General features: G+C 56.4%; 110 protein-coding genes and 1 other RNA gene (2 of these 111 cut by a window edge). 65 read left to right on the top strand and 46 right to left on the bottom strand.

Annotated elements, in window-relative coordinates; translation table 11 throughout:
- Together gatA and gatC are read right to left on the bottom strand one after the other, a co-directional pair.
- Positions 1 to 762, bottom strand: the 5' portion of a protein-coding gene (gatA, locus tag FHR99_RS06870) for an Asp-tRNA(Asn)/Glu-tRNA(Gln) amidotransferase subunit GatA (protein WP_183409769.1). It extends 693 nt beyond the left edge of the window; only the first 762 of its 1455 coding nucleotides appear in the window; its start codon is at positions 760 to 762; its stop codon lies off the left edge, out of view.
- Positions 763 to 801: 39 nt separating this feature from the next.
- Positions 802 to 1089: an Asp-tRNA(Asn)/Glu-tRNA(Gln) amidotransferase subunit GatC gene (gatC, locus tag FHR99_RS06865; protein WP_183409768.1), complete on the bottom strand. Its 288-nt coding sequence runs from the start codon at positions 1087 to 1089 to the stop codon at positions 802 to 804.
- 307 nt (positions 1090 to 1396) lie between these two features.
- Here gatC and FHR99_RS06860 point away from each other — a divergent pair, with 307 nt between their 5' ends.
- Genes FHR99_RS06860 through FHR99_RS06830 form a run of 7 tightly spaced genes read left to right on the top strand, consistent with a single transcriptional unit; the run spans position 1397 to position 10589 of the window.
- Positions 1397 to 2434, top strand: coding sequence for a rod shape-determining protein (locus FHR99_RS06860; RefSeq protein WP_183409767.1), 1038 nt, complete (start codon positions 1397 to 1399; stop codon positions 2432 to 2434).
- A 51-nt stretch (positions 2435 to 2485) separates the two neighbouring features.
- Positions 2486 to 3316 (top strand): rod shape-determining protein MreC, encoded by an 831-nt coding sequence (mreC, locus tag FHR99_RS06855; RefSeq protein ID WP_343067478.1) that lies wholly within the window; start codon positions 2486 to 2488, stop codon positions 3314 to 3316.
- Positions 3309 to 3794: a rod shape-determining protein MreD gene (mreD, locus tag FHR99_RS06850; protein ID WP_183409765.1), complete on the top strand. Its 486-nt coding sequence runs from the start codon at positions 3309 to 3311 to the stop codon at positions 3792 to 3794. Before mreC ends, mreD begins: the two co-directional genes overlap by 8 nt.
- Complete coding sequence (locus tag FHR99_RS06845) at positions 3794 to 4387, top strand: Maf family protein (RefSeq protein ID WP_183409764.1); 594 nt, start codon at positions 3794 to 3796, stop codon at positions 4385 to 4387. The genes mreD and FHR99_RS06845 overlap by 1 nt, the downstream gene beginning before the upstream one ends.
- Positions 4384 to 5850 carry a ribonuclease G gene (gene rng / locus FHR99_RS06840; protein ID WP_183409763.1) on the top strand — a complete coding sequence of 489 codons (1467 nt, stop codon included), beginning with the start codon at positions 4384 to 4386 and terminating at the stop codon, positions 5848 to 5850. Before FHR99_RS06845 ends, rng begins: the two co-directional genes overlap by 4 nt.
- Positions 5851 to 5874: 24 nt before the next feature.
- Positions 5875 to 9729 (top strand): YhdP family protein, encoded by a 3855-nt coding sequence (locus tag FHR99_RS06835; RefSeq protein ID WP_183409762.1) that lies wholly within the window; start codon positions 5875 to 5877, stop codon positions 9727 to 9729.
- Positions 9726 to 10589 (top strand): carbon-nitrogen hydrolase family protein, encoded by an 864-nt coding sequence (locus FHR99_RS06830; protein ID WP_183409761.1) that lies wholly within the window; start codon positions 9726 to 9728, stop codon positions 10587 to 10589. The genes FHR99_RS06835 and FHR99_RS06830 overlap by 4 nt, the downstream gene beginning before the upstream one ends.
- Here FHR99_RS06830 and yjgA read toward each other — a convergent pair.
- The 12 genes from yjgA to FHR99_RS06770 form a co-directional block, all read right to left on the bottom strand.
- On the bottom strand, positions 10577 to 11107 hold the full coding sequence (gene yjgA, locus FHR99_RS06825) for a ribosome biogenesis factor YjgA (RefSeq protein ID WP_183409760.1): 531 nt from the start codon (positions 11105 to 11107) through the stop codon (positions 10577 to 10579). The two genes, FHR99_RS06830 and yjgA, sit on opposite strands and share 13 nt — an antisense overlap.
- An 8-nt stretch (positions 11108 to 11115) precedes the next feature.
- A complete protein-coding gene (mgtE, locus tag FHR99_RS06820; RefSeq protein ID WP_183409759.1) occupies positions 11116 to 12474 on the bottom strand; it encodes a magnesium transporter in 1359 nt (452 codons plus the stop codon).
- Between the two features lie 136 nt (positions 12475 to 12610).
- Positions 12611 to 12880, bottom strand: coding sequence for an HPr family phosphocarrier protein (locus tag FHR99_RS06815; protein WP_183409758.1), 270 nt, complete (start codon positions 12878 to 12880; stop codon positions 12611 to 12613).
- Between the two features lie 23 nt (positions 12881 to 12903).
- Positions 12904 to 13773, bottom strand: a complete 870-nt coding sequence (rapZ, locus tag FHR99_RS06810; protein WP_183409757.1) for an RNase adapter RapZ — start codon at positions 13771 to 13773, stop codon at positions 12904 to 12906.
- Positions 13770 to 14225, bottom strand: a complete 456-nt coding sequence (locus FHR99_RS06805) for a PTS sugar transporter subunit IIA (RefSeq protein WP_183409756.1) — start codon at positions 14223 to 14225, stop codon at positions 13770 to 13772. The genes rapZ and FHR99_RS06805 overlap by 4 nt, the downstream gene beginning before the upstream one ends.
- 65 nt (positions 14226 to 14290) lie before the next feature.
- On the bottom strand, positions 14291 to 14578 hold the full coding sequence (gene hpf, locus FHR99_RS06800; protein ID WP_183409755.1) for a ribosome hibernation-promoting factor, HPF/YfiA family: 288 nt from the start codon (positions 14576 to 14578) through the stop codon (positions 14291 to 14293).
- An 81-nt stretch (positions 14579 to 14659) separates the two neighbouring features.
- The gene (locus FHR99_RS06795) at positions 14660 to 16141 is read right to left on the bottom strand and encodes an RNA polymerase factor sigma-54 (RefSeq protein ID WP_183409754.1); all 1482 of its coding nucleotides are present in this window, start codon (positions 16139 to 16141) and stop codon (positions 14660 to 14662) included.
- A 154-nt stretch (positions 16142 to 16295) separates the two neighbouring features.
- The gene (gene lptB, locus FHR99_RS06790) at positions 16296 to 17021 is read right to left on the bottom strand and encodes an LPS export ABC transporter ATP-binding protein (RefSeq protein WP_183409753.1); all 726 of its coding nucleotides are present in this window, start codon (positions 17019 to 17021) and stop codon (positions 16296 to 16298) included.
- A gap of 2 nt (positions 17022 to 17023) precedes the next feature.
- Complete coding sequence (gene lptA / locus FHR99_RS06785; RefSeq protein WP_183409752.1) at positions 17024 to 17584, bottom strand: lipopolysaccharide transport periplasmic protein LptA; 561 nt, start codon at positions 17582 to 17584, stop codon at positions 17024 to 17026.
- Positions 17571 to 18152, bottom strand: a complete 582-nt coding sequence (gene lptC / locus FHR99_RS06780) for an LPS export ABC transporter periplasmic protein LptC (protein ID WP_183409751.1) — start codon at positions 18150 to 18152, stop codon at positions 17571 to 17573. Before lptC ends, lptA begins: the two co-directional genes overlap by 14 nt.
- Before the next feature lie 2 nt (positions 18153 to 18154).
- The gene (gene kdsC / locus FHR99_RS06775) at positions 18155 to 18676 is read right to left on the bottom strand and encodes a 3-deoxy-manno-octulosonate-8-phosphatase KdsC (protein ID WP_183409750.1); all 522 of its coding nucleotides are present in this window, start codon (positions 18674 to 18676) and stop codon (positions 18155 to 18157) included.
- 9 nt (positions 18677 to 18685) lie between these two features.
- The gene (locus FHR99_RS06770; RefSeq protein WP_183409749.1) at positions 18686 to 19654 is read right to left on the bottom strand and encodes a KpsF/GutQ family sugar-phosphate isomerase; all 969 of its coding nucleotides are present in this window, start codon (positions 19652 to 19654) and stop codon (positions 18686 to 18688) included.
- Between the two features lie 184 nt (positions 19655 to 19838).
- Here FHR99_RS06770 and FHR99_RS06765 point away from each other — a divergent pair, with 184 nt between their 5' ends.
- The 6 genes from FHR99_RS06765 (at position 19839) to hisC (ending at position 25232) form a co-directional block, all read left to right on the top strand.
- Positions 19839 to 20531: an MlaC/ttg2D family ABC transporter substrate-binding protein gene (locus FHR99_RS06765; protein ID WP_246386469.1), complete on the top strand. Its 693-nt coding sequence runs from the start codon at positions 19839 to 19841 to the stop codon at positions 20529 to 20531.
- 113 nt (positions 20532 to 20644) lie between these two features.
- The gene (locus FHR99_RS06760) at positions 20645 to 20878 is read left to right on the top strand and encodes a BolA family protein (RefSeq protein ID WP_183409748.1); all 234 of its coding nucleotides are present in this window, start codon (positions 20645 to 20647) and stop codon (positions 20876 to 20878) included.
- 29 nt (positions 20879 to 20907) lie between these two features.
- Positions 20908 to 22170: a UDP-N-acetylglucosamine 1-carboxyvinyltransferase gene (gene murA, locus FHR99_RS06755; RefSeq protein WP_183409747.1), complete on the top strand. Its 1263-nt coding sequence runs from the start codon at positions 20908 to 20910 to the stop codon at positions 22168 to 22170.
- 24 nt (positions 22171 to 22194) lie between these two features.
- Complete coding sequence (gene hisG / locus FHR99_RS06750) at positions 22195 to 22839, top strand: ATP phosphoribosyltransferase (protein ID WP_183409746.1); 645 nt, start codon at positions 22195 to 22197, stop codon at positions 22837 to 22839.
- The gene (hisD, locus tag FHR99_RS06745; protein WP_183409745.1) at positions 22832 to 24139 is read left to right on the top strand and encodes a histidinol dehydrogenase; all 1308 of its coding nucleotides are present in this window, start codon (positions 22832 to 22834) and stop codon (positions 24137 to 24139) included. Before hisG ends, hisD begins: the two co-directional genes overlap by 8 nt.
- A 13-nt stretch (positions 24140 to 24152) precedes the next feature.
- Positions 24153 to 25232 carry a histidinol-phosphate transaminase gene (hisC, locus tag FHR99_RS06740; RefSeq protein WP_183409744.1) on the top strand — a complete coding sequence of 360 codons (1080 nt, stop codon included), beginning with the start codon at positions 24153 to 24155 and terminating at the stop codon, positions 25230 to 25232.
- 2 nt (positions 25233 to 25234) lie between these two features.
- Here hisC and FHR99_RS06735 read toward each other — a convergent pair whose 3' ends face one another.
- The gene (locus FHR99_RS06735; RefSeq protein ID WP_183409743.1) at positions 25235 to 26326 is read right to left on the bottom strand and encodes a S1C family serine protease; all 1092 of its coding nucleotides are present in this window, start codon (positions 26324 to 26326) and stop codon (positions 25235 to 25237) included.
- Positions 26327 to 26414: 88 nt separating this feature from the next.
- On the opposite strand from FHR99_RS06735, the gene FHR99_RS06730 reads away from it, so the two are divergent.
- Complete coding sequence (locus tag FHR99_RS06730; RefSeq protein WP_183409742.1) at positions 26415 to 27176, top strand: Nif3-like dinuclear metal center hexameric protein; 762 nt, start codon at positions 26415 to 26417, stop codon at positions 27174 to 27176.
- 1 nt (position 27177) lies between these two features.
- Here the strand turns inward: FHR99_RS06730 and FHR99_RS06725 are convergent, their stop codons facing one another.
- Positions 27178 to 27654: a ZapG family protein gene (locus FHR99_RS06725; RefSeq protein ID WP_183409741.1), complete on the bottom strand. Its 477-nt coding sequence runs from the start codon at positions 27652 to 27654 to the stop codon at positions 27178 to 27180.
- 150 nt (positions 27655 to 27804) lie between these two features.
- Here FHR99_RS06725 and zapE point away from each other — a divergent pair, with 150 nt between their 5' ends.
- The 7 genes from zapE (at position 27805) to FHR99_RS06690 (ending at position 33869) form a co-directional block, all read left to right on the top strand.
- Complete coding sequence (zapE, locus tag FHR99_RS06720; protein ID WP_183409740.1) at positions 27805 to 28911, top strand: cell division protein ZapE; 1107 nt, start codon at positions 27805 to 27807, stop codon at positions 28909 to 28911.
- Positions 28912 to 29008: 97 nt separating this feature from the next.
- Positions 29009 to 29437 (top strand): 50S ribosomal protein L13, encoded by a 429-nt coding sequence (gene rplM, locus FHR99_RS06715; protein ID WP_183409739.1) that lies wholly within the window; start codon positions 29009 to 29011, stop codon positions 29435 to 29437.
- A 15-nt stretch (positions 29438 to 29452) separates the two neighbouring features.
- Complete coding sequence (gene rpsI, locus FHR99_RS06710) at positions 29453 to 29845, top strand: 30S ribosomal protein S9 (RefSeq protein ID WP_183409738.1); 393 nt, start codon at positions 29453 to 29455, stop codon at positions 29843 to 29845.
- Positions 29846 to 30085: 240 nt separating this feature from the next.
- A complete protein-coding gene (petA, locus tag FHR99_RS06705; protein WP_183409737.1) occupies positions 30086 to 30685 on the top strand; it encodes a ubiquinol-cytochrome c reductase iron-sulfur subunit in 600 nt (199 codons plus the stop codon).
- Positions 30686 to 32746 carry a ubiquinol-cytochrome c reductase gene (locus FHR99_RS06700; RefSeq protein ID WP_183409736.1) on the top strand — a complete coding sequence of 687 codons (2061 nt, stop codon included), beginning with the start codon at positions 30686 to 30688 and terminating at the stop codon, positions 32744 to 32746.
- Positions 32747 to 32803: 57 nt separating this feature from the next.
- Positions 32804 to 33451 (top strand): stringent starvation protein SspA, encoded by a 648-nt coding sequence (gene sspA, locus FHR99_RS06695; RefSeq protein ID WP_183409735.1) that lies wholly within the window; start codon positions 32804 to 32806, stop codon positions 33449 to 33451.
- A 22-nt stretch (positions 33452 to 33473) separates the two neighbouring features.
- Positions 33474 to 33869, top strand: a complete 396-nt coding sequence (locus FHR99_RS06690) for a ClpXP protease specificity-enhancing factor (RefSeq protein ID WP_183409734.1) — start codon at positions 33474 to 33476, stop codon at positions 33867 to 33869.
- A 3-nt stretch (positions 33870 to 33872) separates the two neighbouring features.
- Here the strand turns inward: FHR99_RS06690 and FHR99_RS06685 are convergent, their stop codons facing one another.
- Genes FHR99_RS06685 through FHR99_RS06670 form a run of 4 tightly spaced genes read right to left on the bottom strand, consistent with a single transcriptional unit; the run spans position 33873 to position 37346 of the window.
- Positions 33873 to 34448, bottom strand: a complete 576-nt coding sequence (locus FHR99_RS06685; protein WP_183409733.1) for a BON domain-containing protein — start codon at positions 34446 to 34448, stop codon at positions 33873 to 33875.
- Entirely contained in the window at positions 34441 to 35031 is a 591-nt protein-coding gene (locus tag FHR99_RS06680) for a D-sedoheptulose-7-phosphate isomerase (RefSeq protein WP_183409732.1), read from the bottom strand. Before FHR99_RS06680 ends, FHR99_RS06685 begins: the two co-directional genes overlap by 8 nt.
- A complete protein-coding gene (locus FHR99_RS06675; protein WP_183409731.1) occupies positions 35021 to 35437 on the bottom strand; it encodes a YraN family protein in 417 nt (138 codons plus the stop codon). The genes FHR99_RS06680 and FHR99_RS06675 overlap by 11 nt, the downstream gene beginning before the upstream one ends.
- On the bottom strand, positions 35385 to 37346 hold the full coding sequence (locus tag FHR99_RS06670) for a penicillin-binding protein activator (protein ID WP_183409730.1): 1962 nt from the start codon (positions 37344 to 37346) through the stop codon (positions 35385 to 35387). The genes FHR99_RS06675 and FHR99_RS06670 overlap by 53 nt, the downstream gene beginning before the upstream one ends.
- A gap of 50 nt (positions 37347 to 37396) precedes the next feature.
- Here FHR99_RS06670 and rsmI point away from each other — a divergent pair, with 50 nt between their 5' ends.
- The 21 genes from rsmI to mutT all read left to right on the top strand — a co-directional run bounded on the left by rsmI (position 37397) and on the right by mutT (position 61080).
- Entirely contained in the window at positions 37397 to 38239 is an 843-nt protein-coding gene (gene rsmI / locus FHR99_RS06665; RefSeq protein WP_183409729.1) for a 16S rRNA (cytidine(1402)-2'-O)-methyltransferase, read from the top strand.
- A 40-nt stretch (positions 38240 to 38279) separates the two neighbouring features.
- An RNA gene (gene rnpB, locus FHR99_RS06660) (RNase P RNA component class A) lies at positions 38280 to 38634 on the top strand.
- Between the two features lie 320 nt (positions 38635 to 38954).
- Positions 38955 to 39398, top strand: coding sequence for a division/cell wall cluster transcriptional repressor MraZ (gene mraZ / locus FHR99_RS06655; RefSeq protein WP_183409728.1), 444 nt, complete (start codon positions 38955 to 38957; stop codon positions 39396 to 39398).
- A 9-nt stretch (positions 39399 to 39407) separates the two neighbouring features.
- The gene (gene rsmH / locus FHR99_RS06650) at positions 39408 to 40331 is read left to right on the top strand and encodes a 16S rRNA (cytosine(1402)-N(4))-methyltransferase RsmH (RefSeq protein WP_183409727.1); all 924 of its coding nucleotides are present in this window, start codon (positions 39408 to 39410) and stop codon (positions 40329 to 40331) included.
- Positions 40332 to 40352: 21 nt separating this feature from the next.
- Positions 40353 to 40640, top strand: a complete 288-nt coding sequence (gene ftsL / locus FHR99_RS06645; RefSeq protein WP_183409726.1) for a cell division protein FtsL — start codon at positions 40353 to 40355, stop codon at positions 40638 to 40640.
- Positions 40621 to 42351, top strand: a complete 1731-nt coding sequence (locus tag FHR99_RS06640; protein ID WP_183409725.1) for a peptidoglycan D,D-transpeptidase FtsI family protein — start codon at positions 40621 to 40623, stop codon at positions 42349 to 42351. The genes ftsL and FHR99_RS06640 overlap by 20 nt, the downstream gene beginning before the upstream one ends.
- A 14-nt stretch (positions 42352 to 42365) precedes the next feature.
- The gene (locus tag FHR99_RS06635; protein ID WP_183409724.1) at positions 42366 to 43832 is read left to right on the top strand and encodes a UDP-N-acetylmuramoyl-L-alanyl-D-glutamate--2,6-diaminopimelate ligase; all 1467 of its coding nucleotides are present in this window, start codon (positions 42366 to 42368) and stop codon (positions 43830 to 43832) included.
- Positions 43793 to 45211, top strand: coding sequence for a UDP-N-acetylmuramoyl-tripeptide--D-alanyl-D-alanine ligase (locus tag FHR99_RS06630; RefSeq protein WP_183409723.1), 1419 nt, complete (start codon positions 43793 to 43795; stop codon positions 45209 to 45211). Before FHR99_RS06635 ends, FHR99_RS06630 begins: the two co-directional genes overlap by 40 nt.
- Positions 45205 to 46287 (top strand): phospho-N-acetylmuramoyl-pentapeptide-transferase, encoded by a 1083-nt coding sequence (gene mraY / locus FHR99_RS06625; RefSeq protein ID WP_183409722.1) that lies wholly within the window; start codon positions 45205 to 45207, stop codon positions 46285 to 46287. The genes FHR99_RS06630 and mraY overlap by 7 nt, the downstream gene beginning before the upstream one ends.
- Positions 46288 to 46308: 21 nt before the next feature.
- Complete coding sequence (gene murD / locus FHR99_RS06620; RefSeq protein ID WP_183409721.1) at positions 46309 to 47664, top strand: UDP-N-acetylmuramoyl-L-alanine--D-glutamate ligase; 1356 nt, start codon at positions 46309 to 46311, stop codon at positions 47662 to 47664.
- Positions 47661 to 48806, top strand: coding sequence for a putative lipid II flippase FtsW (ftsW, locus tag FHR99_RS06615; protein WP_183409720.1), 1146 nt, complete (start codon positions 47661 to 47663; stop codon positions 48804 to 48806). The genes murD and ftsW overlap by 4 nt, the downstream gene beginning before the upstream one ends.
- Entirely contained in the window at positions 48793 to 49899 is a 1107-nt protein-coding gene (murG, locus tag FHR99_RS06610; RefSeq protein ID WP_183409719.1) for an undecaprenyldiphospho-muramoylpentapeptide beta-N-acetylglucosaminyltransferase, read from the top strand. Before ftsW ends, murG begins: the two co-directional genes overlap by 14 nt.
- Positions 49892 to 51316, top strand: a complete 1425-nt coding sequence (gene murC, locus FHR99_RS06605) for a UDP-N-acetylmuramate--L-alanine ligase (protein ID WP_183409718.1) — start codon at positions 49892 to 49894, stop codon at positions 51314 to 51316. The genes murG and murC overlap by 8 nt, the downstream gene beginning before the upstream one ends.
- Positions 51313 to 52242: a D-alanine--D-alanine ligase gene (locus FHR99_RS06600; RefSeq protein WP_183409717.1), complete on the top strand. Its 930-nt coding sequence runs from the start codon at positions 51313 to 51315 to the stop codon at positions 52240 to 52242. Before murC ends, FHR99_RS06600 begins: the two co-directional genes overlap by 4 nt.
- On the top strand, positions 52242 to 53015 hold the full coding sequence (locus FHR99_RS06595) for a cell division protein FtsQ/DivIB (RefSeq protein ID WP_183409716.1): 774 nt from the start codon (positions 52242 to 52244) through the stop codon (positions 53013 to 53015). The genes FHR99_RS06600 and FHR99_RS06595 overlap by 1 nt, the downstream gene beginning before the upstream one ends.
- A 52-nt stretch (positions 53016 to 53067) precedes the next feature.
- Positions 53068 to 54300 carry a cell division protein FtsA gene (gene ftsA, locus FHR99_RS06590; protein WP_183409715.1) on the top strand — a complete coding sequence of 411 codons (1233 nt, stop codon included), beginning with the start codon at positions 53068 to 53070 and terminating at the stop codon, positions 54298 to 54300.
- A 55-nt stretch (positions 54301 to 54355) separates the two neighbouring features.
- Positions 54356 to 55510 carry a cell division protein FtsZ gene (gene ftsZ / locus FHR99_RS06585; protein WP_183409714.1) on the top strand — a complete coding sequence of 385 codons (1155 nt, stop codon included), beginning with the start codon at positions 54356 to 54358 and terminating at the stop codon, positions 55508 to 55510.
- Positions 55511 to 55615: 105 nt separating this feature from the next.
- Entirely contained in the window at positions 55616 to 56530 is a 915-nt protein-coding gene (gene lpxC / locus FHR99_RS06580; RefSeq protein ID WP_183409713.1) for a UDP-3-O-acyl-N-acetylglucosamine deacetylase, read from the top strand.
- Positions 56531 to 56732: 202 nt separating this feature from the next.
- Positions 56733 to 59462, top strand: coding sequence for a preprotein translocase subunit SecA (gene secA, locus FHR99_RS06575; protein WP_221200391.1), 2730 nt, complete (start codon positions 56733 to 56735; stop codon positions 59460 to 59462).
- A gap of 3 nt (positions 59463 to 59465) precedes the next feature.
- Positions 59466 to 60680, top strand: coding sequence for a bifunctional glutamate N-acetyltransferase/amino-acid acetyltransferase ArgJ (gene argJ / locus FHR99_RS06570; protein WP_183409712.1), 1215 nt, complete (start codon positions 59466 to 59468; stop codon positions 60678 to 60680).
- Entirely contained in the window at positions 60649 to 61080 is a 432-nt protein-coding gene (gene mutT, locus FHR99_RS06565) for an 8-oxo-dGTP diphosphatase MutT (RefSeq protein ID WP_183409711.1), read from the top strand. Before argJ ends, mutT begins: the two co-directional genes overlap by 32 nt.
- Here the strand turns inward: mutT and FHR99_RS06560 are convergent.
- The 5 genes from FHR99_RS06560 to pilB are packed head-to-tail and all read right to left on the bottom strand — an operon-like array spanning position 61054 to position 65666.
- Positions 61054 to 61242, bottom strand: coding sequence for a DNA gyrase inhibitor YacG (locus tag FHR99_RS06560; protein WP_183409710.1), 189 nt, complete (start codon positions 61240 to 61242; stop codon positions 61054 to 61056). The two genes, mutT and FHR99_RS06560, sit on opposite strands and share 27 nt — an antisense overlap.
- Positions 61235 to 61837, bottom strand: coding sequence for a dephospho-CoA kinase (coaE, locus tag FHR99_RS06555; RefSeq protein ID WP_183409709.1), 603 nt, complete (start codon positions 61835 to 61837; stop codon positions 61235 to 61237). The genes FHR99_RS06560 and coaE overlap by 8 nt, the downstream gene beginning before the upstream one ends.
- Before the next feature lie 8 nt (positions 61838 to 61845).
- Positions 61846 to 62709: a prepilin peptidase gene (locus FHR99_RS06550; RefSeq protein WP_183409708.1), complete on the bottom strand. Its 864-nt coding sequence runs from the start codon at positions 62707 to 62709 to the stop codon at positions 61846 to 61848.
- Between the two features lie 2 nt (positions 62710 to 62711).
- Entirely contained in the window at positions 62712 to 63935 is a 1224-nt protein-coding gene (locus tag FHR99_RS06545; RefSeq protein ID WP_183409707.1) for a type II secretion system F family protein, read from the bottom strand.
- A gap of 3 nt (positions 63936 to 63938) precedes the next feature.
- A complete protein-coding gene (pilB, locus tag FHR99_RS06540; RefSeq protein WP_246386468.1) occupies positions 63939 to 65666 on the bottom strand; it encodes a type IV-A pilus assembly ATPase PilB in 1728 nt (575 codons plus the stop codon).
- A 391-nt stretch (positions 65667 to 66057) separates the two neighbouring features.
- Here pilB and FHR99_RS16575 point away from each other — a divergent pair, with 391 nt between their 5' ends.
- The 3 genes from FHR99_RS16575 to FHR99_RS06525 all read left to right on the top strand — a co-directional run bounded on the left by FHR99_RS16575 (position 66058) and on the right by FHR99_RS06525 (position 68633).
- The gene (locus tag FHR99_RS16575; protein WP_183409706.1) at positions 66058 to 66915 is read left to right on the top strand and encodes a DUF3014 domain-containing protein; all 858 of its coding nucleotides are present in this window, start codon (positions 66058 to 66060) and stop codon (positions 66913 to 66915) included.
- A gap of 71 nt (positions 66916 to 66986) precedes the next feature.
- Positions 66987 to 67628: a carbonate dehydratase gene (gene can, locus FHR99_RS06530; protein WP_183409705.1), complete on the top strand. Its 642-nt coding sequence runs from the start codon at positions 66987 to 66989 to the stop codon at positions 67626 to 67628.
- A gap of 78 nt (positions 67629 to 67706) precedes the next feature.
- Positions 67707 to 68633: an NAD-dependent epimerase/dehydratase family protein gene (locus FHR99_RS06525; RefSeq protein WP_183409704.1), complete on the top strand. Its 927-nt coding sequence runs from the start codon at positions 67707 to 67709 to the stop codon at positions 68631 to 68633.
- Positions 68634 to 68675: 42 nt separating this feature from the next.
- Here the strand turns inward: FHR99_RS06525 and FHR99_RS06520 are convergent, their stop codons facing one another.
- The 4 genes from FHR99_RS06520 to FHR99_RS06505 form a co-directional block, all read right to left on the bottom strand.
- Positions 68676 to 69254, bottom strand: a complete 579-nt coding sequence (locus FHR99_RS06520) for a hypothetical protein (protein ID WP_183409703.1) — start codon at positions 69252 to 69254, stop codon at positions 68676 to 68678.
- A 188-nt stretch (positions 69255 to 69442) separates the two neighbouring features.
- Positions 69443 to 70846, bottom strand: a complete 1404-nt coding sequence (locus tag FHR99_RS06515; protein ID WP_183409702.1) for an NAD(P)(+) transhydrogenase (Re/Si-specific) subunit beta — start codon at positions 70844 to 70846, stop codon at positions 69443 to 69445.
- Positions 70847 to 70849: 3 nt separating this feature from the next.
- Positions 70850 to 71134 carry an NAD(P) transhydrogenase subunit alpha part 2 gene (locus FHR99_RS06510; protein WP_183409701.1) on the bottom strand — a complete coding sequence of 95 codons (285 nt, stop codon included), beginning with the start codon at positions 71132 to 71134 and terminating at the stop codon, positions 70850 to 70852.
- Positions 71135 to 71136: 2 nt separating this feature from the next.
- Positions 71137 to 72357, bottom strand: coding sequence for a Rossmann-fold NAD(P)-binding domain-containing protein (locus FHR99_RS06505; protein WP_183409700.1), 1221 nt, complete (start codon positions 72355 to 72357; stop codon positions 71137 to 71139).
- A gap of 307 nt (positions 72358 to 72664) precedes the next feature.
- Between FHR99_RS06505 and FHR99_RS06500 the strand changes: the two genes are divergently transcribed.
- Together FHR99_RS06500 and FHR99_RS06495 are read left to right on the top strand one after the other, a co-directional pair.
- The gene (locus FHR99_RS06500) at positions 72665 to 72949 is read left to right on the top strand and encodes a DUF1244 domain-containing protein (RefSeq protein WP_183409699.1); all 285 of its coding nucleotides are present in this window, start codon (positions 72665 to 72667) and stop codon (positions 72947 to 72949) included.
- A 137-nt stretch (positions 72950 to 73086) separates the two neighbouring features.
- The gene (locus tag FHR99_RS06495; RefSeq protein ID WP_183409698.1) at positions 73087 to 74073 is read left to right on the top strand and encodes a DUF4382 domain-containing protein; all 987 of its coding nucleotides are present in this window, start codon (positions 73087 to 73089) and stop codon (positions 74071 to 74073) included.
- 9 nt (positions 74074 to 74082) lie between these two features.
- On the opposite strand, the gene FHR99_RS06490 is transcribed toward FHR99_RS06495, so the two are convergent.
- Positions 74083 to 74478 (bottom strand): hypothetical protein, encoded by a 396-nt coding sequence (locus FHR99_RS06490; protein ID WP_183409697.1) that lies wholly within the window; start codon positions 74476 to 74478, stop codon positions 74083 to 74085.
- A gap of 149 nt (positions 74479 to 74627) precedes the next feature.
- Here FHR99_RS06490 and FHR99_RS06485 point away from each other — a divergent pair, with 149 nt between their 5' ends.
- Together FHR99_RS06485 and FHR99_RS06480 are read left to right on the top strand one after the other, a co-directional pair.
- A complete protein-coding gene (locus FHR99_RS06485) occupies positions 74628 to 75191 on the top strand; it encodes a heme-binding beta-barrel domain-containing protein (protein WP_246386467.1) in 564 nt (187 codons plus the stop codon).
- A 51-nt stretch (positions 75192 to 75242) separates the two neighbouring features.
- Positions 75243 to 75710: a YaiI/YqxD family protein gene (locus tag FHR99_RS06480; protein ID WP_183409696.1), complete on the top strand. Its 468-nt coding sequence runs from the start codon at positions 75243 to 75245 to the stop codon at positions 75708 to 75710.
- A gap of 60 nt (positions 75711 to 75770) precedes the next feature.
- Here FHR99_RS06480 and FHR99_RS06475 read toward each other — a convergent pair whose 3' ends face one another.
- Positions 75771 to 76091 (bottom strand): hypothetical protein, encoded by a 321-nt coding sequence (locus FHR99_RS06475; RefSeq protein WP_183409695.1) that lies wholly within the window; start codon positions 76089 to 76091, stop codon positions 75771 to 75773.
- Between the two features lie 347 nt (positions 76092 to 76438).
- On the opposite strand from FHR99_RS06475, the gene FHR99_RS06470 reads away from it, so the two are divergent.
- Entirely contained in the window at positions 76439 to 77473 is a 1035-nt protein-coding gene (locus FHR99_RS06470) for a 2-dehydropantoate 2-reductase (protein WP_183409694.1), read from the top strand.
- Here FHR99_RS06470 and FHR99_RS06465 read toward each other — a convergent pair.
- On the bottom strand, positions 77448 to 78692 hold the full coding sequence (locus tag FHR99_RS06465) for a sulfotransferase family protein (RefSeq protein WP_183409693.1): 1245 nt from the start codon (positions 78690 to 78692) through the stop codon (positions 77448 to 77450). The two genes, FHR99_RS06470 and FHR99_RS06465, sit on opposite strands and share 26 nt — an antisense overlap.
- 159 nt (positions 78693 to 78851) lie before the next feature.
- Here FHR99_RS06465 and FHR99_RS06460 point away from each other — a divergent pair, with 159 nt between their 5' ends.
- The 3 genes from FHR99_RS06460 (at position 78852) to FHR99_RS06450 (ending at position 81003) form a co-directional block, all read left to right on the top strand.
- A complete protein-coding gene (locus FHR99_RS06460; RefSeq protein ID WP_183409692.1) occupies positions 78852 to 79328 on the top strand; it encodes a nuclear transport factor 2 family protein in 477 nt (158 codons plus the stop codon).
- A 13-nt stretch (positions 79329 to 79341) separates the two neighbouring features.
- Positions 79342 to 79788: a MaoC/PaaZ C-terminal domain-containing protein gene (locus tag FHR99_RS06455; protein ID WP_183409691.1), complete on the top strand. Its 447-nt coding sequence runs from the start codon at positions 79342 to 79344 to the stop codon at positions 79786 to 79788.
- Between the two features lie 93 nt (positions 79789 to 79881).
- On the top strand, positions 79882 to 81003 hold the full coding sequence (locus FHR99_RS06450; RefSeq protein ID WP_183409690.1) for an Rv3169 family protein: 1122 nt from the start codon (positions 79882 to 79884) through the stop codon (positions 81001 to 81003).
- Between the two features lie 73 nt (positions 81004 to 81076).
- Here the strand turns inward: FHR99_RS06450 and leuD are convergent, their stop codons facing one another.
- Complete coding sequence (gene leuD, locus FHR99_RS06445) at positions 81077 to 81703, bottom strand: 3-isopropylmalate dehydratase small subunit (protein WP_183409689.1); 627 nt, start codon at positions 81701 to 81703, stop codon at positions 81077 to 81079.
- Positions 81700 to 83127, bottom strand: a complete 1428-nt coding sequence (locus FHR99_RS06440; protein ID WP_183410194.1) for a 3-isopropylmalate dehydratase large subunit — start codon at positions 83125 to 83127, stop codon at positions 81700 to 81702. The genes leuD and FHR99_RS06440 overlap by 4 nt, the downstream gene beginning before the upstream one ends.
- 138 nt (positions 83128 to 83265) lie before the next feature.
- Here FHR99_RS06440 and FHR99_RS06435 point away from each other — a divergent pair, with 138 nt between their 5' ends.
- The 5 genes from FHR99_RS06435 to hrpB all read left to right on the top strand — a co-directional run bounded on the left by FHR99_RS06435 (position 83266) and on the right by hrpB (position 89702).
- Positions 83266 to 84465: a CaiB/BaiF CoA transferase family protein gene (locus FHR99_RS06435; RefSeq protein WP_183409688.1), complete on the top strand. Its 1200-nt coding sequence runs from the start codon at positions 83266 to 83268 to the stop codon at positions 84463 to 84465.
- Positions 84466 to 84468: 3 nt separating this feature from the next.
- Positions 84469 to 85389 carry a hydroxymethylglutaryl-CoA lyase gene (locus FHR99_RS06430; protein ID WP_183409687.1) on the top strand — a complete coding sequence of 307 codons (921 nt, stop codon included), beginning with the start codon at positions 84469 to 84471 and terminating at the stop codon, positions 85387 to 85389.
- Positions 85390 to 85474: 85 nt separating this feature from the next.
- Positions 85475 to 86920 carry a flavin-containing monooxygenase gene (locus FHR99_RS06425; protein WP_183409686.1) on the top strand — a complete coding sequence of 482 codons (1446 nt, stop codon included), beginning with the start codon at positions 85475 to 85477 and terminating at the stop codon, positions 86918 to 86920.
- Positions 86920 to 87159, top strand: coding sequence for a DUF3820 family protein (locus tag FHR99_RS06420; RefSeq protein ID WP_343067424.1), 240 nt, complete (start codon positions 86920 to 86922; stop codon positions 87157 to 87159). The genes FHR99_RS06425 and FHR99_RS06420 overlap by 1 nt, the downstream gene beginning before the upstream one ends.
- 65 nt (positions 87160 to 87224) lie before the next feature.
- On the top strand, positions 87225 to 89702 hold the full coding sequence (gene hrpB / locus FHR99_RS06415; protein ID WP_183409685.1) for an ATP-dependent helicase HrpB: 2478 nt from the start codon (positions 87225 to 87227) through the stop codon (positions 89700 to 89702).
- On the opposite strand, the gene FHR99_RS06410 is transcribed toward hrpB, so the two are convergent.
- The 5 genes from FHR99_RS06410 to FHR99_RS06390 all read right to left on the bottom strand — a co-directional run bounded on the left by FHR99_RS06410 (position 89699) and on the right by FHR99_RS06390 (position 97197).
- A complete protein-coding gene (locus tag FHR99_RS06410; RefSeq protein WP_183409684.1) occupies positions 89699 to 90883 on the bottom strand; it encodes a phytanoyl-CoA dioxygenase family protein in 1185 nt (394 codons plus the stop codon). The genes hrpB and FHR99_RS06410 overlap by 4 nt on opposite strands.
- 23 nt (positions 90884 to 90906) lie before the next feature.
- A complete protein-coding gene (locus tag FHR99_RS06405) occupies positions 90907 to 92394 on the bottom strand; it encodes an FAD-dependent oxidoreductase (RefSeq protein WP_183409683.1) in 1488 nt (495 codons plus the stop codon).
- A 212-nt stretch (positions 92395 to 92606) separates the two neighbouring features.
- A complete protein-coding gene (locus tag FHR99_RS06400; protein ID WP_183409682.1) occupies positions 92607 to 95123 on the bottom strand; it encodes a TonB-dependent receptor in 2517 nt (838 codons plus the stop codon).
- A gap of 203 nt (positions 95124 to 95326) precedes the next feature.
- The gene (locus FHR99_RS06395; protein ID WP_183409681.1) at positions 95327 to 96685 is read right to left on the bottom strand and encodes a glycosyltransferase family protein; all 1359 of its coding nucleotides are present in this window, start codon (positions 96683 to 96685) and stop codon (positions 95327 to 95329) included.
- Entirely contained in the window at positions 96625 to 97197 is a 573-nt protein-coding gene (locus FHR99_RS06390; RefSeq protein ID WP_183410192.1) for a tRNA isopentenyl-2-thiomethyl-A-37 hydroxylase MiaE, read from the bottom strand. Before FHR99_RS06390 ends, FHR99_RS06395 begins: the two co-directional genes overlap by 61 nt.
- A 150-nt stretch (positions 97198 to 97347) precedes the next feature.
- On the opposite strand from FHR99_RS06390, the gene fabV reads away from it, so the two are divergent.
- Complete coding sequence (fabV, locus tag FHR99_RS06385) at positions 97348 to 98541, top strand: enoyl-ACP reductase FabV (RefSeq protein WP_183409680.1); 1194 nt, start codon at positions 97348 to 97350, stop codon at positions 98539 to 98541.
- Positions 98538 to 99377, top strand: coding sequence for an MBL fold metallo-hydrolase (locus FHR99_RS06380; protein WP_183409679.1), 840 nt, complete (start codon positions 98538 to 98540; stop codon positions 99375 to 99377). Before fabV ends, FHR99_RS06380 begins: the two co-directional genes overlap by 4 nt.
- Before the next feature lie 105 nt (positions 99378 to 99482).
- On the opposite strand, the gene speE is transcribed toward FHR99_RS06380, so the two are convergent.
- Complete coding sequence (gene speE / locus FHR99_RS06375) at positions 99483 to 100343, bottom strand: polyamine aminopropyltransferase (protein ID WP_183409678.1); 861 nt, start codon at positions 100341 to 100343, stop codon at positions 99483 to 99485.
- A complete protein-coding gene (speD, locus tag FHR99_RS06370; protein ID WP_246386589.1) occupies positions 100336 to 100773 on the bottom strand; it encodes an adenosylmethionine decarboxylase in 438 nt (145 codons plus the stop codon). Before speD ends, speE begins: the two co-directional genes overlap by 8 nt.
- A gap of 196 nt (positions 100774 to 100969) precedes the next feature.
- On the opposite strand from speD, the gene FHR99_RS06365 reads away from it, so the two are divergent.
- The 3 genes from FHR99_RS06365 to FHR99_RS06355 all read left to right on the top strand — a co-directional run bounded on the left by FHR99_RS06365 (position 100970) and on the right by FHR99_RS06355 (position 104184).
- On the top strand, positions 100970 to 101629 hold the full coding sequence (locus tag FHR99_RS06365; RefSeq protein WP_183409676.1) for a class I SAM-dependent methyltransferase: 660 nt from the start codon (positions 100970 to 100972) through the stop codon (positions 101627 to 101629).
- A gap of 28 nt (positions 101630 to 101657) precedes the next feature.
- A complete protein-coding gene (gene msrA, locus FHR99_RS06360; RefSeq protein ID WP_183409675.1) occupies positions 101658 to 102293 on the top strand; it encodes a peptide-methionine (S)-S-oxide reductase MsrA in 636 nt (211 codons plus the stop codon).
- 115 nt (positions 102294 to 102408) lie between these two features.
- Positions 102409 to 104184 (top strand): choice-of-anchor I family protein, encoded by a 1776-nt coding sequence (locus FHR99_RS06355; RefSeq protein WP_183409674.1) that lies wholly within the window; start codon positions 102409 to 102411, stop codon positions 104182 to 104184.
- Positions 104185 to 104284: 100 nt separating this feature from the next.
- Here the strand turns inward: FHR99_RS06355 and FHR99_RS06350 are convergent, their stop codons facing one another.
- Entirely contained in the window at positions 104285 to 104893 is a 609-nt protein-coding gene (locus FHR99_RS06350; RefSeq protein WP_183409673.1) for a DTW domain-containing protein, read from the bottom strand.
- A 46-nt stretch (positions 104894 to 104939) separates the two neighbouring features.
- Positions 104940 to 105803: an LLM class F420-dependent oxidoreductase gene (locus FHR99_RS06345; protein WP_183409672.1), complete on the bottom strand. Its 864-nt coding sequence runs from the start codon at positions 105801 to 105803 to the stop codon at positions 104940 to 104942.
- A gap of 199 nt (positions 105804 to 106002) precedes the next feature.
- Here FHR99_RS06345 and FHR99_RS06340 point away from each other — a divergent pair, with 199 nt between their 5' ends.
- Positions 106003 to 107019 (top strand): tetratricopeptide repeat protein, encoded by a 1017-nt coding sequence (locus FHR99_RS06340; RefSeq protein ID WP_183409671.1) that lies wholly within the window; start codon positions 106003 to 106005, stop codon positions 107017 to 107019.
- Positions 107020 to 107087: 68 nt separating this feature from the next.
- Entirely contained in the window at positions 107088 to 107621 is a 534-nt protein-coding gene (locus tag FHR99_RS06335; protein ID WP_183409670.1) for a DUF2058 domain-containing protein, read from the top strand.
- A gap of 100 nt (positions 107622 to 107721) precedes the next feature.
- Here the strand turns inward: FHR99_RS06335 and FHR99_RS06330 are convergent, their stop codons facing one another.
- The 3 genes from FHR99_RS06330 to secD form a co-directional block, all read right to left on the bottom strand.
- Positions 107722 to 108438, bottom strand: a complete 717-nt coding sequence (locus FHR99_RS06330; protein ID WP_183409669.1) for a response regulator — start codon at positions 108436 to 108438, stop codon at positions 107722 to 107724.
- Positions 108439 to 108696: 258 nt separating this feature from the next.
- Positions 108697 to 110436, bottom strand: a complete 1740-nt coding sequence (locus tag FHR99_RS06325) for a potassium/proton antiporter (RefSeq protein ID WP_183409668.1) — start codon at positions 110434 to 110436, stop codon at positions 108697 to 108699.
- Between the two features lie 71 nt (positions 110437 to 110507).
- Positions 110508 to 112308: the 3' portion of a protein translocase subunit SecD gene (gene secD / locus FHR99_RS06320; RefSeq protein WP_183409667.1), read on the bottom strand. The gene runs 743 nt beyond the window's last position; 1801 of the gene's 2544 nt are visible here — the last part of the coding sequence; the start codon falls outside the window, past its right edge; its stop codon occupies positions 110508 to 110510.

The raw sequence follows: 112308 nt of genomic DNA, 5'->3' as shown, positions 1-112308 counted from the left end.
TTCCAGCGAGTCATTCAGTGTGGCGTTGTAGTCGGGAATGTCGCGCTTGAGGCTGGTGCTGTCTTTTTCATCAAAGCCGGCCATGGCTTGCAGCAGGAGGGCGGAGTCTTCGGCCGTGCGGGTCATCGGGCCCGCTTGATCCAGGCTGGAAGCAAAGGCGATCATGCCGTAGCGCGATACCAGGCCGTAGGTCGGTTTCAGGCCGGTAAGGTTACACAATGCCGCAGGCTGGCGAATCGAACCGCCGGTATCGGTGCCGGTTGAGGCGGGCGCCAAACCTGCGGCGACCGCTGCGGCGGAACCGCCGGATGAACCGCCGGGCACACAGTCGGTATTCCAGGGGTTGCGCACCGGGCCGTACCAGGAGGTTTCGTTGGATGAGCCCATGGCGAACTCATCCATATTGGTTTTGCCCAGCGTGACCATGCCAGCCGTGGCGATTTTTTCAACAATGGTTGCGTTGTAAGGCGCGATGAAGTTATCCAGCATTTTCGAGGCACAGCTGGTGCGAACGCCTTCTGTGCAGAAGATATCCTTGTGCGCCAGCGGAATGCCGTCCAATACCGAGGCCTTGCCATTGGCACGACGGGCATCGGCGGCTTTGGCTTGGGCGATCGCCTGTTCTTCCATCACCGTGATATAGGCGTTAACCGTCGGGTTGTGCTCGTTGATCCGTGCCAGAAAATGTCGGGTCAGCTCTTCGCTGGAAAACTGGCCGCTGTCCAGTCCGTCAGCGAGCTCGCGTAGGGTTTTGCTATGCATGAATTCGTTGCTCGTCAAAATGGGGTCGGGTAGGCGGGTTTATTCGATAACCTTGGGTACCAGGAACAGGCCATCCTCACTTTGCGGTGCAATGGCCAGAAAGGTGTCGCGCTGGTTGGGTTCGGTTACCGCGTCCGGGCGCAGACGCTGAGTGGCGTCGTGAGGGTTGGCCATGGGCGCTACACTGCTGGTATCGACCGCCTGCATCTGGTCAACCATGCCAAGAATGTCGCTCAAACGGCTGGCCACCTCGTCAATTTGATCGGGGGCGATGCGAATGCGCGCCAGATGCGCGATTTTTTCAATCTCTGAAGGGCCAACGGCCATGAGTCACCTACTCTGTCGTTCTGCGGTTGCTGTAATGCCTTGGCTCAACACCTGAAGCGCTGGTTGGGGAGCCTGCAAATCCTGTCTGGGGGAATCGGGCGAGGGTGGCGACCTGTCACCTTGAAAGCCCTTAGATTCAGGGCGGGTAAACTTATCATATTTGCGCCTTGCCCTGAATCCCTGCCGTTGATAGAGTTGCAGGGATTTATGGCGGTCGGCGTTAAAATATTAGAAAATAGCGGCTTTTCGCGGCGCCCCGGCAGTCTTAACCCTACCCGCTCCGGGTATCTACAGGTGAATTGCACAGATGTTCAAACGAATTCGTGGTCTTTTCTCAAACGACCTTTCAATCGATTTGGGAACGGCCAATACGCTGATTTATGTTCGCGATCAGGGGGTCGTTCTGGATGAGCCCTCGGTAGTTGCCATTCGCGTTCACAATGGCCAGAAAACCGTTGAGGCAGTTGGAACAGAAGCCAAGCGTATGCTGGGTCGAACGCCGGGTAACATCACCGCTATTCGCCCGCTGAAGGACGGCGTTATCGCCGACTTTCAGGTCACGGAAAAGATGCTGCAGCATTTTATTGCCAAGGTTCACCAGAACAGCATTATCCGCCCCAGCCCGCGCGTGCTGGTGTGTGTGCCGTGTAAATCGACTCAGGTTGAGCGCCGTGCCATTCGCGAATCTGCGCTTAGCGCCGGTGCTCGTGAAGTACGATTGATCGAAGAGCCGATGGCGGCTGCGATCGGTGCCGGTCTCAATGTTGAAGAGGCCGCTGGTTCCATGGTCGTGGACATCGGTGGTGGTACCACTGAGATCGCGATCATTTCTCTGAACGGCGTGGTGTACTCCGATTCGGTACGTGTGGGCGGTGACCGTTTTGATGAAGCCATCGTGACCCATGTGCGTCGCACCTACGGCAGTCTGATTGGGGATGCCACCGCTGAGCGTATCAAACAGGAAATTGGTTGTGCCTATCCGCTTGAAGAAATTCGCGAGATCGATGTTCGCGGTCGCAACCTGGCCGAAGGTATTCCGCGCCGCTTTACGCTGAACAGCAACGAAATTCTCGAAGCCCTGCAAGAGCCCTTGTCGGTTATCGTGCAGGCTGTAAAACGCGCGCTGGAACAGTCACCGCCGGAACTGGCTGCCGATATCGCCGAAACCGGAATTGTGTTGACCGGTGGTGGCGCCCTGCTGCGCGGGATTGATCAGTTGATTGCCGACGAAAGTGCGCTGCCAGTTATCGTGGCGGAAGATCCCCTGACCTGCGTTGCCCGCGGCGGTGGCCGGGCCATGGAGATCATGGAGAAGCACCGACTGGATATGCTGTCGACTGAGTAAGCTGTAGCCGGCTGGCGAGGGCCAGCCGCTCTCAGCTAAGGGAGCGACGCCATTAAACCGATATTCTCCTCGGATTCTTCAGCAGGCATGCGCCTGTTGGTGCTCAGTGTTGTTGCGCTGCTGCTGGTCCAGGCGGCACGCAGCGGCTGGCTGGACAAACCGCTGGCCTACGTCTCCAGTATTTCCCTCCCCATCTACAAACTCACGGAAATTCCCGGTGAAATCGGCCGCAGTCTGGAAGGGCTGTTTACCGGTCGAGAGTCCTTGCGTGAAGAAAATGCCCGGCTGCGAGCCGAAGCGCTGGTATTGCAGGCCAAAACCCAGAAGCTGGCCTCGCTGCGGGCGGAAAATATCCGTCTGCGGGAACTGCTGAACTCGGCCAACCATAAAGAAGAAAGTGTGCTGGTTGCCGAAGTGATTGGTCTGGCGGCCGATCCTTCCAGTCATATTATCGTGATCGACAAAGGGCTTTCCCACGGTGTGCGCGAGGGGCAAGCGGTGATCGATGCAGACGGTTTGGTGGGGCAGGTCGTTAACGTCGCCTATACCCATAGCCGCGTGATGATGATTACCGATAACACCCACGCCCTGTCGGTGCAGGTAAATCGCAACGGCGTCCGCGCCATCGTTGAAGGGTCAGGATTGATTGACCTGCTAGAACTCAGCCACGTGGCCGCGACCACCGATATTCAGGTGGGCGACCTGCTGGTCAGCTCCGGTTTGGGCGGACGCTTTCCGGTGGGCTATCCGGTGGCCCGGGTATCGGAAGTCACGATTGATCCCGGCGAACCTTTTGCGATTGTAAAAGCGCGCCCTTTGGCTCAGCTCGACAAAACGCAGTTTGTACTGCTGGTGTTCGCGCGAGAGGTGGGTGATGGATGACCGAACCCACAGTTTCTGGGTCGTTATACTGACCCTGTTTGTGGCGCTTGCCCTGAGTGTGCACCCCCTGCCACTCTGGGCGCGCTGGTTTCGCCCGGACTGGGCGGTGATTGTTGTCTGTTTCTGGGTCTTGTTCCTGCCGAACCGCGTCGGCGTTGGCGTTGCCTGGCTGACCGGGCTGGCACTCGATATTCTTCACGGTGTGTATCCGGGGCAGCACGCCTTTGCACTGGCTGTGGTAGCTTACTTTGTGCAGGTCTCTCATCAGCGCCTGCGCATGTTCGGATACCGCAAACAGGCAGTCTTTATTTTCTCCATGGTGGTCATTCATTTGCTGCTTGGACAGTGGGTGCAGAACCTGGTTGGCGTGGCTGATATCAGTCTGTTGCTGCTCGCCCAGGCGCTGATGAGCGCCTTGATCTGGCCACTGGCTCATGTGGTGATGACCTATCTCTGCTACCGATTTATTGTGAGTTGATGTCGCAAGTCGAACCTGTCCAGCTAATTCTCGGATCTCAGTCACCCCGACGGCGGGAGCTGCTTGCCCAACTGGGCGTCAGGTTTTCTGTTATATCTGCCGATATTGACGAAACGCCGCGCACTGCAGAGAGCGCCGCCGACTGTGTTCGTCGTCTGGCAGAATCCAAGGCTGCCGCAGTATGGAAGCGACAGCCCGTGCCAGCGCTGCCAGTGTTAGCGGCTGATACCGTGGTGGTTATCGACGACGATATTCTGGGTAAGCCGGAAACCGTCGAGGATGCCTGCGCCATGTTGGCGCGCCTGAGTAACCGCGAGCACGAGGTGATGACCGCAGTCTGTCTGGTGGCGGGTGACAAGAGCGAAAGTCTGGTTCAGACGAGCAGGGTTAGCTTTGCTACACTGACAGCGCAGGAGATTCGCGCCTATGTTGCAACCGGCGAACCTATGGATAAGGCGGGCTCCTATGGAATTCAGGGGCTTGCCGCTGCGTTTGTCAGAGAGTTGCAGGGCAGTTATTCAGGGGTTGTCGGCCTGCCTCTTTATGAAACCCGACAGTTGCTGCGCCGCTTTGGGATAGAAACCGCGCTATGAGTGAAGAGATACTTATTAACGTCACCCCGATGGAAACCCGGGTGGCGGTTGTCGAAAACGGGGTGCTGCAGGAAATCTATATTGAGCGCACCCGTGCCAAGGGCATCGTCGGCAACATCTATCAGGGCAAGGTGGTGCGCGTCTTGCCCGGCATGCAGGCGGCTTTCGTGGATATTGGTCTGGAGAAAGCTGCTTTTATCCACGCTTCAGATATTGCTGCGCTGCGCCCGGACGCCAGCGGCGAATTGCCCGAAATTCGCACAGCCGTGCGCGAAGGCCAGACTCTGACCGTGCAGGTGATCAAGGACCCGATTGGCACCAAGGGCGCGCGTCTGACCACACATCTTTCCGTGTCATCCCGCTATCTGGTGTATATGCCGTCCACCGACCATATTGGTATCTCCCATCGCATTGAAGATGAGGAAGAGCGGCAGCGGCTGAAGCAACTCGTTGTGAATGCCGCCAGCGAGGATGAGCAGAACGAGCGCGGTGGTTACATTATTCGAACCGCCGCCGAAGGCTGCGGCGATGATGAAATTGCCGCCGATACCCGTTTTCTCAAGCGCCTGTGGCAAGCGGTAGATCGCCGTCGCAAGCGTGATCCAGCGCCCTCCGTGATCTACGAAGATCTCCCTCTTTTCATGCGTACCATGCGCGATCTGGTACGACCGGGTCTGGAAAAAATCCGTATTGATTCCCGTGAAAGTCATCAGCGGGTGGTGGATTTTGCCAAGGATTACGTGCCGGAGATTCTGCCGATTCTCGAATACTATCCGGGTGAGCGACCGATCTTTGACCTCTACAGTGTCGAGGAAGAAATCCAGCGTGCACTGGATACCAAGGTCGAACTCAAATCCGGTGGTTATCTGATTATTGATCAGACCGAAGCGATGACCACCATCGACGTGAATACCGGTGCCTTTGTCGGTCATCGCAATCTTGAAGAAACCATTTTCAAAACCAATCTCGAAGCAGCCACTGCGCTGGCGCGACAGCTGCGGGTGCGCAATCTCGGTGGCATCATCATTATCGACTTTATTGATATGAATGATCCGGAGCATCGCCGTCAGGTGTTGCGCGCGCTCGAAAAGGCGATGGACCGGGACTACGCCAAAACCAGCATTACAGGAGTGTCAGAGCTGGGGCTGGTAGAGATGACGCGCAAACGAACTCGCGAAAGTCTGGAGCATGTGTTGTGTGAGCCCTGCAAATATTGTTCGGGGCGGGGTTCACTCAAGTCGCCTGAAACGGTCTGTTATGAAATTTTCCGCGAGATCCTGCGGGAGGCCCGAGCTTATGAAAGTGATCGCCTAATGGTGCTGGCCTCGCAGGAAGTCGTCGACCGCTTGCTTGATGAAGAATCCGCCAACGTGGCTGACTTAGAGGAATTTATCGGCAAAGCCATCCAGTTTCAGGTTGAAGCGATCTACACCCAGGAACAGTTCGATGTGGTTCTACTCTAGAGTGAGTGGGAGCTGGCGCGCGCAATGACGCTGATCTCGCGATTGTTTCGCATCCTGTACCGAAGCTGCTGGGCGCTGGCGGTAAGTGTGTTGGTGTTGCTGGCTCTGTATGCCAGCGCCGGCCGTTACTTCATTGAATTTCTACCTGATTATTCCGATGAGCTGGTCACGCTGGTTAAGGAACGAGCCGGTGCAGACCTGTCGCTAGAGCGCCCGATCGCTGGTTGGACAGGGCTATCGCCGATTCTGGACGTGCAATCATTGGATTTAAGTCGCGATGGTTTGCCGGCGGTTACCCTGACGGGCGCTCATGTGAAGCTGGGATTGATTTCCGGTCTGATAACCCGCGGCAGTGTGGATGTGTTGGAACTGCGCGCGGACCAGGTAGATCTTCATCTACACGAAGATGATGCCGGGAAATGGACTTTTGCCGGTCAGCCCTTGGTGGGCAGCGAGCCTGCCAATCTGGATTTGACCTCCATTTTGATGGGCATTCGTGAAGCGGAAGTTAAAGCGGTGTCTGTGGTCTTGCACTACGCCAGTGGGGACGACGCCCATCTCTGGGGGCAGCGACTGCGACTGGCCGGAGACAGCGGTTTTCGTCGCCTGAAGGCTGGCCTCGGTATTGAGGGGTCGCGCCCGACCCGACTAATTGTCGAGTTAAACGGCGATCCGCGCGATACCGATTTTCAGCTCGATGCTTACTTAAAACTAGAGAACAGTTCTTTTTCCACTCTGGCGCCACTGCTCGGTTATTACCAACCTTTGGCTGAACTGGAAGGTAACGGCGAACTTTGGTTTGCGCTTAACGGCGACCGTCAGGCGCGCTGGCAGGGTAGGCTCGAGGTGCCCAAACTGTCGCTGGGGAAACTTTGGGAAAGCCATCAGGATGTGACCAGTGCAGGTCTGAACTTTGCCGGGCGTGTGATAGACGGGCAGGCTCGTACCTGGTTCTCGCAGCTCGATTTTTACTGGGAAGAACAGTATGTCGACTGGAGTGGGCTGCAGCTTAGCTTCGCGCCTGAGGCGGCAGATCGTCTGCGGATTGTGCTGCCCTCTCTCGATTTTGCTTTGACTCAAAAGCGGCTGATTAATTCAGGCGCGATTCCCGTTAATCTGGCGGAGGTGCTGGCAGACCTGGCGCCGCAGGGGCGAATCAAAAATTTGCAGGTGGATATTCCACTGGCGGACCCCAAGACGGCCCGATTGAGCGGTGAATTGTCGGCGGTCGTGCTGGAGTCCTGGCGCAACGCGCCATCAGTGCGTGGTCTGAGCGGCTACATCGAGGCCAATGCAAGTGGCGGTGAGCTCACCATCGACAGCAATCGTTTCCTTCTAGGGCTGCCCAGTGTTTACGAAAATCCCCTCGAACTTGCTTCTCTCGCGACGCGTCTGCAGTGGCAGATTACTGAAGACGTGCTGCGTATTCGCAGTGGTTTGATACAGGCACGCGATGGTGACAGTCGTGTGGGTGGAAAGATTTCGCTGACACTACCGCTCAAAGCGAACAGTGCCATTGAGCCGGAAATGGCTCTGCTGGTGGGCTTAAGCGATGCGGATGTCAGTCAGCGAGAGCAATATCTGCCGTCGGCCTTGGGCGACGGACTAAAGCAGTGGATGGATGAGAGCATTGTTCGCGGGCGCATCGAATCGGCTGGTTTTCTTTTTAGTGGTTCTCTGAAAAATCCCGACGAGCGTCGGATACAGCTGGCACTTGACGGTCGCGGGTTTGCTTTGGAGTATCATCCCGACTGGCCGGGCCTTGCCAAAGCGGATGTCGACCTGCTGCTAGACGGTGACGAGGTGACCGTGCGTGCCGAGAGTGCGCAGATTTACAAAGACATAGTACTGTCGGATATTGATGTAGCGATTGGTCTCGACAAAACTGACGATGTGTGGCTGGCGGTGAAGGCCAAAGCGGCAGCCCCATTGCCGTCAGCATTGCGAGTGGTGCGTGAATCCGCCCTGCGCAATCAGGTTGGATCGACGTTTGATGAGTGGGCCGGGAGGGGTAGCGTTGAGGCCGTTCTCGATCTGAATATTCCCCTTACTCCCAATCGAGAGCCGGTGGCGAGAGTTCACGCCAATATTGATGCCAAGCAGGTGGAGTTGCAGAACCTGCGTCTCAAACTCGAGGATCTGCGCGGGCCGCTGGTCTTTGACTCGTCAACCGGTCTGAATGGTCGTGATATACAGGCCACGGTGTTCGGCAAAGCGGCGCAAATTAATGTGATTCAAAATCCGGGTAAACCGGTATTGGTCAACGCTAAAGGGCGGGCTGATGTAACCAGTGTGCGCGATTGGCTGCAGCAACCGCTGATCGGTTTTGCCCAGGGCGAAGCTGCTTACAACGTGGATATTTCGGTGGGCGAAGATCGCGCTCACCTCAAAGCATCTTCTGATCTCTTTGGTGTGGCCATTGATCTGCCACACCCGCTTGGCAAGCCTATGCAGGAATCCCGGTTGTTGGAATTGGATATACCGCTCAATCGCCAACCTTTAGAGATTGATGTGACGATTGATCGCTTGGGGCGCCTGTTGTTGGGTTTTGATGATTCGCAGGCCTTTTCAGGTGGCAGTTTTGCGATTGGCAATCACTCTATTCCGCCACCGCCGCGTGGGCTGTTTATGGTGGTTGGGGAGCTGCCTTCGGCTGATCTCAATGCCTGGCTGGCGGTGATGGATCGCTTTCAGCGGATGGGGAGCAAGGAGGGGGGGCAGCCCCTGCCGATTGTGGTGGAAAACGTTAAGGTCGAGGCTTTTGATGCGCTGGGCAATGTGTGGGAGTCCGTCCTGCTGAATGCTCACAATGGCATTGAGGGGCGCTCACCCTGGCAGTTTCTGATTGCCGCGCCAAGGCTTGAAGGTAAGGTGATTGTGCCCGCCGATGGCCCCTTGCAAATTGACCTCGTACGCCTGCAATTGCCGTCCGCGCCATCGCCCGCTGAGGGAGAAAAGGTGTCACTGCTGGCGAACGTTCAGCCTTCATTGCTGCCGGAACTGGATTTTTCAGTACAGCAATTAACGGTAGGGGACGCACACTGGGGCAGTTTGGCGTTTGCCATGCGCCGGCGTGAGCAGGGTGTTTTGCTGCAAGATCTGCGTGGCAATATTCGGGGTCTGCGCCTCGGTGAGGGCAGGCCCATGGAACTGGAGTGGCTTCGCACAGAGGCGGGCGACAGCACACGCCTGAACGGTCGGTTGGCCGTTGCCGATATCGGCAGTGTGCTGCAAAGCTGGGATTTCGAGCGAGTCATGGAGAGTCGCAGTGGCGAGGCCGAGCTGGCGCTCAGTTGGCCTGATACACCGGATCTGTTTTCGCCCAATATAGTCTCGGGCAGCACCAGCCTCAGCTTCAATAATGGCCGTTTCCTGCGCGGCTCAGACGCGGCGTCAGGTACGCTGCGCATGGTGGGGCTGTTGAACTTCGCCAATGTGATTCGGCGCCTGCAATTTGATTTCAAGGATATCTTTGAAAAAGGCATTCACTACGATCGCATTCGCGGTCGAATGCAGTTTGATGACGGTTTGATGCGCTTGCCCGGCGGAATGGAAATAGAGGGGCCATCGTCGACCTTCAAGATTTCCGGTTCACTGGATTTCAATACCGACCTCACCGATATGGAGCTGCTGGCGACTTTGCCTCTCGGCAGTAACCTGCCTTGGGTGGCAGCTTTTGTTGCCGGCTTGCCGGCGGCGGCCGGGGTCTACATTGCCAGTAAGGTGTTTGAAGAGCAGGTCGATAAAGCATCGACACTGGTCTATTCCGTTAAAGGTCCGTGGCAAAACCCGGAACTGGAATTCGTGCGCATGTTCGGCGAGGAGGCAGAGAAAGGTGATGCCGAGCGCAAGAAAATGCGCGGGGCGGGTGGCCGATGAGCAGGCGACTGGCCGCACTGCAAATGGTCAGTGGGTCAGATGTTGAGCTCAACCTGCAGCGTGCCGAGCGTCTGATTCGCGAGGCTGCTACCTCTGGAGCAGAACTTGTTGTGTTGCCGGAAGCCTTTGCCGTTTTTGGTGATCGCGAGGCTCTCCATGCGCTGGCTGAGCGCGAAGCCAGAGAGGCGATGCTCCGCCAGTGGTTGTCAGCGCAGGCGAAAGAAAACCGGGTCGTGCTGGTGGGTGGGACGATTCCGCTTGCCAGTGACGATGGCCGAGCCTGGGCCGCCTGTTACGTATATGAACGTGACGGTGATTGTTTGGGCTGTTATCACAAGCTGCATCTATTTGATGCCGACGTTGGCGATGAAACCGGCAGTTATAGGGAATCTCGCGATTACCGCCCCGGCGAACGGCCGCTGTTTGTCGATACCTCACTGGGCCGTTTGGGTTTGGCAGTCTGTTTCGACCTGCGCTTTCCGGCGCAGTTTCAGTGGCTGCGGGATCAGGGTGCGGAGTTGATTGCAGTGCCATCAGCGTTTACCCGCACGACCGGCTTGGCCCATTGGCTGCCTCTGCTCAGAGCGCGGGCTATCGAAACCCAGTGCTTGCTGGTGGGGGCGAATCAGGGCGGTGAGCACAGTCCAACCCGAAAAACGTCGGGCGGCTCTGTGCTGGTCGATGCCTGGGGGAATGTGCTTGCTGAAGCCGGATTTGGTGAGGCGGTAGTGTTAGCGGATTGGGATTGCGAGCGTCAGAACGCCATACGCCGGCAGATTCCGCTGCGGCGTAACAGCCGTTTTTCCGTGTCGTTTGACGGTGAGCTTGCTGACTGCGCCGGAGAGACTCACCAGCCTTGATTCAGGCTGTCTTCCTTTAAGTCACGCAAGTAGCGAAACAGCTCGCGGGCACTTTTCGGGGGTTGCTTGCGTTCGGCTTCCTGCTTGGCGCGGGTTACCAGCTGGCGCAGTTTCTGGCGGTCGGCGCCGGGCATTTCGGATTTCACGGCGTCGATGGCGGGCATGCCCTCGGCAATCAAGCGATCGCGCCAAGCCTCCAATTCATGAAAGCTGCGATCCAGCTGCTGAACCTTTTCCCGACGCTCTTCCATCGCCTTTTCCAGATCATCCGTGTCCAGCTTGCGCATCAGTTTACCGATGTATTGATACTGGCGGCGCAGGGCTTCGCGGCTTTTGATGCGCCGCGCCGTGGCAATGGCTTCTTTCAGTTCTTCGGGCACCGGCATCTGCGCCAGTTCACCCTTGGGCAGGCTGGCCACTTCTTCACCGAGCGCTTGCAGGGCCGCACTCTGGCGTTTTTTCTCGGACTTGCTTGGGCGCTCGTCGCGCTCCTGCTCATCGTAAAAGTCGTCGGTCATGAGATCTCTTAGGCGTAGAAGTAAGTGGCAAGTCCGAGAAAGGACATAAAGCCGATCACGTCGGTGACGGTGGTCAGTGCAACCCCGCCAGCCAGCGCCGGATCAATTTTCAGTTTGTCCATAATCATCGGCAGCAGGGCGCCGGCAAGGGCGGCGGTTATCAGGTTGATCACCATGGCGGCGGCGATAATCACGCCGATGGTGCGGTCATCAAACCAGAGGGTGGCGGCAACAGCGACCACGGCTGCCCAGATCAGGCCATTGATGGCACCGACCATCACTTCACGATTGATCAACCAGCGACTGTTGTCCTTGCTGATATGACCCAGCGCCATGCCGCGGATCACGACGGTCAGGGTCTGGGTGCCGGCGACGCCGCCCATACTGGCTACAATCGGCATCAGCACGGCTAGCGCTACCACCTTGTCGATGGTGCCCTCAAAAATGTTGATTACCGCCGAGGCGATAAAGGCGGTAATCAGGTTGATGCCCAGCCACATGGCGCGGCGAGGTGCCGCTTTGATCACTGGCGCGAAGGTGTCTTCATCTTCATCCAGACCAGCCATGCTGAGCAGGGAGTGGTCGGCGTTTTCACGGATGACGTCGACCACGTCATCGATGGTGATCCGACCCACCAGCCGGCCTTCATCGTCGACTACCGGTGCCGATACCCAGTCGTGGCGCTCGAACAGTTTGGCCACTTCCGTGTCGGGCATGGAGGCGGGGATGGCTTCCAGATCTGTGCTCATCACTTCACGGATGGTGACGCTGGGGTCCGATACCAGAATCCGGCGCAGTGGCAGTACGCCGATGTATTCGTCGGAACGGCTGACCACAATTAGGTGGTCGGTCATTTCCGGCAGATTTTCGTGACGACGCAAATAACGCAGGGCGACGTCGAGGGTGATGTTCGGACGCACCGTGATGGTGTCCGTATTCATCAGACCGCCGGCGGTGTCCTCGTCGTAGGCCAGAATGTGTTCTACGCGCTGCCGGTCCTGATGGTCCATCGACGACAGCACTTCCTGAATCACACGGTCAGGCAGTTGCTGGAGGATGTCTACTAGGTCATCCGCTTCCAGATTCTCGGCGATGGCCGCGACTTCTTCCGCATCCATTTCACGCAGAAATTGCGCCTGAACTTCATCGTTCAAGTACTGAATGATGTCGCCTTCGGTTTCCAGGTCGATCAGTTGCCAGAGAAAGGCGCGGATTTTCGGCGGGGTGGATTCCAGCAGGTGGGCCACATCGGCAGGTGGCAGGCTGTTGAGCATACGCCGGATCGGCAGAAATTCGCCACTGCTCAGGGCCGCATTCAGCTCTTCCAGATGGCTTTGCGTATGCTTGTTGTCGCCGCTCTGCGCCATGGTTCTACCCTGAAGTTACAACGCCGGCAGTACACCGGAATCGGTCGGTACGGTTCAGGGTGTGATTATCCTTGAAAGATTATCTTTCAACAACTTGCAGGCGGCGCTTGAGTCGCTGTATCAGCTTTTTTCGGGCTTATTCACCTTCATCAAAGCGGCGATTGATGAGATCACAGATGGCGTCCAGGGCTTCTTGTTCGTCGTCGCCCGTGCACTCCAAATCTATTTCCGTGCCTTTAGCGGCGGCCAGCATCATCACTGACATAATACTTTTGCCATCGACAGACTGACCATTGGCGGTCACGGTAACGGTGCAGCCGTAAGCGGCGGCAGTCGACACAAACTTGGCGGCAGCACGTGCGTGCAGACCCAGTTTGTTGATGATGGTGATGCGGGTTTTCGCCATGGGCAATCCTGTTGTCGGGAGGGTCAACCCGGATGTTTATCCTGCAGTTCGCGATGCCGAATCTGCAGATTGAAAGGCTGGTCCGCCAGCGCCTTGGCCAGTTTTTCCGCCATGTAGACGGAACGGTGTTGGCCGCCGGTGCATCCCAGCGCTACGGTCACATAGCTTCGATTGCCCTTGGCCAGCTCCGGCAACCAGGTGGTGAGAAAATCGCGGATCATGACAAACATCTGAGCCACATCCGGCTTTTCTTCAAGAAAATTCTGTACGCCTTCATCGCGGCCAGTCTGGGCTCGTAGGCTGTCGTCCCAGTGCGGGTTGGGCAGCATGCGCAGGTCGAACACAAAATCAGCGTCCACGGGCAGCCCACGCTTGAAACCAAAGGATAAAATCTGCACCGCCATGCCGATAGCTTCGCCTTCGATCAGGCGTTCGCGAATGGCACTACGCAGTTCGTGAATTGTCAGGCCGCTAGTATCGATGGTGAGATCAGCTGCCGACAGAATTGGTTCCAGACGCTGGCGCTCGGTGTGCAGTGCTTCGGCGAGGGCCACCTGCTTATTACTCAGGGGGTGGCGACGTCGGGTTTCGCTGAAACGTTTGACCAGCGTTTGGTCGTCGGCATCCAGCACCACGATCTGCAGATCTACGTGAGGTTTGATTTCACCGATAATGCGATCGAAGTGGGCCAGTTCAGATGGCGTGTTGCGGGCATCGATACACACCGCCGCATGGTGGTACTCGCTTTGCTCGCTGGCGGATAACTCCCTGACCAGATCGCCGAGTAGCGACAGGGGCAGATTGTCGATGCAGAAATAGCCCTCATCCTCAAGCTGGTTGAGGGCAGAACTCTTGCCGGAGCCGGAACGGCCGCTGATGATGACCAGTTTCATGGAATGTAATCGATGGCGTTGCGGAACAGTTGGTCAGCGTCAGAGGCGCTGCGCAGCCGCTCTCTAAATTCCGGGTTGTTCAGCCGCTCGGCAATACTGGAGAGCGCTTTGAGGTGTTCATCGTGGCCTTCTTCCGGCGCGACCAGAGCGAACAGTATGTCGACCGGCTGATCGTCGACGGATTCGAAATTCACCGGCTCATTCAGCGTGATCAGGGCGCCAACAATGCTGGAGCAATTCGATACCCTGCAATGCGGGATGGCGACCCCGAAACCAATACCGGTGCTACCGAGGCGCTCACGGTTGAGCAGGTGGGTGTAAATTTCCTGAGCATTCAGCGCTGGGACATCTTCGCTGATGAACTGGGAAAGATCTTCAAGCAGGCGTTTTTTGCTGGTGCTTGCTGCACCGCAGTAGGTTCGCTCGCGTGTGAGAAAGTGCTCTAACAGCATGGCTCCTGGGGTTCCTGAGCAGTGACGAAGCGCGAAGCCCGAAGGCTTCGCGTTCGCGCGGACGGTCAGTGTCCGCGTTTCTTTTCTTTGTGTTTGATGAGCTGACGGTCGAGTTTATCAGCCAGCTGATCGATGGCGGCGTACATGTCTTCTGATTCGCAGGCAGCGAATAGATCCGCTCCAGCTACGTGGACGGTACCTTCGGCTTTTTGACGCAGCTTTTCAACGGTGAGGGTGACATCGGTATTGGTGATATTGTCGAAGTGGCGCTGGAGCCGGGTGAGCTTGTTGTTTACGTACTCTCTCAATGCAGGTGTAACGTCGACATGATGACCGCTTACAGTGATTTGCATAAATCGCTCCTTTTCGTATCAATGCCAACCGGAACCGGGCGCCGCCACGGTTTCGGAGTTTGCCGGACCGCGCCGGCGCTATCAGACCAGCCGTTTCCGCTCGTTTGAGGGCGGAATCACCATTGCTTCGCGGTATTTGGCAATGGTTCGTCTGGCGACCTGAATTCCCTGCTCGGCAAGCAGTGCCGTGATCTTGCTGTCGCTGAGCGGTTTCCTCGGATTTTCCGCTGCAATCAGTTTTTTGATCAGGGCCCGTATTGCCGTGGATGAGCATTCTCCGCCCGCATCGGTGGATACGTGGCTGGAGAAGAAATACTTGAGTTCGTATATGCCGCGCGGCGTATGCATGTACTTTTGTGTCGTCACCCGGGAAATGGTGGATTCATGCATTTCGACCGCTTCGGCGATGTCGTGAAGAATCATGGGTTTCATGGCTTCTTCACCATATTCCAGAAAGCCGCGCTGGTATTCAACAATTTTACTGGCCACTTTCATCAGGGTCTCGTTGCGGCTCTGTAGGCTCTTGAGAAACCAGCGCGCCTCCTGCAGGTTATCCCGGATGTAGGAACTGTCGGCGCTGCTGCACTGCTTGGTCAGTGAGGCATAGTGATCATTGATACGCAGCTTGGGGGCAATATCCGGGTTCAGCTCGACGACCCAGGTGTCCTGATGCTTGGTGACAAACACGTCCGGCACCACATATTCGGTGTCGGACGGAGAGATCATCACGCCTGGCGTGGGGTTCAGGGTCTGAATCAGTTTCAGTACCTGTTTCAGCTGTTCCTCGTTCACCCGCGAACGGCGCATAAGCTGGTTGTAGTCGCGCGAGCCAAGCAGGTCGAGGTGGTGGGTGACAATATCCTTGGCAGGCTTCAGCCATTCGGTATCGTCGGGCAGTTGCTGCAGTTGAATCAGCAGGCATTCGCGCAGATCCCGGGCTGCCACTCCCGGCGGATCAAACTGCTGGATCCGGTGCAGCACTGCGAGTACTTCATCTTCCTCGATATCCAGCTCCGGGTTGTCCGCCACGCTGTCGAGAATGTCTTCAATATCGCAGGTCAGGCGGCCGTCAGGGGCGATGGCATCAATAATGGCCATCGCGATCACCCGGTCTACGTCTGACATGCGGCTTAGATTCAGCTGCCAGCGCAGGTGGTCCTGCAGGGACTCGTCCGAGCTGCTGCGCGAGACTACGTCAAAGTCCGGGTTATCGCTGCTGCTCTGACGGCTAGGGGTCGTGGCGGGCTGGTAAATATCCTCCCAGCGGCTATCGACGGGCAGGTCATCGGGAATGCCTTCGTTCCAGGTCTCATCGACACTGACGCTGTCCCGATCGGCGCTGTTGGCGGTGGGCTCGGTGTCTTTGCTGTTGTTGTCGGCTTGGGCACTATCGGCGTCGGGGCTGTCGTCCTCGCTCACTTCCAGCATGGGGTTGGAGTCGATGGCGGCCTGAATTTCCTGTTGCAGATCGAGTGTGGAAAGTTGGAGGAGTTTAATCGCTTGCTGCAGCTGGGGTGTCATGGTCAGCTGCTGGCTGACTTTGAGCTGTAGCGATTGTTTCATAAGCGTTTGACTACCACCGATACCACTGAGTGACGAGAGGTGTTTTTAGGCACCTGTCATTGCAGTGTAGTCCGCCCTTCGGGACCCTGCAATACCCGTGCCGAATTGTGTAATTTGTGAGCAGAATTGCCCGGCAATAGAAGCTTTCGAGGGGTCAAAGGGTGAACTGATGCCCGAGGTAGATATCCTTGACGACCGGGTCATTCAGTACCTGTTGGGCATTGCCCTCGGCCACAATTTTGCCTTCGCCGACAATATAGGCCTTTTCACAGATGTCGAGTGTTTCCCGTACGTTGTGGTCGGTAATAAGCACGCCGATATCGCGCCTTTGCAGGTGGCGAATTATGTCCTTGATATCGTTAACGGAAATGGGGTCTACCCCGGCAAAGGGTTCGTCCAGCAGAATGAATTTGGGCTCGGTGGCTAGCGCGCGGGCGATCTCTACCCGGCGCCGCTCGCCGCCGGACAGGGCCATGCCGGCAGAATCGCGGATATGGGTGATATGGAATTCCTGCAACAGGCTTTCCATCATGCTCTTGCGCTGCTTGCGGGTCAGCTCCTTGCGGGTTTCCAGAATGGCCATGATGTTGTCGGCCACTGACAGCTTGCGGAAGATGGAGGCTTCCTGGGGTAGGTAGCCCAGGCCAACCCGGGCGCGCCCGTGAATACTCTCGCCGGTTACATCCTGTCCGTCGAGGGTTATACGGCCCTTGTCGGCGTTTACGATGCCGACAATCATGTAAAAACAGGTGGTCTTGCCGGCGCCGTTCGGGCCCAGTAGTCCGACAATTTCACCGCTGCGAATGCTCAGCGAAACATCGCGGATAATCTGGCGGCCCTTGTAGGCTTTGGCGAGGTTGTCGGCTCGAAGTTCCGCCATGGTTAGCGCTCACTACTCTCTTTTGATTGGTCAGCCGGGGCCTTATCGTCCTCGGGCTCCGCTGTCTGGGGGGAGGTCCGTGGTTGCAGGGTCAGATTGACTCGCTCCGGATTGCGGCCCTTGTCGCCCTCGGCTACAACGGTTTGCTGCTGGCTGTCGTAGGTAATGCGGTTGCCGCGTATTTCCGACCCCTGCTGTCGAATCAGGGCCTTGCCGGTGAGGATGACCTTGCTGTTGGCGACAAAGTACTCGATGGATTTTGCTTCCGCGCGAACGCTGCCATCGTTCTGTTCCAACTGCGCCGGTTTACCGATCGCCAGAATGCGGTTTACCTGGCGGTTCTGCTCGTCAATGGTCAGGCTGTCCGCCTTGATTGACAATAAGCCCTGGCGTAGCTCCACCCGGCCTTCATAGACGCCGCGCCCATTCTCGTAGCTGGCGCGATCGGCGCTGACGTTGATTGGCGCCCGGTTATCCGGTTTGAATGAGGGGCCGTCCTGACCATAGCTGAGGCCGGCGACCAACAGCAGGGCGAATACCCAACCGCGATCAGGGCTTCTCATAGACACCCCTTACGTCGGCCAGAAAGACAAGCTTCTCCGACTCCATCGCCGCGTGCATACCGGTGGCGGTGGTGACGGCGTTTGGGCTGGTAAATCGCACCGGGGCGCGCGTTTCGATGACGCTGTTGCGCACATCCAGCGTTAGTGCGGTGGTGACAATCCGTGCGTTGTGGATGAAATCTTTCAGCAAGACGTCCTGCTCCAGATCCAGTTGTTGGCCGTCGGCGGCGAGCATGCCGCGGCGGGCGGTCGCGGTCCAGGCCTGCGTGTTGTCTTTGATGCCCCGGTAGATTGGGGAGTGCAGCAAAATGGCGCCGTTGTGCTGGCGATTGGCCCGTTCTGCCTGCCAGCGATAGGCGATGCTGCCGTCGCTGCGAAAAGTGGTGCCCTCGGGTTCCAGCAGGTAGGAGTCAAATCGGCGCAGGGCCTGCAGATCTTCGCTGCCACCCATGACAATCTTGCCGCTTTCACCGTATTCAATAAATGACAGGATCAGCGCGCCGAGACCGATAAGGCCGGCAAACAATGACAGATTGCGGAGTTTCTTGCGACGTCGGTCTTTTGCCATGACTAGAGGTATTGCTCCCACGTCTCGATCAGCGTGTCCTGGGCTTTCATGATCAGCTCGCAGACCTCACGTACCGCGCCCTTGCCGCCGGCGGCGCTGGTTTGCCAGTCTGCATGCTGCGCGACATAGGCGTGGCCGTTAGCAACGGTGATGCCCAGGCCCGCGGCGCGAATCGCCGCCAGATCCGGCAGGTCATCGCCAATATAGGCAATGGCGGACAGGGGGAGTTCCAGATCACGACACAATTCCTGCAAGGCAGTCAGTTTGTCTTCACGGCCCTGATAGATGGTGGTGATCTTGAGTTCCTTTGCGCGGCGCGCGACCAGGTCGGATACCCGGCCAGTAATGATGGCCGTATCGATGCCGGTATCGCGCAGCAGTTTGATGCCCAGCCCGTCGAGAATGCTGAAGGCCTTGATCTCTTCGCCGCTGTTGCCAAAGTACAGACTGCCGTCTGTCAGCACACCGTCTACGTCGGTAACCAGCAGGCGCACGGCTTTGGCTTTATCCATTATGTCTTGCATCGACTTTCCTCAGGCCACGCCGGCGCGCAGTATATCGTGCAGGTGTACCACGCCCACCGGATGGTCGTCCGCGTCGACGACGATCAAGGCCGTGATCTTGCGGGTTTCCATAATGTAGAGGGCCTCGGCCGCGAGCATCCCGGGGTGCACACGCTGCGGGTTGCGAGTCATGGCATCGTCAATGGTGGCAGTCTGAATATTAATGCCCTGATCAATGGCGCGGCGCAGGTCGCCGTCGGTAAACAGTCCGAGCAAGGTGCCTTCCTTATTTTGCACCGTGGTCATACCCAGCGCCTTGCTGCTCATTTCCAGCAGGGCGCTGGTCAGCGGAGTACCACTCTGCACGGTCGGGATTTCGCTGCCCGTGTGCATGATGTCATCAATTTTCAGCAGCAATTTGCGGCCAAGTGCTCCGCCAGGGTGTGAGAAGGCAAAGTCTTCAGCGGTGAAGCCGCGGGCTTCAAGCAGGGCAATCGCCAGCGCATCGCCCAGTACCAGTGCGACCGTCGTGCTGGAAGTCGGCGCGAGACCCAGCGGGCAGGCTTCTTCCGTAACGCTGGCGTCGAGGTGGGCTTGTGCGGCAGTGGCCAATTCGGATTGCGGGTTGCCGGTCATGGAAACCAGTGGCACGCTGAGGCGTTTCAGCAGCGGCAGCATGGTAATCACTTCCGCCGTTGAGCCTGAATTGGACAGGGCCAGTACCGCATCCTGAGAGGTGATCATGCCCATATCGCCGTGACTGGCTTCGCCGGGGTGGACGAACATGGCGGGTGTGCCGGTGCTGGCGAGGGTGGCGGCAATCTTGCGGGCGATATGCCCGGATTTGCCCATCCCTGTCACTACGACCCGGCCGCTGCAATTAAGCAGGAGCTCGCAGGCGGTGCTGAACTGATCGTCTATGCGCTCTGACAGCGCAGCCACAGCGGCGCTTTCCATGGCGATGGTGCGGCGAGCGGATGTCAGGTAGTCGGCGGACATGCTTTTTGCTTTACTCACAAGAATTTATCGGGAATTGGCTACCATCGGCAGGCAATAGGCCGATATGATAAGAGGGCGGGGCACAAATTCCTAGCGTAGAGCGGGGAGCGATTTCCCATCCCTGAGGTCAAAGTGCTTCAGACGCCGTTGAAAACGGCGCACAAGACAACCAAGTGGAGTTGCAATGACGATGTATCAAAAACTGATTTCTCTGGTTAGCGTGGTGGTACTAATGCTGACATCGGTGTCGGCGTGGGCCGCCGAGCCCAAGGGGCCATACGAGGTGGTCGCTGATACCACCAGTCGTGTGACCAAGGTTATTGAGGAAGCGCGCAGCTATGTGGATGAAGATCCTCAGCGCTTCTACGATGAGGTTGAAAAAATTCTGTCGGATGTGGTCGATTTCCCCAGCTTCGCCCGGGGTGTGATGGGCAAATATGGTAGCAAGCGCTACTACGACACCCTGTCTGACGCGGAGAAGCAGAAATTCCGTGAGCGGGTCGAGCGTTTTACGGAGACCTTTCAGGACCGCCTGATTCAGACCTACGCCAAGGGTTTGCTGGCCTTTGACGGCAACCGGATTGAGGTTCTTCCCCTGGCCGAAGACGCCGACAAGGGCGGTAGTGTCAATGTGGAGCAACACATCTACGGCAATGCGCCGCAGCCCTATGTGGTCTATTACAAGCTCAAGCAGGGCCGCGATGGTGAGTGGAAGCTGCGTAATGTCAGTATCGAAGGTGTGAATCTGGGGCGTACCTACCAGAGCCAGTTCAGTTCGGCGGTGCGCCGTCACAATGGCGATATCGACAAGGTCATTGAGAACTGGGAAGTGGCCCCCGAGGGCGCTGTGGGTGATGACGGCAGCGACGACGCCTGATCCTCACGATTTTTTGTTCTGTGAACACCATGGGGTAGTGGCTGGTGGCGTCGATAGCCATTACCCCGCCAATTGCGTACAATTCGCGGCCTGATTTTTACGAGAATTGTCCCATGCTGATCGACGCTATCAAATCCCGACTAAGCTCTGAATTTCCGGGCTGTGACATAGATGCACAGGCTGACGGCAATCATTGCCATGTGCGCATCGTCGGCGAAGTGTTCGAAGGGCTCCGCTCCGTCAAGCGTCAGCAGATGGTCTACGCGGCTCTCAATGAGTGGATTGCCGATGGCAGCGTTCACGCGGTTCACATGAACCTTCAGACACCGGCCGAAGCCCAGGCCTGAGGCCGGGCGATTACCTACTGGGGAAGATCATGGACCGTTTGTTAATTCGTGGCGGCAAGCGCCTCGATGGTGAAATTCGTATTTCCGGCGCAAAGAATTCGGCGCTGCCGATTCTGGCGGCCACGCTGCTGTGCGACGAGCCAATTACCATCCGCAACCTGCCGCACCTGTATGACATCACCACCATGATTGCGCTGCTGCGCTGCATGGGGGTGGAGCTGATCATCGATGAAAAGCTCAGCATCGAGGTGCACGCCGAAACCATCACCGATCTCACGGCGCCTTACGAGCTGGTCAAGACCATGCGCGCCTCGATTTTGGTGTTAGGCCCGCTGCTGGCTCATTTCGGGGAAGCCCATGTGTCCTTTCCCGGTGGTTGCTCCATCGGCAGTCGCCCTGTAGACCAGCATCTGCGTGGGCTGGAAGCCATGGGTGCCCGCATTGAAGTGGATAATGGCTATATCCATGCCTATCGCGACGGTCGTCTGAAAGGCGCGCACATCTTTATGGATATGGTGACGGTGGGCGGCACCGAAAATATTCTGATGGCGGCGACGCTGGCGGAAGGTCGCACCATAATCGAGAATGCCGCGCGTGAGCCCGAAGTGGTCGATCTGGCCAACTGTCTGAATGCCATGGGCGCGAAAATTACCGGCCACGGTACCGATACCATTACGATTGAGGGTGTGGAAGGTTTGCACGGCTGTGACTACGCCGTAATGCCTGATCGCATAGAAACCGGCACCTATCTGGTTGCCGCTGCGGTCACCGGTGGCCGGATCAAAGTGAAAGATACCAATGCCGAACACTTGGAAGCGGTGATCGCCAAGCTGGAAGAGGCGGGCGCTGATATTAACGTTGGCGAGGATTGGATTTCGCTGGATATGCACGGTAAACGGCCGAAGTCAGTCAATATCCGCACGGCGCCTTATCCCGGCTTCCCGACGGACATGCAGGCGCAATTTACGGCCCTCAACGCGATTGCCAGCGGTACAGGCCGTGTGACGGAAACCGTGTTTGAAAACCGGCTGATTCAGGCCCATGAAATGAATCGCATGGGTGCGCGAATCAATATTGAAGGTAATATGGCGCTTATCGAGGGCGTCGAAAAGCTGCGCGCGGCGCCGGTGATGGCCAGTGATCTGCGGGCTTCGGCGAGCTTGGTTATTGCCGGCTTGGTGGCTGAAGGCGAGACTTGCGTGGATCGGATTTATCACATCGATCGCGGCTACGAATGTATCGAGGAAAAACTGCAGCTGCTGGGCGCCGATATTCGGCGACTGGCGGAGTAATCGGATTTAGAACAAAGGCGTGTCGTGGAAAAGCTGACCATTGCCCTGACCAAGGGCCGCATACTCAAGGATACCCTGCCGCTGTTCGCAGAGGCGGGCATCGAGCCTCTGGAAAATATTGCGGAAAGCCGCAAGCTGATTTTCGATACAACCTTGCCGCATGTACAGTTTGTCGTAATTCGCGGTACTGATGTGCCCACTTACGTGCAGCTAGGGGCCGCCGATATGGGGGTGGCTGGCAAGGATATGCTGCTGGAGCATGGCGCCGCCGGCATGTACGAGCCGCTGGATCTCGGCATTGCTCGCTGCAAGCTGATGACCGCAGTGATGGTCGATCGTGAGCTGCCTGCTGGGCGTATCAAGGTGGCGACCAAGTTCGTGAACGTGGCCCGACGCTATTTTGCAGCTCAGGGAACTCAGGTCGAGTTGATCAAACTTTACGGCGCGATGGAATTGGCGCCGATGATGAATCTGGCCGATGTGATTGTAGATATTGTTGATACCGGCAATACCCTGCGCGCCAATGGTATGGAGCCTGCCGAAACCATCGCCGATATCAGTTCGCGGCTGGTGGTCAATACCAGCTCTCTGAAGCGCAAACACGAAGCGGTAACCGACGTGACCGAGCGTCTGCGCAAGGCCGTCGCAGTGAGGGCAGCCAATGGCTGAGTCCATCATTCACCGCTTAAATGCTGATGCTGAGGGCTTTGATGCGGAGCTAGACGCGCTGCTTGCGTGGGAGGCTGTGTCAGATGCGGCAGTCGCTAACGCGGTTGAGAGCATCGTCGAGGCAGTGAAAACCCGCGGTGATGACGCGGTGCTGGACTACACCCGCCAGTTTGATGGCTCGACGGCTTCCTCCTTGTCTGAACTTGAGCTGCCAACAGCCCGGTTGCAGCAGGCGCTGGATGCGATTGATTCCGAGTTGAAAGCGGCGCTGGAACACGCTGCCGAGCGTATTCGCCAGTATCACGCCCATCAGAAACAAGAGTCCTGGTCCTATGCCGAGGCCGATGGCACGGTGCTTGGGCAGCAGATTCGGCCGCTGGATCGGGCGGGGCTCTATGTGCCGGGCGGCAAGGCGGCATATCCCTCGTCGGTGCTGATGAATGCCATTCCGGCCAAGGTTGCTGGCGTACCCGAGCTGATCATGGTGTCGCCGACGCCGGGCGGCAAATTAAATGAAGTAGTGTTGGCTGCGGCGGCTATCGCCGGCGTCGACCGGTTTTTTGCCATCGGTGGCGCGCAGGCCGTTGCGGCGCTGGCTTATGGCACGGAAACCATTCCGCGTGTCGACAAGATTGTCGGCCCGGGCAATATCTACGTTGCCACGGCCAAACGTCAGGTATTTGGCCAGGTTGGCTTGGATATGATTGCCGGTCCGTCGGAAATCCTGGTGGTCTGCGATGGCAAAACCGATCCGGACTGGATTGCGATGGACCTGTTTTCTCAGGCCGAGCACGATGAAGATGCCCAGTCCATTCTGATCAGCCCCGATCCTGCCTTCCTCGATGCGGTTGAGCAGAGCCTTGAGCGTCTGCTGCCGACCCTCGAACGCGCCGCTATAGCGGGTGTTTCGCTGCGCGAGCGCGGCGCACTGGTGCAGGTTGCAGATATGGATGCAGCCGTTGAGCTGGTTAATCGTATCGCGCCGGAGCACCTAGAATTGTCGGTGGAATCGCCACAAGCCTTGTTGCCAAATATTCGTCACGCCGGCGCAATCTTCATGGGGCGATATACCCCGGAGGCGCTTGGCGATTACTGTGCTGGCCCCAACCACGTACTGCCCACCTCGGGGACCTCGCGCTTTTCTTCGCCGCTAGGCGTCTACGATTTTCAGAAGCGCAGTTCACTGATTCAGTGTTCTGCAGAAGCCTCGGCGTTGGGGCATACCGCCTCTGTGCTAGCGCGCAGCGAATCCCTGACTGCGCATGCCCGCTCCGCTGAGCTGCGCTGGCCGCGTAAATAACCGGAAGCCCACAATGACTGATACCACTGCGCTGATTGAGCGCTGGGTGCGCCCCGAAATCCGTGCGATTGATGCCTATCATGTGCCGCCCGCCGATGGCATGGTCAAGCTCGATGCCATGGAAAATCCCTACTCCTGGCCGCCGGAGATGGTGGCGGACTGGCAGCAACGCCTCGAAGGCGCGGCGCTGAATCGCTATCCTGATGCGACGGCGGTCAAGGTAAAAGAAGGTCTGCGGAAGGTGATGGGCATTGCCGACGAGCACGACATTCTGCTCGGCAATGGCTCTGACGAAATTATTCAGCTGCTGGCGATGGCGGTTGCAGGTTCCGGTCGCACCTTGCTGGCGCCCGAGCCGGGTTTTGTCATGTATCGCATGATTGCCAGTTTTGTCGGTATGGGTTACTGCGGTGTGCCGCTGGACGAAAACTTTGATCTCGATCTGCCGGCCATGCTGGCGGCAATTGAGCGTACCCAGCCCGCGCTGGTATTTCTGGCTATGCCCAATAATCCGACCGGGAACCTGTTCTCGGCGGACAAGGTTGAAGCCGTGATCAAGGCTTGTCCCGGGCTGGTCGTGATTGATGAGGCTTATACCGCCTTTACCGATGCGGATCACCTGCCAAGCTTGCAGCATCCCAATGTGCTGGTAATGCGGACCCTCAGTAAGGTGGGGCTGGCCGGTCTGCGGCTGGGTATTCTGATTGGTGCGCCGGCATGGCTGCATGAGCTGGACAAGCTGCGCTTGCCCTACAACATCAATGTATTGACGCAGGTTAGCGCAGAATTTGCGCTGGATCATTTTGCGGTATTGACCGATCAGACCCAGACCATTCGCCGGGAACGCGAAGCCCTGTTTTCAGCCCTTGCGGCTATGGATGGCGTGACGTGTTGGCCCAGTGAAGCCAACTTTATCCTGCTGCGCTGCGCTGCAGCGCGCGAGGTGCACGCAACGATGAAAGCCGCGGGCGTGCTGGTGAAATGCCTGGATGGCGCACACCCGGCGCTTGCCGATTGCCTGCGCTTTACCGTGGGCACGCCGGATGAAAATGCGCGCATGCTCGACGCCTTTAAGGCCGCGCTGGCGGCCTGAGTTCAGCCGCTGGCAGCGACCGGTGCCGGGCGAATGCCCACCACAATATCCAGCCGCTGGCGTTCGCCAGCGCGCGCGAAATCCAAACTGACGGTTGAGCCGGGGCGCGTGGCGGCAATCTCATTCATGCCCGCATGACCATCGCCTACCGGGGTTTCGTTGATCGCGAAAATAACGTCACCGATTTTCAATCCCGCCTTGGCTGCTGGCCCGCCGGGCATAATGGCGCTGATCACGACGCCGTTGCTCTGCGGCGCGACCGATTTCACTTCCAGTCCGAGCCAGCCACGCACCGGGCGGCCGTATTCAATAATATCCTTCATGGTGCGCAGGGCTAAATCCGCAGGAATCGCCAGGCCAATGCCGGTAGAGCCGCCGGATTGAGTGTAAATGGCGGTATTGATGCCGATCAGGCGACCTTCGTGGTCAACCAGTGCGCCGCCGGAATTGCCCGGGTTGATGGCGGCGTCGGTCTGAATAAAGTTTTCGTAGTTGGTCAGCCCCAAACCATAGCGCCCCTTCGCGCTGACGATGCCCTGAGACATGGATTGCCCGAATCCATAGGGGTTGCCGATCGCCAGTACGATATCGCCTACCTGCACCTGCGGGGTATTGCCGAGAGCGATCGGTTGCAATTCGGGCAGGTTGATCTTGAGCACGGCGAGGTCTGTTTCCGGGTCGCTGCCAATCAGGCGGGCGATGGATTGGCGCCCGTCCTGCAGTAAGACCAGAATTTCGTCGGCGCCCTGAATCACGTGAAGGTTGGTGAGCAGGTAGCCTTGGTCAGAGACAATCACACCCGAACCCAGACTACGTTCTACCTTTTCGCGCTCAGCGGGATTACCGCGGCGAAAAAAATGACGAAGGATCGGGTCTTCAAAAACGGAGGAGCGAGGCGTCTGCACAACCTTGGAGGTGTAAATGTTCACCACCGCGGGAGCGGCCCGATTAAACGCACTGGCGTAGCCCGGCGCGGCACTGCTGCTGGCGGGCAGAGGCGCGGGGACGGCCGGTTGGCGCAGGGCGACAATGGCGAGGCCGGCGACAAGTCCGGCGATAACCGGCCACAGCAGCCAGCGCAGTGAGTTGGGCATATACAATCCTTGTCAGAGCTCGAATGACCGAAAATTATCGTCAATTCGCGTAAACTCGCATTCTACACACTCGAGGGGATTGATCGATATGAGCGTTGCGCTTTCTTCACTCCTGGGCCAGGCCAATCGTCTGCTGCAGCCAGAGAAGTTTCAGGACTACTGTCCGAATGGTCTGCAGGTTGAGGGCAAACCGGAGGTGAAAAAGCTGGTCAGTGGTGTAACGGCGTCGTTGGCCTTGATTGATGCGGCCATCGAACGAGGTGCCGATGCCATTCTGGTGCACCACGGATATTTCTGGCGCGGTGAAGATCCCTGTATCAGTGGCATGAAGGGGCGGAGAATTCGGCGCCTGCTGCAAAATGAGGTCAGTCTGCTGGCCTACCACCTGCCGCTGGATGCGCACCCGGAACTTGGCAACAATGCCCAGTTGGCCAAGCGGCTGGGTTTGATTGTGGATGGTGGCCTGCAGCCGGAGGCTGAATTTCCTATCGGCAACTATGGCCGCTTTCCACAGCCTATGCAGGCGCAGGATGTTGCGGCTCTGGTTTCGCGCAGTCTGGACCGCAAGGTCCTGTTGGAGGCGGTGGGTGATCGCCCCATACAGCGCGTGGCCTGGTGTACTGGCGGCGCTCAGGGCTATCTGGCGCAGGCGGCTGCGCTGGGGGTGGATTGTTATCTGACTGGAGAGGTTTCAGAGCAGACGATTCACGAGGCCCGTGAGCTGGGTCTGCATTTTATTGCGGCTGGGCATCATGCTACCGAGCGCTATGGTGCGCCGGCCGTGGCAGACCATCTCGCGGCCTGCCTAGGAATAGAGCACGAATTTATCGATATCGATAATCCGGCCTGATTTACAGGCCGGTTGGGGCGGCTACGCGCTCTGCTTCTTTCTTTTCTTTCTCGGCCTTGTCCAGGCCGTAGTCTTCATCGAGAGCGCCTTTACCGCCGGGTTTGCGCGGGGCGTAATCGAGAGGCTGCTCGGCAGCGACTTTGAGTGGCTCGCCCTGAATAAAGGGGCGATCCTCGGGCAGTGCTTGCAGTGGGCTGATGCCGTGGCTGGTCAGCTCGCTGGCGCTTTTCGCGAGGTGGTTGTGCACGTCGCGGTAGCTTTCAGTCATCTGGTTCAGCAGGTCAGCGGTTTTGCTGAAGTGCTGGTTTACCTGGTCCTGATAATCCTGCTGCTGGCGCTGCAGCTTCTGGATGTGTTTTTCCAGGGCCTTGCGGTTCTGCTGGGAGGGTGACAGTTTGTTGATCAGCCAGGCGCCGGCAGCGAGGCCGACGATCAGGGCGACAAAGGCGATCAGGGCAACGGTTGAAGTTTCGTACACAAATCACTCCAGAGGGCAGTGCATAAGAGAGGGCTTTAGTATAACGGCTGCCGGCCCCGGCGAAAGCGAATCGCTTGCAAAAATTGCGAAAAGTCTCCGCTATCGTTAAAGTTGCGCCCTCTTTGGCTATCGCGCACGCAAACACTGACCATGGCAACCCCTCTGGAGCGCTATAACGCTGACCTTCAGCGGCCCGATTTCACGCCGGATCCGGCGCAGATGCATGCGGTCGAGTGTCTGCAGCGCCTCTATGACGAGCTGGTTGAGCTGGAGCAGACTCAAAAGGCGGCCAGTGTGGTGCAGCGGCTGCTCGGGCGTTTTATTGGTGAAGAGCGCGAGCCGGTGAAAGGGCTCTATTTCTGGGGTGGTGTCGGACGCGGCAAGACCTACCTGATGGACACCTTCTACGAGTGTCTGCCCTTTGAGCGCAAGATGCGCGCGCACTTCCACCGCTTTATGCGCCGGGTGCACGGCGATCTGAAAATGCTGGCGGGCGAAAAGAACCCGCTGACCGTGATTGCGGACCGGATTTCCCGGGAGGCGCGGGTCATCTGTTTTGATGAGTTTTTCGTTTCCGATATCACTGACGCCATGATTCTGGCGGGCCTGTTCCAGGAGCTGTTTGCCCGGGGGGTGGTGCTGGTGGCGACCTCGAATATTGTGCCGGAAGAGCTTTACAAAGACGGCTTGCAGCGGGCCCGTTTTCTGCCGGCGATCGATTTGATCAAGGCGCGCACCAAGGTGGTTAACGTGGATGGCGGTATCGACTACCGTCTGCGCACGCTGGAGCAGGCTGAGCTTTACCACAGCCCGCTGGACCCCGAGGCGGATGAAAGTCTGGCAGATTCTTTCGAGAAGTTGTCGCCGGAGCCGGGGCAGGCCGATGTCGAGCTGGATATTGAGGGGCGTCAGATCAAGGCGCGCTTCGTGGCCGATGATGTCGTCTGGTTTGACTTCAAGGTGCTCTGTGACGGGCCGCGTAGCCAGAATGACTATATCGAGCTGGCGCGCATTTACCACGCGGTATTGGTCAGTAATGTGCCCCAAATGGGCAGTAAAAACGACGATCAGGCGCGGCGGTTTATTAATATGGTCGACGAATTCTATGATCGGCATGTAAAACTGGTGATGTCAGCGGCGGTGCCGCTCGAATCCCTGTATAGTGGCGGGCGCCTGGAATTCGAATTCCAGCGCACGGTCAGTCGGCTGCTGGAGATGCAGTCGCACGACTATCTGGCGCGCGAGCACAGGCCATAAAAATCCCTGGCCAGCGGCTATTAAACGCTTGAAATGGCAGGGCCGGTTCTGTAGTATTCGCGCTCTTTCTTATGTACGAGCCTTTGGGGCAGGATTGATGAAAACCTATAGTGCAAACCCTGACGCTGTGAAGCGTGACTGGTATGTGGTTGATGCCGAAGGAAAAACCTTGGGGCGTCTGGCCAGCGAGATCGCACATCGCCTGCGTGGCAAACACAAGCCGGAATACACTCCGCACGTTGATACTGGCGATTACATCGTTGTGGTCAACTGCGAGAAGGTTGCGGTCACCGGTAAAAAAGCCACTGACAAAATGTATCACCACCACACCGGTTACCCGGGTGGTCTGAAGTCGTTCAGCTTCGAGAAGCTGATCGAGCGCGCGCCTGAGCGTGTTCTGCAGCGCGCTGTAAAGGGCATGCTGCCGCGTAACCCGCTGGGTCGCGCCATGTTCAAGAAACTGAAAGTGTACGCAGGTGAAGCTCACCCTCACGCTGCGCAACAGCCGCAAGAACTCAAGATCTAATCGGACGCCAAATTTATGTCAGCTAGCCAATACTACGGAACCGGTCGCCGCAAAACCTCAACTGCTCGTGTGTTTCTGAAGCAGGGGACCGGTGCAATCACCATCAACAAGCGTCCGCTGGACCAGTACTTTGGTCGCGAAGTAGCGCGCATGATCGTGCGTCAGCCGCTGGAACTGGTTGAGCTGACCGAGAAGTTTGACGTCAACGTGACCGTTGCCGGTGGTGGCAGCTTTGGTCAAGCGGGCGCGATTCGTCACGGCATCACGCGTGCTCTGATGGAGTACGACGAAGGTCTGCGCGGTTCGCTGCGTAAGGCTGGCTACGTTACCCGCGACGCTCGTGAAGTTGAGCGTAAGAAAGTGGGTCTGCGCAAAGCACGTAAGAAGCCGCAATTCTCCAAGCGTTAATCGCACGGCAGAGTTGCTGGGAGAGGTCTTCTCTCCGGTGTCTTTCAAACGCCCTGTGGAGTTATTTCGCAGGGCGTTTTTTTTGCGCCTTACCGCGCTGGAAGCGCCGTGTAGAGGGAGATTCGCCTTGTCACACAGGGGCAATTTCTTTACTATTTGCCCCCATTTGAATTCTGACTCAGGTTTGCCTTTCCCATCCCTGAATCATCCTGGACTTTTCTGAGTAATGGGGGAAACGTCATGAGCAATGACGGAGTAAATACGGGGCGTCGACGCTTCCTGACCGCCGCTACATCGGTAGTGGGCGCGGCAGGGGCTGTTGGTGTCGCAGTGCCGTTTGTGGGTTCCTGGAACCCCAGCGCCAAGGCCGAAGCGGCCGGTGCGCCCGTTAAGGTTGATATCAGCAAGCTTGAGCCGGGCCAGATGGTCGTCAAGGAATGGCGTGGCAAGCCGGTGTACGTGATGCGTCGCACCGACGAGCAGGTTGCCGGTCTCGACAAGGTCGACGACTTCCTGAAAGACCCGCAGTCAGGCAATGCGGCCCAGCAACCGGCCTATGTTGATCCTCAGGCCCGTTCGATCAAGCCCGAAATTCTGGTGCTGGTTGGTCTGTGTACCCACCTCGGCTGTGCGCCGAAAAAACGCTTCGAAGTTGGCGCGGCCGACCTCGGTGGCGATACCTGGCAAGGCGGCTTTTTCTGCCCCTGTCACGGTTCCAAGTTTGACCTCGCTGGTCGCGTCTATAAGGGTGTTCCCGCCTCTGACAATCTGGTGGTGCCGCCCTATAGCTATGAAAGCGACAACGTATTGGTTATCGGCGTAGATCAGGAGGCGGCGTAAATGATTAACATGCTTATTGGTCTGCGTGACTGGGTTGATGATCGCCTGCCGATCATGCGTGCGTGGAATACCCACATGGGTAAATACTACGCGCCCAAGAACTTCAACTTCTGGTATTTCTTCGGTGTCCTGTCGCTGCTGGTTCTGGTTAATCAGCTGCTGACCGGTATCTGGCTCACCATGAGCTACACCCCGTCTTCAGAAGAAGCCTTCCGCTCCGTTGAATACATCATGCGTGATGTGGACTTCGGCTGGATCATCCGTTACATGCACTCCACCGGCGCCTCGGCCTTCTTTGTGGTCGTGTATCTCCACATGTTCCGCGGTCTGCTCTACGGCTCCTACAAAAAGCCGCGCGAGCTGGTGTGGGTGTTCGGCATGCTGATCTTTGTCATTCTGATGGCAGAGGCTTTCGTCGGTTATGTACTGCCCTGGGGGCAAATGTCCTACTGGGGTGCCCAGGTTATCATCTCGCTGTTTGGGGCGATCCCGGTGGTGGGTGAAGACATCGTACAGTGGGTGCGTGGTGACTACCTGATTTCCGGTATTACCCTGAACCGCTTCTTTGCCCTGCACGTGGTGGCGCTGCCCATCGTCTTGCTGGCGCTGGTTGTGCTTCACCTGCTGGCGCTGCACGAAGTGGGTTCCAACAACCCCGATGGCGTTGATATCAAGAAGAACAAGGATGAGACCGGCAAGCCCCTGGATGGCGTTGCTTTCCACCCGTACTACACCGTGCATGACCTGCAGGCGGTAGCGGTATTCCTGTTTATCTTCTGTGCGGTGATCTTCTTCCTGCCGGAAATGGGTGGCTTCTTTATCGAGTATGCCAACTTTGAAATTGCCAACAGCCTGAAGACCCCTGAGCACATCGCGCCTGTCTGGTACTTCACGCCGTTCTATTCGGTACTGCGTGCGGTTCCCGATAAACTGCTGGGCTTCATCGCCTTTGCTGCCTCGGTAGCCATCTTGTTTGTACTGCCCTGGCTGGATCGCAGCCCGGTGAACTCCATCCGTTATAAAGGGATGTTCAGTAAGGTTGCGCTGGTGCTGTTTGCCTCCTCCTTTATCATCCTGGGTTATCTGGGTGTGAAGGCGCCGACCGAAGGTCGTACCATTCTGGCTCAGATCTGTTCAGTGATTTACTTCCTGTTCTTCCTGGCCATGCCGATCTGGACCAGCCTTGAGAAGACCAAGCCGGTACCTGAGCGTGTGACCATGAATGGCGGTATGGGTTTCTGGCGCAGTGTCGGTGCCTTTATCCTGATCATGGGTCTGGCCATCATCCCGATCAAGGCGGTCGGTGCGGAAAGCGCCTACGCCTGTGGCACCATTCCCTGTGATGAAGTTGAGTTTGATGTTACTGACAAGGCATCGCTGCAAAGCGGTGCCCAGCTTTATATGAACTACTGCATGGGCTGTCACGGTCTGCAGTACGCTCGCTACAAGCGCACCGCTGACGATCTGGGCATTCCGGTTGATCTGTTTGAAGAGAACCTGAAATTCAGCTCAAGCCATCTGATCGGTGACCTTATGGAAGGGTCTATGTCGTTTAAAGACGGCAAGCAGTTCTTCGGTGCTGCACCACCTGACCTGACGCTGATCGCTCGTTCTCGCAACCCCCAGTGGCTGTACACTTACCTGCGCAACTTCTATCAGGATGAGTCTCGCCCCTACGGTGTGAACAACCGGGTATTTCCTGATGTGGGTATGCCCCATGTACTGGAAGAGCTGCAGGGTTTGCAGGCTTGCGCCCCCGGCCCGGTTCGCGACGAGAACGGTGGCATTTTGCGCGACAAGCTGACTGGTGAGAATATTCTGTTTGATGAATCCGGTAAGGCCTTGAACCCCTGTGGCAGCTTCACGCTGGTTCAGGAAGGTTCCATGAGCCCCGCTGAATTCGATACCGCTATGTACAACCTGGTGAACTTCCTGGAGTACATCGGTGAGCCCATGCAGGCTGAGCGCAAGCAGCTGGGCATTTATGTGTTACTCTTTATTGCTCTGTTTTTCGTTTTTGCGTTCTTGCTGAATCGCGAGTACTGGAAAGACGTACACTAACAGAACCGGCGGCCGCATCCGCGGCCGCTCCGTTTAGATTTTTGTGAGGAAAGCTCGATGGGGATTGTCGCCAAGCGATCAACCATGACATTTTTTTCCGACCCGAACAGCCACTATAGCCATCGGGTTCGTATTGTTCTCTGCGAAAAGGGCGTAACGGTCGATGTTATTCATGTAGACCCGAATAACCTGCCGCAGGAAATCGCTGACATCAATCCCTACAACAGCCTGCCTACGCTGGTTGATCGTGATCTGGCTTTGTACGAGTCCAAGGTCATGATGGAGTATCTGGACGAGCGCTTCCCGCACCCGCCGCTGTTGCCGGTGTATCCGGTTGCTCGTGGCGAGAGCCGTCAGTATATCTATCGCATTGAGCGCGACTGGTGTGCGCTGGTAGATCAGATTCTGGCCGGTGGTGCTGCCAAGACCGTGGATAAGGCGCGCAAAGAGCTGAAAGATACCTTGCTCGCGATCTCCCCGCTGTTCAGCGAAAAGCCATACTTTATGAGCGATGAGTTCACGCTGGTGGATTGCTGCCTGGCGTCTATTCTGTGGCGCTTGCCGCTGATGGGTATCGAGATTCCCAATACCAAACAGACCAAGCCTTTGCTGGCTTACATGGAGCGTCTGTTTGAACGTCCTTCCTTCAAAGAAAGCCTTTCCGAGCAAGAGCGCGAAATGGCTTCGGCTCAAGTAGCGGTTTGATCGCTCCTTTTCTGTTATGTCGATGAGTTCCAGTCGCCCGTACATGATACGGGCGATTTACCAATGGATTCTGGATAACCAGTGCACCCCCTACCTTCTGGTGAACGCCGAGGGCGAGGGCGTGGTGGTGCCGCAGGATTTTGTTCAGGACGGTCAGATTGTGCTGAATATTTCCGAGACTGCGGTAGTGGGTTTAACGATCGACAACGCCTATTTGAGTTTCAGTGGTCGCTTCGGCGGTGTGTCGCAAGATATCTGGGTGCCGGTCGGTGCCGTACTCGCGATCTATGCCAGAGAGAACGGGCAGGGCATGCTGTTTGAACCGGATGATGGCGATGTGCCGCCGCCGACTTCGGATGGTGATGGTTCAGAGAGCGGTGACGCGCCGAAGCGTCCCAGTCTGAAAGTCGTTAAATAAGCCTCACAGATATTCGAAAACCCGAACCACTCGCTGCACCCCGTTGGTCTGTCTAACAAGATCCGCTGCAATGTCGGCTTCCTGCCCGCTGACGATTCCCATCAGATAAACCACGCCGTTTTCGGTTACCACCTTGATGCGCCCCGAATCCAGCTTGTCGCTGAAGGCCAGTTTGCTGCGCACTTTGGTGCTAAGCCAGGCGTCGTTGCTGCGTACCAATAGCGAGGTTTTGCCGGTTACGATCAGTTCATTATGCACCCGGCGCACCCGTTTGATATTGGCGGCGATAGTCGCAGCCTGTTGGCGAAGGGTTTCCGAGGGCACCTGCCCGATGAGCAGTAGAATGCCGTTGTAGCTGACAGCATCAATATTCGCATTGTCGAGAGCCGGGTCTGCGGCGCGGATATTCACCAAGGCTTTGGTTTCAATGATTTGATCGTCGATGGCGGCGCCGAGGGTGCGTTCACCCGGGTCTTCCTGGATTGGACCTTCACTGGTCGCGCTGACAATGGCCGTACAGCCGCTAAGCCATATCAATGTAGAAAACAAAGCTATCAGGTATACGCGCACGTTATTCATTGGCTCCAAACAGTTGCATCTCAACCAGCTCGCAAAGGCTATTGGTAACGACCATCTGCATTTCGCTGACGCGGGCGCGATTATTATGCGGAATCGCGATCTCGATGTCATTGGCGGTCAGCAGTGCATTGGTTTCGCTACCGTCCGCATTGCTAATTGCGATTATGGTCATATCTCGCTCATGAGCTGCCTGTACCGCCTTAACGACGGCGGCCGACACGTTGCCCTGATAATAAATAACAACAATATCGCCGGACTGCCCCAGCGATTGCAGCTGGCGCGAATAGAGTTCGCCATAGGCGCTGTCGGCGGTAATGCCTGCCGTGACAACCGTATCGGCGCTGAGGTTAATGGCGGGCAAGGACGGGCGCTCGTACTGATAGCGATTCTGCAGGTTGGCCGTTAACAGATGGGGCATCAGGCTGTTGGCGCCATCGCCGCAGCAGAAGATCTTGCCCTCGCTGAGCATGCAGCCGACCATCAGTTCTGAGGCTGCAGCAATGGACTCGCTGTTGGCATCGATGCAGCGCATAGCGGCGTCGATATGGCTGTGAAAAATATCGGATACGTATTCAGAAAGCATGGCTTATATCGTCTAGTGAAAAGGCGGCTCGATGCCAGTCGAATTCCAGCTGATCGCTACCCGGTTGGACATTCTTACCGCTGACCGCAATCACGTCAAAGCGACAGGCTGCATTTTGCAATGCGCGATGACGGAGCAAAAAAAACTGCGCCGCCTTTGCCAGCTTCAGCTGTTTGCGGGCGTCGACACTGGCCGCCGCACCGCCGTAGCGATTGCTGCGGCGAAAGCGAACCTCGATAAAAACGAGGAATCCCCTGTGGCGACCGATGATATCGATCTCGCCGCTTCGACAGCGAAAATTTCGTTCCAGAATATGCACGCCTTGCTGGGTCAGCCAGCGGCAGGTTTGCTCTTCAACGAAGTTCCCAAACTGTGTTCTGTTGGCCGCGGTAGCCTTCCTGCGCATTCCGCTCTGCGGGGGCAATGTCTTTGTCATGGATGTCCTTATCCAACGTTGTGTCTGTCAGCGGTATGTTTTTGGCTAAACCATCTTCGAATACGGCCAGCAGTAGCTGGCGTTCGATCTGACCCACTTCATTCAGGCTTAGGCTGCCACTTTCGCCATAAACCCGGCTTTCGTTCAATCGTGCCATTTGCTGCAGGCGAGGGTAAAGCCGGTAGGCATCGACTCCGAGAGCATACATGCGCTGATAGTGGCGGCTTTGCGGCAGCTCTTTCAGGATAAGGGACTTCTCGGGGGCCTGATCGGTTAAGGCCCACGGTGAATCAACAAACTTTACACCGTCGATATCCCGGTTCTTGGCCGGGGCGGGAATGCCAGAGTATATGTGGGAAGTGGCGTAGACCGGTACGTCGCCCGCGTAGTGGAAGGCTAGTAGCGGTTTGATGGCGTAGGCTTCACTGGGGCGCGCCACCAGAAAGATGAAATCAATATCGCTGCGACGGCGCGGATGGAATTCGATATTGTTGCCGATCAGCCAGGTCAGTTTCTGGGCGCGCTTTTCGCTGCGATCCAGTTGCATGGCGTCCTTGATGATTTTGGAGTAATCATTGGCTTTGCCGCTGAAGGTGGCTTGGGCAACGACCTGACCTCCGACTTGACTCCAGTTTTCGGAAAAAGCGCGGGCGACATTCATGCCCCATTCGCCTTCCGGTATCAACACCATCGCCCGTTGAAAGCCTTCACTGGCGGCTATCCGCGCGATCTGCCTCGCTTCGTCTTCCGGCGCCAGCGCAAACTGGTAGAAATTCAAAGGAAACTGGTCGCCTTTAGCGCGGTTCAGTGCCAGTACCGGCACGTCAAACACGGGCACCTGCTCGAGCAGGGTTTCCACAACATCTTTGCGCAAAGGGCCGATGACCAGCTGGGCGCCGTCGGCAACGGCCTGCCGATACAGGCTGCCGATCTGCTGTCCGTCCGCACTGTCGTAAGTGCGAACCTGCGGCGCCGGGTTACCGCGCCCGCGGGTCTGATGGTAGGTCGCCATAAAGCCATCGCGGATGGCTTTGCCCAGCGGGGCCAGCTTGCCGGTGAAGGGCAGAATCATGGCGACCTGCTGGGGTTTTTCGGCCGCCATGTCGCTCAGTTGGGTCAGCCCGCCCGGCAAGTTGTTGGCGGCGGGGTGATTGGGCCAGCGCTGGAGCCAGGCATTGAGCTGGCGCACCTGGGAATCTATATCGCCCTGATTGTCTTTGGAGATTGACGCCAGCTCGATCCAGCCGAGGAAGTCGCGGTTGGTGGCACTGTGGTGACTTTCGATAAGACGCCGGGTGGACACGTAAGATAGGGAGTGCCAGATGCCTTCCCGGTTGATCGCCTGTTGGCTGCTGGCTAGCAGTGGATCAATGTAAATTCGCTCTTGGGCGGCCTCCAGGTGCTGGCCTTCTAGTGCGTACAACGATGCTCGTAACTGGCTGATCTGCAGTTGGCGGGGCAGGTCAGCCATCAGGATCATGTCTTGCAATTGTTCTTCATTCAGCAGGGCCAATGCTTCCTGAAACTTGCCCTGATTACGCAGAATGCGGGCTGAGAGCGAAGCGTACTGCACGCGGAGCTCGGCAGGCAGCACTGAGGCATCGACGTTGCTAAGCAATTCTTCAGCTAGCGGCAGCTGCAGTTCTCGCAGCAGCAATTCAGCGGCGCGCAGCTGGTAGTGCTGTTTATCGGGAATTTCTTCTGTCGCCGCCGCTCGCTCGAGCCAGAGGTTAACCTGTTCTCGGGGGCTCAATTGCGGATCCATCGGCAGTTCCTGCCGCTTATAACTCGCCTTCTGACCGGGTTCTGTTGGGGTGCCGGAGCAGGCTGCCAGCAGCGCCACCAGTGCGAGGGCGGAAATACGGTAAATGCTTGTCATTGCTTTCAAGTCGCTGTTAGTCTGCGCGCAAATCTGACTGGGAGAGGCCAATGGCGGTGTCTGCGCTTTATATTGTACCCACACCGATTGGCAATCGGGCAGACATGGTACCGCGAGCGGTAGAGGTCCTACAATCCGTTGGTCTGATTGCTGCCGAGGATATGCGGCATAGTCGCCCTTTGTTGCAGCATTTCGCTATTGAAACCCCAATGCTTGCTTACCACGATCACAGTGATGAGCGCGTTGTAGAGCGGGTATTGTCGACGCTACAGGGCGGCGACAGCGTGGCGTTGATCAGTGATGCCGGAACCCCGCTGATTTCCGACCCCGGCTACCGCATTGTCGATGCGGCCCACAGTGCTGGTATTCCTGTGATTCCGATTCCGGGTGCCTGCGCGGCCATTGCTGCACTCAGTGCCGCAGGCCTGCCTTCTGATAGGTTTTGTTTTGAGGGTTTTCTGCCGGCCAAGTCCCAAGCTCGATTTACCGCGTTACAGGCTTTGGTCGCGGAAAGCCGAACGCTGATTTTCTACGAGGCGCCTCACCGCTTGCTGGAAACCGTCAAGGGCATGGCAGAGGTGTTTGGCAGCGATCGCATTGCCGTGCTCGCCCGCGAAGTCACAAAAATGCATGAAACGATTCGCCGTGCGCCGCTCGGTGAGCTGGCCGAGTGGATTGCTGCGGATAGCAACCAGCAGCGCGGGGAGTGTGTGCTGCTCGTCAAGGGTGCCCCGCAGCGGCAGCAGGCGCTGGACGCAGAGGCGGAGCGAATTCTGTATCTGTTGATGGATGAGTTGCCGCTTAAGCAAGCCTCGCAGTTGGCCGCGAAGATCACCGGGCTGAAGAAAAACCTGCTCTATGATGCGGGGCTAAAGCGCTCTGAGGGTGATTGAAGCGCTTGCATTCAGTCAGAACACTGTATATTCTTCCATGTGAGTCGGTCGGGCAGTCGCCGCCTGCAATTTTGCAGGGGGAGGAAAGTCCGGGCTCCATAGGGCAGAGTGCCAGGTAACCCCTGGGGGGCGTGAGCCTACGGAAAGTGCAACAGAAAGGATACCGCCAAACAGCTTCCCGGTTGTTCGGTAAGGGTGAAAAGGTGCGGTAAGAGCGCACCGCGCGGCTGGCAACAGGCGTGGCGATGGTAAACCCCACTCGGAGCAAGGCCAAATAGGAATCCAGCGCTGTGGCCCACAGTGGATTCGGGTAGGCTGCTTGAAACCAGCGGTGACGCTGGTTCTAGATGAATGACTGTCCCAGACAGAACCCGGCTTACAGACCGACTCTCATTTTTTTCGCCATTCGGCGAGCCTTTTAGTCTGGCAACCCCGTCAGGCATTTCCCTCAAACCGACAAGCCGCGGGCAAACTCTTGAGAGTTTACCTTAACTTTGTGCGCCACTAGATTGATTTGCTTTAGAAATGGGTGTTTGGGGGTTGGAGGTTTTCCAGAAGATACCTGCATTTTTACCGCAAAACCCTGAGAAATCAAAGCATTTACCCTGCATTTTCCTTGACACTCCTCTCCCAGCCTCCCTATAGTGTGCGAAAGTGGAAAAAAGTGGTTTTTAGTGGTTTTTAGTGGTCTCCACAACCATAGGGGTGGGAACGAGTGTTCACCGGTAGCAATAACGTCACGATGGATTCGAAGGGGCGCTTGGCGATTCCAGCCAAGATTCGCGATGCCCTTGCGGATGCCTGTGGAGGCCGGATTGTGATTACCGCCCACACCGAGGACCGCTGTCTGCTGGTCTACCCCGAGCAGGAGTGGGCTGAGCTTCAGGAAAAAATTGCCGCACTGCCCAATATGAATCCCAAGGCCCGTCGCATTCAGCGTCTGGTGTTGGGCTATGCCACGCCGCTGGAGTTGGATTCGAACGGCCGGGTGCTGTTGCCGCAAACGCTGCGCGACTACGCCCAGCTGGAAAAGAAACTGATCCTGGTGGGGCAGAACAACAAACTGGAGCTCTGGAGCGAAGCGCTCTGGAACAGCTGGGTAGATGAGGATGAGCCCGAAGGCGATATCCCTGATGCCGTCAGTGCGCTGTCACTGTAGGCGATAAGAATGAGCGAGCATTTATCGGTTTTGCTGCAAGAAGCCGTGGAGGCACTGGTGATCAACCGGTCGGGTTTCTACATCGATGGCACATTCGGGCGCGGCGGTCACAGCCGGGAGGTGCTATCCCGGCTTGACGATGACGGCCGGGTGCTCGGGGTGGATAAAGACCCCCGGGCCATGGCCACCGCTCACTCCATGCAGGCGCAAGACAAGCGCCTGCTGTTTTATCGGGGGTCCTTTGCGGATTTTGATGCGGCGCTTGCGGAGCAGGGCGTCGCTGAAGTGGATGGCATCTTGCTGGATCTCGGGGTGTCGTCACCACAGTTAGATGAGGCTGAACGCGGATTCAGTTTTACTCGTGACGGCGAACTCGATATGCGCATGGATCCCGAGTCCGGTGAAAGCGCCGCTGACTGGCTGGCGCGTGTAGAAGAGAGTGAGTTAGTTCGGGTGCTGAAGGTCTACGGTGAAGAGCGCTTTGCCAAGCGAATCGCCAGTGCCATTGTCAAAGCCCGCGAAGAAACACCGATTACCCGAACGCTGCAGTTGGCCAAGTTGGTAGCCGAGGCTAACCCCGCGTGGGAAAAACACAAGCATCCGGCAACCCGCGCCTTCCAGGCCATCCGGATTCAGGTGAACAACGAGTTGGGTGATCTGGAGACAGCATTGGCGAAAGCGCTGGATCACCTCAAGCCCGGCGGTCGGCTGGTAGTGATCAGTTTTCATTCGTTGGAAGACCGGATCGTTAAACAGTTTATGAAAAAAGAAAGTCGTGGTCAGGATGTTCCTGCCTATATCCCCTTGCAGGAAAGTGAGGTCACACGACGCTTAAAACTGATAGGCAAAGCGCAGAAGCCCGGGCGCGAGGAAATTGATAACAATCCTCGCGCGCGCAGTGCCGTAATGCGCGTTGCCGAAAAAATTCACTGACCGGGCTGGAGAGCGCGGCTTATGACAGGGCGAACAGTGACAATCGCGTTATTGGTAGGAGCGATCGTAGCCTCGGCGGCTGCGGTTATCGACAGCTCCCATGATTCGCGTCGCCTGTTTAATGAGTGGCAAGGGCTGCAGAAGCAGGCCTACCGACTGAATGAAGATTGGGGTCGTCTGTTGCTGGAGCGCAGCACTTGGGCGGCTCACGACCGTGTTGAGCAGTTGGCAGCCGATCGACTGATGATGGTTGTCCCCGAGAACGAAGCATTGCAATTGGTGAGAGTTGATGGCCAAACAGGTCACTGAACCGGTACCGGTATGGCGCTTCCTAGTGATGGTGCTGGGGCTGGTTGCGCTCGCCTGTATGCTGGTCTGGCGCACGCTTCACCTGCAGGTATTGGATGCAGATCGTGGTCGCGATTTTCTGCAGGGGCAGGGCAACGCTCGTACTATTCGCACCGAACAGATTCCCGCTCACCGCGGCATGATTACCGACCGCAATGGCGAACCGCTGGCAGTGAGTACGCCGGTGGCGTCGATCTGGGCTGATCCCAAAGAGCTGGTTAACGCCATGGGACGGGTACCGGAGTTGGCGCAGTTGCTTGGCTTAAATCGGCAGGAACTGCGCGAAAAAATAGAGCGAGTGGCCGGTCGTCGTTTTGTTTACCTGCGCCGTCACCTGACGCCCGCCGAGGCAGAGAAAGTGCTGTCGGCAGGGATTCCCGGTGTGTATATGCAGCGGGAATACCGGCGTTACTACCCGGCCGGCGAAGTCGTAGCCCATCTGGTGGGTTTCACCAATATCGATGATCGCGGTCAGGAAGGGTTGGAACTGGCCTACGATGAGTGGCTGCGCGGCACGCCCGGTAGCAAGCGGGTGCTGAAAGATCTGTACGGCAACATAATCCGCGATCTGGACGATGGTCGTGCGGCGAGTCCCGGTAACGATCTGCAGCTGACGATAGATCTGCGCTTGCAATATCTGGCCTACAAAGAATTGAAGCTTGCCCTGCAGCGCTCCCAGGCCAAGGCCGGCTCTGTGGTCATGATCGACAGCAAAACCGGCGAAGTCTTGGCGATGGCTAATCAGCCCGGCTACAACCCTAACAATCGCTCTGAGCTGCGCTTGGCAGCACTGCGCAACCGCGCTGTAACCGATGTCTTTGAGCCCGGTTCTACAGTGAAGCCGTTTACTGTGGTGGCGGCACTGGAGAGCGGCAAGTTCACGGCGGAATCGACGATCGATACCAATCCGGGCCATATGCGCATCGGCGCTAAAACGCTGGTGGATCCGGTGAACTATGGCGAGCTGGATATGGAAGGCATGCTGCGTAAATCCAGCCAGGTCGGAATCAGCAAGTTATCACTCGCACTGAATGAGCAATGGGTGTGGGATGTGTTTCAGCGTATCGGCCTCGGTCGCTCAACGGGAATTGGCTTTCCCGGCGAAAGCAATGGGCTGCTGCCGAATCGACCCAAGTGGCTGCCAATAGAGCGTGCCAACTTTGCCTTCGGTTACGGGTTGTCGGTCACCGCGTTGCAGTTGGCGCAGGCCTACGGCGTGCTTGCCAATGGTGGTGTGCTGCAACCGGTCAGCCTGATTCAGCGAGCTCAGGCCGCTGAGTCATATCGCGTTATTGAAGAGCCCGTCGCACGCAGCGTGTCCGCCATGCTTGAGTCGGTTGTTCGCCCCGGTGGTACCGGAACTCGTGCGCGTATCAATGCTTACCGCGTGGCAGGTAAAACCGGAACCGTTCACAAGATTGGCGAAGGGGGCTACGCGGATGATCGCTACCTGTCCCTGTTTGTCGGCATGGCACCGGCCACGAATCCGCGGGTGGTGACGGTTGTCACCATCGACGAGCCGGGCAGCGGCAAATACTACGGTGGTGAAGCCGCCGCCCCGGTATTTTCCCGAGTGACCGGCGAAGCCATGCGTTTGTTAAACATCGCACCGGATGCGGTGGAAGAAATGGTCGCCGAAAAAGCGAAAAACAAGAAACCGGGTTCAGCGTAACAATGGAAGCGCTCATGGGACTAACAGCGACAGTACTTGGCGATCTGCTCGACGGGGTTGCGCCGGCGCAGGCTGCCGTGCCCGTGTCTGGAATCGCGCTGGACAGTCGTCAGGTTCGTGCCGGCGATGTATTTCTGGCGGTGCGCGGCCACTCGCTGGATGGCCGTGATTTTATTGATAAGGCAATCGCCAAGGGCGCTGCTGCGGTGATTGCAGATGCGCCCTGTGACGAGTCACGCTGGCCCCTTCCGGTCATTGCTATCGATAATTTGTCTCAGCACCTCAGCGAAATCGCCGGGCGCTTTTACTGTCATCCCTCGCGCAATCTGAGTTTGATCGGTGTCACCGGGACCAACGGTAAATCGAGTGTTACGCATTATCTGGCACAGCTTCTGGAATTGCTCGGTCATCCCTGTGGTGTGATGGGCACCTTGGGTGCGGGCCGCATCCAACAGTTGGCTTCTGCGGTCAATACCACGCCGGATGCGGTAAGCGTTCAGCAGACGCTGGCGCAGTGGCGCGATGGCGGAGCCCGCTGGGCTGCAATGGAAGTGTCTTCTCACGGTCTGGTTCAGGGGCGAGTGTCGGCATTGCAGTTTAGCTCGGCTGTGTTTACGAACCTGACGCAGGATCATCTCGATTACCACGGCACCATGGAGGCCTACGGCGCCGCCAAGGCTCGCCTATTTGCCATGCCCGGCTTGCACAATGCCATTCTAAATGCAGACGATGATTACTCCGCTGCAATAGAGTGTTCCCTGCCGGCGTCAGTGCACTGCATTCGCTTCGGCTTTGGTGAGTCGGCTCATGTGCGTGCCGTAGACGTTGACTACAGCGCCGCCGGTATCAAAGCCGAGATTCAAACGCCGTGGGGATCGCTGGAGCTCAATACCTCGCTCTGCGCCAGCGTGAATCTGCTGAATATTCTCGCCAGCATTGCAGTGTTGGGGGCAGAGGGTTTTGCCTTGCGTGATATTGAGCGCGCGCTGCCGAGTTTGAGACCCGTGCCCGGCCGATTGGAAAAGCTGGCTGGTGCCGATGGTGTGCAGGTTGTGGTCGACTACGCGCATACCCCGGATGCCCTTGAAAAAGTTCTGCAAGGTCTGCGTCCGCACTGTAAAGGAAAACTGTGGTGTGTGTTTGGCTGCGGCGGTGACCGCGACAAGGGCAAGCGACCGCTTATGGGACGCGTCGCCGAGCAGTATGCCGACCGAGTCGTGCTGACCAGCGACAATCCGCGCAGCGAAATTCCCGAAGCGATTATTGCCGATATCCGAAATGGATTAAGCCAAGCTCCCTATAGCGAGACCAGTGATCGCCAGTTGGCTATCGAACAGGCTATTGCAGCGGCCGCACCCGGTGATCTTGTTGTTATTGCCGGCAAAGGACATGAGGACTATCAGGAAACTGCAGGTAAACGCCTGCCATTCAGTGATGTGCAATGTTCGCGACTAGCGCTGGCACGGAGGGTTCCATCGTGATGGGGGCCTTGTCACTGTCAGATATTGCCATCGCGATTGAGGCTAATTGGGCGTCGGCTGAGGCGTCAGTTACGGCTGTGAGCACCGATAGCCGGGAACTGGCGACGGGCAGTTTGTTCGTTGCGCTGCGCGGCGAGCATTTTGATGGGCACGCCTTTCTCGGCGCGGCGGCCAATGCCGGTGCGGTTGCTGCCGTGGTTGATACCGCTGGATCGGAGTTCATCCCGCAGTTGATCGTATCTGACACTCTGAAAGCTTATGGGCAGGTCGCCCGTTTAAATCGGGACCGTTTTGTAAACGCCGGGGGAAAAATTGTTGCCCTGACTGGCAGCAGCGGCAAAACCAGCTGCAAGGAAATGTTGGCCGCCATTCTCAAGCAGCAATTCTCGGTTCACGCGACCCGCGGCAATTTCAACAATGAGATTGGTGTACCGCGCACTCTGCTGGAAATTGAAGCGCATCACGACGTAGCGGTGATTGAGATGGGCGCTGCGAAACGTGGGGATATCGCTTATCTCTGCGAATTCGCCCAGCCGGATATTACGCTGATTACCAACGCCGGCCCGGCGCACCTGGAAGGCTTCGGTAGCTTGCAGGGCGTAGCGGAAACCAAGGGTGAAATTTATCGCGCGCTGACGGGCACCGGTTTCGCGGTGATCAATGCGGACGATCCTTTCTCAGCGCTGTGGCGTGAGTATGCCGGTGACGCCAAGGTGGTTAACGTCAGTTTGGATAGCACCGATGCTGATGTTTACGCCAGCAATCTCAATGTAACGGCAAGCGGAACGAGCTTCACATTGCACTGCATGGGAGGTTGCGTGGAGGTGACCTTGCCTCTGCTAGGTCGCGCGATGGCACGCAATGCCCTGTTAGCGGCAGCAGCAGCTCAAGTGGCAGGTGCGTCTCTGGAGGCGATTAAAGCCGGGCTGGAATCCCTGTTGCCGGTCGCTGGTCGGGTATATCCCATGGTCCAGTCCTGGGGCACGTTAATTGATGACAGTTACAACGCCAACCCGGCTTCTGTGAAAGCGGCGATTGATGTATTGGCTGAATTCCCTGGTCGGCGATTACTGGTGCTGGGCGTAATGGCAGAACTCGGGCCGGACAGTGCTGTTCTGCATCGCGAGGTGGGCGAGTACGCGTCGACCAAGCAGATTGATGCAGTACTGTGCTGTGGCGAACAGACACGCCATACCTGCGAAGGTGCGGGCGCAATTGGCGAATACTACAACGATAAAGAGGCCCTGCTTGGGGCCCTGCTAAAAAAAGTGACTTTGGGAGACACCGTGTTGGTTAAAGGGTCCCGCTCCGCGGGAATGGACTCGATTGTAGACGCGGTTGCCAACGCTCGGGTAACTGGGGGGAAAGCACCATGCTAATGTTGTTGGCCGAGTATCTATCGCAATATGTCAGCGGTTTTGCGGTGTTTCAGTACCTGACCTTTCGCGGCATATTGGGCGTGTTAACGGCACTGGCGATCTCGCTTTTAGTCGGTCCGGTCATGATCCGCCGCCTGAACTATCACCAGATTGGTCAGGCAGTGCGCGACGACGGCCCCGAGAGTCATTTCAGCAAATCCGGTACGCCCACAATGGGTGGTGCTTTGATTCTGGTTGCCATTACCATCAGTACCCTGTTGTGGTCCGACCTTTCCAATAACTACGTCTGGGTTGTGCTCGGCGTGATGCTGATTTTCGGCGCGGTGGGTTGGGTTGACGACTACCGCAAAGTGATTGAGCGCAATCCTCGCGGTCTGCCGGCACGCTGGAAATACTTCTGGCAATCAGTGGGCGGTATTGTGGCGGCTGTTTACCTCTATACGCTCGCGACTGATCCGGCCCATACAGACCTGATTATCCCCTTCTTCAAGGATGTAACGCTTGAGCTGGGTGTTCTGTTCATTGTGTTGACCTACTTCGTCATTGTTGGCTCGAGCAATGCCGTCAATCTCACGGATGGTCTCGACGGGCTGGCGATTCTGCCCTCGGTCATGGTCAGCGGCGCGCTGGCAATCATCGCCTATTTGGCCGGTCACTATACCTTTGCCGATTACCTGCATATTCCCTATATCGAAGGCGCAGGTGAGTTGATTGTGTTCTGCGGAGCGCTGTCTGGCGCCGGCTTGGGCTTTCTTTGGTTTAACACGTATCCGGCCCAGGTTTTTATGGGCGACGTGGGTGCGCTGGCGCTCGGTGCTGCGCTGGGTGCCGTTGCGGTTATAACCCGCCATGAGATTGTGTTCTTCATTATGGGCGGAATTTTTGTGCTGGAAACGGTATCGGTGATCCTGCAGGTTGCCTCGTTCAAATTAACGGGCCGCCGCATTTTCCGAATGGCACCGATTCATCATCACTATGAATTGAAAGGTTGGCCGGAACCGCGCGTTATCGTGCGCTTCTGGATTATTACGGTTGTGCTGGTTCTGTTTGGACTGGCCACACTGAAACTGCGTTAAGAGGCAGCTGCTGAAAATCTTATGAGCCTGATCGCATCAGATACACAACGCATCGTCGTCGGCCTGGGAGTGACCGGGCTGTCGTGTGCGCGTTTTCTGGCGAAAAACGGCATGAGCTTTTCTGTGGCTGACAATCGTGAAATTCCGCCCGGGCTCGATCAATTTCGGCAGGAGTTCCCGGACGTAACCTTGTCGCTAGGTCCGTTTCAGGCGGGGCAATTTGATGCTGCCGATGAGCTTTATATCAGTCCCGGCATTTCCTTGCGTGAACCGGTCATTGCCAGCGCGATTCAGGCGGGTGTGAAAATTTCCGGCGATCTGGATTTGTTTGTGCAGTCTGCTCGCGCGCCGCTGGTGGCCATTACCGGGTCCAATGGCAAGAGCACGGTGACCACACTGTTGGGTGCCATGGCCGAAGAAGCGGGTTTGAAGGTTGCGATTGGCGGCAACCTCGGCACACCAATGCTCGATCTATTGAGTGATGACAGCGAACTCTACGTGTTGGAGCTATCGAGCTTCCAGTTGGAGCGCTGCGCCGGCGTGAACGCGGAAGTCGCGACTGTTTTGAATGTTAGTGAAGATCATCTGGATCACCACGGCTCGTTGCTGGCCTACCATCAGGCTAAACACCGCATCTTTCGCGGTTGCCGTCAGGCCTTAATCAACCGCGACGATATGCTGACCCACCCGCTGGTTCCGGACAGTGTTCGGCAGTGGAGCTTTGGTTTGCAAGCGCCGGGTCGCGAGGCCTTTGGACTGAGAGATGAGGCCGGAGCGGTGTGGCTGTGCTTCGGTGATGAAAAGCTGATTGCTGCCGACGAGATTCATTTGGCGGGCCGCCATAATCTGGCGAACGCGTTGGCTGCTCTTGCACTAGGCAAGGCTGCAGGCCTGGAAATGGCGTCAATGTTGAGCGCTCTGCGCAAATTCAAAGGCTTGCCGCATCGCTGTCAGCACGTAGCCGACGTCGATGGCGTCGCCTACTACAACGATTCCAAGGGTACCAATGTCGGTGCAGCAGTCGCCTCGCTGCGCGGCTTGGGTGATCGCTTTCAGGTTGTTTTGCTGGCCGGCGGTCAGGCCAAGGGCGCGGATCTCGAACCGCTGGTTGAAACCTTGCAAGAGGTGGGCCGCGCGGCCGTATTTTTCGGCGAGTCGGCACCAGTGCTTTCGGAATATTTGGGTGAAGGCCTACCATCGCAGTGTGTGAGTGGCATGGATGAGGCGGTACTGGCAGCAAGTCGCTTTGCGCAAAGCGGAGATGCGGTGCTGCTGTCACCTGCCTGTGCAAGTTTCGATATGTTCCGCAACTACGAACACCGCGGTGAGTGTTTTGTCGATGCGGTTGGGCGTCTGGCTCAGGGGAGGCTGCAATGATTGACAGTCTCAGCCTGAATCGCGCGCAAACGGATCATCTCGATCGCCTGCTTTTAGGTTTGGTTATCGCACTGCTGGTAATTGGCTTTATTGCGATGACATCTGCGTCAATCGAATTCGCCAACCGCCAATACGGCGATGGTTTCTTCTTTGCCAAGCGCTTTGGTATTTACCTCCTATTAGCCAGTGTGCTCGCGGTGCTGACGTATCAAGTACCCATGGAGTCCTGGCGTAACAGCAGCTGGCTGTTGCTGCTGGTGGGCTTTGTCATGCTGGCGCTGGTTTTGATTCCCGGTATCGGTCGCGAGGTGAACGGCAGTCGTCGTTGGTTGGCTTTTGGTCCATTAACGCTACAGGTATCTGAGTTTGTGAAGTTGTTTGTGGTGCTTTACCTAGCCGGCTATCTGGTTCGCCGTCACGAAGAAGTGAAAAGCAAATTTGCCGGCTTCGTAAAACCGATGGCGGTGGTATCGGTAGTGACGTTGCTGCTGATGATGGAGCCTGACTTCGGCGCCACCGTAGTGACGGTGGGAACGGCGCTGGCTCTGCTGTTTTTGGCTGGCGTAAAACTGACGCAGTTTCTCGCGGTCATTGTCGCGTGCGGCGCGGTGCTGGTGACTACCGTGATGATTTCGCCCTATCGTATGAAGCGACTAACAGCGTTTACCGATCCTTGGGCGGATCAGTTTAACAGTGGTTATCAGCTGACCCAGTCATTGATTGCCTTTGGTCGCGGCGAGTGGACGGGCCTGGGTTTAGGAAACAGTATTCAGAAGCTGTTTTACCTGCCGGAAGCACACACGGATTTTGTCTTTGCGATCTGGGCTGAAGAGTTTGGATTTCTCGGCGCTATGTTTGTACTCGGATTGTTCGCCGCTTTGATTGGCCGCATTTTGCGGATTGCCCGGCTTGCCGAGCGATGCGGAAAACCCTTTAACGCCTTTGTTGCCTACGGCATCGCGATCATGTTGTCGGCTCAGGTGTTTATCAATATTGGTGTGAACACAGGCTTGCTGCCCACCAAGGGTTTGACCCTGCCATTTATGAGTTACGGCGGTAGCAGTCTGCTGGTATGCGTCATCATGATGGCCATGGTCGCGCGCATCAGTCAGGAAAACGGAGGGCGCCATGAGCAGCGTTGAGCCCACCGTTAATACGAACGGCAAGCGGGTTCTGGTGATGGCCGGCGGCACGGGTGGACATGTCTTTCCGGCCTTGGCGGTTGCCAAAGCGTTGAAGGCAAATGGTGTAGAGGTGCAGTGGATTGGTACCGAACGCGGCATCGAAGCGCGTGTGGTGCCAGCCAATGATATTCCGCTGAACCTGCTGCCGGTGCAGGGAATTCGCGGAAAAGGCTTGCTGTCTCGATTGATCGGCATTGCCCGCGCCGGTGTCAGCGTGTTTGCGGCGATGTTTCTCATTTTGAAATTGCGCCCGGTCTGTGTGATCGGGCTCGGTGGTTACGTGGCCGGTCCCGGTGGCCTCGCAGCCTGGTTGACCCGCACGCCGTTGCTGATTCACGAACAGAATGCAGTTGCCGGAACCACCAATCGTTTGTTAGTGCGTTTTGCGACCTTGGCGCTGACCGGTTATCCGATTGCTTTGGGCGGGGACAAGAATCGCTACATCGGCAATCCGGTGCGTGACGATATTGCCGCCCTACCGACACCGGATCAGCGTTTCGCCGATCGCGGCGACAAGCTGCGACTGCTTGTGCTGGGCGGCAGTCAGGGGGCCTTGGCAATTAACCGTGCGGTGGTTGCAACTCTGAAACAGCTGCCGGCTGATTTCCCGCTGGAAGTCTGGCATCAGACGGGGGCAGCCCATATTGATACCGTGTCAGATCAGGTTGCGGAATGCCCGGTGTCGGTCCGCGCAGAAGCGTTTATTGAAAATATGGCTGAGGCCTACGCCTGGGCTGACGTGGTGCTATGTCGAGCCGGTGCGTTAACTGTAGCGGAGTTAACCGCCGCCGGAGTAGGCGGCTGGCTGGTGCCGCTGCCACAGGCGATAGATGATCATCAGCGTGGCAACGCCCGCTGGCTGGAGGCGGAAGGCGCCGGCGAGATTATCGAGCAGGCCACGCTGGATGCGAAGCTGCTGGAAGAGAAATTGCGTAATGCCGTGAACAATCGCGCGCAACTGTTGTCGATGGCCGCGGCGGCCAGATCATTGGCGAAACCTGATGCAGCCAGAGAAGCTGCACAACTGTGTATGGAGTGTGCCAATGGCTAAGAAAGATTCCTTTGTCATCCCGGAAATGCGGCGTGTAAAACGCATTCATTTTGTGGGTATTGGCGGTGCCGGGATGAGTGGCATCGCAGAAGTACTCAACAACTTGGGGTATATGGTTTCCGGGTCTGACATCCGCGAATCAGCCACCGTTGAGCACCTGCGTTCGCTGGGCATGACGGTGATGATTGGCCATCACCAAGACAATATTGCTGGCGTGGATGTAGTTGTTGTCTCCAGTGCGGTTGACCGGGAAAACCCGGAGGTAGCTGGCGCAGCTACCATGCGCATCCCGGTTGTGCGCCGCGCGGAAATGTTGGCGGAGTTGATGCGCTATCGCCACGGTATCGCGGTAGCTGGCACTCACGGCAAAACCACGACCACCAGCATCATTGCCAGTATTTTTGCTCAGGCCGGGCTCGACCCGACCTTTGTCATCGGCGGCAAGGTTAACAGTGCGGGCACCAATGCGCGCCTCGGCGAGAGTCGTTATCTGATTGCTGAAGCCGATGAAAGCGATGCCTCGTTCCTGCACCTGCAACCGATGGTGTCTGTGATCACCAATATCGAAGCGGATCACATGGGAACTTATGGCGGCGACTTCGAGAAACTGAAAAAGACCTTTATCGAGTTTCTGCACAACTTGCCGTTCTATGGCATCGCTGTTGTGTGCATCGATGACCCGGTCATCCAATCGATACTGCCTGACATTTCTCGTCAGGTGTTGACCTATGGGTTTGATGAAGGCGCCGACTTCCGCATTCGCAATGTCCGCAAAGCTGGGCTGCAGTCTCATTTTGAGGTGGTGCGCGCTGCGAAAGGTGATGTGCTGTCGCTGACCATTAATCAGCCGGGTGTACACAACGTGCTCAATGCAACCGCGGCTGTTGCGGTGACGACGGACGAGGATATTGCCAGCGAGCATATTTGTGCGGGCATCGAGGCCTATCAAGGTGTGGGTCGTCGCTTCCAGATTTATGGTGAGCAGGTCGTGGATGGCGGTACCGCAATACTGGTTGATGACTACGGGCATCATCCGACTGAAGTTGAAGCCACAATTAATGCCGTGCGTCAGGCCTGGCCAGATCGTCGCTTGCTGATGATCAATCAGCCGCACCGTTTTACGCGTACCCGAGATCTCTACGACGATTTTGTCAGAGTGCTCGGTCAGGTCGATATGTTGCTAATGCTGAATGTGTATTCAGCTGGAGAAGCGAGTATTCCCGGTGCCGATTCGCGCAGCCTGTGTGGCAGCATTCGGCAGCTGGGAAAACTGGACCCGATCTTTGTAGAGGATATGGATAACTTGCCGGAAACACTTACCTCGGTGGTGCGGCCCGGTGATGTGGTGCTGACCCAAGGGGCCGGCAATATTGGCGCGATAGCGCAGCAGTTAGCAGGTATGAAGTGGCACAAATGAATAAAGCGCAGTTGCAGACAGAGCTGTCAAAAAGCCTGAACGGCCCGGTGGCTATCCTTGCGGGTGGTCAATCGGCGGAGCGCGTTATTTCGCTGCGCTCCGGGCGGGCTGTGCAACAGGCTTTTGAACGTCTGAATCTGCCGCACCGTTTTGTCGATACCGCCGAGTTCGATTGGCTGCAGCAGCTGAATGATTGCTCGATGGCTTTTATCGCATTGCATGGGCCCGGCGGTGAAGACGGAACGGTGCAAGGCACACTGGAAACCCGGGGCTTTCGTTATACCGGCAGTAGCGTGCTCGGGTCGGCGCTGGCGATGGACAAGTTGCGCACCAAACAGCTGTGGGCGGGTGCCGGTCTTGCCACACCAAAATTTGCGGTGCTGACGTCCGAAAGCGATTTTGCCGCCGTGTTTGCGGAGTTGGGTGAATGCATTGTCAAGCCGACGAATGAAGGCTCAAGCATTGGCATGATGCGCGTGTCCAGCGAACCTGAATTGCATCAGGCCTGGGATGTGGCGCGTCGTTACGGCGTGACGCTTGCTGAGCAGTGGATCACCGGTGCGGAGTACACCGTCTCGATTGTCGGCGACGAAATTCTGCCGGCGATTCGTTTGGAAACCGATAATCGTTTTTACGACTTTGACGCAAAGTACCAGTCATCGTCGACGCGCTACCACTGTCCCTGTGGGCTGTCTTCAGAGGAAGAAGCCGAATTGGGCGAGCTGGCTTTGGCGGCATTTAAGGCTGCCGGTTGCGAAGGTTGGGGTCGAGTCGACGTGATGCGCGACGCGAATGGCAGATTTCAATTGCTTGAAGTTAACACGATTCCGGGCATGACGGATCACAGCCTTGTTCCCATGGCCGCCAAAGCGCGCGGTTGGGATTTTGATGAGCTGGTGTTGAGAATTCTGGAGCAGGCACTCTGATGGCACGTAAACCACAGAAAGGCGCAGTCAGAAAACGCCGCAAGCCGCAGCGCGGCGAGCGGGTTTTTGCACCGCGTTTTCTGACTGTGCTGAAACCCTTGACGCTGGTGCTGTTATTGGGCGCGTTGGGTTTTGGGCTCAGCCGACTACTTATGTCGGTCGGTGATGTGTCGGTGGAGCGAGTGGCCTTTGCGGGTGACATTCAATACGCACCGCGCGAACAACTGGTAAAGCGAGTGAATCCGCATCTGCAGACGGGCTACCTCGGACTGGATCTGGATGCAATCAAGGCCAGTGTTGAAAAGGAGCCCTGGGTTTTGCACGCGCGCGTTGAACGCGTATGGCCGCGTTCACTGAAAGTTACGATCGAAGAGCAGTCGGCGATTGCCTACTGGGGACGCAAGGCCTTGTTGAACCATCGCGGCGATATTTTTAAACCGAAACAATTGCCGAGGGATCTGACGCTGCCGATGCTGAATGGACCCGACGCAGCCTCAGTTGCCGTGATGCGTGCTTATCAGCTGACCGCGCAACTGCTGGCCGATACCGGGATAGAGCTCAGTCAATTCACGCTGGACGAGCAGGGGCAGTGGAGCGCGGTAACGGCTGACGATGTGGTTATCCGCCTTGGTAGAGAACAACCGGTTCAGAATATGCGCCGCTTTCTGCTGGTTTATCGCGAAACGCTGAGCACGCGTTTTGCTGAAGTGCAACAGATTGATACCCGCTACATCAACGGGATTGCAGTGGATTGGCGGGGGAAAAGCTCTTGATTAAAAAACTAATGGCATTACTCAAAGCGATGAGCTGGGGGAAGGTTTAAGCATGGCGAGTACTCATTCAGATCGCATGATTGTCGGGCTCGATATCGGCACATCGAAAGTGGTCGCGATTGTGGGCGCAATCAACGATGAAGGCGTGCTGGAAATCGTCGGTATCGGATCGCATCCCTCGCGCGGCATGAAGAAAGGCGTGGTGGTCAACATCGAATCCACAGTGCAATCCATCCAGCGCGCAGTTGAAGAAGCCGAGCTGATGGCCGGTTGCCAGATTCACAGCGTCTACGTTGGGATTGCCGGCAGTCATATCCGCAGCCTGAACTCTCACGGGATTGTCGCTATCCGCGATCGCGAAGTGTATCCGCTGGATCTCGAGCGCGTCATTGATGCTGCGCAGGCGGTTGCGATTCCGGCGGATCAGAAAGTGCTCCACATTCTGCCGCAGGAATATGTGGTGGATGATCAGGAAGGCATTCGAGAGCCGCTCGGCATGTCTGGCGTTAGACTCGAAGCGAAGGTGCATTTGGTGACCTGTGCGGTAAACGCTGTGCAGAACATCGAGAAGTGCATTCGCCGCTGTGGTCTGGAAGTTGAGGACGTGATTCTGGAGCAGCTCGCTTCCAGCTACGCTGTTTTGACTGAAGACGAGAAAGAGCTGGGCGTTTGTATGGTGGATATCGGGGGAGGCACCACCGATATCGCGATCTTTACCGAAGGCGCTATCAAACATACCGGTGTTATTCCTATTGCCGGTGATCAGGTCACTAACGACATTGCAATGGCGCTGCGCACGCCGACCCAGTACGCCGAAGAAATCAAAATCAAGTACGCCTGCGCGCTGACCCAGCTTGCCGGCGAAGATGAAACCATCAAGGTGCCAAGCGTTGGCGAGCGCCCGCCGCGGGATTTGTCTCGTCAGCAACTGGCGGCGGTTGTTGAGCCGCGCTACGACGAGTTGTTCACTCTTGTTCAAGCCGAGCTGCGCCGCAGCGGCTACGAAGATCTGATTCCGGCGGGCATTGTGCTCACCGGCGGAACCTCAAAAATGGAAGGCGTTATCGAGCTGGCTGAGGAAATTTTCCATATGCCGGTAAGACTCGGTGTGCCCCAGGATATCAGTGGTCTGACCGACATTGTTCGCAACCCCATCTACTCAACCAGTGTGGGTTTGCTGCAGTACGGCTTCAAACAGACCAATAGTGATGTCAGCAGAAAACGGAAGCGCTCGTCCGTGAGTTTTGTCGAGCGGTTGAAGCAGTGGATACAAAGTAATTTTTAAGTTTAGTAACCGGGTGCGGTGACCGTACCCAATCGCTAAAAAAGGGAGAAAGACCATGTTTGAACTTATTGATAATGTACCGCAAAGTGCAGTTATTAAAGTCGTCGGTGTTGGTGGTGGCGGCGGTAATGCTGTTAAACACATGATATCCAGTCAGGTGGAAGGCGTAGATTTTATCTGTGCAAACACTGACGCGCAGGCGCTGACCGACATCTGTTCGCGAACCGTTCTGCAGTTGGGTAACAACATCACCAAGGGGCTGGGTGCAGGCGCAAATCCGGAAGTCGGCCGCAAGGCGGCGATGGAAGATCGCGATCGCATCCACGAGGCACTGGAAGGTGCCGATATGGTGTTCATCACCGCCGGCATGGGCGGTGGTACGGGAACCGGTGGTGCGCCAGTGGTGGCCGAAGTGGCTCGCGAGTTGGGCATCCTGACCGTCGCCGTGGTGACTAAGCCCTTCCCCTTTGAGGGTCGCAAGCGCATGGAAGTGGCCGAGCAGGGTATGCGTGAGTTGCGTGAGCACGTGGATTCGCTGATCACTATTCCAAACGAGAAACTGTTGAGTGTGTTGGGCAAGAACACCAGCCTGCTGGACGCTTTTAAAGCGGCCAATGATGTATTGCTGAATGCGGTTCAGGGCATTGCAGATCTGATCATTCGCCCCGGCATGATCAACGTCGACTTTGCTGACGTGCGCACGGTGATGTCTGAAATGGGCATGGCCATGATGGGTTCCGGTATCGCCAGCGGTGAGAACCGCGCGATCGAAGCTGCCGAAGCGGCGATTCGCAGCCCGCTGCTGGAAGACGTCAATATTCAGGGTGCCCGCGGCATTCTGGTCAACATCACCGCTGGTCTCGACCTGTCTCTGGGTGAGTTCTCGGATGTGGGCGACACCGTCAAGGAATTTGCCTCTGATCAGGCCACTGTGGTTGTGGGTACGGTTATCGATCCTGAGATGACTGACGAGCTGCGGGTGACTGTAGTCGCTACCGGGCTTGACGGTGGCGTCGATATCCCTTTGAAAGTAGTGGAAAATAAGCCGGCCGAGCCGAAAACCGCTACCGACTATCGCCAACTTGATCGCCCCACGGTAATGCGCCAGAATGCCGCACACCGAGAGCAGGCGGCAGCGGCTGCGGCGGTGGAAGATCGGGATATGGAGTATCTGGACATCCCGGCTTTCCTGCGTCGTCAGGCAGACTGATAAGGGCGTCGTTGATCACAATTTGGCCAACTGACGTTTGGTGAATGGCGTTTGCTCTGTTAACATGCGCAAGCTGCCGCATTTTGCGAGATTATTGCTGGAATAATGATTAGACAACGAACTCTGAGAAACACGATTCGCGCCACTGGCGTGGGTCTGCACACGGGTGAAAAGGTATATCTCACCCTGAAACCGGCTCCGGTTGATCATGGCATCGTGTTTCGTCGAACGGATCTCAATCCCGTTGTTGAAATTCCTGCGCGCGCAGAAAACGTGGGCGATACCACCTTGTCTTCTACTCTTATAAAAGACGATGTGCGGGTCTCCACCGTTGAACACCTCTTGTCAGCCATGGCCGGATTGGGAATCGACAACGCCTATGTCGAGCTCAGTGCGGCAGAAGTACCTATCATGGATGGTAGTGCCGGCCCTTTTGTTTTTCTGATCCAGTCCGCTGGTATTGAAGAGCAGGACGCGCCGAAGAAGTTTATCCGCATCAAGAAAGAGATCACGGTTAAGGAAGGTGACAAGGTCGCCAGTTTCCTCCCTTTTGATGGCTTCAAAGTCTCCTTTACCATTAACTTTGATCATCCGGTCTTCCGCAATCGGAAGCCGAAAGCTGAGCTCGACTTTTCCAGCACCTCTTTTGTAAAAGAAGTCAGTCGTGCACGGACCTTCGGGTTCATGCACGAAATTGAATATCTGCGATCCAAGGGCCTTGCCCAGGGTGGCAGCGTAGACAACGCCATCGTAGTTGACGAATACCGTATTCTGAACGAAGACGGTTTGCGCTATGACGACGAGTTCGTCAAACACAAGGTGCTCGATGCCATTGGCGATCTTTACCTACTCGGTTACAGCCTGATTGGCGAGTTCCGGGCCTACAAATCCGGTCACGGATTGAACAACGCCTCACTGCGAGAGCTGATTGCTCAGGAAGATGCCTGGGAGATGGTTACCTTCGACGATGTTGCGGATGCCCCCATTTCCTATATGAATCCTGTAGCTGCCATCGGCTGATACTCGTCATGCCTGAACAGGCGTGGAAATCACTGCTCTTCTATGCGATATTGGCGCACTTGCCAAGGCGACGCTGCGCGTCGAGAGAGGCAAATGAACTCTTAGCTCTGTAGATCGGGCGCGCAAATCGGGCGAAGACCCGATGGGGCTCCCGCTGCAACCATTTCACGATTACCTGAAGACGTAACAAGCGAACTCATCGATGATTGCTGGTGTATTCAAGAAAATTTTTGGTAGCAAGAATGACCGTGAACTTAAGCGGATGGGGAAGCTGGTTGCTCAGATCAACCAGCTGGAAGACGAATACACGGCGCTCGATGACGCGGCGCTGAAAGCGAAAACCACAGAGTTTAAGCAGCGTCTGGAGCAGGGCGAATCGCTCGATGCGATTTTGCCGGAGGCTTTTGCGACCGCCCGTGAGGCTAGCCGCCGGGTCATGGGCATGCGCCATTTCGACGTGCAGCTGATTGGTGGCATGACCCTGCATGAAGGTCGTATCGCCGAGATGAAAACCGGTGAGGGTAAAACGCTGGTAGCGACCCTGCCCGTGTATCTCAATGCTCTGACCGGCAAGGGCGTTTACGTAGTTACCGTGAACGACTATCTGGCTCGCCGCGATGCAGAATGGATGCGCCCGCTGTATGAATTCCTCGGGCTGACGGTGGGCGTTGTCGAGTCTCGTCAGGATTCCGACGCCAAACGCGTGGCCTATCAGGCGGATATCACCTACGGTACCAACAACGAATTCGGTTTTGATTATCTGCGCGATAATATGGCCTTCTCGCTGGCCGATCGCTATCAGCGTGGTCTTAACTTTGCGATTGTCGACGAAGTTGACTCGATCCTGATTGACGAAGCGCGAACGCCGTTGATCATTTCCGGTCAGGCGGAAGACAGCTCTCGCCTGTACAAGCGCATCAATCAGTTTATTCCCAAGCTTCAGCCGGTGTCGGAAGATGACAGCGCCGGTGAAGGCCATTTCACCATCGACGAAAAATCCCGTCAGGTGGAGCTGACCGAGGCTGGCCACGAAGTGGTCGAGGAAATGATGCTCAAGGACGGTCTGCTGGAAGAGGGCGACAGCCTCTACTCTGCCGGCAACCTCAATCTGCTGCATCACGTTTATTCCGCCCTGCGTGCTCACGTGCTGTATCACCGCGACGTGGAATACATTATCCAGAACGGGCAGGTCGTGCTGATTGACGAGCATACCGGCCGTACCATGCCCGGTCGCCGTTTGTCCGAAGGTCTGCATCAGGCCATTGAAGCGAAGGAGAATGTCGATATTCAGGCCGAGAGCCAGACTCTGGCATCGACCACCTTCCAGAACTACTTCCGCCTGTTCGACAAGCTGGCGGGCATGACGGGTACCGCTGATACCGAAGCCTTTGAGTTTCAACAGATCTATGGTTTGGACGTGGTGGTCATTCCCACCAATAAACCGAGCCAGCGTCGCGACCTCAACGATCTGGTCTTTCTGTCAAAAGACGAGAAGTACGATGCGATTGTCGACGAAGTAAAAGAAATTACCGAGCAGGGCGCCCCGGTTCTGGTGGGTACGGCTTCCATTGAAACCTCCGAAGAAATGTCCCGACGTTTTAAAGCGGCGGGCATCGCCCACAATGTTCTGAACGCCAAGTTCCACGAAAAAGAGGCGGAGATCATCATGCAGGCCGGTCGGCCGGGCGTGGTGACTATCGCCACCAATATGGCGGGTCGCGGAACCGACATCGTTTTGGGCGGTAACGTGGAAGCGGAAATCAAAGCGCTGGAAAATCCTCAGCCCGGCGAAGCCGAGCGCATGCGCAATGAATGGGAAGTCCGTCATCGCCAGGTGCTGGAAGCCGGTGGCCTGCACATTATCGGTACTGAGCGCCATGAGTCACGTCGTATCGACAACCAGCTGCGCGGCCGGGCCGGGCGTCAGGGCGATCCGGGTATGTCGCGCTTCTACCTGTCGCTCGAAGACAACCTTATGCGGATTTTTGCCTCCGACCGCGTGCGCAACATTATGCAGGCGCTGGGTCTGGAAAAAGGCGAAGCGATTGAGCACCGCATGGTGACCAATGCGATCGAGAAAGCCCAGCGCAAGGTCGAAGGGCGCAACTTTGATATTCGCAAGCAGTTGCTGGAATACGATGATGTGGCCAATGACCAGCGTCGGATTATCTACCAGCAGCGCGATGAATTGCTGCAGGAAGAAGATATTACACCGATGCTGGACGCGATCCGTGACGATGTCGTCAACAGTGTCATCGACGAGTGTATTCCGCCGCAGAGTATTGAGGAGCAGTGGGATATTCCGAGCCTCGAGAAGCGCATGGAGGCTGAATTTGCGGTCAGCGTGCCGATACAGCAGTGGCTGGACGAAGATAATTCACTGCACGAAGAAAGCCTCCGCGAAAAATTGGTTGCCGCTGTAGCAGATGCCTACCGCGAAAAGTGTGCGACTATCGGTGCGGATATGCGCCGTGTTGAGCGTCATATTATGCTACAGGTGCTGGATACCTTGTGGAAAGAACACCTGGCGACGATGGATCACCTTCGGGCGGGTATTCACCTGCGCTCCTACGCTCAGAAAAACCCCAAACAGGAATACAAACGCGAAGCCTTTGAGTTATTCCAGTCCATGCTGGAATCATTGAAGCACGAAGTTATCCGCTTTTTGTCGCATATCCAGATTCAACGCAATGACGAAGTTGAAGAGCTGGAGCGCGAGCGTCGCGAAGCCAGTGCCCGCCAGGCAATGGAATTTCAGCATGCTGAAACGTCTGCCATGAGCGAAGAAAGTGCGGCCGAAGCGGGTGCTGCGCCGGCTGCAGACAATGCCGCACCCTTTGTCCGCGACGAGCGCAAAGTGGGTCGCAATGAGCCCTGCCCCTGTGGCTCGGGTAAAAAATACAAACACTGTCACGGACAACTGGGTAGCTGAACAATGGCGGTAGGAAGTGGAGCGTTACCGGAATTGCATCCGGTCGCCGGCGTTAAAATTGCAATTGGCAGCGCCGGTATCAAAAAGCCCGGCCGAAAAGATCTGGTGCTGTTTGAGTTGGCGGAAGGCAGCACTACAGCCGCCGTGTTTACCCAGAACCGATTCTGCGCTGCGCCTGTCCAGGTAGCGCGCGAACACCTGAAGTCGGGCTCTCCACGCTATCTTCTTATTAATACCGGTAATGCCAATGCGGGCACCGGTCAGCGCGGTATGCAGGCGGCTCGCCGCAGCTGCGAGGCGGTGGCTGAGCTGACCGGCTGCAAAGCCAGCGAAGTGCTACCGTTCTCTACCGGCGTAATAGGTGAAACGCTGCCGCTGGCAAAAATTGAAGCGGCCTTGCCAACGCTCCCGGCTTCTCTGAATGAAGGCCTCTGGCTGGATGCTGCTCACGGCATTATGACGACGGATACCCGTCCCAAGGCGTGGTCTGCGAAAGTCGAAGGTACGCCTTACACGGTGACCGGTATCTCCAAGGGCGCGGGTATGATCAAGCCCAATATGGCTACGATGCTGGGCTTTGCCGCAACTGATGCACCGGTTTCCGCAGACGTGCTTCAATCCCTGCTCAGTGATATTGCCGAACGCTCGTTTAATCGCATCACGGTAGATGGTGATACCTCGACCAACGATGCCTGTGTGCTGGTGGCAACGGGTAAAGCCGGTGGTGAGCTGATTGATTCCAGCGACGCACCACATTATCAAGCCTTGCAGGCGGCTCTGCTGGAATTGTTTACCGTGTTGGCACAGGCCATTGTGCGGGATGGTGAGGGTGCTACCAAGTTTGTCGCAGTCAAGGTTGAAGGCGGAGCGAATCGCGCCGAGTGCCTGAAGGCGGCCTTTACAGTTGCGGAATCACCTTTGGTCAAGACGGCCCTGTTTGCCAGCGACCCCAACTGGGGGCGCATTCTGGCGGCGCTCGGTCGCGCCGGCATTGATGATCTCGACGTTGAGAAAGTCACAGTTTCCATCAACGGTGTGGTTGTGGCAGAAGCGGGTGGTTTGGCTGAGTCCTATACCGAAGCAGCGGGCCAGGCGGCCATGGCGCCGGAAGAGCTGACGATCTGCATTTATCTGGATCGGGGTGATGCGAGTGAAACCGTCTGGACGACCGACTTTTCCCACGACTATGTCACTATCAACGCCTCCTACCGCAGCTGATCCTCGTCGCGTTCACGTTGCCGCCGGCGTCATTCTGCGGGAACAGCGTGTGCTGATCGCGCGGCGTCACGCCCATGCGCACCAGGGCGGTCTCTGGGAATTTCCTGGTGGCAAACTTGAGCCCGGAGAGAGCGTTATTTCAGCCTTAAAGCGCGAGCTGCAGGAAGAAATCGGTATCGACATTGAAGATGCAGAGCCGCTGCTGCAGATCGCTCACGACTATCCAGACAAGCAGGTACTGCTGGATTTCTGGACGGTATCCGCGTTCAGTGGGGAGCCCCAAAGTAAAGAGGGTCAGGCGTTGGAGTGGTGCGAGCTGGAAGACTTACGCGAGCGCGAGTTTCCGGAAGCGAATGTGCCGGTGGTTGATCGTCTACTCGAACTTTTCGAGATCCTCTGAAAAAACATCGCTGACCTGGCTGTCGCCGGGTATCTGGCGCTCTTCATGGGCCCAAGCAATAAAGTCCAAATTCTTGCACTGCTCAGAACAGAATGGGCGGAATGGATTGTCTTTGTTCCAGTGGGTTTTTTCGCCGCATTGTGGGCAGTTTATCTCAGGCATGTTCGGCCGCCAGCTTCAGGTACTCAGTGTGGAGGCGATCGACTTCGCCTTCCAGAAAATCAAGATCGCGGTCATTGCAGATGACATCGTCCGCCACTGCCAGTCGCTGCTCGCGAGAGGCTTGGGAGGCCATGATGCGTTCGACTTGGTCGCGCGGGTTGTTATCCCTAGCCATCGTACGTTCCAGCTGCAGGCTCTCAGGTACGTCAATTACCAGTAGGCGATGACACAACACCTTCTGGCCCGACTCAACCAGCAGTGGCGATACGAACAATACGTAGGGGCTCGTTGCTGCTTCCAACTGGCGCAGGGTTTCATCGGCGATCAGGGGGTGCAGCAGCCCTTCGAGCCAGGCCTTTTCCTCGGGGCTTGAGAAAATTTTCTGACGCAGCGCGGCGCGATCCAGACCTCCGTCGCTAAGCAGGATGCTGTCGCCATGACGTGCCTGAATCGCTGTCAGTGCTTCGCTGCCGGGCTCGACAACCTGTCGAGAGATAACATCCGCATCCACGGCGACAATGCCGTGCTGTTCGAAACGGCGGGATGCGGCAGATTTACCGCTGCCAATACCGCCGGTCAGTCCAATAACAAACATCTGATGCCTCAACCCAGCCCAGCAAATTGCAGATAGCGATCGACTATCCATTCACCCCAAAGGAGGGTGATCAGGCCGGCGCCCGCTAGATAAGGGCCGAAGGGTATGGTTTTGTTGCTCTCGGAGCGAGTTGCTGCGAGATAAATGGAGCCGACGATGGCACCGACCAGCGAGGACAGGATCACAATGACGGGTAGCTGTTGCCAGCCGAGCCAGGCGCCGAGCGCTGCCAGCAACTTGAAGTCGCCGTAGCCCATGCCTTCCTTGCCGGTGATCAGCTTGAACAGCCAGTACACAGACCAGAGTGTCAGGTAGCCGGCGGCTGCGCCCCACACAGCGTCTTCCAGCGAAACCGGGCTCAGCGACAGCGCACTGCACAGCAGGCCCGCCCACATCAGGGGCAAGGTGAGTTGATCGGGCAGTAGCTGGTGATCGAAATCGATAAAGGTCAGGATCAGTAAGGTCCAGCAGAAAGCCGCGGTTGCAAAACCGTAGGGGCCAAGGCCGAAGAGATAGATGCAGAGCAGACCTAGCAGGGCAGTGCTTAACTCCACAATTGGATAGCGCACGCTAATCGAGGTTTTGCAGTTGGAACAGCGCCCCCGAAGCAGCAGGTAGCTGATTATGGGGATATTTTGCCAAGCCTTGATCGGCGCTTTGCAGCTCGGGCAGTGAGAGTTGGGGATGGCGATGTTAAAGCTCGTGTCCTCGGCCTTTCCGGAGCTTGGAGTCTCCAGTAGCAGCTCGCACTCACGACGCCAGCTCGACTCCATCATCTGGGGTAAGCGGTAGATCACCACGTTAAAAAAACTGCCGAACACGGCAAAGACCATAAAACTGACGACGTAGGTCAGCAGCACATCGTCAGGCATTATTAGACAGCAGCCCCCATGGCGAAGATTGGCAGATACATAGCGATCATCAGGCCGCCAACAAGAACACCCAGAACGGACATGATCATGGGTTCAAGCAGAGCGGTAAGTCCGTCAACAGCATTATCCACTTCGGCCTCATAAAAAGTCGCCACCTTGTCCAGCATGGTGTCCAGCGCGCCGGATTCTTCACCGATGGAGACCATTTGCAGCAACATACTGGGAAACATGCCGGTCATTTTGATCGACATATACAAGCTCTGGCCAGAGGTCACGTCAATTCGGATACGGTCAATGGCTCGCTTGTACACCGCGTTACCCGCCGCACCGGACACGGATTGCAAGGCATCCACGAGCGGAACACCCGCGGCAAAAGTTGTAGCCAGGGTGCGCGAGAATCGAGCCACGACAGCGTTGTTGACAATGTCGCCTACAACCGGCGCTTTCAATGCGAAGGCATCTACCTGATCCGAGAACTTTTGTGAGCGCTGGCGAGCTTCTTTAAAGGCAAAGCCGGAACCGGCAATGATGCCTAGACAGATAAACCAGTTGGCCTGCATCCATTCCGACATCGACACCACTAACTGGGTAAAGGCGGGCAGCTCGGAGCCGAAGCTTTCAAAGGTCGATGCAAACTGGGGAACCACCTTGACCAACAGGATGCCGGTCACGATTACCGCCACGCAGACAACGGCGATGGGGTAGTTCATGGCTTTTTTGATTTTGGCTTTCAGTGCCTCAGACTTTTCCTTGTAGGTTGCTACCCGGTCCAGCATGGTCTCAAGCGTACCGGACTGCTCACCGGAATCCACTAGGTTGCAGAACAGGTCGTCGAAGTACTTTGGGTGCTTGGTCAAGGATTTTGCAAAGCCGCCACCCGCGGCGACATCATTTTTGATTTCGTTAATTAGTTCGCGCAGGGTCGGGTTATCGGCGCCTTCGGCAACAATTTCGAAACTCTGAATCAGCGGCACACCCGCTTTCATCATGGTGGCCATCTGTCGGGTAAAAATCGCGATGTCCTGTGGCGTGATTTTCTTTTTGCTTTCAAACAGGGGTTTGGGCTTCTTCTTGACGCTCTTGGCAGTAATGCCCTGCTTGCGAAGCTGAACCTTGACGACGGTGGGGTTGGTCGCGGTTACCTCGCCCTTGGTTTTATTGCCTTTTCGGTCTACACCCTGCCAGACATAGGTAACCGAATTTTTGGAGGCTGCTGTAGTGGCCATTGATTAGTCCTTGGTAACGCGATTGACTTCTTCCAGACTGATGATGCCTGCGGCGCATTTCTTCAAAGCAGATTGGCGGAGGCTGTTAAACCCGTGTTTTTGCTGTTGTGCCGCAATCTGCAGGGAGTTGCCGTCCTCCATGATAATTTGTGCGATCTCCGGGGTAATGCGAACTACTTCATAAATACCGGTACGCCCCTTATAACCCTTGTTACATCGCGCACAGCCAACCGGCTTGTTGAAGGTGCCGTTGGCGATCTGTTCTTCGCTGAAACCGGCTTCGGCCAGTGCTTCCGAGGGGATTTCTGCCGGTTCAGTGCACTCGGAGCACAGTCGACGGGCCAGTCGCTGGGCAATAATCAGACTTACCGACGTAGCGATGTTGAATGAGGGTACACCCATATTGCGCAGACGGGTCAGCGTCTCAGCGGCGCTGTTAGTGTGCAGGGTGGACAGTACAAGGTGACCAGTCTGGGCAGCTTTGATCGCAATTTCGGCGGTCTCCAGATCCCGGATCTCACCGACCATCACGATATCCGGATCCTGACGCAGAAACGAGCGCAGCGCTGCGGCGAAGTCCAGGCCGACCTTGGCATTAACGTGAACCTGGTTGATCCCCTCCAAGTTGATCTCCACCGGGTCTTCCGCGGTGGAGATGTTGGTCTCAGGGGTGTTCAGTATATTGAGACCCGTATACAGCGACACGGTTTTACCGGAACCGGTTGGGCCGGTAACGAGAATCATACCCTGCGGCTGGTTCAGCGCATTGAGGTACATTTCCCGCTGGTCAGACTCGTAGCCGAGGGCGTCGATACCCATCTGCGCGGAGGAGGGGTCGAGAATCCGCAGTACTATTTTTTCACCCCAGAGCGTTGGCAGGGTGTTTACCCGGAAGTCGATGGCGCGGTTCTTGGAAAGCTTCATCTTGATCCGGCCGTCCTGGGGGATGCGGCGCTCGGAGATATCCATCTCCGACATGATTTTCAGGCGCGCAGCCAGTTGGCCAGAGATGGATTTCGGTGGCTTGGCCACCTCATGCAGGATGCCGTCAGTACGAAATCGCACACGGTAGGATTTTTCGTAGGGCTCGAAGTGAATATCCGATGAACCGCCGCGGATGGCATCGAGCAGTACCTTATTGACAAAGCGAACCACCGGCGCATCATCACCTTCCTGAGTGACCTCGCCGCCATTGTCCCCGCTCTCGTCAACCGCCTCGACTTCCAGTGCGTCCAGGCTCTCGTCATCGAGGTCCCCAAAGCCCGAGCCCAGCGGTTCTTCTTCTGCTTCGACAAAACTGGTGACGCGGCTTTCCAGCAGGCCCTGTTCTACGATGATGGGCTCAACCGATAGGTTGGTGTGGAACTTGAGCTCATCCAAAGCGCGCAGATTGGTCGGGTCAGAGATAGCAACAAACAGGCGTTTGCCGCGTTTCATCAGCGGCAGCACCTTGTGCTTGCTCAGTAGCTTAACGTCGACAATATCCCGCGGCGCCAGTGTCGGGTCGAAAGCATTGAGATCCAGCAAGGGGAAGCCGAATTCCTCGGCGGTGGCTTTGGCGATCAGCACGCTCTCGACCAGATCTTTGCTGGTGAGATAGTTAGCGAGACTGATTTTTTCTTCCTGTGCAGCGGCAGTGGCGTCGAGCGCCTTCTCCTCTGAGAGAATGCCGTCAGCGACCAGCCGACGCGCAAGACTGTTCAGGGAAATTTTCTGCATCGTTGCTGCCATGGTAGCGCCTGCTGAATGTCAGTATAGCTGCCTTTGCGCAGAGTCAGAGGTTGTTTGTTCTGTTTGTGGCAACCTCGGTGCGCCAGGCATCGTCCGGAACTTACCGCCCAATATCGCGGTCAATACTCAAGTGATTTATTAAGTTTCAACCAATTTTCCTTGTAAATCAAGGTGATTGCGGTGGTATTAAGGCCGGATTCCACGCTTTGCCAGTGCGGCTTGGGCGAGCGAGCATTGCCGCTAGAGGGTTTTACTAACTGAGTTGCTTCGCCGACCTCCCGTTTTTGGCAGAAAAGCCAGTGAGGCCAGTGTGTTGCGGGGGTAAAGTGCTTGGCATTCGGGGCTCTGGCTCAGTATGATGCCACGCATAACGCGATAAAAGGATTTGCTTGTGAACGGAAAAATCATCCTAGCCATACTGGTGGCGATTTCAGGCGCTGTGGGCTATGTGTTCTACACCTCGTCGCAGTCGGAGTGGAATGAGATCAGTGAGCCAGAGCCCGTTGTCGAGCCCGCGGCGCCTGCTGCTCCCGAGCCTGAGCCTGAACCGCCGAAGCCGGAACCCGAGCCTGAGCCCGAACCTCAGCCAGAACCTGAGCCTGAGCCAGAAGAGCCGGTGGAAGAAGAGTCTGAGCCGGTTGCAAAGCCCGAACCGCAATTGGTGCAGGCGCCGGATAAGCTGGCAGGCAGTGACAGCAAAGTGCAGCAAGCTGTGACCGACTTGGCTCAGCGGCTGGTGCGCTGGGTAACGCTGCCGGAACAGATCCGTAAGTGGGTGCTGACCGTTGATTTGATGGCCAGTGAAAAAATCCCTTACAAACACAGCCCGATCAAGTATGACAAAGACCCCTTTCTGGTGTTGCCCACCGGTGATGAAACCTATGTCGCCGACAGCGGCAACTATTCGCGCTGGAATGATATCGTGGGTGTAGTGGCAGACATTCCGGTGCAGGATGCGGCACGCTACTACCGTGAGTGGTCTCCGTTGCTGGAAAAAGCCTACGATGAGCTGGGTAAGCAGGGCAGTTTCCACGAGCGCTTTATGGTGATGCTTGATGAAATGCGCTCGGTGAGTGAGCCGCCGGTTGGCGCGACGCTGATTCGTCCGCACATTTTCTATCAGTATGCCGATCCGGAGCTCGAAGCTGCCTCACCCCTGACCAAATGGATGTGGCGTCTGGGCCCGGATAATATGCTGGAACTGCAGGACTTTGCCCGCAATCTGAGTGCTGAACTGAAATACCGTTAAGGGTAGAATAGCGCGGGGCCGGAAAGGCCCTGCGACTCTCACTGACAAACGAAGTAGCGAGAATACTACCCATGGATTCCTCACGTACTCTTCTTGAAAACAACAAAAAATGGGCTGAGGCCATCAAGGCTGAAGACCCGACTTTTTTCGAGCAGCTGGCTGCTCAGCAAACCCCTGAATATCTCTGGATTGGCTGCTCCGACAGTCGTGTTCCAGCGAACCAGATTCTTGGCAAGATGCCCGGCGAGGTGTTTGTACACCGCAATATCGCCAACGTGGTGATTCACACCGATCTGAACTGTCAGTCGGTTATTCAGTATGCGGTTGAAGTGCTGAAGGTGAAGCATGTCATCGTTTGCGGCCACTACGGCTGTGGCGGTGTGATGGCTGCGATGGGCAGCTCGCAGTTTGGTCTGATCGACAACTGGCTGCGTAATATCAAAGACGTCTACAATCGTCATGAGCAGGAATTGCTCGCGATCGAAGATGAAGCCGAGCGGGTTAACCGCCTGTGCGAATACAATGTGTTGGCGCAGCAGGAAAACGTCTGCAATACCACAACCATCCAGAATGCTTGGGCCCGAGGCCAAGAGCTGCACGTGCACGGCTGGATCTACAGCATCAAAGACGGTCTGCTTCGCGATCTGCGCTCCACCATTTCGGAGCCAGCCCAGCTGGCTAACGTCTATCAGGTGGGAAGCCCGGCAGGCTGATTCCGTTCACCCGTATGGGTGGCGAGCCCTCCAGCATAACGCCATTACAATCAGTCTTTTACTCAGAGACTGGTTGTTATGGCTGTCACCCCTGTTGATCTTTCCAATACAAAAATCCTGATTACCGGCCCCACCGGGCAGGTTGCCCGCCCGGTTGTTGAGGCGCTGGCAAAAACCTCGCGCGTTACCGCACTTGCGCGATTCAGTGATCCCAAGCAACAGGCCGAGTTGGAGGCCCTGGGCGTGGCTACGGTGAAAGCCGATCTCGCCGACCGGGAATCACTGTCCGGCTGCCCGACTGATTTCGATTATGTGCTCAACTTTGCGGTGGTGAAAAGTGGGGAGTTTGACTACGACCTGAAGGCCAATGCCGAAGGCGTTGGCAACCTGATGACGCATTGCAAAGGTGTAAAGGCCTTTCTTCACTTCTCTTCAACCGCTGTGTACGAATATGCGGGCCATGAGCCGCGCAGCGAATCGTCACCGCTGGGTGATAATCACCGGGTTATGTTTCCCACCTACAGCATCTGCAAGATAGCCGCTGAAACGGTCTGTCGCTTTGTGGCCCATCAGCAGGGCATTCCAACCACGATAGCCCGACTCAGTGTGCCCTATGGTGACAATGGCGGCTGGCCCTACTTTCATCTGTTGATGATGAAGGAAGGTATTCCTATCGATGTTCATCCGGAGCAGCCCAATACCTACAATCTGCTGCATGCTGATGACTACATAGAAAAAATTCCCTACTTGCTCGCCGCAGCGACAGAAGAGGTCACGACCACCAATTTTGGCGGTTCGCAGGCCGTGAGTATTGAAGAGTGGTGTGCGTTTCTTTCCGAGCTTAGCGGTTATGATCCGGTGTTTAATCCTAATCCCAAGGCTTTTGGTGCCCTGCAGATTGATACCGCGCGCATGCACGAGCTGATTGGCGAGACGAAAGTGGATTGGCGTGACGGGATTCGTTCTATGGTGCAGGCCTTGTCACCTGAGCTGATTCGGAGCTAAAGGCCCTAGTTCGGGCGCACCGCAAGGGGTGCGCCCGATTGATCAGGCTTTAGCCTTGGCGGCGGCCTTTTTCTTGGCTGGAGCTTTCTTTTTCGCTGGAGCCTTTTTAGCAGCGGCTTTTTTAGCGGGAGCTTTTTTCTTTGGTGCAGCCTTTTTCTTGGCGGGCGCTTTTTTAGCAGCCGCTTTTTTGGCTGGGGCCTTCTTCTTAGCTGGAGCTTTTTTCGTTGCAGACTTCTTGCGTGCGGCCAGACGCGCTTTGCCAACGGCGATAGCGCGGTTGTACTCGGTTTTTACCGCATCGAAATCTTCTTTGGTCAGTGACAGAACGGCACGTGCATCCTGCTCCAGATCCTTCGCCTTATCGAGTGCTTCCTTGGCGCGGTTGATCTGCTGTTCCAGTCGCGAATTCAATTCCTTCTTCGCTTTGGCCTGCAGTTCTTTCAGCCGTTTCTGTTCGTCAGCGATACGCTTGCGTGCTTTTTCCACTTGAGATTTGGCCTGGTTGACGGCTTTTTCTGCGTCTTTAACCAGGTTTTTGCGAGCTGTTTCCAGCTTGCTCTCGAGCGCGTCGATTTCTTTTCTGATTGCAGCTATAGGGTCTGAAGATTTACGGGTGGCCATCCGAAGCATCCTTATTTACGTTAAGTGATAGCGTTGCGGTGAATCATCGGATCACAAAGTGATCACTGCTGATTAGCCATACAATAGCAGAAACACAGAATTTGAACAGGATTTGATCAAGGGGAAAGCGGTAAAAATAAAAAAGCCCCGCAGCTTTCGCAGCGGGGCTTGGTATTGGGCAGCTAAACTCAGCCGTTTTCGAGAGCCGTCGTAATATCCACAACCGCTTTTTTACCATCGCCAAATACCATCAAGGTATTGTCGAGAGCAAACAGCGGGTTGGGCAGACCGGCAAAACCAGCGCTCAGGCTGCGCTTTATTACAACCACAGTGCGGGCCTTGTCGACGTTCAGAATCGGCATGCCGTAGATCGGGCTGCCTTTATCTTCACGGGCCATCGGGTTGGTTACGTCGTTCGCGCCCAGAACAATGGCTACGTCGCAATCGTCAAACTGCGGATTGATGCGCTCCATTTCTACCAGTTTTTCATAAGGCACTTCGGCCTCGGCCAGCAGTACGTTCATGTGGCCGGGCATGCGGCCGGCAACCGGGTGGATCGCGTAAAGCACTTCGCCGCCGTTGCGCTCAATCGCATCAGCCAGTTCACGTACTGCGTGTTGAGCCTGAGACAGGGCCATACCGAAACCGGGAACGATGATAACTTTCTGGGCAGTTTCCAGTAGCATGCCGACTTCGTCGGGCGACGCGCTGGTGATCTTGCCTTCGTAGATTTCATCGCCAGCACCTTCGCCGCCAGTGTCCGCACCCATGCGACCAAACAGTACGTTGGGCAGCGAGCGGTTCATCGCCACACACATGATGTTGGTCAGGATCAGGCCCGAGGCACCAACCAGAGAACCGGAAACGATCAGTACGGTGTTGCCCATAACGAAACCGGCAAAGGCCGCAGCTATACCAGAGTAGCTGTTCAGCAGGGCGATAACGACCGGCATGTCAGCACCGCCGATAGGCAGTACCAGGGTCAGTCCCAGCACCGCGGCCAGGCCAATGGCCAGCCAGAAGTACAGGGTGTTGGTCGGGTCGATAGCCAGCATCACAGAGCTTGCCAGTGCGCCGATCAGCAGCAGGGCGTTGAAGCCGGTCATGCCGGGGAAGCCGATGGGCTGGCCGGGCATGATTTCCTGCAGTTTGGCGAAGGCGATCAGTGAGCCGGTAACGGTCAGTGAGCCGATGATGACTGTCAGGGCAATGGTGATCAGGGTAATGGTGCCCAGTGCGCCTTCCGCAAAACCGGCGCCGCCGAGAGTTTGCAGGTAGCTTGCCGCAGCCAGACCCAGTGACGCGCCGCCACCGAAGCCGTTCAGTACCGCAACCAACTGGGGCATGGCGGTCATTTGAACTTTCTTGGCCAGTACGGCACCGATTGCGCCGCCCAGCAGGGCGCCGGCGATAATCAGTTCAAAGCTGACAATGCTGTTGTCGAGCAAAGTCACGGCGACGGCCACAAACATACCGGTTGCTGACAGCATATTGCCGCGCACCGCAGTTTTCGGGCGCGTCAGCCCTTTAATACCCAGAATAAACAGGATCGCTGCTGCCAGGTAGGCGAGGTTCATCCCTATTTCCAGCATGGTTTAATCCTTCCTCTTGAACATGGCGAGCATTCGATTGGTGACCATATAGCCGCCAACCACGTTGATGGATGCAAGAACCACCGCAACAAAACCGAGCCAGCGGGCCACTTCACCGCCGTCGGCGTTACCCGCGGCGAGAATGGCGCCGACCAGCGCAATACCGGAAATGGCGTTGGTGCCCGACATCAGCGGGGTGTGTAGGGTCGGTGGAACTTTGGTGATCAGCTCTACGCCGAGCATCAGGGCGAGCACAAACAGGCTCACCTGCATAATCAGAATTTCCATGCTTATTCTCCTTTGCTCTCGTCAGCTTCTGCTTCGGGCTCTTCTTTGGGAGAGCCCAGCTGCATGGCGGGAAGCCCGAGAATGTCGCGAATCATGGCGTGGGTGACTTCACCGTTGTGAGTCACTACCGTGCCGGCGACTACTTCGTCGTCGAAATCAAATTCCAGGTTGCCTTCGTCGTTCAGCAACAGATCCAGCAGGGTGGTCAGGTTATTACCGAACATCTGGCTGGCGTGGAAGGGGTGACGGGCGGCCAGGTTCAGCGGGCCAGAGATAATCACGCCATTGACGTTGATGGTCTCGTTGGCCTTGGTGGCGGCGCAGTTACCACCGCGCTCGGCAGCAATATCCACGATCACGGTGCCGGGCTGAACAGACTTCAGCATTTCTTCGGTGATCAGCACCGGAGAGCGGCGGCCGGGAACGGCAGCCGTGGTGATGATGATATCCTGCTCGGCCAGTACCTTGGCCAGAGCGGCCTGCTGCTTGGCGAGCTGGTCGGCGGTTTGCTCTTTGGCGTAACCACCGGCATCTTCAGATTCTTCGTTTTCCAACTCCAGATCCACTGGCTTGGCGCCAACAGAAATGATCTGGTCGCGGGCGGCGGGGCGAATGTCGTAGGCGGAAACGACTGCACCCAGACGCTTGGCCGTCGCACAAGCCTGCAGACCGGCAACACCCGCGCCGAGGATCAGAACCTTAGCGGCTTTCAGAGTGCCCGCTGCGGTCATCATCATCGGGAAAATGCGGGGCGCCAGAGAAGCACCGTGCAGTACCGCATGGTAGCCGCCGATGGTCGCCATGGAAGACAGGACGTCCATACTTTGAGCGCGGCTGATGCGGGGCACCATTTCCAGACCCAGTGAAGTTACGCCGGTTTCGGCGATCTTCTGCGCCAGCTCGGATTCACCCAGCGGGTCGAGCATGCCGGCAATAATCTGGCCTTTGCGCAGGCGCGCCAGATGGGCGTCGCGTACGGCAGGGTCGGGGCTGACCGGTTGAATGCCGAGAACCACTTCCGAGCGCTCAAAAATCGCGTCGGAAGAATCGACGATCTCGGCGCCAGCTTCTTTAAAATCGTCGTCGCTGATACCGGCGGCCAATCCGGCTCCGGCCTCTACGAGGCAAGTCTGGCCTTTTTCAACCAGGGTTTTGATATTCGGGGGTGTGAGCGCTACACGGGTTTCTCCGGCGGCGTGCTCACGGCACAATCCAATTATCACACCAAGCTCCTTAATTTGCTGCTTGCGGGAACCTGCTCGCGCGCGGAAAAACTGCGCGGTGCAGGCGTAGAGGGGGAGGGACTACTGCCCGGTATATATGCCGAAAACTCCCCCCCAGGAATCAGGCATAGCGCCGCGCAGTATACGTACTTACATTTTATTCAGGCAATTAATGGTGGTTATAATACCCATCAATGTGGATGATATGGGTCACCTGCCGAAAAAACGACGCCGTATTGTGCCTAATTTCACCGGCAGCGTCACATTTTTTTCTAGACTAAACGGAGTAGATAGAGGGAGTCGCAAGATGTCAGACCGCACGACAGAAATTGAAGCTGCTGTATTTCGGCGCCTGCTGGAGCATCTGGACAGTCGCAAGGATGCCCAGAATATCGACCTGATGAATCTGGCCGGATTTTGCCGCAACTGTCTGTCCAAATGGTACGTAGCGGCCGCAGAAGAACACGGTGAGACCGTAGATTATGAGGCCGCGCGCGAGCGGGTTTACGGCATGCCTTATTCGGAGTGGAAGGCAAAATACCAGCTTGAGGCGAGTGCTGAGCAACTGGAAAAATTTGAAAAGGGTAAATAAAAGTATGTTAAGCGGTTCTCGAAATTAGCCTGTAACGGGCTTTCTGCGATCAAAAAGCGGTAACTTTTTACAGTCGTAAGCAACTGTTCTGCGCTTAAGTGTCATACCCGTAAACCAATCAGTAAAAAAGGTGTGATATGAAATCCGGGATAGCACTTGTATGCGCGACTGCGCTTCTGGCCTTGCCTCTAGTTGGCTGCAACGGTGGTGGTGGCAGTGATGCCAGCCCACCCCAGACCGGCGAGGCCAGTTTCTCCATAACTGACGCTCCCGCTGACAATGTCAGCCGCGTTAAAGTTACTTTTGATCGCATTGAGCTGAAGCCGAGAGAGGGAGCGAAAGTCTCGGTTGATCTGGATCCGGCAGTGACGATTGAAAACCTGCTCGATCTGACGGGCAGCAATGCCGAACAGGTTCTGGGTTCCACGACGGTGCCTGCTGGAGAATACAACTACGTCCGGCTCTATGTTCAAGGAGGTTCGCCGGCTTCGGAAGTAGAGGAAGAGGCTGGTGGCGTATTTGATCTGCTAGTGCCTGGGCAGCAGGCTGGGGCGAATAATCGATTTCTGCAACTGGTTTCCGGTTTCACGGTGCCTGCCGGTGGTCGAGCTGATTTCACGATTGATGTGGATCTGCGCGCGGCGCTGACCAAACCGAGTGGTGCCGATCATTACCTGCTGCGCCCGGCACTGAGGATTGTCGATAATGTGGTGGTAGGTACCATCAGTGGGACGGTGGATGAGGCGCTGCTGAATGATGCGAGCTGCACGCATACGCCGGCAACCGACGAGGGGGTTGCGGTCTACCTCTATGAATCCGACGCGGTGGGTTTCGGTGATGTGTATGTCAATGATGCCGGTGAATGCCAGCATTGCAATGAGGGCTCGCAAACCGAGGCTTCACCCCTGACGACTGCTAATGTCACCCAGGACACTCAGACAGGCGCTTACACTTATACCATCGGGTTTGTCGAGGCAGGGGAATACGATATCGCCCTGACCTGCCAGTCTCTCGACGATGATCCGGCGGCAGATGACGCGATCAGCTTTTTGCAGTCAGCCGGTGTAACCGTTGTAGAAAATCAAACCAGCGAGGTTGATTTCGTCTCTGCCTCGTCTCCATAAGCAGGCAGCTTACAGTGCGCCATTGGGTATAAACCGGTTATTGGTGTTCTCGCGAATCCAGCGTAACTCGTCTTGATTGAGCCTTTCACCCCGTTGTTTTAACAGGCGATTTGCCCAAATGGCAGGCGACTGATCCCCGGCTTCACAGCCGGGGATCAGCATTTCAGCTTTCACAAAAAAGCGCAGTGCCGCGCGTAATTCATCGCTGCTGAATTGCTGCAGTGTTTCCGACCAACTCGCCTGGGTCAGGCGCACCTGAACTGCCAGCGCTGATTGCTCTTCCGGACTTAACTGCTCAGGCAGGGATTCGAGAGCGTCCTGCATGGCTGCGTTTATCCCCTTTTTGAGCAAGGTCTCATCTACGCTCTGATTGGGCTCGGCGGGCGTCCAGCTATTTACACTCATGGCTTTCCTGCGGCTAAAAAGCTTCGTTAAAATCAAATACGGCAATGTATAGCGATGTGGTATTTTATCGGCACGAAGCGTCCGTGAATACCGGGCCAGACATGCGCACGGTATCAAACTGAATAATAAGGCAAGTTGGGAGTTAAACCATGAGTGAAATCGATCCAGTCATGCTGGTTGATTACGGTCCGTTAAAAGGACTGATTGGTGTTTGGGAAGGCGATGAAGGTATGGATGTATCGCCGGAAAAAGATGCCACCGAAGAGAATCCCTATTACGAAACCATCGTTTTTGAAGCCGCAGGGGATGTGACCAACGCGGAAACCCAGAAATTGGCGATCGTTCGCTACCATCAGGTGGTCAAGCGTAAATCCAATGATCAGGTCTTTCACGACCAAATCGGCTATTGGACCTGGGATAAAGAGGACAATACGTTGTCGTTCTCGCTCGCCATTCCGCGTGCGGTAACGGTTCTGGCGGGCGGTACCTGGCAACCTGGTAGCGATACCCTGAGTGTTAAGGCGACCGCTGAAGGCACTGATTGGGGCATTGCTCAGTCACCTTTTATGGCGGAAAAGGCCCGCACCACCGCCTTTGAAATGGAGGTTTCGGTGCAGGGTGATAGCCTGAAATACAAGCAGACGACTTATTTAAGTATTTATGGTCGCGAGTTTCCTCACACCGACGTCAACACGCTCAAGCGCGTTGGCTGATTGATTCTATCGCCCGGCCTCGGCCGGGCCCTCCCTATCTGGCGATATTTCATGTCAAAAGCTTCCTGCATCTGGGTCGATGCCGATGCCTGTCCTAAAGTCGTTCGCGAGATTCTCGTGCGAGCCGCTCAGCGCACCGGTATTGAATTGACCTTTGTTGCCAACCAATCCATTCCCGTGCCGCCCTCGCCGAACATTCGTTCCGTGCAGGTGCCCTCAGGGTTTGATATAGCCGACAACGAAATCGTTCGTCGCGCCGAGTCGGGCGATCTGGTGATCACGGCGGACATTCCTTTGGCGGCCGAAGTGATGGAAAAGGGCGCGCAAGCGCTGAATCCCAGGGGCGAGCTTTACACGGAAAACACGATTCGTCAGCGACTCAATATGCGCGATTTTATGGATACACTCCGTGCCAGCGGCGTGCAAAGTGGTGGGCCGCCGCCACTCGGACAGCGTGAGCGACAGCAGTTCGCCAATGCGCTGGACCGTTATCTGGCGCAGGCTTTGTCAAAACGATAAGTGCATCTTCGAGGAAAAGGCCCGCAGTCACCGCAGTGACGTGCGGGCAGGCAGGAAGCGTCAGCTGCTGGCAAGTGAGTCGCTAGTGGCAAGTGTGCTGAAAATATCGGACTCCCGATTGATATCGTCAGCCAGTGCCTTCAGGCGCCCCACATAAATGTTATGCGTGAAAGTGTTGATGTGGTCGCAGGTTTCCAGAACCTTTTCAGCAGAGTGAATATATTGCTGGATCGAGACCACGGCCTGTTTCATTTCGTCGAGCGTTGCTGAGCGCGCGTCGGGGACGGCGGGTGACTCTTTGAAAATGGACAGGGTGCAGCCGGCAAATGCCGGGTTTGCGCCTGCCAAAATCAGCAGGGCTAAGCATAGAGACCTAAACATACACGATACCTCCTTGGGGTTACTGTTCCGTGCACGTTCAAAAAAGCAAAGCGCATGCCAATAAGCCTATAGATATATCTATAAATCATTAAGTGTTGGCGGCACCGGGAAAAATTCCGTTTTGCGTTGGGTTTTCCGTCAGGGCTCAGCATTTTGAATGTGCACCGCGGCTGATCACCTGAATCAATGCGGGGCGCGGGGTAGTTTCGCTGAGTGAGAATTTGCACGAAAGTCAGGCATTATTGTGGTTTGAGTGATGGCGCAATTATGGTGCGCCTGTGTCTGCAGACGGACTTTGGTTCTTCGCGTTAAAACCGCTATAGTTCCCCGCAAACAAAGGGGGAAGCATGACCAATCCAGCATTGCCAAAGGTCTGTATTTACGGCGCCGGCAGTATCGGAGCCTACGTCGGTGGACGATTGCAGGCAGCCGGTGTCGAGGTCAGTTTTATCGGGAGGGAGCGTATTGCCCGGCAGGTGGCTGAGCACGGTTTGCATCTGACCGATTGGCAGGGCGCTGATATTCATCTGCCAGTCGATACCATACGTTTTACCACCGAAGACGCCAGCGCGACAGAAGCTGACGTTATTATTGTCGCGGTCAAATCTGCAGCGACGGATGAGGTGGGCAAGGCACTGCGCGGTCGTATCAACTCTGATGTTGCGGTGGTCAGTCTGCAGAATGGCATTGGCAATGCGCGGACCTTGGCAAAACATTTGCCGGACAACCCGGTTCTCACTGGAATGATTTCCTTTAATGTTTTGCAGCGTGGCAACGGTCATTTTCACGCGGGTACTGAGGGTGAGCTGATGTGTGATCCCCACCCTCGACTGGAAGCCTTGCTCGACTATTTTCAGGCCGGTGATCTGCCACTGGAGCTACGCCCGGATATGCATGCGGTGCAGTGGGCAAAACTGCTGATGAACCTGAACAACCCGCTGAATGCTCTGTCAGGTATTCCTTTGCATGACGAGCTTTCGCAGCGCGACTATCGGCGCAGTCTTGCGCTCTTGATCGATGAATCGCTGTCGGTGCTGAAGCGCAGTGAGATACGCCCGGCCAAACTGATGCCGGTGCCGATGAGCTTGCTGCCCTGGGTGTTGCGCACACCTGATTGGCTGTTTGCAAGGCTTGCCAAACAGATGCTGGCCATCGACCCGCTGGCGCGCTCTTCCATGTGGGAAGATCTGGAAGCCGGGCGCGTGACTGAGATCGACTGGATAAACGGTGAGGTTGTGCGTCAGGCGCAGAAGGTGGGCGCGAGTGCAGCGGCTAATCTGCGAGTGATTGAACTCGTTAAAGCCGCAGAGAAAGGTGGAAAACGTGATTGGTCAGGGGCCGAATTACTGAGCGAACTCAAACGCGCTCTTGCGGCACCTTGAAATAATCCATGTAGGGTTTGTAGCGGCGTCGTTCCTCTTCGAGCCGCAAGCCGGTCGCCATGAAGTGGTAGCGGTGGCGATCAAACTGCACGTAATCATGGGTATCCAGCAATGCCTGCATACCGTCGAGTGCGGCGTCCGCCAGCGGTAGTTTGAAGTGCTGATAAATGCGTTGTACTACTGCCAATGGCTCACTGTGAATATCCTGATAATGAATATCCAGCACTTGCTTGGCGGGTAGCACGCCCGACTGTCGCAGTTTGAGATTGCGGTCCAGACCTTCGGCCACAAGATCCGCCTGATTGCGGGCGATATCTTTCAGATCCGGTGTATTCGATGCCAAGCTGCGCAGTGTATAGGTGAGGTTGCTCAGCGCGCAGACCGACTTTAGTGGGTCGCGGTGAATCTGCACGATCAAGGCATCGGGGTAGCGCTTCAGTAGCGCTTCCAGGTGCCACAAGTGGCCGTTGGACATCAGCACCCAGCGTTCGGTCTTGTGACGGTACTGAAGGTGCTGCAGAAACTGATAGTGCAGATTGTAGGCGCCACGAAAATCGGCGTGATTGTTGAGCCAGCGCTGATAACTCGGTACCCGGTAATTCACCCCGAAATTCATCGATGTCAGATTCATCGCAGTGATCGACACACACTCCTGCGGACGCTGCGCCCCCATCGGATAGAGTCGTTTGATTTCCGGCATCAGGCGCTGGGCATTTTTCAGCTCGCGATTGACCCGGGCAATCCGGGCGTCGCTCTGGTAGGTTTCGGTGCGGGGCGGCGGAAAGGGGTAGCGCATTTCCCAACTGAGTGGCACGCGATTGTCCGGATCTTGCGCCAGCAAATCATGCAGCAGGGACGAGCCTGCATGGGGAACCCCAGTGATAATCAGCGGCCGAGAGATCGGTGAGCCGCTCAGCTCCCGGTTGACTTTAAAAGAGTGGATCAGCTTAAGGCGATTTTCCAGCGCGTGCAGAATTTCAGCCTGTGCAATAAGGCGCCCGAAAGCGGTAAGTTTGGCTTCGGTTTCCAGAGAGTGGCAAAGGGTGTCGAGCCCCTCCCGGAAGTCGTCGGGACCAAAGTCATTCAGGTTGGTCGTGCGCCGGGCGCGACGCAGCAGGTATCGCGGATTGAGGCTCGCTCCCCGAATACCGATCAGGCGCAGGCTGCGGCCGGCCATATTTAGCATTTTCAGGTTAAAGGGTAGGCGGGCTTTGTACATCCAGAAGGGGTCCGATCCGAGAAGGGCGACAGTCTACCGCAGCTGCTGCTGCAGAGGCCAGCTAAGCGCGGTGCTCAGTGCGCGTCACCCATTGAGGGGATGGTGGCACGGGCCGGGCCGTCTATAGTGTGGCAATACGAAATCAATGGGAGACCTATCATGCTGGACCTCGAAGCGATCGAGCTGATCAAACAGCTCAAAGCGCGCTACTTTCGTTTTCTGGATACCGCCAACTGGGCGGGAATGAAAGACTCGGTATTTGTAGAAGACGCCACCATCAATTTCAAAAGCCCGTCTTACGACATCAGCTTTAATGGTTGGGGCGATATCGAGGCCTTCTACAAAAGTGCCTTCACCAAAACGCGCTTTGGGATGCACAACGGCCATCACCCTGAAATCACCGTCGATGGCGATACGGCGGTAGGCCTCTGGTACCTGCACGATATTTTCGTCAATCTGGATGACAACACCCAGTTCGAAGGCAGCGCCCTGTACCGCGATGAGTACGTAAAAGTGAATGGCGAGTGGCGTATCAAGAATTCCGCCTATCAGCGTCTGTTTGAACAGATCAGTAAGCGCCCGGACGACGTTAAAGTTACGGCGATTCCCATCGGCAACCGTTTTGCCTGCGACTAAAGGCTGCTGACCGATGCGCTACTTTGAAGACATCGTTGTCGGTCAACGGGTCAAGGGCACGGACACCTACACACTGACGGCAGAGGAAATCAAAACCTATGCCGCTCAGTGGGACCCGCTGCCGTTTCATACCGATGAAGAGGCCGCGCGGCAGTCGCCTATTGGCAAGCTGTTCGCGTCGAGTATTCATACCGTGGCCCTGGGGGTGAAGCTGAGTCATGCGATCAAGCAGGATGCCATGGCGGTTATTGCCGGACTGGGCTGGGATGAAGTGCGGTTTCACCTTCCGGTCTGCGCTGACGATACGCTTCGGGTTGAGGCTGAGATTTGCAGCAAGCGGGAATCGATCAGCAAGCCTGATCGCGGCATCTGCGTGACCTTGATTGAACTTTACAACCAGCATGACCAGCTGGCGGTGGAATACAAAATCGCCAGCCTGGTAATGAAGCGCGAGGCCTGAATCCTGTCTGAATCGTCATCTTGCGGGTGCTTGCAGACTTGACTATCCGCCCGTATAGTCAGGTCAAAATAACGACCCCGCACGGTGACGCCCATGATTACCAGTTTCGACGACTACTGCATACACCAGACCGCCTACCCGGTGGCCGAACCCTCTACCAGTGATCGCAATTTCTACGATCGCTACTGGTTCAACGGCTTTGACGACAGCGGCGACTACCTGTTTGAAATCGGCTTTGGGCTCTACCCCAACCGCCACATCATGGATGGCCATTTCAGTGTTGCGGTAGGCGACAAGCAATACGCCTTTCACGCCTCCCGCCGCGCTCCCAAAGATCGCAAGGAAACTGTGGTGGGCCCGCTCAGTGTCACCATCGAAAAGCCCATGCGTCAGGTGCGGGTCAAGCTGGAAGCCAATGAGCACAATATTGAATGCGACCTGCTGTTTACCGCCGCCAGTGTGCCGCACCGCGAGCCACCGAACATCATGCACGACGATGGCCACCTGATCATGTTCACCACCCGTTTCACCCAGCTGGGTCATTGGGATGGCTACTTCAGCATCGACGGTAAACGCACTGAGGTGAAAAAGGCCTACGCAGTGCGCGATAAATCATGGGGTGTGCGCCCGGTAGGCGAACCGCAGGGCGGGGCGCCAGGCCTCTTGAACGATGAGCCGGGTGTGTATTGGGTCTGGAACCCGATCAACTGGGGGGACTTCTGTACCCAAATGGGCACCTTTGAAGATCGCGATGGTCGCCCCACGCAAGTCAGCGCAGACCTCGTTCCGCTCTACAGCAATCCCGATGATATTCCCGAGGGCGAAGATCCCGGTATTGTTGCCATGAAAGATGTTCAGCACACGGTCAAATTTAAAAAGGGCACGCGCATGGCCGGCGGCGCCGAAATGGCGTTTGAAGACAAGGACGGCAAACGCTACGAGTACACGCTCGAGCCGCTGCAAAAGTTCTATATGCTGGGCATCGGCTACAACCATTTCGAATGGGGCCACGCCTATTGGAAAGGCGAACTGGCGACCGCTCGTGAAGAATGGGATCTCAACGAAGTGAACCCGCTTGACTACCAGTTTATTCACAACCATCAGGTCGTGCGCGCCAAGATGGGCGACAAGGTTGGGATGGGTGTGCTCGAGACAATCGTTATCGGCCGTCACGAGCGTTCGGGCTTCAAGGAATTTTTTGACGGGGCGGAATAATTGGCTCTGGATGGCGTCGCTGTACTAGCTAAAAGCGTGGCTCAAGTGTGAGTCACGCTTTTTTTTTGGCCAGCTAAAGGTATGCCCAGCTGCGTCGCGTGCGATCTTTTTCTTCGAAGGCGTCGATTGCGGCCGTTTTTTGGAGTGTTGCGCCGATACTGTCTAGTCCATTCAGTAGCATGTCCCGTGCATCCGGTGCTATTTCGAAAGTAAAGACTTCGCCGCGTGGAGAAGTGACGCTTTGGTTGTGCAGGTCGATTGCAATGCGATCTCGCTGGGGTGCGGATTTGCACGTCTCTGCCAGCGAGCTAACTGCGGATTCAGCCAGAACAATGGGTAATAGACCATTGGCTATGCAGTTATTGTAAAAAATCGAACCAAAGCCCGGTGCAATAATGGCGCGAATGCCGTACTCCACCAGTGCCCATACCGCGTGCTCTCTTGAGGAACCGCAGCCGAAGTTGGGGCCACCCAGCAGAATGCTGGTGTTGTTGTAAGCCGGTTGATTCAGGATGAAGTCCGGATTGATCTCGCGACTGCCCGGCAGTTTGTAACGCCAGGCTGCAAACAGTCCTTCGCCCAATCCCTTTTTTGATACCAGCTTCATTTCTCTGGAGGGAATGATAGCGTCGGTATCAATATTGGCCTGTAGCAGGGGCGCGGCTATGCCTTTGTGATGGGTGAAAGGCTGAAGACTCATCGATGGTTCTCCCTGATGGCGGGCATGCTGCTCACCTCGCGCGGATCGCTGATCACGCCCGCGACTGCGGAAGCCGCAACTGTCAGCGGACTGGCGATGTGTGTTCTCACACCGGGGCCCTGACGGTTCTGGAAGTTGCGGTTGGTGGTTGAGAGCACCCGCTTGCCGGCGCCGAAGGTTTCGCCACCTGCGTAAAAGCACATGGAGCAGCCGGATTCCCTCCACTCAAAGCCCGCAGCTTTCAGAATGATGTGTATGCCTTCTGCTTCAGCGGCCCGTTTTACCTGAGTGGAGCCGGGTACACAGACGGCATCAATGCCCGGTGCCACTTTTTTACCTTCCAAAAAGGCCGCCACCGCGCGCAGATCGCTGAGTCGGCTGTTCGTGCAGGAGCCGATAAAGACCGCATCGATCGGCGTGCCTGCGAGCGGAGCACCCGCCTCCAGCGCCATATAATCGAGCGCTCTCTGCATATAGGTTTGACGCTCGCTGCCACCGTCCGGGCTGGGTATTCGTTCATCAATCGCGATGGTTTGTTCCGGGTTAATACCCCAGCTGACAGAGGGTGCGATACCGCGGGCATTGATACGAATTTCCCGATCAAAAACCGCGTCGCTGTCACTGCGCAGGGTTTGCCAGTAGTTGACGGCCTGCTTCCACTGCTCACCGCGCGGGGCGTAGGGTCGACCGCGTACGTAATCGATGGTTTTGTCATCCGGCGCGACCAGTCCGGTAACGGCGGAAAACTCCACAGCCATATTGCACAAGGTCATACGCTGCTCGACTTCCAGCGCACGAATGGCACTGCCCGCAAATTCCACCACATAGCCGGCGCCGCCGTTTGCACCGTAGTGGGCAATCAGGTGGAGAATCATATCCTTGGCGGTCACGCCGGGACAGAGTTCACCGTCAAAGGTCACGCGCATCGTTTTGGCGGTGCGCAGCTCCAGTGTGCGAGTGGCAAGGGCGTGTTCTGCTTCAGTGGAGCCAATGCCCCAGGCCAAGCAGCCGAGGCCGCCAAGGGTGCAGGTATGGCTGTCGGGGCAGACCATGGTCAGGCCGGGCAGGGCAATGCCCTGTTCGGCGGCAACCACATGGGCAATGCCCTGTTTCTCATCGCGTACATCAAACAGGGTAATCCCCGCTTGCCGCGCCGCTTCGCGGGTGGCGCGAATAAATTGGGTGCCCGAGGGCATCAGGGTTTCGTCGCCGCGCCCCGGGAAGGTATCGACAATGTGATCCATCGTGCAGAACACCTGCTTCGGGCGGGCCACGGTGCGGCCGCTTTCATGCAGGCTCTGCAGAGCGATGCTGCCGGTACGCTCGTGCAGGAATATGCGGTCTACGTAGATCAGGCGCCGTCGGTCGTCCAGTTCGACGGCGGTATGGTCGCTGAGAATCTTTTCAATCAGGGTTTTGCCCATGCGCTTATCTTCGCGGTCACCTTGCATGCTTGAGGCTATGGTAGCATAATTAGCTATAAAGTAATAACATTATATCTTTATGGTGTTATTCCACTTGGAATGGCCTTCGCTGTAACCCATGTAAGGATAGGCAATACAATGAACAAACCGCTGGCGGGTATCCGCATTCTCGACCTGACGCATATGCTTTCGGGGCCTTTCTGCACCATGACGCTGGCTGATCTCGGTGCCGATATGATCAAGGTAGAGCCGTTGGCCGGTGAGGGCACTCGCAAACTTCTGGCGACTGACCCCAAGAACTCCATCGACGGTATGGGCGCCTACTTTATTACCCTCAATCGCAACAAGCGCACCATGTCGATGGATCTCAAGACAGAGCGCGGTCTCGAGCTGTTTTATGAGCTCGTAGCGAAGTCCGATGTGGTGATTAATAACTTTGCTGCGGGCGTGCCCAGCAAGTTGAAGATCGACTATGAGCACCTTTCAAAGGTAAACCCCAAAATCATCACCTGCTCGATCACCGGCTTTGGTGAGCAGGGCCCCGGCGCCAAACGCCCGGCCTTTGATCAGGTGGCGCAGGCATTTGGTGGCGGCATGAGTATTACCGGTTCGGATTCCGAGCACCCCATGCGCGCCGGAATTCCCATCGGCGATCTCGGTGGTGGCATGTTCGGCATTATGGGTGTGCTGGCAGCGCTGGTTGAGCGCGATCGTTCCGGGGTGGGGCAGCATATTGATATCTCCATGCTGGACGTACAGATTTCCCTGTTGAACTACATGGCGACCATGTACTTCCTGTCCGGGCAGGACCCCCATCCCATCGGCAACAGCCACTTTGTGCATGTGCCCTACAACAGCTATCCAACCGCAGACGGTCATTTGGTGATCTGTGTGATTACCGATAATTTCTGGCAGAACCTGAAACAGGTGGTGAACTGCCCCGGTTTTGATAAACCAGAATATGACGGGCAGCCGGGGCGGCTGGCCGACAAGGTGTATATCGATTCGACATTGACCGAGATCTTCAAAACCGACACCACCGACAACTGGCTGAAAAAGCTCAATGAAGCGCGTATTCCCGCTGCGCCGGTCAATACCTTCAGCCGTGCACTGGCGGATGATCAGGTGCAGTACCGCAATATGGTCGTTGAATTGGGTCACCCTTCCGGCAAGAGCACCAAGGGGCCGGGCTGCCCTATTAAGCTGTCGCGCACGAACGAGGAAAGTTTTACCCCGGCGCCGCTGTTGGGTGAAAACACCGATGAGTTGATGCGTGAGGTACTTGGCTACGACGAAACGACCACCGCAGAACTGAAAGCGAATGGGGTGATTGGTTAAGCCATGGCTGAGAAAATTATCATTAATGATGTTGGCCCGCGCGACGGACTGCAGAATCAGGAAAAGATCCTCTCGCCCGAGCAGCGCCTGAGTCTGATCAATAAGCTGATCGAGGCCGGTGTGCGAGATATTGAAGTAGGCGCCTTTGTCTCTCCAAAAGCGGTGCCGGCAATGGCTGGCACGGATGTGGTCGCCGCCGGTTTGCCCAAGGGGGATTTTGGTTTTTCAGCGCTGATCCCCAATCGCAAAGGCTACGATCTGGCGAAAATGGCGGGCATTAACACCATGGGTTTGGTCATTGCCGCCAGCAACACCATGAACGAAAAAAATGTGCGCATGAGCACTGATCAGGCTTTGCTTGTCTGTGAGGACGTACTTACTCAGGCTAAGCAGGATGGCATGAAGGTGATCGCCTACGTGGCGACGGCCTGGGAATGCCCCTTTGAAGGCCTGACCGACGAGCAGGTCGTGATCGACATCGTGGGCAAACTGTTTAGCTATGGCGCACAGGAAGTGATTCTGGCAGACACGATTGGCGCGGCATCACCCGGGCAGGTCAAATCCCTGATGAGCAAGCTGGTGGCGGAATACGGCGCCGAGCGTCTGAGTTGCCACTTTCACGATACGCGCGGCATGGGCGTGGCCGATGTTTACGCGGCGGTGGAATGCGGTATTCGCAAGTTCGACGCCTCGATTGGCGGCCTCGGCGGTTGCCCCTTTGCGCCGGGCGCCTCTGGCAATGTGGCCACTGAAGATGTGGTGCTGATGCTGAATCAGATGGGTTTTGACACCGGCATCGATCTGGCCAAACTGGCAGAGGCGGCCGATCTCGCGGCCGAACTCACCGGAAATTGCGACGGCGGCAACGCCAGCCGCTGGATCAAACGCCAGATAGAAAAGGGCGAATTGGCCACTGCGTCATAAGCCACAGGATTTCTGCCCCTTCGGGGCTTGCGTTGTCTGTGTAAACCGTCAACATAGGGCGCTATATGAATAAAAGCGGCGCTCTATGATTACTACCGACGTTGTCATTATTGGTACGGGTTTTTCTGGTATGGGCATGGCCATTGCCCTGCAGAAGGCGGGCATCTCGCGCTTTCTGCTGTTGGAAAAGGCCAAGGAAGTAGGCGGCACCTGGCGGGAAAACACCTATCCGGGGGCCGAGTGCGATATACCGTCTGCGCTCTACAGTTATTCCTTCGAGCACAACCCTGCTTGGGAATTCAAATGGTCGGAGCAGCCCCAGATCTTCGATTACCTGAAAAAAACCGCGGCCAAGCACGAGCTGTACGAACATATTCATTTCGGTCAGGAAGTTCGCAGCGCCAGCTTTGATGAAGCCACGCGTAGCTGGAAGGTTGAGACTGTGCAGGGTATGCAGATTCAGAGCCGCTTTCTGGTTTCTGCGGTTGGTCAGTTGCATAGGCCATTTGTACCGGCCTTGCCTGGCATTGAGAATTTCAATGGTCCACGCTTTCACTCGGCGCGCTGGCGTCACGATGTGAATCTGAAGGGCAAGCGCGTTGCGGTGGTGGGTAATGCCGCCAGCGCCCTGCAGTTTATCCCGCAGATTGCGCCTGAGGTGGGCAAGCTAACCATCTTTCAGCGTTCGGCAAACTGGGTGATGCCGAAATTCGATCGGCCCTATAAGCCTTGGGAGCAGTGGCTGTCTGACAAGGTGCCCTTTGTTGCCAAGCTCTACCGTTTTCGCTTGTGGGCGCGCAACGAATGGCTGGTGTTCCCGATGCTGACCGGCAATCGGCTGGTGCAAGCGGTCTTTCGGCGCATCCATATGAAATACCTGAATCGCACGGTGACCGATCCGGAGCTGCGAAAAAAGCTGATTCCCGATTATCCGGTGGGTGCCAAGCGGGTGCTGTTCTCTGACGATTATTTTGAGGCGCTGGCGCGCGACAATGTCGACGTGGTGACCGAGCGCATTGAGCGCATTGAACAGGATGCGATTGTTACCCAAGACGGTACAAGCCACCTGGTAGATGTGCTGATTTTCGGTACCGGCTTTCGAACCAACCCCTTCCTCGCGCCGATGGATATTCGCGGCATGGGGGGCAAGAGTCTGCGTGAGCACTGGCGTGAAGGCGCACAGGCATACTACGGCGTATGCACTAGCCATTTCCCCAATTTCTTCATGATGTATGGCCCCAATACCAATCTTGGGCACAACTCCATTGTGATTATGGCTGAGGCGCAGGCGCGATTTATTTCAGAGTGCATTCAGCGCATGACAGGTGCGGGTGCATTAGTGGTCAAGCCGGAAGCCGAAGAGGCCTATAACCGCGAGTTGCAGCGCCGCTTGCGCCGGATGGTGTGGAACTCACTGGATGCCAGTTGGTACAAGGATGGTGGGCGGGTGACCAACAACTGGGCGGGTACCACGCTGGAATATATGCGCCGGATGAAGCGCATAAACTGGCGGGATTTTGAGGTTCGCTAGTGCAGGAAGCCTCTCTTCTGGAAAACCAGGACGGTGAAGCGCTGGTGGCGGCGGTCAATCAGGTGATGCCTTTTGGAAAATATAAGGGGCGACGTTTGCTTGAGCTGCCGGAGCCCTACCTAGTCTGGTTTTACCAGCAGGGTTTTCCCAAAGGCAAGTTGGGTGATCAACTGGCTCTGATGTATGAGATCAAACTCAACGGTCTGGAAACGATGCTGCGACCACTACTTCGCCCCTAGTTCAGCGAGGGCTATTCAGGCTTGCTGTGCTATGATCCTGCGCCCGTTTTTCTAAGCTTTTCTTTATGTCCCTGCCTATCGAACAGGTTCTACCCGAGCTCAAAAGGACGCTGAACTCGCGCCACGAAGCGATTGTCGTGGCCGAGCCCGGTGCGGGTAAAACCACTCGCATACCCCTCGCGTTATTGACTGAACCCTGGTTGGCTGGGCAGAAGATTCTGCTGCTGGAGCCGCGTCGGCTTGCGGCAAAACTGGCCGCTCAGCGCATGGCGGAATCGCTGGGTGAGTCGGTGGGTGAAACCGTCGGCTATCGCATGCGGCTGGAACAGAAAGAGGGGCCGCGCACGCGCATTATGGTCATTACCGAGGGTGTGCTGAGCCGAATGCTGTTGAGTGATCCAAGCCTTGAGGGTGTGGGGCTGGTGATCTTTGATGAGTTTCACGAGCGCTCCGTCGATGCCGATCTCGGTCTTGCTCTGAGTCTCTATGCCCGCGACCTATTTCGCGATGACTCCCCACTGAAACTACTTGTCATGTCGGCGACGCTCGACAGTGAAGCGCTCGCAGAACTCTTGCAGCAGGCGCCTATTGTCCGCAGCGAGGGTCGGCAATTTCCGGTTGCGCGCCACTATGGGCAGCGCGTAGAACAGCGCGATGTGGTGACTGCGGTCAGTCAACAGATACGCGACTGCCTGCGCCGCGAGCAGGGGAGCCTTCTTGTTTTTCTGCCGGGGCAGGGCGAAATACGCGCGGTACAAAAGTCACTGCAGGAAAGCGAATCTGGCAGTGACGTGTTGATTGCGCCCCTTTATGGCAGCCTGTCGCTGCAGGAACAACAACAGGCAGTACGGCCGCCACCTGAGGGAAAGCGCAAGGTGGTGTTGGCTACCGATATCGCTGAATCCAGTTTGACCATTGAAGGCGTCACGGTTGTCGTCGATAGCGGGTGGGCACGCAAGCCCGAATTTGATCCGCGTCGCGGTATGAGTCGTCTGCAAACAAAGCGTATCTCCCGTGCCAGCGCAGAACAGCGCGCAGGCCGAGCCGGTCGCCTTGCACCCGGGGCTGTATATCGCCTGTGGAGCGAGGATCAACAGAAAGAATTCCCTGCGTTTGATGAGCCGGAAATCCAGCAGGCGGACCTCGCGCCGCTGGCCCTGCAACTGCTGGTGTGGGGTGTTGATGTGTCGGAACTGAACTGGCTCGACGCGCCTCGCCCTGCGCCGTGGCAGCAAGCTCTGGATTTGCTCCGAGCATTGGGTGCCTGTGATACAGAGGGTGCTCTGACACCTCATGGTGAAGCGATGGCCGCGCTGCCGACGCATCCGCGTTTGGCGCATATGTTGATCAACGCTCATCAGCTCGGTCTCGGGGCAACAGCCTGTGAACTTGCCGCCATCCTCTCCGACCGCGATCCCCTGCGGGATGCGGGGGCCGACCTCAGCCTGCGCCTACCCCTGTCCAATTTGCGGCGCGGTAGCAACGTCAGCCATTTGCAGAAGCAGGCGGGGCAGTTCACACGCTTGCTGAAACTCGCTTCCGGGCAGAGAGACATTGAGCCCGATCGGCTTGGGCTGTGTTTGGCCTTGGCCTATCCGGATCGAATCGCGAGACGGCGTGAGGGTGGAGCGGCCTATCTGCTGGCGAACGGACGTGCAGCAGAGCTGGATGCCGGCGACAGTCTAGGCAAGCAGGATTGGTTGGTCGTCGCAGAAAGCGGTGGTCACAGCGGCCGTCGTCAGGATCGCATTTTTCTGGCAGCGCGATTTAATCCGAGTTGGCTGGGACAGGAGCTGCCTGCTCCTGAGGAAGTGGACGTAGTGGAGTGGCAGGCCGATGGTCAGCTTTTGCTGGAGCGGCAGCAGCGCATTGGCCAGTTGATTGTCGGTCGGGAGCGCAGCCCCAAGCCCGATGACAACACTCTGAAAAATGCACTGTTGAATAGAATACGGGAGCAGGGCTTGGCGGAGTTGCCGTGGAATGAGGTTAGCCGGCAATGGCAGGCGCGGGTTATGTTGTTGAGGGAACTGGATTTGCAGCACGGGGAGTCCAGTGCCTGGCCCGATGTCAGCAATCAGGCTTTGTTGGATAAGCTGGAAAGTTGGTTATTGCCCTTCCTGCCCGCGATTACCCATGCCCGTCATTTGCAGAAGCTGGATCTAATGCCCGCCCTGCAATCGTTACTGGTCTGGCCTCAGCCGCGTGAGCTGGATGAGTTGGCGCCGGTCAGACTAACCCTGCCGACAGGAAGCGAAGCCCGCATTGATTATCAGGAGCGCCCGCCGGTCTTGGCAGTCAAGCTGCAGGAAATGTTTGGTCAGCAGCAGTCGCCGCGCATTGCCGGAGGCCGGCAGCCGGTCACACTGCATCTGCTGTCGCCGGCGGGCAGGCCCTTGCAGGTGACGCAGGATCTCGCCAGTTTTTGGGCGAACAGTTACAGCGAGGTGAAGAAGGACATGAAGGGGCGGTACCCGAAGCACCCCTGGCCGGATGATCCGATCTCGGCCACACCCATGCGCGGTACTAAAAAGCAGGGCTATTAATTGCCGTCCACCAGATCTTTCATATTGGGCACCTGCCCGTCCTCACGTTCATTGAACAGAATGTCGTTGTAGTGACGGTCGCCACGGTGGTGGCGATACTCGGGCTGATACGTTAGCAAGATACTCTGGCGATAGTGCTCGCAATGCCCCTGAGGTTCCGGCGCCGCATGCATTACATCCCCGTAGTGCAAGGTCACCGATCCGGCGCGAGCATCGGCTCGAACACCCCGTGGCGCGTTGCGATCACCGGCATCCAGAAAACCGAAACTGGCCTTGTGCGATCCCGGCAGAAAACGCAGCGCACCGGCTTCGTCTGTGGCGTCATAGAGATAGATGCTGATGATAACCGTCGGGCACATAATGGCGTGGCCACCCATGCCGCAGTCTCTGTGCCAGGGTAAATCCGACAGTCCTTCGCTCATGTCAGGATTTTTGTAGATAACGGTCACCCCGTCTTGTTCTCGCGGGTTAGCGCCTTTTAGGCCCTCCGGCATCAGTGCCGCCAGTTGTGTGATGCGCGAGTCTTGGTAGAGGCCGGCTAACTCATCAATATCGCCGCCGTTGAGTGTTCGACAGAGAACAGAATCTCCCTGTGAGTTTTTGCCCCACCAGGAGTGTTTGTCATCTTCTCTGGCGGCGGCTTTGAGCTGTTGCGCGTAGTGCCGAAATCGCTCTTGCTCTTCGTCGTTAAACACATCGTGAACCACCAGATAGCCGAGGGTATTTAAGGCTCGGCGGCGTGTGGTGGGGGAGTCGTTCAAGCCGTAGGTACGTGCCGGGTCGTGTTCGTGGCCTGCCTCGTCAATCAGGTCGGGGGCGAGCGGATCGTAGACCGGCAGGCCGCGATAAATTGCGCGGAGTGCAGGTTCCCACGCCAGCAGCGTATTCAATTCCCCCGGTGCGCTACGCAATCGATCACCGTAAATCAGGGGTGGAACGGCTTCCATGTCATCGCTCAGTCCGAGCCAATCCTTGGCGTCGATCGAGATGCCATTGTTATCGGTCGCCGGCGTTATCGTGAGTTGCTGGCCATCGTAACGAAAGCTGAAAGCGCAATCGTCGGCGCAGCGCAAGGTTAGAGGCGGGAGGGCGGGCTGAGCCGCGAGCAGCGGAAGCCGCTCGCTCGCTTTCTGGCTCAGGCTGTGATGGAGTGACTGTAACTGCTGGATGGCATCGCTCATGGTCGACTCCTTTTGGGATGGGTTTAGCGGGTGGCGGCGGTCTTCCCGGCCATTCGTCCAAAGAAGGTCGCATCACCCACCGACATGCCACTGGCATAGCCGGCAGCGGTGCGAGGAATGCCCGCGGTGGTGCGCCCCGCTGCGTAGAGACCGGGAATCACATTGCGCTCGGCCGTCAGGACTTCACCGGTAGGCAGTGTGTCGAGACCGCCGAGGGTGAAGAAGGGATAAAAGGTTCCGCGGCCAAGGGTGCAATCCAATGCCACAAAGGGCGGCTTGATCGGTCGCAGCCAGGCGTCGCTTTTATGGAACAGTGGATCTTCGCCTTTTTCGGCATTGCGGTTGTAAACTTCCAGTGTGCTGCTCAGTGTGCCTTCCGGCAGTTCCAGTTCCTTTTCCAGCTCTTCGGCGGTTTCGCCGGTGCCTGCAACCTGAGCGCCAAGGTAGCTCATTTTTTCGTAATCACCGTAGCCTTCCACATCGGTGATCAGGTAAATGCGTTTGGCGTGATTGTGTTGCTGAACCAGTGCATTGAAACCAACGCGGCCGTGGTAGCAGTCTTCGTTGATAAAACGCTGCCCTTTGTCGTTAACGAAGATGCCATAGGTCAGGGATTGCGGCGGGTAGTAAGGCACGGTGGTAAAGCACTCGTGCATGTTCACGGTGCCGGCGCCTACGCCAAGGCCCATCAAAATACCGGAACCGGTATCGCCGGGGTTGCCAATGGGCTCGAGGTTTTTATCAAACAGGGGCGCGTATTTGCGAACCATATCCGGGTTCATACAGAAACCGCCGGCGCAGAGGATGACGCCTTTGTGTGCTCGCACAGCGACTTCCTGCTGATTCATGCGTACCAGAATACCCACTACGGCGCCGCTGTCGTCAGTGATCAGGGTGAGCGCACGGGTCTCATAGTTCACCGAGATATTGCTGCGCTTTTCGACTTGTTCGGTCAGGATTTTCATCAGCAGCGGGCCGCCGTTATCCCCTTCGATTTGCAGGTTGTGGCCGCGTGGCACCGGGTAGGCCGCTTCGGTAAAGGGGTAGGCCTTTTCGTTGCCGGTAAACAGCAGGCAATCGTCAGTGAGGGCCATGATGGCGCGTTCTTTTAGTTCAGTGTCTTTGAAAGGAACGCCCTTTTCTACCAGCCAGTTGAAATGATCGAGACTGTTGTCGACGTAAGTATCGATCTTGTCTTCATCGGCGTTGCTGCCAAAACAGGTTTTCAGAAAGTTTTTCATGTTGTCTGAGGTGTCATCGTAACCACAGGCTTTCTGAACCCGAGTACCGCCGTTGCCCCCCATGTAAATCTCGGCGCTGGACAGTGCGGTTGAGCCGCCGCTGGCGCTGGCCAACTCAAAAATCACTACCTCGGCGCCGGCATCGGCTGCCTCCAAGGCGGCGCAGGCGCCGGCACCGCCAAAGCCGATAACGGCCACATCGGTTTCAATTCCCCACTCGCTGATCTCGCTTGCTCGCTTGGGTTGGGTGGGGCTGGATTTGTCGCTCATTACGTGGGCTCCAAGAAAATCAGTTTTAAGGCACTGGTATTATTATAGGGAACATCGCGACCAGAACCAGTGCTTTCAGGGGCTGCGGACTCGTCCATTTCAGGTATGTTCAAAAGATTGGACCGCGCCGGAAAAATTCAGAATGACAGGCACAAAAAAGGGCTGCCGAAGCAGCCCTTTGTTTTTCAGATCTTCTGATCAACAACTACGAATCAGTATTCGTAGATCAGATCCAGGCCGTAAGTGCGGGGCTCACCCCAGATAACGGCGCGGTCGATCTGCGGAGTGTTGTCGATGGCAGTAACGTGGTATTCCTCGTCAAAGACGTTTTTAACCCAGCCTGCAACCTGGAATACACCGCCCCACAGAGGCATGCCCGTGGCGCTCAGGCGCATGTTGGTCAGGCGGTAATCGTCGAGGAAAGTACCGCGAGATTTGTCACCGTCTTTGGCCACGTTGAAGGAGCGCGAACCACCGTTGCGCTCATCCATGAAGTTGTGGCTGATGTTGAAGTTCAGACGGCCCCAGTCACCTTGCGTAATGGTCCAGTCTACGGCCAGCGTGTAAGAGTGCTGCGGCGCAGAGAAGAATACGAAGGTATCGGAGATGTCTTCACCAGTCGCGGCGGAAGTCGCCTTGGTTACTTCGGTATCCAGATACGCGTAGTTAAACAGCATCAGGATATCGCGAGTCGCCAGGAAGGTAACGTCCATTTCCATACCCTGCATTTCTGCTTCACCGGCGTTGCTTACTTTGGTGTCAGCAACAGTACCGGTCAGGATCTGGTTCAGCTGAATGTCGGTGTATTCACTGTAGAACACGTTACCGTTCACACGCAGGCGTCGATCCATCAGCTCGCTTTTTACGCCGATTTCGTAAGACTGAACTTTCTCAGAGGCGAAGCCTTCCTTGAAGCCAAAGCCGTAGTCGGTGCCGTCAGAGGCCGGGCCCTGATTGCCGTCACGCTGCGGGTCGCGGGTGTTAAAACCACCGGCTTTATAAGCTTCAACAGACTTGGCGTAGATGTTGATATCGTCGGTGACATCAAACTCTGCAGTCAGTGTGAAAGAGTCATCCGAGAAGTCCGTGTCGCCTTCGACGTTGTCGAAGCGGCGGTCATCCGAGTTGGGGATGCCGGCGCCACCGAGGAAGGTCGCTACCAGCGGGTTGCTGGCTTCCGCAGCGCCACCGGGCAGCAAGGGGTTTTCGATGTAAACAAAGTCTTCCTGATTTTTCAGCGCGTAGCGGCTGTCTTCAGAGTGACGGTAGCCGAAGGTCAGGTGCAGGCGATCTTCAAGAATCGCCGGCGTCCAGGTGAACTGACCGAACAGGGCGCTGGACTCGTTCTCGATATCGTACTTCTGGCTCAACAGGTTAACGATACGGGTGTTGGGGTCAGCATCGATCGGTGCACTCAGCTGGTGGTGCAGCGGCGAGTTGTCTTCTTGAGCTTCCTCTTCAAAGTAGTAGGCGCCCACGATGTATTCGACGCGGCCATCGGCGAAGTCACCGGTGAACTGCAGTTCGTGAGAGGTTTGATTCTGGCTGATTTTAGGCACAACCAGTGGTGTACAGCCGCCCACAGCAACCTGTGCGGCGGGGCCACAGTAGGCTTGTGAGTCCAGACGGAAGTCCGGGTCACCGTCGCCGGTCAGGTCAGCGTAGGCTTCATCGTCCAGCGTGCGGTAGGCGCCGATGTATTTGAGCTGCCAAGTGTCAAAATCCATCGCGATGGTGACAGAGTGACCTTCCACTTCCGTGGTGGAGTCCTGCATCGGCGAGCTGCTGGCCAGTTCGTCTTCGCGCTTGTCGCTGTAGGTGGTGCGTGATGAAGTGGAGTTCTTGATCTGGTCGGTCTGACCCTTGTTACAGCTGGATGTATCGCCGCCACAGGGCGGAGTGACTGGCTGATAAATGGTGTTAACCGTAGTCATGTCTGAAAAGTCGTAGGCGTAGTCTACGGTCATCCAGTCAGTGGCATCCCAGCGCAGATCAAAGCGGTAGCCCTGTACATCGCGGCTGCCAAAATAATCTTCGCTGTCACCGGCGATAAAACCGGGGCTGGTCGGGTCGTTCTGTGGGCCGGTGTTTTCCAGCCAGCCGCGCTGGCTGGTGGTCAGGAAAGCGACCTTCGCTGCCAATCGGTCAGTGATGGGCAGGTTGGCAGAGGTTTTAGAGGTAAACAGGTCGCGGTTACCTACAACAAACTTCTGCTTGAATTCGAACGCGTCAACAGACGGGCGCTTGGTGATCAGGTTGACAGCACCACCGGTGGTGTTACGACCGTACAGGGTACCCTGTGGGCCACGCAGAATTTCCATCCGCTCCAGTTCTGCCACGTCCAGTGCCGTACCGGTCGCGCGAGCGACGTATACGCCGTCAACGTAAATGCCGACTGGCGGATCCTGAGTCACCTGTGAGTCAGAAATACCGATACCGCGAATAAAGATACGCAGTGTGGTGTTGTTGATCGGGAAGGGCTCGATGGTCAGGCTGGGAACCTTGGAACCGATGTCGGCCAGGCTGTTGATGCCATCGGTTTCGAGGCGCTCAGCGCCGAAGGCGGTCAAGGAAATAGGTGTATCCTGCAAAGACTCGGCCTTTTTCTGGGCCGTGACTATGACTTCCTCCAGAGCGATAGGTGCGGCTTGGCTGCCTCCCTGGGCCAGCGCGATAGACGAGGCTAGCGCGCTGCCAAGAAGCGCAACACCCGTTGCGTATCTTTTCATAATTGATCCCTTCCAGCTGGTCGGTATTACCGAAACAAAACCTGTTACTATTTTTGTTGGCGCAGATTGCGTTGTCTTTGCTGCGGAACACGGCAATGTGCGGCGCCGTTGGCATTAATTTTGGTTAAATTGCCAGCCGCGAATACTAACACAGGCTTAATAAAAGAGTAGGGCAGAATGTGCCTTGAATGTGGCCCCATTTGTTAACTTTTTGCGGGCTCATTACACACAATGTCAGGACTGTAGCATTGGTCGCTTGCCAACGATTTCTGTAGTTGCTCGACAATTCTGTTGAGTTCCATTTTTTCTCGATGAAAATCTGTGAGCCAGTTTGCACTTTCAATAGCGCTCATTAATTGGATGTCGGGATAGTAGTCCCGGCAAGCATGAATCCATTTCAGGGTTTTAAAGCCGTCAAACCAAGTCATTAGGTGACGTTCGCACTGCTCCCCCGTGCGGCTGTTCTGTCGGGCTTTTTCTATTGCCTTCTCGCAGCCGAATTGCTGCCATAGGTCTTGCAAAAGCGAGTGATCGGCCTTGCACGTTTGAGCGCTTTCCTTCAGTGACATGTGATTGTTGTGCGCGCGTTGCCTTAGGCAAAGCAGCACGGCTCGCAAGGCGTAAAAACTGTGTGGGTTATAGCTCGTTAACTGATCGCTGGAATCGAGTTTGCAATAGCGTTGTAGTGCCGGGCCGGTGCCGAAGGGAACACGTTCCGATAAACGAGCGCTGGGCCTGATCACCGGTTGGGAGGTATGCACTACGCCGCCCAGCTTGGCGAGCTTGTTCAATAGATAAAAGTCCTCACCTCCGGCCCGTTTTGGAAAGCCATGCGCTTGCGCATAGGCGGCACTGTTTAGTGCGATGCAGCTGCCAATCGTGGGCCAGGCGTAGGGCGAGCCCGCATGGCGCAGCCCAGAGACGTAATACAGCATATGCAGCTCGTAGCTGCGGATGGCCCATTCGGGCGTGTCCTCAACCGTGTGCTGGAAGGGGAAAACGCAGGCGGCTGCATATGTGGGTAGCTTGCGGAGTGCTTCCCCGTAACTTTGCGGCAGTTGAGTGTCGGCATCACTGGTACCGATCCAGTGGCCTTCGATCTGGCCTGTGTGGATCAGTTGGCAGGCTATATCGCAGCCTATTTTTCGCGCGAGTCCGACGCCTTGTTTTTTGGGTATGGCGGCGCCTTTCAGACAGCGGTCCACCAGCAGAATGTCTGAGGTCGTGGCCGAGCTGCGTTTGTGGAGGCTGACGGTGGCTTGTTGCCAGTGCGGAGACGGCAAGGTTTCGCGCAGTCGCTCGAACCATGTTGTGTCGTCGTCACTCTCGGGTCGATTGGCAACGACAATTACAAGGCCGCCGCTTGGCAGCCGCTGCAGAAAATCGGGTGTTTCTTGATACGCGGGAATAACCAGCGCAAAGGGCCAGCTACCGCGCAGCGTTTCCAGTATTTTAATTTCGGGCTCGGCGTGATGATCCAGATAGCGCGGCAGCGGCATATTCAGTGCAGGGCAGCGCGAATTGGCTGACGGGCGGCAATCTCGGCTTCGAGCTTGAGCCATTCATCAAGTCTTTGGACCACGGTATCTGCCGGGAAATAACGATGTGCCAGATCGGTGAACAGGGTGCGATGGCGTTCTTCCGAGCGGCTGATGGAGGTATAAAAGCGTTTGATGGGGCCATCTTCTGCGGCATCGGCAATCAGGCCAAAACGCTCGGCCCCCCGTGCTTCAATAACCCCGCCCAGCAACAAGCGGTCTAGAAAATAGGCCTCGCTGCCTTTGCGCAGGTGTTTGCGCAATTGATTGACGTAGGGGTCGCGCTCATCGGCCGCAGTCAGTCCGCCTCGGGAATGAATCAGCTTGACCACTTCGCGGTAGTGGCTCATTTCCTCAACCGCGAGCTCGGCCATGGCTTCGACCAGTTCCGGTTTGTCTGGGTAGTGAGACGCCATGGAGATAGCCATACCTGCAGCCTTTTTCTCAGCGGCGGCATGATCCAGCAGAAAGTGGTCGAAATCAGCCAGTACAGTCTCGGTCCATTCGGACGGCGTCTGGTAGCGCAGGGTAATCACAACAGCAGTGTCATTCTCGGTCGGTATTTTGGGCGTCAGCCCCAGGTTTTCCGGGGCTTTCAATGTTGACGTCGAACATTAGTCCGGGCCGGTTCAGGCTGCTAGAATGCGGGCCTGTCTAAAAGGCCTATTGTAAAAGGAATAAGCTGCATGGTCATCAAACCCCGCGTCCGCGGTTTTATGTGTGTCACCAGCCACCCCGTTGGCTGTGAGGCGAACGTCAAAGAGCAGATCGACTACGTTAAAGCTCAGGGCCCTATTGAAAACGGCCCCAAGCGAGTACTGGTGATCGGTGCATCTACCGGCTACGGTCTGGCATCGCGCATCACGGCCGCCTTCGGCTGCGGCGCGTCCACGCTGGGTATTTTCTTCGAGAAAGAAGGCTCGGACAAAAAGCCGGGCACTGCGGGCTGGTATAACTCTGCCGCCTTTCACAAGTTTGCTGAAGCCGAAGGGCTCTACGCCAAGAGCATCAATGGTGATGCCTTCTCCGATGCCCTGAAAGAAAAAACCATTGCTCAGATTAAGGCCGACCTCGGTCAGGTGGATCTGGTGGTTTACTCGCTTGCCGCACCGCGCCGTGAGCACCCGAAAACCGGTGAAGTGCACTGGTCCACGCTCAAGCCTATTGGCAAGGCGGTGACCCAGCGCGGCGTGAATACCGACAAAGAATTGGTGGAAGAAGTCTCACTCGAGGCGGCCAATCAGGAAGAGATCGATAATACTGTCGCCGTTATGGGTGGTGAAGACTGGCAGATGTGGATCGATGCATTGGATGAAGCCGGTGTGCTGGCCGAAGGCGCAAAAACCACCGCCTATACCTACCTCGGCGAAAAAATCACCTGGGACATCTACTGGCATGGCACCATTGGTCAGGCCAAGCAGGATCTCGATCGCCGCGTGATTGATATCCGCAAAAAGCTGGCGGCCAAAGGCGGTGACGCGCGCGTTTCCGTGCTGAAAGCCGTGGTCACTCAAGCCAGTTCGGCAATCCCCATCATGCCTTTGTATCTGGCGCTCTTGTTCAAGCAGATGAAAGCCGATGGTTCCCACGAAGGTTGTATTGAGCAGATCGACGGCCTGTTCCGCGACAACCTCTACAATGCCTCTCCACGTCTGGATGCGGAAGGCCGCTTGCGTCAGGATCACCTGGAGCTGCGCCCTGAAATTCAGGATGCGGTGGCGGAGCAGTGGGCGAAGGTCACCAGCGACAACCTGCGTGAACTGACAGATTTCGCGGGCTACAAACACGAGTTCATGCGCCTGTTCGGTTTTGAAATCGATGGTGTGGACTACGACGCCGACGTGAACCCCAATGTGCCGATCGATAACCTCGTCGAATGAGTGACTTTACCCACGGCAAGGCCGTTGAGCTGGCGCCCGGTGTTCGCCGGGTGGTGGCCCCCAATCCCGGTGTGATGACCGGACCGGGCACCAACAGCTACCTGCTGGGAACCAAACGGGTCACTGTACTCGACCCCGGTCCGGCTGAGGCTGTGCACGCTGAAGCCATTCTTAAAGCCGTCAAAGACGGTGGTGGCGAGTTGGTGCAGATTGTCACCACGCACACTCATCCGGATCATTCGCCCTGTGCGGCATTGCTGAAAGCAGAAACCGGCGCCACGATTATCGGCGCGGCCATCGCGCAGGATGGTTTTCAGGATGAAAGCTTTGCGCCGGACCGAGAACCAGTTCACGACGAGCTGATTGATGTCGATGGCATGCAACTGCGCGCTATCTATTCGCCGGGCCATGTGGGTAATCACTTCTGTTATTTGCATGAGCAGAGCGGTCTGTTGTTTACCGGCGATCATGTGATGCAGGGGTCAACGGTTGTAATCATTCCTCCCGCGGGAGATATGAAGGATTACATCGATTCGCTTGAACGCATGCTGCAGTACCCGCTGAAGCATATCGCCCCGGGGCACGGCGGCTTGATTGATGAGCCTGAAAAAGAACTGGATTATCTGATCAAGCACCGCTTGAAGCGCGAAGCCAAAGTCGTGGAAAAGCTCGCGGGCTTTGAAGCGGTAACGGTAGAAGAGCTGGTGGTGCCGGTCTATGACGATGTTGATCCGTCGTTACATCCAGTGGCGCAACTGTCTTTGCTGGCTCATTTGCTGAAGTTGGAAAAAGATGGGAGGGTCAGTAAAAATGGAGATTGCTGGTCATTCTTGTAGAGATTGCCCTCACCCTGACCCTCTCCCAGTGGGAGAGGGAACCTTTCGATAGGCTTCAGTGTGCTCCCTCTCCCAGCGGGAGAGGGCAGGGGTGAGGGGAAGCTTTTAGCCTTCTATCGCATCAACCACATACTGCGGCAGCGCAAAACAGCCTGCGTGAACGGCCGGGTTGTAAAACCGCGTTTTGATGCCACTCTCGGCATAGCGTGCGGCCAGCGTTTCCAGTGGCACATTGCGCGCCGCCGTATTATCACTTCCCCAGGCAAAGGTCATGATCCCCCCTACATAAGTGGGAACTGCAGCGGTAAAGAAGTGGGTGTCTGCCAGATAGGGCGACAGCCGCTGCTTGGTGGTTTTGACCTCATCCTGCTGCATAAAGCTCACCCCGTTCTGGGCAGCAAAAATACCGCCCGGTTTTAGACAGCGTTTGATGCCTTCATAAAAGGGGCTGGTAAACAGGACTTCGCCGGGGCCAATGGGATCGGTACTGTCTGACAGAATCACGTCGAACTGCCGGTCGCAGTTCTGCACGTAATTGATGCCGTCATCAATCACGATATTGGCGCGCGGATTGTCGTAAGCACCGGCCGAATGGTTCGGCAGGTACTCCACACACATATCAATAACCGCTTGATCAATCTCGACCTGAGTGCAGTGGGCGACGTTCTGGTGCTTGAGTACTTCACGCAGCAGGCCACCGTCACCGCCGCCGATAATCAGCACGTCTTTCGCTTCACCGTGGGCGAAGAGAGGAACGTGCGCCAGCATCTCGTGGTAGATGAACTCGTCGCGCTCGGTGGTCTGGATGATGCCATCCAGCGCCATAACGCGGCCAAAGCTCACCGACTCAAAGATGATGAGATGCTGGTGATCGGTCTTGCTTTCAAAGAGGACGTTTTTGATGCCAAAGGTCTGTGCCCAGCCATCGTGCAGTTTCTCCTGAAACTGCAGCTGCTGTTCAGACATCTTCCATCCTCCCGCGCAGGTTCTCGCTGACTTCGACGCGCTTCGGATGGAAGGCACGCTGCAGTACAGGGATCGCCAGTTCGGGACGGGCATCGCCACACATGAATACGTCAAACGCGGCGTAGTCGCGCTCCGGCCAGGTGTGCACACTGATATGCGACTCGGCCAGCACCGCCACGCCAGAAATTCCACCGTTCGGCGTGAAATGGTGCATATGAATATGCAGCAGTGTCGCGCCACAAACCTTTACGGCTTCAAGAAAGGCTTTTTCCATTCTGGGTATGTCATCGAGATGGGACGCACCCCACAGGTCGATGATCAGATGTGTGCCGGCGTATGCTATACCGTCACGAACGATGAAATGATCTTGATTTTCATCGGAGGAGGTGTAGACATCAACCGCGGATGAGCCAGCTTCCAGGCTCGGCATGAGTTCCAATTTCTTCATTTAGCATAAATCCCCCAGTGAGGTGGAAAGAGGGCGCCATTTATACCGGTTTCCTCAGAAATAGCAACAATAAAACAAAGTTTTTTGGTAGTGTGATAATCCGGTCGTCAGGCCGGCCTTTCGGCATGAAATTTGATTGATTTTCCGGGATTTAGTAAGCAGTTTGGAGTTCAGCGCAATGTCGAACAAAAGTTACGGTCTCAGCGAGGCCGAACACCACTACCTCCTTAAAACCACCGTGCGTGAGCACCCCCTCCTGACCGAGCTTCGGGAAGAAACCATGGCCATGCCCATGGCGAGAATGCAGATCGCCCCGGAGCAGGCCCAGTTTATGCAGTTGCTGGTCAATATGCTGGGCGCTACCCAGTGTATCGAGGTCGGTGTCTTCACCGGCTACAGTACCCTGGCAACCGCCTTGGCCCTGCCGGCGGCAGGTCGAATAACGGCCTGTGATATCAGCGAGGAGTACACGGCGGTTGCCCGCCGCTATTGGGAAAAGGCCGGGGTCGATTACAAAGTTGATCTGCGGCTGGCACCGGCCAGCGAGACGCTGGGGGCGATGATCACGTCCGGCGAGCGCGACTACTACGACTTTGCCTTTATCGACGCCGACAAGGAAAACTATGCCCTCTATTATGAGCAGTGCCTGATTTTGCTGCGCCCGGGTGGTCTGATCGCCATCGATAATGCCCTGTGGGATGGTCGAGTTGCGGAAGATACCGACGACGAGGAAACCCGAGCCATTCAGGCGGTGAACACCCTCGTGGGCGAGGACGATCGGGTAGAGTGCAGTCTGGTGCCAATCGGCGACGGCCTGCTGCTGGCGCGCAAGCTCTAGTGCCACTTATGTATATAAGGAGAACATCATGGGCCTGTTTGGCAAATCCACCGACTTACCTTCCCCTGAGCGGGCACTGCCCGGTCGTAGCGAAGCCATGCCGGTCGCGGCCCGGCATACCGTACTCGACGCTCCCCTGAAAGGGCCTTATCCGGATCATCTGGAAACTGCCATGTTCGGGCTGGGCTGCTTTTGGGGCGCCGAGCGCAAGTTCTGGCAATTGGAGGGCGTCTACACCACGGCGGTGGGCTATGCCGCAGGCCTGACCCCCAACCCCACCTATCAGGAAGTGTGCACCGGCATGACCGGCCACAACGAAGTGGTGTTGGTGGTGTTTGATCCAGCCGTGATCAGCTACGAGCAATTGCTGCGCACCTTTTGGGAGAGTCACAACCCGACGCAGGGTATGCGGCAGGGTAATGATGTGGGTACGCAGTACCGGTCTGGTATATACACCTATTCAGCGGAGCAGCAGGCACAGGCCGAGGCTTCCAAAGCGGCGTATCAGGCCGCGCTTAAAGAGAAGGGCTTGCCGGAAATAACGACGGAGGTGATTCCCGCGCCGGAATTCTATTTTGCAGAGGACTACCACCAGCAGTATCTGGATAAGAATCCGGGGGGCTATTGTGGGCTGGGTGGCACGGGAGTGTGTTTCCCCGACTAGGTCGAGGCTGATTCGAATCTTCATCCAACTGTAGTCCGAGTGACAACGAAACGTCACAGTTTGGTCATACCGTTCATGTTTCCAGTTTTACGCACTATGCGAGGACAACAGAAACATGACGATAACAAAATCCAACTTTTTACGTACGGCCCTTCTGGCAATGACCGTTGTGCTCACCGCCTGTGATGGGGACGATGGCGACACAGGCGCCGCAGGAGCGGCGGGACAGGACGCATCCGCCGAGCGCATTAATCTCTCTTTTCTTGGTCGCTATGAAACCGGCCAATTTGATGAATCAGCTGCCGAGATTGTCGATTTCGACCCGTTGACTGATCGAGTCTTTGTCGTCAACGCGCAGTCGGGTGCGGTCGATGTGCTGAATGCCACACTGCCCGCCAATCCGACACTGATCAGCTCACTGAATGTCGCTGCCGATGTGGCCGGTGCGGTGGCCGGTTTGAGTGCGTCGGATCTCGGCGCCGCGAACAGTGTATCGGTTAACGGCAACCGCTTGGCTGTCGCCATTGAGGCCAACCCAAAGCAGAATAATGGCTATATCGCCTTTTATAATACGGATGGCACATTCGTGTCGGCGGTTGAAGCCGGCGCGTTGCCCGATATGGTGGTGTTTTCACCCGATGGCAACAAGGTACTGGCGGCCAACGAAGGCGAGCCGAATGGGGATTACTCCGTTGACCCCGAAGGCTCCATCACCCTCGTTGACGTGTCCAATGGCATTGCCGGCTTGAGTGCAAGCAATGTCACTCAGCTCAGCCTTGATGGCACACTGACCGGCCCGGTTCGGGTGTCAGCCAAAGCGGCCAGTCAGGCTGCTGATTTGGAGCCTGAATACATTGCGGTGTCTGCAGATAGCAAGACAGCCTTTGCTTTCCTGCAGGAAAACAACGCGGTGGTCGAAATTAACCTGACCAATAACACCGTATCGCGCATTGTGGGGCTGGGTTACAAGGACTACTCCATCCCCGGCAATGAGCTGGACGCCAGCAACCGTGATGACGTGGTCAATATTCGTAACTGGCCGGTGTTTGGGGTTTACATGCCCGACGGCGCTGATATCTACACGGTGAATGGCACAAACTATCTGGTGACCGCCAACGAAGGCGATGGTCGTGAATACCTGACCAGCGCTACTGATGCCGCAGACTGCACGGTGCAAGGCGGATTTGATTTCGACGGCGGGGATTGCTTTCACTATCTGGATGAAATCCGCATTAAAGACATCACCGATAACGCCAGTTTTTCAGCCGATTTTCTCGCTCGTGTTCCTGCCAATTTTCAGGATGACGCGCAGTTGGGGCGCCTGAAAGTGATTACTGATCTGGGCACAACGGGCTCCTGTGCCTCCCTTGCCACCACCGGTCAGCCGGGCGCCGATTGCAGCTACAACGCGCTTTACGCTTTTGGTGGCCGATCTTTCACTATCTGGAACGCTGAGACCATGGAGCCGGTTTTTGATTCGGGGAATACCTTTGAGGTCATTACCGCCAATCGTTACGGCTTGAATGGCTTCAATGCCAGCAATGATGATAACGAAGGCGACGATCGTTCAGATGACAAGGGGCCAGAGCCAGAGGCCATTGAGATCGGCACGATCAATGGAGCGACATACGCCTTTATCGGCCTCGAGCGCGTTGGAGGCATCATGGTGTATGACATCAGTAATCCGCAAGCGCCGGCTTTTGTACAGTATATTAATCCGCGCGATTTCAGCATTGCCGACGTGGAAGCTGATTTTGCGCTGGTGGGTGATCTTGGGCCGGAATCCATTCGTTTTGTCAGCGCAACCGATAGTCCGACCAGCAAGCCGCTTCTCATCGTGGGCAATGAAGTCTCGGGAACCACTGCATTTTTTGAAATCAGTGTTCAATAGACGGCTGGTAAAGTCTGATAGCCTGACATACAGATAGGTACTGGTTTACCCATAGACCCTCTTCGGAGGGTCTTTTTAATTCAATACAGCCTGTTAGCTTTTAGTCGTTTTTATGATTGCGAAGATAGGTCTTTTTACCCATTGCAGTAATTTGAAAATCAATCATAGTGTCAAAAGCGCGGAGCATGGGAGAAAAGTCTCGCTCTGACTCAAGCGCGTTCAGGCATTGTACCGCCGCTTCAATCGTCGCCAGTCCGTCGGCTCTGGGCGATCGGCGAATACGGTAATTGCTACGCTGTGATTTAGCATCCAGAGCCATTCGCGGTAGCAACTGTAGCCAGGCATTCAAGCGTAGCAGCCGACCGGTCTTGCGCCAGGTGCCATCGAGAAAAATCAGGGTGTTGCGTTGAGGCTGCTCCCGAATGTGCTCCGCGCTTATCGGGTTCTCTCCCGGATAAACTAGTACCGCGCAATCCTGCCAGTCAGGGCCGATCACCACTTGCGGGTCGAACGTTTCATCAATGTTCCGTTGCGCATTGCGCAGCGATTTTTCCAGTAGGGGTGCGGTTGATAGTGCGTGCCGAGCTTCAATGGGATCTTGCAGTATTACAATCCGATAACGGCTGTCCAGGCGAACCATGACTGAACACAGACAGGTGCGCCGGGGACGTTCGCAGTTAGGACAAAAGGGGCGTTTTAAATATTTCACCGACAAGAATTACAGAACGAGAATGACGCTATCCTGACCACTTTGCTTAGCTCTTTAGCTCAGGAATCACATCCGCAAAGCTTTCAATCATCGGGATAAACTGCTCGGGCTTGTCCCACATGTCCATCGAAACACCGATATTGCAGCGATCAAAACCCAAGTCACGGAAGCGTTTGAGCTTGTCGGGGGTGGGTGAGTCCATAACCTGCAGAGTAATTTCTACGCTGTTGGGGTCGCGGCCATTGTCCTCAACCATCTGTTTGAATTCGCTCACTGCCGTTTCAATGTTCGGCAGGGCGACATCGACCGGGAACCAGCCGTCGGCCCATTTAGCTGCGTGCTTTACGCCGAGTGGTCCCATCGCGCCAAAGATGATTTTCGGGCCACCTGCCTGAACGGGCTTGGGCGCACTCCATACCGGATCAAACTTCACATACTCACCCTGATAGCTGGCTTCATCCTGTTGCCAGAGTGCGCGCATTGCCTCGACGGTCTCGCGCATGACGGTATAGCGCTTGTTCCACGGGTGTGGGTTTACGTTGACGAACTCTTCTTCATTCCAACCCACGCCAGTGCCGATAATGACACGGCCATTAGACAGGTGATCCAGTGTGGCGATGGTCTTGGCTTGGGAGAACACATCCCGTTCCATAAGCAGGGCAATGCCGGTGCCGACTTTAAGCTTTTTGGTGACCGAGGCGGCGGCCATCAAAGAGACATAGGGGTCCATCATCTGGCGATATGGAGCCGGCATGTCACCGCCCGCCGGATAGGGGGTTTTGCGGGAGCAGGGGATGTGACTGTGTTCGCCGTACCAAAGCGAGTCGTAGCCCAGTTCTTCCAGCAATTTGGCGAGGGTAATCGGGTCCGGGTCATGGGCCGTGTTCATAGAGCTGAAACCGAGATTCATGGGCGTATCCTGTTATGGTTAAAACATTTCTTGTGCAATGGTTTTAGTATGCCCGCCGCAGGGGTGAGCGTCAAAGGGAGAAAAGAATGGCACAGCCGCGAGGGGACGGTATACACCCTAATGGAGTAGAAACGGGCCATTCGCGGCTTTTGCAAGCCGGTTGTATACTCACGGAGTGTGGTAATTCAGCGGAACCTCAATGCGCTATTTGATTCTGGTCATGTTGTCCCTCGCACTGGCAGCCTGTGCGTCGGGCCCGTCCCTGCCGCCGCCTGCCTATGACGCCGATCAGCTGCTCGCCCGTAAAACCATAGGCCTCGACCCCCGCCCCTACCGCTCTGAAGAATTCTGGCTGAACCCGGATATGGTCATGCGGCATTTTGTGGACTGGAGCACGCAGGATGCTGACCGTGAGCACGCCGCGCTGGCCCTGCTGAAGTCTCTCCGCGATGAGTGGCCCGCGCTCAAGTACCGGCGAGATGCCAATTACTCTGCCGCCGCCGCTTTTCACGAAGATCAGGCCAACTGTCTGAGCTACAGCGCTATGGTGGTCAGCCTGATGCGCCACGCTGGTGTGCGGGCCAATTTTCAGCGGGTGGAAGCTGCCCCGGAATGGGATATTGACGGTCAGTCGGCCGTCGCCGCCCTGCATATCAATGCGGTCATTTTTCAGCAGGGTAAGCAAGTAGAGGTCGACTGGCTGGAGCGCCGTAACCCCACGGATTATGAGCGCCGCATCGTGCTGAATGACGATCAGGCGCTGGCGGAATGGCACAACAATCTCGGCGCCGAGGCGCTGCTGAATAATGATCTGCCGCTGGCCTTTGCCGAGCTCAGCCGGGCCCTGCGCCTCTACCCGGAAGCGGCCCATATCTGGGTGAACCTCGGGGTGGTTTATCGAAGAGTCGGGCTGCTGGATCATGCAGAATCCGCCTGGCTTATCGCGTTGGAAAACAATACGCGCCAGCTACAGGCCATGAGCAATCTGCAAATGCTCTACCGGGCCCAGAAGCGCGAGGCGCTGGCTGACGATCTGGAAAAAATGATGACCTATTACCGTCGTCAGAATCCCTACTACCACTACCTCTTGGCCCAGCAGGCCGAAGAGGCTGAGCGCTATGACGAGGCTCGGCGTCATATTCGTCGGGCCATGCGCCTGCATTCTGATCTGCGCTTCGAGGCTCTCTATGCCCGTATTCTCCAGCACGAGACCTGAAGTCTGGCCGCGAAAACGGTAAACTCTGACCTTTGCATTTCCGCATGTTGAATTTACGGTGAACCTCCATGGCCTCTCTTCAGGAACAGTTACTCAAGGCTGGCGTCGTCGACGAGAAAAAAGCCAAACAGCTTAAGAAGGAAAAGCGCAAAGCCGCTAAACAGCCCAAAGGGCATGTTCAGGTTGATGAAAGCAAGGCAGCAGCCGCAAAGGCTCGCGCTGAGAAAGCCGAGCGTGATCGCGAATTGAACCGCCAGCGTCAGGCCGAGGCCGAGAAAAAAGCCATTCAGGCGCAGATCAACCAATTGATCACAACCAACGCCATCAATCGCCAAAACGGTGAGCAGGCTTATCAGTTCGTAGACGGCAAAAAGATCAAAAAGCTTTATGTCACCAATGAGCTTCAAGCCCAGCTCACGCGTGGTCAGATTGCCATTGTGAAACTGGGTGAGGCTTATGAGCTGGTGCCTTCAGCGGTGGCAGAGAAAATCCGCCAGCGCGACGAAGCCCGAGTGCTGGTCCTGCACGACAAGACCACCGAAGCCGTCGACGAAGATGATCCTTATGCGGATTATCAGATTCCCGACGACTTGATGTGGTAGTACTGCGCAGAGAGGCTCGTTAACGGGATTAAGGTCGAAAGCGCATTGGCGCAGTACTCAGGGAGTGAGTTTGGGTTTGCAGTTACTGGTAGTCCTTTGACTACTCACCGCTAGTGTGATGCAGATACAAACTGGCGAGTGTATTTCGACAACAAGAGGCGAGCATGCGAATCGCTCGCGACTCCTCATCTGTGGTCAACGGTGGGTTGTCGTACAAAGAGCGGGCAAAGTCCGCAAGTATATGGGCACCGTAAAGGGCCGCTGAGTTTTTAAGGATATGACTTACCGCTCGCAGATTGTGGCGGTGGTGATCAGTAGTACTTTGTTCAAGTCGCTTCAGCAACTCTTCCAGCTCCTTCGAAAACAACACGAGTAGCCGACTGGCAGTATCCTCGCCCAAGTCGTCTTTCAGCGTTTGCAGGGTATCAAAGTCAAGTTGAGATTGGGTGGGTTGTTTATTGCCCAGTGCCGCTTTTAGTTTTACCGCGTCTACTGGTTTTGCGATCAAGCCAGTTGCACCGCACGCTTTTATTTGTCGCCTCTCAATATCGTCGTTTGTGTCGGTTAGCGCGAAAATAGACGATTCCCTATTGGGATTGTCTCCGCGGCGCAGAGCCTTGATGACTTCGCTGCCGCGCAAGCCCGGCATCCCCTCTTCCAATAGAATAATCGAGAAGTGTTTACTGCGCGCCAGTGCAAGCGCAGATATGCCGTCCTCAGTCGTACTGACCTGATATCCCAGGTTTTCCAATATGGCTTGCGTAGCGATAAGGCTGGGAACACTATCGTCAGCAAGTAAAAGTGACTCTGCGATCATATATTTAGAGCCTCGGAAGGCATCTGTGTGATAGGCGGTAACACTTGAGAGCTGTTGTCAGCAGAGCCCAGTTGCGATTAAACAGGGTCAAACGTTTAAAATCGAAGGATCGGGCCCACGCCCAGTGTGATTTGAGGCTGACATGAGAATATCGTTCTTTAAGTGTAGTAAGAGAATGGTATTTTGCAAATGCCCATGTAAGGTGAATTCAGAAGAGTTTAACCCCTTCGGACTTTGTCTCAACACATTCGCAAGCTTTTAGCGAGCCCTTTCGTTAGGTAGCTTGAGACCTACTGCCATAATACGGTGGTTTTCAATTTTTCTGACAGTCAGTTGTAGATGCCCAAGCTGCGCCGTATCCCCCACCACCGGGCGGCGATGGAAGAAGTGAAACAGGTATTCGCCCAGCGTTTCTGATGTGACTAGACCGGATGTATCCAGGCCGTAAAACTCTCCAAGATCTCCGAGTGTTGAGTTAGGTGAGACCACAAATTCACCAAAGAATGAGGTGATGGCCTGACTGGTCGTCTGAATGGCTTCCTGAGGAGAAAAAAGCGCGCCCATTGAACGGATATCTTCATTCGCGACAATCAGCACATGATCACCAGGTTCCAAGCGCAAGGTTTTTGAGCGTTTTTTTACTACGCCATCGCGGATGACTGAAGCGGTCTGGGCACCTTCTGCGAGGGGTAAATCGGCAATCAGCATGTCGTTAGCGCGACAGCCCTCAATGACTTCGTACACATGCAACACCTTATCCAGCTCTGTCGGCAGCGCCACCTGAAAGTGTTTCGGGTCGGTCGTCTGAGCGGGCAGTTCGACCTTGAGCCAGCGCGCCAATGGGGCCAGTGACCAGCCCTGTACCACCAGTGAAACCAGTACCACAAAGAACACCAACTCAAATACCAGCTCGGTGCTTTTCAAACCGGAGAGCGAGGGGTAAAGGGCAAGAATAATTGGCACGGCCCCGCGCAATCCACACCAGCTGATAAACACCTGCTCTCTGGCGGGAAAGTGAAAGGGCAGCAGCGACAGGGCGACGGCGACGGGGCGGGCGATAAAGATCAACACCAGTGCGATGCCCAGCGCCGGCAGAATAATGGGGGGCATATGACTCGGAGTGATCAACAGGCCAAGCATCAGGAACATGCCGATCTGGCTGAGCCAGGCGATACCATCGTGAAAGCGGTGAATATCTTTGCTGAAAGGTAAGGCTGCGTTGCCCACAATAACGCCAAGCACATAAATGGCCAGAAAACCGCTGCCGTTGATCAGGCTGGTAAGGCCAAATATACCCAGCCCTCCGGCTAATACGCACAGCGGATATAGTGAAGCCGGCAGCTCAAAGCGCTCTAAGAAAATACAGAAGCCGCGACCGCCCAAATACCCAAATAACAGACCAAGTCCCATCTGCTGAGTTATCACCCAGAGTATTTCACCTGCGTCGGGCACGTGATCCACAGCGAGCAGCTGCACCAATGTGATGGTGAGGAAAATCGCCATCGGATCGTTGGTGCCGGATTCGATCTCCAGCGTTGCGCCGGTACGCTCTTTTAACTGCAGCCCCGCCGAACGCAACAAACCGAAGACGGCGGCAGCGTCGGTGGAGCCCACAATAGCCCCGATCAGCAGGGATTCGCGAATGGGCAGATCGAGAATGAGATGAGCGGCGGCACCGGTAATGCCCGCGGTGACCACAACGCCCAAGGTAGCTAGCGATAGCGCCGGGTTCAAACTGACGCGAAAGGCTTCGCGCCGAGTGCCCAGTCCACCGTCGAGAATAATAATGGCGAGTGCCAGGTTACCGAGCAGGAAGGCCAGACCGTAATCGTTAAATTGGATGCCGCCGGGACCGTCTTCGCCCGCGAGCATACCCAGCACCAGAAAGATCAGCAGAATCGGCGCGCCCAGTTTGCGCGATACCACGCTGGAAACAATACAGAGCAGGGTGAGCAACGCACCGATAAAAATAAACTGGTTGGACAGCTCTAAGGTCATGCGGGGCGAAAATCCAGAACAAGAATAACAGGGCAAATTGGAAGAGCGCCGCCCGCAGACGGCGCACAAGCTCAGGGTAGCAGATCGAGTTCGCTTTGTATTTGTTCGCGGGTGGGGCGCAGTTGGGATTGGCCCTTGCTGATTCGACGTTTACCGAGCAAGTAAACAATGGGCGAGGCGATTAGCACCGACGAGCTGGTACCGATGACAATGCCAAACAGCATGGGCTGGGCAAAGCTTGCCACCGCATGACCGCCGGCAATCGCCATCGGCAATAGGGCAACAAAGGTAGTTGCGGAGGTGAACACCGTGCGGGTCAGCGTCGCCGTTATACTCGTATTGAGCAACTCCAGCAGGGGCTGATCGGGATTGGCGCGCAGGTATTCCCGGATGCGGTCAAACACCACCACCTTGTCGTTGATCGAGTAGCCGATCAGGGCGAGCATGGCAGCCACAGCGGTCAGGTTGAACTCCACGCCGAATAGGGCAAAGAAGCCTAGGGTTTTGGTGAGATCCAGCGCAATGGTCAGGGTCGCCGCCAGCGCGAAATGGGCTTCAAAGCGCACCCATAAATACGCCAGCAGACCGCCGCAGGCCAGCAGGATTGCGAGCACCGTGTCCTCTCCAAAACTGGCACTGATTTTCGGGCCCACCTGATCCACCCGCTCTATGCTGGCCTCAGGGTGAGCCGCGCTGATCAGCGAACGAATCTGTTCCACGGTGGAGCCGTTGGTCATTTCTGCTTCGCCGGCTGTTTTGATTGGCAAACGCACCAAATAGCGATCGCTGCTGTCATCGCTACCCAAACCCTGCACAGAGGCCGAGCCGATGCCGTTGGCGCTAAGCAATTGCCGCAAGTCGCCTTGGGTGGAATTGGGCAGCTCCATTTCAATTACGGTACCGCCACTGAAATCCACGCCGTAATTGAGTCCGGGTGTCATTACAAAAACTACTGACGCCAGTGACAACACCGCAGATCCAATCAGTCCCGCCCGGCGGCCGCGCATCACGTTCAAGGGATTGCGGGTCAGCCGATCCAGTAAGTGTTCCTTGGGCAAGGGCAGGGGTTTGCGGCGACGGCGGTTGATCACTAGCTGCATAATCTGCCGCGTTACCGCCACGGAGGTAAAAAGCGAAGTGAGCAAGCCAATACCAATGGTGACGGCAAAACCGCGCACCGGGCCGCTGCCGAACATAAACAGCAGGCTGACGGCAATCAGGGTGGTCAGGTTGGAATCGAGGATGGTTGCGTAGGCCCGATCGAAACCTTCCTGAAGGGCCAGCTGGGCAGATTTGCCGCGCCGGGTTTCTTCGCGAATGCGTTCGTTAATCAGAATATTGGCGTCGACCGCCATGCCGATGGTCAGGATCAGACCCGCGATACCGGGCAGGGTCAGCGTGGCCCCGAGCAGGCTGAGTACACCGAAAATCAATATGACATTGACCCCAAGCGCAGCGCAGGCAATGAGCCCCCAGCTGCGATAGCTCGCCAGCATAAAAGCGACCACTAAAGCCGTGCCGATCAGGCCGGTGGTCAGGCCCATGGCAATGGAATCACTGCCCAGATCCGGGCCGACCGTGCGTTCTTCAATCACGTGAAGCTTGGCGGGCAGGGCGCCGGCGCGCAGCATCAGCGCCAGGTTGCTGGCTTCGGGCACCGTGAAGTTACCGCTGATTTCGCCATTGGCGCCAATCATGGAGCGAATCACCGGCGCGGTCAGCACCCGGTTATCCAAAACGATGGCTAGGGCGCGGCCGATATTGTTAGCCGTTAATTCACTGAACAGACTGGCGCCACGACTGTCGAGGCGGAAGTTTATCACCGGCTGGCCGGATTCCTGATTAAACCCCAAACGGGCGTCGCTGATATGT

Source organism: Litorivivens lipolytica (genome assembly GCF_014191715.1).
Taxonomy (GTDB): Bacteria; Pseudomonadota; Gammaproteobacteria; order Pseudomonadales; family Spongiibacteraceae; genus Litorivivens; species Litorivivens lipolytica.
The sequence above is the reverse complement of the archived record's forward strand: the minus strand, read 5'-3'. Positions and strand labels throughout refer to the sequence as shown.

What these genes read in the sequence shown, in the direction of transcription:
- rsmH (WP_183409727.1), top strand. Translation starts at nt 39,408, where the DNA reads ATGAGCGAGCATTTATCGGTTTTGCTGCAAGAAGCCGTGGAGGCACTG.
- coaE (WP_183409709.1), bottom strand. Translation starts at nt 61,837, where the DNA reads ATGTTTGTTATTGGACTGACCGGCGGTATTGGCAGCGGTAAATCTGCC.
- FHR99_RS06460 (WP_183409692.1), top strand. Translation starts at nt 78,852, where the DNA reads ATGCTGGACCTCGAAGCGATCGAGCTGATCAAACAGCTCAAAGCGCGC.
- rpsI (WP_183409738.1), top strand. Translation starts at nt 29,453, where the DNA reads ATGTCAGCTAGCCAATACTACGGAACCGGTCGCCGCAAAACCTCAACT.
- gatC (WP_183409768.1), bottom strand. Translation starts at nt 1,089, where the DNA reads ATGGCCGTTGGCCCTTCAGAGATTGAAAAAATCGCGCATCTGGCGCGC.
- FHR99_RS06475 (WP_183409695.1), bottom strand. Translation starts at nt 76,091, where the DNA reads ATGTTTAGGTCTCTATGCTTAGCCCTGCTGATTTTGGCAGGCGCAAAC.
- FHR99_RS06735 (WP_183409743.1), bottom strand. Translation starts at nt 26,326, where the DNA reads ATGCCCAACTCACTGCGCTGGCTGCTGTGGCCGGTTATCGCCGGACTT.
- ftsW (WP_183409720.1), top strand. Translation starts at nt 47,661, where the DNA reads ATGATTGACAGTCTCAGCCTGAATCGCGCGCAAACGGATCATCTCGAT.
- mraY (WP_183409722.1), top strand. Translation starts at nt 45,205, where the DNA reads ATGCTAATGTTGTTGGCCGAGTATCTATCGCAATATGTCAGCGGTTTT.
- secA (WP_221200391.1), top strand. Translation starts at nt 56,733, where the DNA reads ATGATTGCTGGTGTATTCAAGAAAATTTTTGGTAGCAAGAATGACCGT.
- hisC (WP_183409744.1), top strand. Translation starts at nt 24,153, where the DNA reads ATGACTGATACCACTGCGCTGATTGAGCGCTGGGTGCGCCCCGAAATC.
- FHR99_RS06500 (WP_183409699.1), top strand. Translation starts at nt 72,665, where the DNA reads ATGTCAGACCGCACGACAGAAATTGAAGCTGCTGTATTTCGGCGCCTG.
- lptC (WP_183409751.1), bottom strand. Translation starts at nt 18,152, where the DNA reads ATGGCAAAAGACCGACGTCGCAAGAAACTCCGCAATCTGTCATTGTTT.
- FHR99_RS06455 (WP_183409691.1), top strand. Translation starts at nt 79,342, where the DNA reads ATGCGCTACTTTGAAGACATCGTTGTCGGTCAACGGGTCAAGGGCACG.
- FHR99_RS06380 (WP_183409679.1), top strand. Translation starts at nt 98,538, where the DNA reads ATGAGTGACTTTACCCACGGCAAGGCCGTTGAGCTGGCGCCCGGTGTT.
- FHR99_RS06600 (WP_183409717.1), top strand. Translation starts at nt 51,313, where the DNA reads ATGAATAAAGCGCAGTTGCAGACAGAGCTGTCAAAAAGCCTGAACGGC.
- murA (WP_183409747.1), top strand. Translation starts at nt 20,908, where the DNA reads ATGGACCGTTTGTTAATTCGTGGCGGCAAGCGCCTCGATGGTGAAATT.
- lpxC (WP_183409713.1), top strand. Translation starts at nt 55,616, where the DNA reads ATGATTAGACAACGAACTCTGAGAAACACGATTCGCGCCACTGGCGTG.
- FHR99_RS06495 (WP_183409698.1), top strand. Translation starts at nt 73,087, where the DNA reads ATGAAATCCGGGATAGCACTTGTATGCGCGACTGCGCTTCTGGCCTTG.
- FHR99_RS06700 (WP_183409736.1), top strand. Translation starts at nt 30,686, where the DNA reads ATGATTAACATGCTTATTGGTCTGCGTGACTGGGTTGATGATCGCCTG.
- FHR99_RS06355 (WP_183409674.1), top strand. Translation starts at nt 102,409, where the DNA reads ATGACGATAACAAAATCCAACTTTTTACGTACGGCCCTTCTGGCAATG.
- hpf (WP_183409755.1), bottom strand. Translation starts at nt 14,578, where the DNA reads ATGCAAATCACTGTAAGCGGTCATCATGTCGACGTTACACCTGCATTG.
- yjgA (WP_183409760.1), bottom strand. Translation starts at nt 11,107, where the DNA reads ATGACCGACGACTTTTACGATGAGCAGGAGCGCGACGAGCGCCCAAGC.
- FHR99_RS06400 (WP_183409682.1), bottom strand. Translation starts at nt 95,123, where the DNA reads ATGAAAAGATACGCAACGGGTGTTGCGCTTCTTGGCAGCGCGCTAGCC.
- FHR99_RS06835 (WP_183409762.1), top strand. Translation starts at nt 5,875, where the DNA reads ATGACGCTGATCTCGCGATTGTTTCGCATCCTGTACCGAAGCTGCTGG.
- FHR99_RS06805 (WP_183409756.1), bottom strand. Translation starts at nt 14,225, where the DNA reads ATGCTGTTAGAGCACTTTCTCACACGCGAGCGAACCTACTGCGGTGCA.
- ftsL (WP_183409726.1), top strand. Translation starts at nt 40,353, where the DNA reads ATGACAGGGCGAACAGTGACAATCGCGTTATTGGTAGGAGCGATCGTA.
- speE (WP_183409678.1), bottom strand. Translation starts at nt 100,343, where the DNA reads ATGTCTGAACAGCAGCTGCAGTTTCAGGAGAAACTGCACGATGGCTGG.
- mutT (WP_183409711.1), top strand. Translation starts at nt 60,649, where the DNA reads ATGTCACTATCAACGCCTCCTACCGCAGCTGATCCTCGTCGCGTTCAC.
- lptB (WP_183409753.1), bottom strand. Translation starts at nt 17,021, where the DNA reads ATGGCGGAACTTCGAGCCGACAACCTCGCCAAAGCCTACAAGGGCCGC.
- FHR99_RS06485 (WP_246386467.1), top strand. Translation starts at nt 74,628, where the DNA reads ATGAGTGAAATCGATCCAGTCATGCTGGTTGATTACGGTCCGTTAAAA.
- FHR99_RS06730 (WP_183409742.1), top strand. Translation starts at nt 26,415, where the DNA reads ATGAGCGTTGCGCTTTCTTCACTCCTGGGCCAGGCCAATCGTCTGCTG.
- FHR99_RS06395 (WP_183409681.1), bottom strand. Translation starts at nt 96,685, where the DNA reads ATGGCTCAAGCTCGAAGCCGAGATTGCCGCCCGTCAGCCAATTCGCGC.
- FHR99_RS06470 (WP_183409694.1), top strand. Translation starts at nt 76,439, where the DNA reads ATGACCAATCCAGCATTGCCAAAGGTCTGTATTTACGGCGCCGGCAGT.
- lptA (WP_183409752.1), bottom strand. Translation starts at nt 17,584, where the DNA reads ATGAGAAGCCCTGATCGCGGTTGGGTATTCGCCCTGCTGTTGGTCGCC.
- pilB (WP_246386468.1), bottom strand. Translation starts at nt 65,666, where the DNA reads ATGGCAGCAACGATGCAGAAAATTTCCCTGAACAGTCTTGCGCGTCGG.
- FHR99_RS06430 (WP_183409687.1), top strand. Translation starts at nt 84,469, where the DNA reads ATGGCTGAGAAAATTATCATTAATGATGTTGGCCCGCGCGACGGACTG.
- FHR99_RS06640 (WP_183409725.1), top strand. Translation starts at nt 40,621, where the DNA reads ATGGCCAAACAGGTCACTGAACCGGTACCGGTATGGCGCTTCCTAGTG.
- FHR99_RS06685 (WP_183409733.1), bottom strand. Translation starts at nt 34,448, where the DNA reads ATGAATAACGTGCGCGTATACCTGATAGCTTTGTTTTCTACATTGATA.
- FHR99_RS06440 (WP_183410194.1), bottom strand. Translation starts at nt 83,127, where the DNA reads ATGGGCAAAACCCTGATTGAAAAGATTCTCAGCGACCATACCGCCGTC.
- petA (WP_183409737.1), top strand. Translation starts at nt 30,086, where the DNA reads ATGAGCAATGACGGAGTAAATACGGGGCGTCGACGCTTCCTGACCGCC.
- FHR99_RS06545 (WP_183409707.1), bottom strand. Translation starts at nt 63,935, where the DNA reads ATGGCCACTACAGCAGCCTCCAAAAATTCGGTTACCTATGTCTGGCAG.
- FHR99_RS06595 (WP_183409716.1), top strand. Translation starts at nt 52,242, where the DNA reads ATGGCACGTAAACCACAGAAAGGCGCAGTCAGAAAACGCCGCAAGCCG.
- FHR99_RS06815 (WP_183409758.1), bottom strand. Translation starts at nt 12,880, where the DNA reads ATGGCGAAAACCCGCATCACCATCATCAACAAACTGGGTCTGCACGCA.
- FHR99_RS06560 (WP_183409710.1), bottom strand. Translation starts at nt 61,242, where the DNA reads ATGCCTGAGATAAACTGCCCACAATGCGGCGAAAAAACCCACTGGAAC.
- fabV (WP_183409680.1), top strand. Translation starts at nt 97,348, where the DNA reads ATGGTCATCAAACCCCGCGTCCGCGGTTTTATGTGTGTCACCAGCCAC.
- FHR99_RS06510 (WP_183409701.1), bottom strand. Translation starts at nt 71,134, where the DNA reads ATGGAAATTCTGATTATGCAGGTGAGCCTGTTTGTGCTCGCCCTGATG.
- rapZ (WP_183409757.1), bottom strand. Translation starts at nt 13,773, where the DNA reads ATGAAACTGGTCATCATCAGCGGCCGTTCCGGCTCCGGCAAGAGTTCT.
- FHR99_RS06670 (WP_183409730.1), bottom strand. Translation starts at nt 37,346, where the DNA reads ATGACAAGCATTTACCGTATTTCCGCCCTCGCACTGGTGGCGCTGCTG.
- rplM (WP_183409739.1), top strand. Translation starts at nt 29,009, where the DNA reads ATGAAAACCTATAGTGCAAACCCTGACGCTGTGAAGCGTGACTGGTAT.
- FHR99_RS06680 (WP_183409732.1), bottom strand. Translation starts at nt 35,031, where the DNA reads ATGCTTTCTGAATACGTATCCGATATTTTTCACAGCCATATCGACGCC.
- leuD (WP_183409689.1), bottom strand. Translation starts at nt 81,703, where the DNA reads ATGAGTCTTCAGCCTTTCACCCATCACAAAGGCATAGCCGCGCCCCTG.
- FHR99_RS06435 (WP_183409688.1), top strand. Translation starts at nt 83,266, where the DNA reads ATGAACAAACCGCTGGCGGGTATCCGCATTCTCGACCTGACGCATATG.
- FHR99_RS06490 (WP_183409697.1), bottom strand. Translation starts at nt 74,478, where the DNA reads ATGAGTGTAAATAGCTGGACGCCCGCCGAGCCCAATCAGAGCGTAGAT.
- FHR99_RS06690 (WP_183409734.1), top strand. Translation starts at nt 33,474, where the DNA reads ATGAGTTCCAGTCGCCCGTACATGATACGGGCGATTTACCAATGGATT.
- kdsC (WP_183409750.1), bottom strand. Translation starts at nt 18,676, where the DNA reads ATGCAAGACATAATGGATAAAGCCAAAGCCGTGCGCCTGCTGGTTACC.
- FHR99_RS06860 (WP_183409767.1), top strand. Translation starts at nt 1,397, where the DNA reads ATGTTCAAACGAATTCGTGGTCTTTTCTCAAACGACCTTTCAATCGAT.
- FHR99_RS06830 (WP_183409761.1), top strand. Translation starts at nt 9,726, where the DNA reads ATGAGCAGGCGACTGGCCGCACTGCAAATGGTCAGTGGGTCAGATGTT.
- FHR99_RS06770 (WP_183409749.1), bottom strand. Translation starts at nt 19,654, where the DNA reads ATGTCCGCCGACTACCTGACATCCGCTCGCCGCACCATCGCCATGGAA.
- argJ (WP_183409712.1), top strand. Translation starts at nt 59,466, where the DNA reads ATGGCGGTAGGAAGTGGAGCGTTACCGGAATTGCATCCGGTCGCCGGC.
- FHR99_RS06635 (WP_183409724.1), top strand. Translation starts at nt 42,366, where the DNA reads ATGGGACTAACAGCGACAGTACTTGGCGATCTGCTCGACGGGGTTGCG.
- FHR99_RS06630 (WP_183409723.1), top strand. Translation starts at nt 43,793, where the DNA reads ATGTTCGCGACTAGCGCTGGCACGGAGGGTTCCATCGTGATGGGGGCC.
- FHR99_RS06845 (WP_183409764.1), top strand. Translation starts at nt 3,794, where the DNA reads ATGTCGCAAGTCGAACCTGTCCAGCTAATTCTCGGATCTCAGTCACCC.
- FHR99_RS06795 (WP_183409754.1), bottom strand. Translation starts at nt 16,141, where the DNA reads ATGAAACAATCGCTACAGCTCAAAGTCAGCCAGCAGCTGACCATGACA.
- hrpB (WP_183409685.1), top strand. Translation starts at nt 87,225, where the DNA reads ATGTCCCTGCCTATCGAACAGGTTCTACCCGAGCTCAAAAGGACGCTG.
- FHR99_RS06525 (WP_183409704.1), top strand. Translation starts at nt 67,707, where the DNA reads ATGGCTGTCACCCCTGTTGATCTTTCCAATACAAAAATCCTGATTACC.
- mreD (WP_183409765.1), top strand. Translation starts at nt 3,309, where the DNA reads ATGGATGACCGAACCCACAGTTTCTGGGTCGTTATACTGACCCTGTTT.
- mgtE (WP_183409759.1), bottom strand. Translation starts at nt 12,474, where the DNA reads ATGGCGCAGAGCGGCGACAACAAGCATACGCAAAGCCATCTGGAAGAG.
- murD (WP_183409721.1), top strand. Translation starts at nt 46,309, where the DNA reads ATGAGCCTGATCGCATCAGATACACAACGCATCGTCGTCGGCCTGGGA.
- FHR99_RS06425 (WP_183409686.1), top strand. Translation starts at nt 85,475, where the DNA reads ATGATTACTACCGACGTTGTCATTATTGGTACGGGTTTTTCTGGTATG.
- FHR99_RS06365 (WP_183409676.1), top strand. Translation starts at nt 100,970, where the DNA reads ATGTCGAACAAAAGTTACGGTCTCAGCGAGGCCGAACACCACTACCTC.
- murG (WP_183409719.1), top strand. Translation starts at nt 48,793, where the DNA reads ATGAGCAGCGTTGAGCCCACCGTTAATACGAACGGCAAGCGGGTTCTG.
- FHR99_RS06480 (WP_183409696.1), top strand. Translation starts at nt 75,243, where the DNA reads ATGTCAAAAGCTTCCTGCATCTGGGTCGATGCCGATGCCTGTCCTAAA.
- FHR99_RS06345 (WP_183409672.1), bottom strand. Translation starts at nt 105,803, where the DNA reads ATGAATCTCGGTTTCAGCTCTATGAACACGGCCCATGACCCGGACCCG.
- FHR99_RS06760 (WP_183409748.1), top strand. Translation starts at nt 20,645, where the DNA reads ATGCTGATCGACGCTATCAAATCCCGACTAAGCTCTGAATTTCCGGGC.
- FHR99_RS06335 (WP_183409670.1), top strand. Translation starts at nt 107,088, where the DNA reads ATGGCCTCTCTTCAGGAACAGTTACTCAAGGCTGGCGTCGTCGACGAG.
- FHR99_RS06450 (WP_183409690.1), top strand. Translation starts at nt 79,882, where the DNA reads ATGATTACCAGTTTCGACGACTACTGCATACACCAGACCGCCTACCCG.
- rng (WP_183409763.1), top strand. Translation starts at nt 4,384, where the DNA reads ATGAGTGAAGAGATACTTATTAACGTCACCCCGATGGAAACCCGGGTG.
- sspA (WP_183409735.1), top strand. Translation starts at nt 32,804, where the DNA reads ATGGGGATTGTCGCCAAGCGATCAACCATGACATTTTTTTCCGACCCG.
- FHR99_RS06405 (WP_183409683.1), bottom strand. Translation starts at nt 92,394, where the DNA reads ATGAGCGACAAATCCAGCCCCACCCAACCCAAGCGAGCAAGCGAGATC.
- hisD (WP_183409745.1), top strand. Translation starts at nt 22,832, where the DNA reads ATGGCTGAGTCCATCATTCACCGCTTAAATGCTGATGCTGAGGGCTTT.
- FHR99_RS06465 (WP_183409693.1), bottom strand. Translation starts at nt 78,692, where the DNA reads ATGTACAAAGCCCGCCTACCCTTTAACCTGAAAATGCTAAATATGGCC.
- FHR99_RS06515 (WP_183409702.1), bottom strand. Translation starts at nt 70,846, where the DNA reads ATGCTGGAAATAGGGATGAACCTCGCCTACCTGGCAGCAGCGATCCTG.
- msrA (WP_183409675.1), top strand. Translation starts at nt 101,658, where the DNA reads ATGGGCCTGTTTGGCAAATCCACCGACTTACCTTCCCCTGAGCGGGCA.
- FHR99_RS06330 (WP_183409669.1), bottom strand. Translation starts at nt 108,438, where the DNA reads ATGATCGCAGAGTCACTTTTACTTGCTGACGATAGTGTTCCCAGCCTT.
- can (WP_183409705.1), top strand. Translation starts at nt 66,987, where the DNA reads ATGGATTCCTCACGTACTCTTCTTGAAAACAACAAAAAATGGGCTGAG.
- FHR99_RS06765 (WP_246386469.1), top strand. Translation starts at nt 19,839, where the DNA reads ATGACGATGTATCAAAAACTGATTTCTCTGGTTAGCGTGGTGGTACTA.
- FHR99_RS06675 (WP_183409731.1), bottom strand. Translation starts at nt 35,437, where the DNA reads ATGCGCAGGAAGGCTACCGCGGCCAACAGAACACAGTTTGGGAACTTC.
- FHR99_RS06550 (WP_183409708.1), bottom strand. Translation starts at nt 62,709, where the DNA reads ATGCCTGACGATGTGCTGCTGACCTACGTCGTCAGTTTTATGGTCTTT.
- ftsZ (WP_183409714.1), top strand. Translation starts at nt 54,356, where the DNA reads ATGTTTGAACTTATTGATAATGTACCGCAAAGTGCAGTTATTAAAGTC.
- murC (WP_183409718.1), top strand. Translation starts at nt 49,892, where the DNA reads ATGGCTAAGAAAGATTCCTTTGTCATCCCGGAAATGCGGCGTGTAAAA.
- speD (WP_246386589.1), bottom strand. Translation starts at nt 100,773, where the DNA reads ATGCCGAGCCTGGAAGCTGGCTCATCCGCGGTTGATGTCTACACCTCC.
- FHR99_RS06410 (WP_183409684.1), bottom strand. Translation starts at nt 90,883, where the DNA reads ATGAGCGATGCCATCCAGCAGTTACAGTCACTCCATCACAGCCTGAGC.
- ftsA (WP_183409715.1), top strand. Translation starts at nt 53,068, where the DNA reads ATGGCGAGTACTCATTCAGATCGCATGATTGTCGGGCTCGATATCGGC.
- FHR99_RS06325 (WP_183409668.1), bottom strand. Translation starts at nt 110,436, where the DNA reads ATGACCTTAGAGCTGTCCAACCAGTTTATTTTTATCGGTGCGTTGCTC.
- FHR99_RS06520 (WP_183409703.1), bottom strand. Translation starts at nt 69,254, where the DNA reads ATGGCCACCCGTAAATCTTCAGACCCTATAGCTGCAATCAGAAAAGAA.
- rsmI (WP_183409729.1), top strand. Translation starts at nt 37,397, where the DNA reads ATGGCGGTGTCTGCGCTTTATATTGTACCCACACCGATTGGCAATCGG.
- zapE (WP_183409740.1), top strand. Translation starts at nt 27,805, where the DNA reads ATGGCAACCCCTCTGGAGCGCTATAACGCTGACCTTCAGCGGCCCGAT.
- FHR99_RS06340 (WP_183409671.1), top strand. Translation starts at nt 106,003, where the DNA reads ATGCGCTATTTGATTCTGGTCATGTTGTCCCTCGCACTGGCAGCCTGT.